This window comes from Shewanella sp. 30m-14 (assembly GCF_052977125.1).
Genome location: NZ_JBRILW010000003.1, coordinates 1 through 115,343, shown reverse-complemented (window position 1 = coordinate 115,343; position 115,343 = coordinate 1). Strand labels below are relative to the sequence as shown.

Below are 115,343 nucleotides of genomic sequence, written 5' to 3'. Positions count from 1 at the left end.
AAGATGCGTGAGCTAGAAGTTGATGCGATTCTGTTAACTACTGAGCCTAATGTGCGTTACTTTTCTGGCTTCCACACTCAGTTCTGGCACAGCCCGACTCGTCCATGGTTTCTAATCCTACCTGCTGAAGGCAAGCCAATTGCCGTTATTCCTGAAATCGGCGCAAGCGGCATGGCAGGTACATGGGTTGATGACATCCGCACTTGGGCTTCACCACGTCCAGATGACGACGGTATCAGCATTGTAGCTAGCGTGCTTAACAGCCTACCTTCACGTTTTGGTCGTGTGGGTGCCACGCTAGGTATTGAGTCTCACCTACGTATGCCTGTTGCTAACTACTTACAGTTAACCACTTTAGTAAGCAAAGAGTTCGTTGACGTTTCACTAGCGATTCACGACATTCGCCAAGTTAAGTCAGTGACTGAAATTGAAAAGGTGCGTGAAATCTGCCGTATCACTAACGTCGGTTTCGACAAAATCCCAGGTTATGCCAAAGCCGGTATGACTGAGCGTGAAATTTGTAAGCAGTTCGGTATCGACATGCTGATGGAAGGCGCTGATGAATGTCCATACATCATCGCAGGTTCAGGCCAAGACGGTTACGACAGCATCATTATGGGTCCAACTGACCGCGTAATCGAAGATGGCGACGTGCTAATCATCGACACCGGTGCAGTACGTGACGGTTACTTCTCTGATTTTGACCGTAACTGGGCATTTGGCCACGCAAGTGAGCAAACTAAAGCCGCTTACCGCGCAACTTACGAAGCAACCACTATGGGCTTTGAAGCTGCACGCCCAGGTAACACCACTTCAGATATCTACAACGCAATGTGGAAAGTACTAGAAGCTAATGGCGCGCTAGGTAACGACGTAGGTCGTCTAGGTCACGGCCTAGGTATCGAGCTAACTGAGCGTCCATCAAACACGGCAACAGACAACACGATATTAGTACCAGGCATGGTGATGACACTAGAGCCAGGCATGGTTTACGCACCAGGCAAGTCTATGGTTCACGAAGAAAACATCGTGATCACCGAGAACGGTGCAGAGTGGTTAAGCAAGCGCGCTGAACCAGAACTATTGATTATTAAATAACTTAATATAGCCAATGATTTCTCCAAAGGGAGCTGGAGAAATCATACTGAAGAGAATCTCATTATGATGAGTTTTGAAGCCTTTACCTCGTTTGAACAGCCGCTTGAACACAAGCAGGCACCAAGAATTAACCGTGTACACATCGGCTTAGTGCAGTTAAGCACTGACCACAGTTTAGAAATGGACTGGGCTAAGTTACTCGGCACACAAGCAGGCGTATTTAGCTCTCGCGTCTACTACTCAAGCGAAATGACCCCTGAAGCACTTGATCAAATCGCTAGCGGAATCGTTGAAGCGTCTGACTTGATCGCAACAGGTCTACCTATGGATGTGATGGCATTTGGCTGCACATCAGCTTCAATCATTATCGGTGAAGAAAAAGTCGCAGATTTATTGACTCAAAACCGTGGTGACATCCCAGCGACTAACCCATGGACAGCAGCAAAAGCTTCATTCAAGCACTTGAATGCGAAAAAGATTGCTGTGTTTTCTCCTTACCCAACTAGCGTTAACTACCCACTGTACCAGCAGTTAACTGATGCAGATTTTGACGTAGTAACACTAGGTTCACTTGGTATTGAACGCGATACCGACATCACTCTAGTCGCTAAAGAATCAATGTTCGCAGCGCTTGAGCAGATGCTAAAAGATTCTGACGCAGAATTAGTATTTATGTCATGCACTAACTTACGTGTACTTGATTATATTGAAGAGATCGAAGCGAAATTCGGCATCCCAGTAGTGTGCAGCAACTCTGCAATGTTCTGGCATGCAATGCACCTAACCGGCAACGTGGCTCAATGCCCAGGTTACGGCAAGCTACTTAATAACCAAACAGCTTAAGCTGTTGACTACCAATTACAAATTGTTGGAAAAATAATAATGACTAATACACAAAAAGGTTGGATGGCTGCTATTTTCGTAGGTCTACTTTGGGGTATTCCGTGGATTGTTGGTACGCCTATTCTTGAGGTGATGGATCCTCAAGTACTTGTTTGGTTACGTTACACTGTTGCATTTATTACACTAGGTTTGATTTTCAACATCGGTCTTGCAACGGGCAAGATGACTAAGAAAGCCGATTTCAAACTTAACTGGGAAAACCGTAAGGACATCTTCTGGGCTGCATGTTGCGGTATCATTGGTCAAGGTTCTTTCAGCTTCCTATCATTCCTATCTTTGGATTATATTACCGCCTCTGAAAACGGCGTGATCCAAGGTTTGATCCCAATCCTAATCTTAAGTGTTGGCTTCTTACGTCACGGTGAGCGTTTCACTGTAATGCAAATCATGTGTGCACTAGGTGCTTTCCTAGGTGTGGCGATTCTAGTAATGGACCCACAGTCTGAAACACAAGGCTTCAACATTGGTCACCTAATCTGTTTCGGCTCTGCAGCAAGCTTTGCAACAATGGCTTACGCTCGTGCCAAGCTAGCAGAGAAATACGGTTCAGTTGCGACTATGTTCCACCAGTTTGTATTCGCAGCACTCGGTTTTGGTTTGTACCTGCTAGTTGTGGGCGCTGACTTTAGCTCTGCATTGAATGTATTTAGCTCGCCACTACGCATTATGTGTATCGTTATCTTAGGTGTGTGTATCTCTGGTATGAGCTACCTAGTTTACATCTACGGTATGGAACGTGTAGGTGTTGACGGTACGGGTATGGCGCTAAACCTAATGCCACTGTCTTCATTCATCCTAGCGGTATTTGCACTAGGTGAGCAGGTAACACCGATGCGCTTGATTGCAATCGCAGTGGTTATCACTTCAATGATTGCCTTCATGAAGTTAGGTAACAAGAACAAGGTGAAAGCAGAAGAGGTTGAAGTTGAATTACCTTTAGCGCCAAAGCCTTGCCGCAGCCAATAACTGAGTTATTCAGTTAGCAAATAAAAACCATTTTTATCACCGGTGACCTAGTCACCGGTGCTTGTTAGAAGAGATAAAGAATATGAATATCGAACAGAAAGTTATCGAGTGGCGTCATCACATTCACCAGCACCCAGAGTTTGGTACCCAAGAGCACGAGACTGCAGCATTTGTAGCAAGCAAACTAGAAGAGTTTGGCATTGAAGTACACACAGGTATCGGCGGCACGGGCGTTGTAGGTATTTTAAAGTGTGGCGATAGTGAGCGTTCAATTGGTCTACGTGCCGACATGGACGCACTGCATATTCATGAAGAAAATACCTTTGATTATGCATCAGTAAACACTGGCGCAATGCACGCTTGTGGTCACGACGGTCACACGGCAATGCTACTTGCTGCAGCGCACGAGCTAGCACAAACTAAAAACTTCGACGGTACGGTTTACTTCATCTTCCAACCTGATGAAGAGCGCGGCACAGGCGCTAAAGCGATGATCGCTGACGGCCTATTCACCCGTTGGAAAATCGATGCTGTTTACGCTATGCACAACCTACCGGGTATTGAAGCAGGTCACTTTGTGACGCGCCCACACTCAGTAATGGCAAGTGAAAGTAGCTTTGAAATCGAAGTACTAGCCACTGGCGGCCACGCGGCTATGCCGCACATGGGCACTGACCCTATCGTAGTTGGCGCGCAAATCGTCACTGCAATCCAAACGATCGTATCGCGTAACCTAAGCGCGATTGATGAAACTGCGGTTATCTCGGTCACTGAGTTTGCCACTAACGGTACGGTTAACGTTATCCCAACTAAAGTGACTATCACGGGTGATACTCGTAGCTTTACTGATATCGCGTTAAACAAGATTGAAAAAGCACTTGAACGCGTCGTTGCTGGTCAGTGTATGTCTGCAGGCGTTGATTACACTTACAAGTTTAACAACAGTTTCTTATCGACTATCAACACCCCAGCTGAAACGGCTTTCGCGATTCGCGCGGCTGAAACAGTGGTTGGCGAAGATAAAGTTAACGGCAGCTGTCAGCCATTCACTATCAGTGAAGATTTTTCGTTCATGCTACGTGAAGCACCTGGTTGTTACATCCTAGTGGGTAACGGCGCAGGTTGTGGTTGTGGTAGCGTAGCGCTACACAAGCCAACTTATGACTTCAACGACAATATCTTGGTATCTGGTCTGAGATACTGGCAGACGCTTGTAGAGCAGTGTTTAAATAAAGCTTGAACAGTGTTTGGCTAAGTAATTTGCACATGAGTTAACTGAGTTTGAGTTTCGTCTCAAACGAGGTCGATATAGAAAGGCTATGAGCTTAGGTTCATAGCCTTTTTTGTTGCTTGGTTTTGCGCCAAGCGGGCGCAGGGGAGAGTTAGACTTCGTCTAACGACTATAGCAATCAAACTTCGTTTGATAATTCTATCAGGCTGCGCCTGACTTCTAAGTTAGACTGCGTCTAACAACTAAAGTCGTGGGATTCCATCCCATATCAAGCTTAAAGATTTAAGCGAATCAAGCTGCGCTTGATAAAGGTCGTGGGATTCCATCCCACACCCGGGCAAGGAGGACTGCTCGTCCTTATCCTCCTTGCATCCACCATGACGCCCCGACGAAGTTACATGCATTAGATACGGGCCTCATACTCCAATAAAAATCGCCTAACGGCTCAGATGGGACATCCATGCCCCCCCGAGCCTGAACCATCATCCATGATGGCTCTACGGCATTCTTGAAAGTAAAAAGTTATCTACGTACTTCGGCAACTTCGATGGGGAATTTGGTATTTTCTGTTGCTTCAGTATGTACGTCAGTCTCGCATTTCTATTGAGAACTCAATGGGTGAAATGATTATGCTTTTCTAACTCGGTGCAGATACGGCTTAGGCCTTCGAAAACATGGATGTTTTCGCAGAGCGGTCAGGGATGACGAAAAGCGAGCCTAAGAAGTGTCTGCACATGCGCCGGCTGCAGGCCATTGGAACCATTGATGTTGGAAGATACATCAAATGCTTCCTAAGCATTGATGAAGAAAAGGTTCTCCGCTTTGGGTGAACTTCTAACCTCTGCACATGCGCCGGCTGCAGGCCATTGGAACCACTGATATTGGAAGATACATCAATAGTTACCTAAGAATTAATGAAGTAAAGGTTCACTGCTTTGGGTGAACTCCTAAGTTCTGCACATAAGGTCGTTAATTCACATCGATGTGATCACGACATTCGGGCACCCTGTCCAGTACCCGCTGCAGGCCATTGGAACAACAGGTGTTGTAAGATACATCAACAGCTGCCTAAGAGTTGATGAAGAAAATACGGCATTTTTATCTGCGTACTTCGGTAACTTCGATGGGGATTGGTGTTTTCTGTGAGTTATGAGTGAAACGGTAATTACACTTCCACTTTATATCCTAAGATTATGGTTGCATTTATTAATTCAATATCAACAAGTAAATGATTTTATTTCATCTGTTGCTGCGGGATATTAGCCTTAGTTGCTAGCTAAGGCAGTGAACGTGAATGCTTTTCATTATTACAGTGTTGCAGTAAATGTTTTTTTGCTTAGAATGTTGCCAAATTGTTGTGGCGTGTTTTGAGACGGATTTCAAACACTATAAATAATGTTTTAATACATGGAAGTTATATGTCAGGGTTATTTCGTCAGCAGGCCGTTGAGGCGCAAAAACAAAAGTTACATGGTGATGTGTCATTGGCGCAGCCTATTAGTATCTATGTGTCTGCTACTATTTTGCTTTGTATTATTATAGCCATTATCTTTTTCCTCTCTTTTTCTCATTACGCTCGTAAAGAAACCGTTCGTGGTTATTTGGTGCCAGATAAAGGTTTAATTAAAACTTATGCTAATCGCAGTGGCAATATCGATGTATTGCATGTGTCTGAAGGCGACATCATTAAAAAAGGCTCGCCATTAGCGACTATTGTGTTAAGTCGCAGCATGCTTTCAGGCGAAGAGCTGAGTGAGTCGTTAATAGATGAGCTTAAGCTACAGCTTACTTTATTAACGACCGAGAAAAAAGTTAACCAGTCTTTATTAGCTAAAGAGACCCAGCGTCTAAAAAATTCCATTACAGATAATAAGCAGGCATTAAATGTGTTTGTAAATTTAGAGGCATTATTAACTGAAAAGTTAGCACTGCAACTTAAACAACAGACTCAGCATCAAAAGCTGTTTGATGATGGTTATTTATCGACGCTAGACTATCAATCTCAACAACAAAAGCTAATCACAGTAAGGCAAGAGATAGAAAACCTTAAGTCTAATCAAGTACAAATACAAAGCCAGCTTAATGATGCGTTGTCTGAATTGGATATTTTACCGAGTCAGTTTGTACTTAAAGACGGTGATATTGAAAGACGCCGCTCAGAGCTTAAGCGCCAAATTGATGAAACAGAAAACAGCTATCGCTTTGTTATTCGTGCAGCTGAAGCAGGAACCGTTGCCTCTATTCAAGTTGTCGAGGGCGAGTTTATTGTCACAAATCGCCCCTTAATGAGCCTCATTCCTCAAGGAGCACTGTTGGTCGCTGAACTACTGCTTCCGACTCGAAGCGCGGGTTTTGTTAAATCAGGCGATGAAGCAAGGCTACGCTTCGATGCCTTTCCTTATCAACGTTTTGGATTTTTAGAAAGTCGAGTTTCTCGTATCGATAAAGCGCTACTGCTTGATGGTGAGGCTAAAGTGCCCGTTGCTTTATCTGAGCCGGTATACCGCATTAGAACCCAGCTATCTAAGCAAGATATGTTGGCTTATGGTGATAGCTTTCCCCTAAAAAGCGGTATGTTACTCGAAGCCGATATTGTGCTTGATAGACGCAGTTTGCTGGATTGGTTACTCGATCCAATCTATAGCTTGCAAGGGAGGGTTGGCTAATGGTTGCTAAGTCTACTGATAACATCAACCCTCCATCGGATCCTATTGAGCTACTGGAGTTTTCGGGTAAAACACGCGTACCGCTTATTTTACAAGCGGAGATGGCTGAGTGCGGCCTTGCTTGTGTGGCAATGATTGCTAGCTTCCATGGTCACAAGCTAGATATGGCGGCATTAAGAAAGCGCTTTACCGCAGATTTGAAGGGAATGAACTTACAGCAGCTCATCGCGCTCAGTGACAGTATGGGGCTAGCTAGTCGAGCGCTAAAATGCCCAATAGAAGAGGTTGGTAAACTGTCTTTGCCTTGCGTGCTGCACTGGGATATGAACCATTTTGTGGTGCTCACTGGTGTGACCAAATCAGGAGTCACAATAAATGACCCTGCTTTAGGCAAAAGAAAGTTAACCCTAAAAGAGTTCTCCGAGCACTTTACCGGTATTGCGCTTGAACTTACGCCAACAAAAGGCTTTCAGCAACAAGATGAGCGCCAGCAGATGCGATTATCGCAGCTGTGGAGCAAAATGACCGGGTTAGCTAAAACCTTACTCACCTTATTTGTGTTATCGATCTTGCTGCAAGTTTTCGCCCTAGTCACGCCTTATTACATGCAGTGGGTGGTCGATGAAGTATTGATTAGCCACGATAAACCACTTTTAGTGGTGCTCGCAATCGGCTTTGGCTTGCTCGCCATAATCAATGTAGTGACGACAGGTGTGCGCAGCTGGTTGGTACTTAGAGTTTCAAGCTTACTCAATATGCAGATGGGCGTGAACTTATTGCAGCACCTGTTGAAACTGCCAATGAGCTATTTCGAGAAGCGCCACATTGGTGATTTAGTATCGCGCTTTGGCTCGTTAGCTCAGGTACGTGAACGACTAACAACAGGCCTAGTGGAAACCGTGGTTGATGGTGTTATGTCAATTGCCGTGTTAATCATGATGTTAGTTTATAGTGTAAAACTAACGTTAGTCGTAGTCGCTGCGATTGCCATATACGCGATATTGCGACTGGCACTGTATCGACCATTGCACCGCGCAACGGAGGAGTCGATTCAAGCAAGTGCTAAAGAGCAGACTAACTTTTTAGAAAATATTCGCGGTATACAAACCATCAAGCTATTCACCTGCGAGCCACAAAGACAAAGTGTGTGGCAAAACCGCTATAGCGAAGTGATAAACGCAGATATTCGCCTAGGCAAGCTTAATATTAGCTTTGATGCTGCCAATAAACTGTTATTTGGTATTGAGAACATTATCGTTATCTACTTAGCAGCAACTATTGTGATGAGTGGTGGCTTAACCATAGGTATGGTTTTGGCGTTTATCGCTTACAAAAACCAATTAACAGCACGTTTTGCCAGCTTGATTGAGCAGCTTATCTTGTTCCGAATGCTGCGCCTGCACCTTGACCGTATTTCAGATATCGCCTTGCATGATCAAGAAGCCAATCGTGATAGCAAGCTGCAACTCAATAACGTGGTCGGTAAGCTAACGCTCGAGGGAGTGAGTTACCGTTATGCAGATAACGAACCAGATGTGGTTAACAATGTGTCGTTAACCATCAATGCTAACGAGTCGGTTGCCATTGTGGGCGAATCGGGCTGCGGTAAAACCACCTTAGTGAAATTGATGTTAGGGCTATTAACCCCCACCAAAGGGCGCATCTTACTCGATGGTCAAGACATCACTCAAATCGGTTTAACTCAGTACCGTCAGCAAATAGCTGCGGTGATGCAAGATGACACACTCTTATCCGGTTCTATCGCCGACAACTTAACCTTCTTTGACCCAGAGCCGAATTATTTGCGTATGCAGCAATGTGCACAATTAGCTGCAATAGAGCACGACATTAGTAAGATGACCATGGGCTATAACACGTTAGTGGGGGACATGGGCAGTCAATTTTCTGGTGGGCAAGTGCAGCGGCTATTACTCGCTAGAGCTTTGTATCAGCAACCGAGTTTGCTGTTTATGGATGAAGCGACTAGCCATCTGGATATCGACAACGAAGCCAAAATTAGCGAGCAAATTAAACAGCTTAATATGACCCGAGTTATCATTGCGCATAGGCCAGAAACCATAAAGCAAGCACAGCGAATCGTCGTGATGCACCAGGGGAAGGTGTATACGCCCGAAGAAATGCAGCAATTAGCAGAAGGCGGGCAATAGCACATCTAAAGGGGAAAAGAATTTTAAACGATGGGGTATTTGGCTCAAAAAGAGCGAAATACATTATCGGTTAAAAGCAAGGACGCGGCAACTTTAGCGGGAAACCGCGCCCTTGGTCAGTCGCTTAAGGTTTGGTAACTCTTATCGAGCAGCTAAGCACTTAGGCAAACATAACGTTAAGTAGTTTAAATTAGGGAAGATATTATGCAAAGTCTAATTAATAAAGAGTTTGAAATGGAAGAATTAACACTGAATGAGATGCAGATGGTTAATGGTGGTTATTCAACTGCTGAATTAGGTGCAGCTGTATTTGGTGGAGCCTTAGCAGGTGGAATGTTTGGCTCTGTGGCTGGTGGTATTGGAGCTGGACCAGGCGCTATCGCAGGCGGTCTTTCTGGTGGTATTGGATACCTTGGTTCACAACTATATTTAAGCATGTTTTAGTAGTTGAAAGGATTGCTTATGAATAAAAAAAACACCTGGCTTATATTAATTGTAATGACCTCTATGATTGGCGGTTCAGCTTCAGTTTTAAGTTTTAGTGAAGTTGTTATTTTGTCTTTATGTTTGGCTTTTCTCTCAATTATTATTTTAAAATTATATAGTAAATATAATTGATGTGATCAAACTTGAGCGTTTGAGATTAATTAACGGGTAAAGTATGGTGCGGCATCTTTGGTGGTGCCGTATTTTTAGTTCTTCGATTTTTTCATTCCAAGGGGGAGTGATGCTTGGTAGTGACTTTTTAAATGTATATTATGGTTTTATTTCAAACTCTGACTATCAGTCTATGCAGGATTTCTGGTCAAGTTCTTCGCCTTTTAAGTTATATATAGGAGAGAGTCATAAGAATGTTTTTGAAAGATTTAAAATAAGATGTGATGTTTTGTCTGCTGAGGTTGTATACCGGGATGAAAGCTGCATGATTATAAAGGATAAGGTTAATTACCAGGCTGTTATTGGTGATGGTTTTGCTGATAATAATACAACAAGTTTATGGGTCGTATCTCTAAAAGAGAAGCTTCTCATAAGCAATGCAACGATTGATGTCGAATTTGTTTGAATAAAATAACTGAGACAAATATGGACGCGAGAATAACTAAGACATATATGGACGCTCCCTGTTAGTCAAGACAGTACTTCGCTAACCTAGGCTTTTTTGCTTAAGCAACGCTTTTAAAAGCGATAGTGCTGACCTTTTTGTTAAAGCAAGCACCTAATAACTAAAGGGATTAATTCTGCCACCCATTGTTAATTGTGCATTTTTCACCTTACCACTAAACTTTAGTGATTGCTGAAATGGGAGGTGATTATGCCCCGTGCCAGAAGTACATTAATTAGTTTGGAAGATACGCCCTATTACCATTGCTGTAGCCGCGTGGTTCGCCGTGCTTTCTTGTGCGGTGATGATAAATACACAGGTAAAAACTATGACCATCGTCGTGGCTGGGTTGAAGCACAAATACTCAAGTTAACAGAGGTGTTTGCTATTGATGTCGCTGCTTACGCAATAACTAAGACATATATGGACGCTCCCGGTTAGTCAAGACAGTACTTCGCTAACCGAGGCTTTTTTGCCTTAGTTTCTGGTTTTCTCTTGGCTCCAGTTTGGTGCTTATTGACTGACTCTTTTTGCTTAAGCAACGCTTTTAAAAGCGATAGTGCTGACATATATACGGGCTTAACAAGCTCTTGCCTGCGCCCCTGATGAATTTCGTACCTACACACCCAAAAATAGTGAACACCCAGTCGGGTTATTTACCCTTGTCTCATGCGGGTTTATGCAGGATGAACAGAGTCTTTTCTCATCAATTTGACACTTACCTAGAGGGTGACTATCAAGCGCTCACAACACCCAGTCGGGCTCCGTAGTTACCCTTGTCTAGAACGAGCTTTACTTGATAGTCGATAACATTAAATACCGTTAGTTTCATGCTACAACCTTTGTTTCTATCCCTTGCTGAGCCTGATACATAGCTTGTTTCCTGAGTAACACCCACATCAACCTTGCGAGCTTATGTGCAGTGGCCACAACCGCTTTGTTAAAGCCTACTCGTTCTTTAAGCTGGTTTATCCATCGGTTAAGCGCATCGTCTTTTTTGTGGGAATGGCAAACAACCGTTCTAGCACCATGTATTAACTGCTTTCGTAAATAGCTGTCACCGCGCTTGGTGATCCCATATAGTTTGCTCTTGTTACCTGAGGCATATTGTTTTGGGGTAAGCCCAAGCCACACGGCAAGCTCTTTGGGAGTGTTAAAGGCTTGTGCCTTATCGATGCTGGCTTCAAAAGCAGAGGCTATCACGTGACCGATACCTGGCATGCTGAGCAAAATTCTCCCAGATGGAGTTTGCTCCACTTTTTGCCTGATTAGTTTATTGAGCGCTTTCAGCTGTCGGCTTACGTATAGGTACTCATCATAAGCTTGGTTAATGAGGAACTTCAGTACAGGCCTTTGTTCACTATCATTAATAATGCGCCACATGTTTTGCTCAAATGCTGTAAACCCTTGTTGAAAAACAATGCCAAAATCAACTAACAGACCTCGAGTTTGGTTGGTGATTGCAACACGTTGTTTGATTAAACGCTCTCTAATCCGATGCATCATCATGACTTCTTGTTGTTCTTCAGTTTTCACAGGGACAAAACGAATATTAGGTCTTGAGCTTGCCTCAAAAATAGCGAGGGAATCGTTACGGTCATTCTTATTGCCACGAACAAATGGGGTGACATGTTGAGCGGGGAGCATCTTAACGCGATGACCAAGTTGCAAAGCGACCCGCCCCCAGTAATGTGATGAGTAACACGCTTCCATGACGACAGTGCAAGGAGGTGTATTGCCAAGCAGCTCTTTAAGCTGTTTGCGGTTCAGTCGCTTGTTGTAAATAGGTTTGGCATCAGCAGCCATCGCTAAAACTTGAAATACGTTCTTTGCAAGATCGATAGCAATAGTGTTAACTTTCATGGTGGACGCTCCTTATGTAACTGAATGGTTCAACATCAGTTTGGCGCATTGACGCCGTATTAGGGAGCGTCCATCTCATCACCCAGAATTGTGCTTACAGGTTGAACGTGGCGAGGCCGTTGCACCTCGCAATACTGAAAATAATCATGGATGTCTTGGTATTCATTTGGTATCCATTTTTTCAGCAGTGTCTGCACATACGCCGGCTGCAGGCCATTGGAACCACAGATAGTCGATTTAAGTTCGGCTTAAAGACTACTCTAAGGTTCCAATACCTGAGTCAACAATGGAGCCTTACTCCATTAGCTTCAGCTGACTCTTGCCGTATTCAGTGGCAAACGGCATGGCCTCTTGGGGGCTGAGGGTGAACTCGTTTTCGCAGCCGCTGCCGTTGGGTGTTTCCCAAATCTCGATGCCTTTTGGGCTGAGGGTTAGGTAGAAATAGCCTGAGCCATCTGAGTTGTCGCAATCCTCATAAACTTCCATATCGGCAAATAATTTTTCGCGTAGGGCTGGTGGCAGTTGGTGGCGCATTTCATCAAGGGCGACGTCTTGTTTAAACCATTGCCATGGGTTGAATGGTTGGCCATCACTAAGATTGAAGCTAGTGAAAGTGCGATTGATGCCACCGGCGCCATAACCTGCTGCCCAGCGGTAAAATCGTACGCTTAGCCAATCTTGGTTAATAAAATCGATTTCAGCTCCAGTTTCATCTGTGATTGGCAGGCCGGTTTGCGCCAACATTCTGCGGCGGGTTTCAAAGGTTTCTGCAAGTTGAGTCTTACTCGTTAGTTTCTGCTTTAGCCACTGGTTAATCGCCGGTATGCCTGCTTGCTCGCCTTTAAGCTCCAAGCTGATTTCTGTGCCATAGCTGAGTTGGCGATAGCTAGTCTGCTGAGATGTTGATAACTGAGGATTAGCTTGGTCAGAAGTAGATGACTCAGAGTCTTCATTCTCAAATGGCTGCCATTTACCACGGCTAAGCTTTGGCGCTGTTTCTAGTGGCTGGTTGAAAGCATCGCTGCTGCAGTCATTGATGCCATCAGGACTGATTTGGCGTTCAAGCGTAATGGCTAATGATTTTGTGGGCTTATTTTGAGAGGGCTCAGTATTGGACAACTCTTTATTGAACCTCTCGGTTTTAAAGCGTTCTTTATTGAACCAGAGCCCCGTAAGTTGCTGATCGCTGACATTATCAAACTGCCAGAAGCCAGTTTGCTTGTCTTCTTGCCAATGGTTATCGACCTGCTCGAGTCTAATTGGCGTTAAGTAACGCTGATAGTAATAACTGCCTGTGCCGTATTCATTAAAGCAGACACGAATTTTGCTCTTGCCTAAGGTGCCTTGCCAGATCCCGCTTAAGTCATCGGCGGCGAATACTGGAAAAGTAATGCTTGAAACTAGTGAAGCGAAAATACAAGGCAACATCCGAGTGTACATAGGGCTTGTCTCTGGAGGTGACTAAAAAAACGTCAATCAAGCTGAATGATAGGCTTGGATTTAAAGCGACACATTAGCGGATTAGTGATTTTAAATCAAAGTGTTCAGCAAGAATAACCAAGACGGCTAGAATCATATACTTCAATATCTCTCGTTAATGGACCCAATTCATAACATCAAGCCTTTTGTACTTTCATGTTCGATTTTGAGCTGAAAAGGTTTCATGATTTTGCTGGGTTAGCGTATGCAATAATGCATCGTCAAAGTCGCAATGCTTATCCTCGATAAACGGCTGCAGCGTCTTGACGCAATCAACATCTCGCTGCTGAACAGCACATCAAGATAACAATATTAGGATCTGTATATGAATAACAATGAGATCGCCGAACTTTACCCGCCAATAGAACCTTATCATCAAGAAATGCTGAGAGTGTCTGATGTTCACGAAATCTATGTTGAGCAATCAGGTAACCCTAATGGCAAGCCGGTGATATATCTGCACGGTGGGCCTGGTGCTGGTACCGATCCTCAGTGTCGACGTTTATTCGACCCTGCCTTGTATCGTATTGTTATTTTTGATCAAAGAGGTTGCGGTAAAAGTACCCCAAAAGGCTGCCTCGAAGATAATACAACCTGGGGTCTTATTAGCGATATGGAGCAGATTAGAGCGCATTTAGGCATTGATACATGGCAAGTCTTTGGTGGGTCGTGGGGCAGCACACTGGCGCTGGCTTATGCGATTAATCATCCACAAGTTGTTGATGAGTTGGTATTGCGTGGAATATTTTTGCTGCGCCGTAAAGAAATTTTATGGTTCTATCAGTGGGGGCACACGCTATTCCCTGATTTATTTGAGCAATATATTGGTTTTATCCCTGAAGATGAGCGTGATGATGTGATTCATGCCTATTACAAGCGCCTTACCAGTGATGATAAAGCGTTAAGAATCGCTGCTGCGAGAGTGTGGGGAAAATGGGAAGGCAGCATGTTATCTGTGTTACCCGATCCGGCTCGTGAAGAGCACTTTAGTTCAGATGAATTTTCCGAAGCATTTGCTCGTGTTGAGTGCCACTACTTTGAAAACCGTGCATTCTTTCCAAGCGATAATTATCTACTCGAGAATATCGATGTCATTCGTCACATTCCTACGGTTATCGTACAAGGGCGTTATGATGTGATCACACCTTTTGAAGCGGCTTGGGATCTACATAAAGCGTTCCCAGAGGCGAAGTTTTTAGTGATCCCAGATGCAGGGCACGCGGTTAGCGAGCCCGGGATCAGAACAGCATTGATAGAAGCGACGGATTTCTTTGCTAACAAGTAGCAATATCCATGGCTGAGTGTTTCGAACATATTAAACGATAGAGCTCTGAAACGAGTATCTTGAGGTCATTTGGGTATAGATGGATGCTCTGGGTAATCATATGCAAGATTAATTTCTAAAAGCTGAACCTAGCTTAAGGAATTTCTTATATTTTGCGCGTAGGATCCTGCGCCTGCTGCGCTCTTATATTGATCAAGATACATTGATTGAGAGAGAACAGTAAAAACACAACAGCCATGCCTTATGCGTGGCTGTTGTGTTTTTACTGTTTGGCAACGTCGCTAGCTAGCATTGAATATGATTTAAGAGGATTGCACGTGAGCATTTTGTTTTCACCCAGCCATATTGGCAACATGACACTGAAAAACCGCTTTGTAAGAAGTGCGACGTGGGAAAATATGGCAACTGAAACTGGCCATATGACCGACAAGCTGTACTCGGTGTATGAAGAGCTGGCTAAAGGTGAGGTGGGATTAATCGTCACGGGCTACGCTAACATTGTGGCTGAAGAAAAGCCTAATGCTGGCATGATGGGTATGTACTATGACTCGTTTATCGCTGAATACCAAAAGCTAACTGAGCTGGTACATGGTTACGACTCGAAGATTGTTATGCAGTTGGCTTATGGTGGCACTAAGACCACTTACAATGTGGGTGAGCGAGTGATCTTTGCCCCGAGTGCTATTGCTGAGCGCGGTACCCAAACCATGGGTAAGGCGATGACTAAGTCTGAGATCGATTACATCGTTAACGCGTTTGCACAGGCGAGTCGCCGCGCGCAAGAGTCTGGTTTTGATGGGGTTGAAATTCATGCTGCGCATACCTATCTAATCAATCAGTTTTTAAGCCCTTATTACAACCAGCGAGAGGATGAATACGGCGGCAGTCTTGAGAACCGCATGCGCTTTTTGCTGGAGATCTACGCTGAGATCCGCAAGTTGGTTGGCGAGGACTACCCAATTCTCGTTAAGTTAACGGCCTCTGAGTTTTTCGATGGTGGCTTAACTTTTGCTGAAACCCGCACTATCTGTAAAAAGCTTGCTGCGATTGGTGTCGATGCAATTATTATATCCGGTAACATTCACGGTAATGCTAATACCGTAGTGGGTGAATCATTCGATGGTTATACCATACAAAGTGAAGGTTACTTCCGTGAATATGGCGCTGTGATTAGCCAGGAGGTAAACGTCCCCATTATTACCGTTGGCGGCCTAGCGGATATCTGCGTCATTGAAGAGATTGCAGCGAGTACCAATATTCAGTTCTTTGCTCTTTCAAGACCTTTACTTGCCGAGCCACACCTGCTTAAGCGTTGGTCTGAGGGGAGTACTGCAGAAGTGGATTGTGAAAGATGTTCAAAGTGCCGTACTAAGCGCGGTAATTTCTGTGTGGTGTATAAGAGGCGATAATTGCTTGCTGACGCTGTTAGCGTTAAGCGATTCTTGTTTTGTATGGCACGATGATATCGTGCCTGCTACTTTGACACTGTTCTAGCCGCTCCTGCCACACTCCTCTACAGGTACTTTTACAACTTCCCTTTATATCAATCACTCTCTCCCACCAGTTTCAATCAGCAGAATCGCACAGAAAAATCCACGTTACAGCTTGTTTGTTAGAGAGAACTGTCGTGTTGATTTAATGTGCTGGAACAACCTAATAAAGTGAATTATGCATGTTTAGGCTCGATTTTGCCCGAAAGCCTCATTTATATACTTTTAACCTAAAGGCGTGAGGCGTTATAACCATTTTATGCGTGTCCATAAAGCCTGTCTATAAAGGGGGTGGTTGTGTTTTGGTTGTTTTCTGAACGCCTAATTTTTGGCGGGTAAAACTATGTGAGAACTTGGTCACAATTCTGATTGATTCGAGAGATAAGTTTGTCGACAGTTAGGCTAATTAACATTATTTTATCCTTAGTCCATATTAATCGTAATCTGGATAACTTTCGAGTGTTATAAGACTCACAAAAAAAACCGTTCACACACAATACTCATACTCTTTAACTTAGTATCAAACCCGTCTGGTTCTCTCAGTGCGGCGAGCAGCCTGTGGCGTGCACTTAATCAAATCTGTTTTTAGGTTGTTGCGGACAATAAAAATGAAAAAGCACTTTGAGCTTATCGACAAGCCGACATTTTTCGGCGCGTTAGTATTACTGTTTTCTGTGGTTCTCCCCTTACTGGTATTTCCTGAACAAGGGGCGCAATGGATTGCGGTAGCTAAAACGTTTATGACAGACAAATTAGGCTTTGCCTATTTAGGTCTGGGATTGGCTGCTTTTTTCTTCATGATCTATATCGTGTTTTCAGATATCGGCCAAATCAAACTGGGCGATCCTGATGAAAAGCCTGAATTTGCGTTGGCGTCATGGGCGGCAATGCTATTTTGTGGCGGTATTGGTGCCAGTATCTTGTACTGGGGCACGATTGAATGGGCTTACTATTACCAAAACCCACCTTTCCAGCTAGAAGCGGGAAGTGAAGAAGCGGTTCGTTGGGCGGCCACTTATGGTTTGTTCCACTGGGGACCAATTGCTTGGTGTATCTATATGATCCCAGCCATCCCTATCGCTTACTTCTTTTATGTGCGTAAACAGCCAGTACTTAAGGTGTCGGCGGCATTAATGCCGGTTATTGGCGAAGCAAATAGTTTTGGTAAATTGGGTAAAGTCATCGATATTCTATTTATCTTCGGTCTTTTAGGCGGCGCGGCAACCACGTTAGGTTTAGCGGCCCCTTTGATCAACGAAGGTATTAGCTACTTGTTTGGCATTCCAGCCTCGACGGGTAGTCAAATTGGCGTGTTGATGGTGTGTACGGCCATCTTTGCTTATTCATCTTATATGGGGATGGATAAAGGCATCAAGATCTTGAGTAATATCAACTTCTGGGGTGCGTTAGCTTTACTGCTGTTTGTATTGGTTTGTGGCCCAACAATCTTCATGTTGGAAACCGGACTAGATTCTATCGGTCGTATGTTGTCTAACTTCTTTGTTATGGCGACTTGGGCTGAACCTTTTGGTGGTATGGGAACCTTTGAGGATACACACTTTCCACAAGATTGGACCATTTTTTACTGGGCGTGGTGGTTAGTATTTGCACCGAGTATGGGTCTATTCGTTGCGCGTATTTCTCGTGGTAGAACAATCAAGCAGATGGTATCGGGTGCGGTGTTCTTCGGTTCACTCGGTTGTTCATTGTACTTCATCATCCTAGGTAACTACGGTTTATCGTTGCAGCTATCTGGACAGCTTGATGTGGTTAGCATTCTTAATGCTGAGGGCGCGACTCGCGCGATCTTCGCGATTTTAGAAACACTGCCGTTTAGCACTGTCGTCATCGCACTATTTACGCTGTTATGTGTGATTTTTACCGCCACCACGTTTGACTCGATTTCTTATATTCTGGCGTCGGTTGTACAAACCAATGTGACCGAAGATCCGATGCGTTGGAACCGTTTGTTCTGGGCATTCACCTTGTCATTAATGCCGTCGGCCCTATTGTTTATGGGCGGCTTAGCAACCTTGCAAACTGCGGCGATTGTGGGTGGTTTACCGCTATTGATTATCGCAGTTATGTTGATGATCTCAGGCGTTAAAGCCGCGACTTTAGACTTAGCGCATCAAGATGATTATGTCGATCCGGTGATCAATATTTCTGATCTGCCAGATGTTGATCCTTGGAGTAAAGAAGGTCAGGCATTGGCACGTTTTGAAGGACTACGTGATAACGCGATTGAAGCGGCTGAACTTGAGCGTGAAGCTAACGATGCTATCTGGGAGCTGAAAAAGCAATTGCGTAGAGAAGCGTTGGCACGCGGAGAGTCGAGTGTTGAGCTGGGTGACGCACCCGACGAGATTATCGAGCAGCTACGCCAGTTAACAGATGATTCGATGAAAGCTAAACAGGCTAAGTTAGAAGCGTCACAACTTGCGCAGGAAGCGCGAGTTGGCTTTGATACGCTTATGCGTGAGAAGGAGCAAGGGGAAGCCTTGCAGGCTCAGGAAGATGTTAAGTTAGCGATTCAAGCAAGATTGAATACACCTAGCTAAGTAAGCATATTGTTAGCGCTGTATAGCGTGTGAGTTCAATACCAGTTAAAGGATTTACTGGTATTGAGCGTCAAACTCAAGAGACAAAAAAGCCGCTGATTAGCGGCTTTTTTATTAATAAAATATTGATAATGAACGAATTATCTCATTGTGACGAACTCTTCAGCACCCGTTGGGTGGATAGCCACAACAGCATCAAAGTCCGCTTTGGTTGCGCCCATCTTCATCGCAACGCCAAAACCTTGTAAAATTTCATCCATGCCGTAACCAATACCGTGAATACCCACAACTTTTTGGTCGTCGCCTGCACAAACTAGTTTCATCTTGCACGCTTGGCGATGAGCCGTTACCGCAGTGTACATTGAAGTAAAACCTGAGGTATAAACCGTCACATTGTCTTCGCCGAATTGGGCATTAGCTTCTGGCTCGGTTAAGCCCATAGTGCCAATGGCTGGGTGACTAAATACTACGGTTGGAATTAGGTTGTAGTCCATCTTGGCATCTGTCATGCCGTTGAATAAGCGCTCAGACAGCAGGCGACCCGCTTTAACGGCAACTGGGGTTAGCTCAACACCGCCAGCCATAATGTCGCCCACACAGTAGATGCCAGCGTCTGTGGTGTTTTGCTGCTCATCGGTGATCACATAACCTTTGGCATCTAACTTAACGTTAGTGTTTTCAAGGCCGATATTGCCTGTCGACGGCAGGCGGCCAATAGCCCAAATGAGGCAATCAACATCGTAGCTTTCGCCATTTTCAATCTTAAGCGTTAAACTGCCATCATCATTTTTGGTGACCGACTCTGGCGTGCTGTGAGTGTGTAGAGTTGGGCCGTCAATCGCCATCGACTCCATTAATGCTTCGCTTAGCATTGGGTCGAAATTACGTAGTGGTGCATGCTTACGTACAAATAGGTGGGTGTCGCTGCCAAGTGCTTGCAGTACGCCTGCCACTTCAACCGCAATGTAGCCTGCGCCGACAACGGCAACACGCTTAGGCTGCTCTGCTAATGCGAAGAAACCGTCAGAGTCGATACCGTGCTCGGCACCAGGAATATTTGGAATGGTTGCTGCGCCGCCAGTTGCGATCAAAATGTTATCGGCCGTGTAATGCTCACCGTTGACTTCGATGGTGCTTTTATCAACGAAACGACCGTAACCGCGTACTAGGGTAACGCCGTTGCTTTCAAGGCCTCTGTCGTAAGAGCCATGAATACGGTCGATATAGGCTTCGCGGCTGGCAACTAATGTGCTCCAGTCAAACTTGTTGACGGTAACGTCAAAGCCATAGTCTTTGGCGTACAGGTGCATGGCTTCAGCGACTTGCGCGCCGTACCACATCACTTTTTTAGGCACACAACCCACATTGACACATGTGCCGCCGAGCTCTTTGGCTTCGATAAGCAGAACCTTGGCGCCACGCATAGCCGCTCTGTTAGCCGATGCAATACCGCCACTACCAGCGCCAAGACAGATATAATCAAAATGTTGAGCCATGTGTATCTCCAATAAAGTTGCGAACTGTTGGACAAAAGCAGATGAGTGGGGCTTTTGTACCTGTAATTATGATTAATCCGTGGGTTGTTTAAATCCGATAAACAAGCAATCACGAATTAATTTATTGGCTTTGTGCCAGTTCAAGAACGAACCATTGTAGAGGGAAAAATTTGATCCAGCTAGCCCTATAAATTATGAGCTAGATGACTTAAGTTTAGCGTTTTGAAAGCCCGCATCATTGGCAATGCTATCGGGGGCGGTGGCTGCGTTTAAGTTGTTTGTGTTAGCGTTTATGCTGACAGTTTCCGTGGTCACTCTGATCCGGTCCCTCGGCGCCGCATTTCATGCATTCCCATTCGCCTTGTCTGACGCTTAACTCTTGTTGGTGGTGGCGATTGCGTGAGTTGACTCCAGAGCTTAAGTTGCGCTCTAGGCTGTTCATGCGGCCATTAAGCCAGCGACAACCAGGATCGTTGGCTACCTTGCTGCGACTGGCAAGTTGTTGTTTACGGCTTTGAGGTTTGGCTTTTTTTGTTTTGTTAGTCTTGCTGTTTTTAGCATTGGCTGGCGAAGAGGCTGCAATGGCGGGGGCTGAGTAATTAAAGTGACTCTGGGTTTGGCTGGGGACAGTTATCGGCTGTCCTTTATCATTAAGCACGCTGCCTAAGTCGAGTGAAGGCCTATCTTGTTCATTGTGAGAATTAGGCTTATTGCTAGAGGTTGGTTTACTGCTAGAGATAAGCTCACTGCAATAGCTTGTCTGGCTATATAAGATGATAAGTGCGGCTATCAATAGACGAGATAGAAGTAACATTCCCTGTTCCTCTGTAGCAAGATTAGCGTCCGTGTAATCTCATATGTGTTTGTATCAGTGTTCGTATCAGGATATTGAATTGCTCCAGCTTGAATAAGTGTTATCAAGCAAGAGCACAAGCGGTTAGCTGCTCAGTAATGAGTATAGCTGACAATATTTTTTCAGTGCGGCTTGCTTGGGTTTATTCATAGCGATCCGCTAGGTGTTATTAACGGTATCGCCTAGAAATTCCAGCTCAGGTGCAGGCCTGCAAAGGTTTCATCTAGGCTGCCCGTAATGCCATCATTACGCGCTTCTAACTTTATGTCTTCTTGAGCTATGGTGTGGCTGATATGACCTGATAAGACAAGGTTATTAGGCAGTTGGTATTCGGCTTCAACACCAAACTGAAAATGGTTCGGGCCATCATGTTCTTCGGTGACGTATTGAAAGTCAAAGCTTTGGGTGACATATGGACTAACCGTTAAGCCTTCGGCCAACTCCCAATTGCTATGCAGGCTGACTTCAACAAAATAGCCTGCAGCTTCGGTAGAATAGGTGTAACTCACAGAAGGAATTAACCACTCAACAGCTGTGTATTCCAATGAGCTAAACAGTTCATTGTCATGGGCGCGCTCGTCGCCATAAAACTCTAAACGCTGATAGCCGACGCTACCGCTTAAGTTTTCGCTGAGCTGAAAACCATATTCAATACCAAAGTTCCATTCGATATAGTTTTGGCTGTCCCCACGACCTACGCTGGCATACAGATTAAGGTTATCTTTTTGTACTGCGGCAGTCGCCCAGTAAATGCCACCTTTGTCTAGGTTATTACGGCCTTCTGAGATGTATTTTGAGTCCCAGCCTAGATCGATAAGCCCCTGAACTTGTCCGCTATCATCAAGTGCTCGCTTTTCGATGATTTTAGTATTGTGCGAATCATCGATATTGGGCGCTTCATCAGCAAAGGCAGCAGTACTGATTAATAACGACAATAAGACTGTGCATCGGCTCGTTTTTATCATGTGTGAACTCAAAATTTTGGCGAAAGAAATTGACCTCTCGCATACTAGATTTAAACGCAAGAATGTAAATGATAATGGCTCGTATTTGCGATCTGGTTTGCAGTATCGTTAGCGCATAAAATTTGTGCTGAAAAGTTTGACTTTCGTCATGGTAAATCGATTTTCCAGCTGTTAGAGCTGACAATCTTTACAAAGAATTATGGGCTAAATATTGAATAAGGCCTCATTAGCCCTTATCTCTTAAGTATCAACATAGAATGTTAAGGAATCATCAATGAGCAATCCTTTGCTAAACAGCAACAAGCTACCGCCTTTTTCAAGTATTAAGCCTGAACATATTCAGCCAGCTGTCGAGCAAGGTATTGACGATTGTCGTCAAAAGATCGAACAAGTATTGGCTAACCAAGATCCGTTTACCTGGGACAATTTCGTTGCACCGCTAGAAGAGGTTGATGATCAACTGGGTAAAATCTGGTCACCTATTTCGCACATGAATTCGGTTGTTAGCAGCGAAGAGTGGCGTAAAGCCCATGATGCTTGTCTACCATTACTGTCTGAGTACGGTACATTTGTGGGTCAGCATCAGGGGCTTTATGAAGCCTACAAGTCACTTGCTGAGTCGGCAGAGTTTGCTCACTACTCCCAGGCGCAGAAGAAGTTGATTGAAAATAGTCTACGCGACTTTGAATTATCAGGTATTGGCTTAAGCGATAGTGACAAGTTGCGTTACGGCGAGCTTGTGAAGCGAATGTCAGAGCTAACCAGTCAGTTTTCTAATCAGTTATTAGATGCCACGCAGGCTTGGACTAAGCTTATCACCGATGAAGCAGAGCTTAACGGTTTGCCTGAGTCAGCTGTTGCGGCAGCAAAGGCAATGGCTGAAGCAAAAGAGTTAGATGGTTGGTTATTTACACTAGATTTTCCATCATACCTACCTGTGATGACTTACAGTGAAAACCGCGAACTGCGCGAAGAGTGTTATCGCGCTTTCGTTACGCGTGCATCGGATCAAGGTCCTAATGCCGGTGAGTTCGATAACGGTCCCTTGATGGATGAAATTCTGGCTTTGCGTCATGAGCTTGCAAATCTACTTGGCTTTGACAGTTACGCGCATAAGTCATTAGCGACTAAGATGGCAGAGTCTCCTGTGCAAGTACTCGACTTTTTAACCGAACTTGGTGCTCGCTCTAAGACTCAAGGTGAGACTGAGCTTGCAGAGCTAACTGAATTTGCAGAGAAAGAGTGCGGTGTAACTGAACTTGAGGCTTGGGATCTAAGTTTCTACGCTGAAAAGCTTAAGCATCATAGATATGAGATCTCGCAAGAGTTACTGCGCCCTTATTTCCCTGAAGACAAAGTCTTATCAGGTTTGTTCTATACCGTATCGCGCCTATTTGGCCTAAAGGTTGAAGAGCAAAAAGAGTTTGATACTTATCATAAAGACGTACGCTTTTTTAATATCACTGACAGTAATAATGAGCATCGTGGTAGTTTTTATCTCGACCTTTATGCTCGTGAAGGTAAACGTGGCGGTGCTTGGATGGATGATTGCCGAGCGCGTCGCATGACAGAAAATGGCTTACAAGATCCTGTGGCTTATTTAACCTGTAACTTCAATGCGCCAGTGGCAGGTAAGCCTGCACTGTTTACCCATGACGAAGTCACGACTCTGTTCCATGAGTTTGGCCATGGTATTCACCATATGCTGACTAAGATTGATGTGGGTGGCGTGTCGGGTATTAGCGGTGTGCCTTGGGATGCGGTTGAGTTGCCTAGTCAGTTTATGGAGAACTGGTGTTATGAGGAGGAAGCCTTAGCTGAGATCTCTGGTCACTATGAAACAGGCGAGCCTTTACCAAAAGCCATGTTAGATAAGATGCTAGCGGCGAAGAACTTCCAGTCAGGCATGATGATGTTGCGCCAGCTTGAGTTCTCACTGTTCGATTTTAAGATGCACCTTGAGTTTGACCCAGCTAAAGGCGCAGAAATTCAACAAAAGTTGGATGAAGTACGTGAGCAAATTGCAGTGATCAAGGCCGCTGAGTTTAACCGTTTCCAGCATAGTTTTGCCCACATCTTTGCCGGTGGTTATGCGGCAGGTTATTACAGCTATAAGTGGGCCGAAGTCCTTTCTGCTGATGCATTCTCACTGTTCGAAGAGCAGGGGATCTTTAACCCTGAAACAGGTAAGCGCTTCCTAGAAAATATCTTAGAGATGGGCGGTAGCGAGGAGCCTATGGAGCTATTTAAGCGTTTCCGTGGTCGTGAACCGCAAACTGACGCTTTGCTTAGACATAGCGGTATTACCGGTTAGTCATTAACTGGCAAGATCATTAAAGGCGCTTTTAGCGCCTTTTTTATTTGAGCTGGTTCACACTTGTGATCTGGTATGACCTCTGTTAGCCTTTCGGCTCTTTCCAAGGATGTTAGGTGGTATTGTCAATGAATCTGTATTTTAGGCTATTTTGGTTATTTTTATGGCGTACGCGTCATTGTCAAAAAATCGGATTTTTAGACACCAGCACATTGTCATATCGCGCCCTGCCAAGTGACTGCGATGTTAACTTTCATCTTACCAATTCTCGTTACCCGGCTTTTATGGATCTTGCTCGCACCTACATGATGGCGGAGATGGGATTTTTGAAACGATTTTTAAAGTTAGGTTGGATGCCGATCGTCAATGCGGCGGAGTTCACCTACATTCGCGATATTAAGCCGTTCGCTAAGTTTGAAATTGAAACCAAGCTGGTGGGCTGGGATGAAAAGTATTTTTATATTGAGCAGCGTTTCGTTAGCGAGCGAGGCTTACATTGCATTGCCCATGTACGCGGAGTGTTTGTCTGTAAAGGTAAGCAAGTTGCCATAACCACCATGCTGGAAGAGGTTGGCTTTACGCAACCGGCGCCGCCAATGCCAGCAGAGGTGGTCAAATGGAAAGCATTTTTACAGCTTAAGAAAGAATGTAATTTACCAGTTAAGCCGAGTGAGACGATAGAATTTAAAGCGGCCAGCTAAGTGCCGTTAGTTGTTAGCTACTAAGTGCTGTTAGTCGCTAACTGCAGTCAGCGCCACTGAGCTAGGTATGACTAAAGCGCTCACTTTGGCCTAATGTGGCGTGAGTGAGCTCTATCTCTTCGATGGTTTGCACTACAGACCCCCTTAGTTTTGCCTGGATCCAGTAGCGACCAATATGCTGATAATCGAGCAGGTGTAGTTTCTTTTCTAAGGTTTTCAAGCAGGGGATCAGCGCGCAGTCTGCCAAGGTAAAACTGTCACCACATACCCAATGGTTGCTCGCGAGTCGCTTATCGAACTCTTCCAATATCGCAAGCACCGCTTTTTCTAAATGTTTGGTGTAAATCTGATCATGGCTGGTCTCGCGGGCCTGTAACCACTCTTCAATGCTTCTGTCTAATCGATTATCGCTGAGTCTGTCGTAGAACCTGACATATAAGGCTTGCATCTTGTCGATAGGAATAAGCTGGGTGCCAGAGCTGATATAGTTATCCAGATACTCGATAATGATGCTGGCATCGCTAAAAGACTCCCCAGACTTGAGTTGCAAAGTAGGGAGCTGCCCTGACGGGTAAAGACGAATAAAACTGCGTCGATGAAAAACATCAGTGAGATCTATGACGTGCGGATAAAAATTTGCCTGTTTTTCATAGAGGGCGATAAGTGTTTTTTGTGACTGGCGCGCCAGTGGGTGGTAATACAGATCCATATCCAATATCGGTTCGTAATTTTAAGGATTACTATTAACCTTAGTCGCTAACCCTTGGACTCTCAATGCTGCAGACTCTGGCTTGAGGCCGATAGCTGTGTGATTGGGATAAAGCATCGGGTCACATCGATCGTTTAGTGAATATAAGCAAAAGGTTAATCCGTTAGCGATAGAGTTTAAATAACGAGAGAGAATATGAGCCAAATCGAAAAGTTTGCCGCTATTTACGCTAGAGCATCACAGCGAAAGGGCGGGGATGAAGGACTAGAAGCGCTGCTACCAGGCAGTTTGTCACCTCAAGAGTTGACTCAATATAGTGATGCACAATTGCTATCTGAACTCAGCAAAAAGGTGTTTCAAAGTGGCTTCGTATGGCGGATTGTAGAAGCTAAGTGGCCTGAATATGAGCAGGCCTTTTTCGGTTTCGAGCCCTTTAAGGTATTGATGTTGTCTCCAGAGCAGCTACAAGAACGCGCCAGTGATCCCAAGTTAATACGTCACCTTAAAAAAACCATGGCGATCTATGACAATGCTCATATGGTCAACGATCTTGCGGCTATGCACGGCAGTTTTGCTCGATTTATTGCAGACTGGCCGAGCGATAATATCACCGGACTCTGGGCTGAACTTAAACGCAAAGGCACTCGTCTTGGGGGCAACACCGGTCCTTATTTTTTGCGCGCTATGGGCAAAGATACCTTTTTGTTAACCAATGACGTACAAGGCTATTTAAAGAGTCAAGGTCTAGTGGATTATGGCTTTAGCTCAAAAGCTGGATTAAAGCAGGTGCAAGATGTGTTTAATCATTGGCAACAAGAGTCAGGGCGCAGTCTAGCCGATATCAGTAGAGTCTTAGCTTGCAGTGTTGGCGATAATCGAATTTAAGCTTCAACCTGATTATTTTTGATTTAATCTTGTTGACATAAAATCCTTATAAATTAAATGTTAATGCTGTTCCGATGTTAATGTGGCCCGCGATGCACAGGCTTGCCTTAACCTGGGGTTAACATGTTTTGCTTGTTATTACTCTTGTTAACATCTGGTAAACACATGCAGCTGATTTCATGCGTAAATTTTCATTAACTTACAATTTAAACTGGGAGTTTTTCTTGTTGACTCGCGGACATTGTGAGATAAAGGTCCGTTATATATTTGACAAAAAATTATGCTTCCAAAGGTGGGTTTGACGGCACTTTCTGCTTTCAAAAATTTGATTACCGAGTAGATGGCTTTTATTAGGAGTTCTCATGCGGCAAATAGTGAAAATTGCCTCTGTTTTAAGTGTGGCGTTATGGATAAGTGGCTGTGAGCAAAAACCTGAACAAGGGCCTCAGCAGCGTGGACCAATGGAAGTCGGTACGATAACTATCGCCACTAAACCTCAATCAATTATGGTTGAATTACCGGGCCGTAGTAAGTCTTATTTGGAAGCGGAAGTACGTCCACAGGTAAGCGGTATTATTATGGAACGCGGCTTTGTTGAAGGTAGAGATGTCGAGAAAGGACAATCTCTATATCAAATAGAGCCATCGACCTATGAAGCTGCACTGGTGAGTGCCAAGGCTGATCTTACTAGTGCAGAAGCTGGCTTAGTATCGGCTAAAGCAAAGGCACAGCGTTTTGAGAAGCTAGTAGAGCTTAATTCAATCAGTGAACAAGATTATGATGAAGCAGATGCGGCTTACAAAGAAGCATTAGCGCGTGTAACGGTTGCTAAAGCGGCAATCAATACTGCACAAATTAATCTAGAGTACACCAAAGTAACAGCACCAATCTCTGGTCGTATTGGTAAGTCTGACGTGACTGCTGGTGCACTTGTTACTGCAAATCAGAGCCAAACATTGGCGACGATTCAGCAACTTGACCCAATGAATATTGATATCGCTCAATCGAGCACGCAGATGTTGCGTCTTAAGTCTCAACTAAAGCGTGGTCAAATTGAAGCAGCAGCTAATGCCAATGTTGAGCTGATCCTTGAAGACGGTACGCCTTATGGTCAAACCGGTGTGTTGCAGTTCTCTGAAGTGACAGTAAACGAAAACACAGGTTCAGTAATTATCCGTGCAGAGTTTCCTAACCCTGACGGTGTGTTGATGCCAGGCATGTATGTGCGTGCGGTATTAAACACAGGTACCGATCCTGAAGCGATTTTAGTGCCGCAAAGAGCGATTACCCGTAATACCAAGGGTGAAGCCGTTGCTATGGTTATCGAAGATGGCAAGGTTGCTGCGCGTATCGTTACTACGGCAGAGGTTATTGATAACCAATGGCGTATTACCAGCGGTCTTAAAGCCGGTGATGAGCTAATCGTTGAAGGCCTGCAAAAAATTCGTCCGGGTGCCCCTGTTAAAGCGGGTCCTTTGGTTGCTGATAAGAAACCTGAAACACAACAGAAATAGGGCAGAGTTATGGCACGTTTCTTTATCGATCGCCCAATTTTTGCATGGGTGATCGCTATTATTGTGATGCTGGCAGGTGTGCTCTCTATTGTGGGCCTACCCGTATCTCAGTACCCGAGTATTGCACCGCCGTCGGTTGTGGTTAGTGCTGTTTATCCTGGTGCGTCGGCTAAGACAATGGAAGACTCGGTAACTCAGGTTATTGAGCAGCGAATGACTGGTCTTGACAACCTTCGCTACATTTCATCGACCAGCGATAGCTTTGGTAATGCGCAAATTACCTTAACCTTTAACGCCGAAGCCGATCCTGATATCGCGCAGGTACAGGTGCAAAACAAGTTACAGCTTGCTCTGCCTCTACTACCGCAAGAAGTTCAGGCGCAAGGTGTTAACGTAACTAAGTCGAGCGCGGGTTTCTTGATGGTAGCCGCCTTCGTATCTGAAGACGGTTCACTGGATAAAAACGATATTGCCGATTACGTGGGCTCTAATATTCAGGATCCGCTAAGCCGTGTTCCGGGTGTGGGTACCATTGAGCTATTTGGTGCCCAGTACGCGATGCGTATTTGGCTTGATCCATTAAAGCTGACGCAATATAACCTAACCAGCCAAGATATTATTAGCTCTATCAGAGAGCAAAATGCGCAGGTATCGGCAGGTCAGTTAGGTGGTGCGCCATCGTTACCAGGCCAAGAGCTAAACGCGACTGTATCGGCTCAGAGCCGACTACAAACCGCTGAGCAGTTCCAAAAGATCATCATTAAAGCCGATACATCGGGCGCGAAAGTGTTCCTAGAAGATGTGGCTCGTGTTGAACTGGGCGCTGAAAGCTATGCAGTTGAGTCATTTTATAATGGCAAACCTGCAGCGGGTATCGGTATTCAGCTAGCAACGGGTGCAAACGCACTGGCGACTGCTGAAGGTGTACGTGCCAAGATTGCAGAGATGATGCCTTTCTTCCCTGAAGGGATGGAAGTGGTTTATCCCTACGACACCACGCCATTTGTTGAGAAATCAATTGAAGGTGTTGTGCATACGCTGCTTGAAGCAGTGGTATTAGTGTTCTTGATCATGTACCTGTTCTTACAGAACTTCCGTGCAACACTGATTCCAACCATTGCGGTACCTGTTGTACTTTTAGGTACCTTTGCGGTGTTGGCTGCAGCCGGCTTCTCTATTAACACCTTAACCATGTTCGCTATGGTACTGGCAATTGGTCTTCTGGTAGATGACGCGATTGTGGTGGTGGAGAACGTTGAGCGTGTGATGCAAGAAGAGGGCCTCAGTCCAATTGAGGCCACTAAGAAGTCGATGGATCAGATCACCGGCGCGCTGGTGGGTATTGGTCTAACACTGTCTGCAGTATTCGTACCTATGGCATTTATGTCTGGCTCAACGGGTGTGATTTACCGTCAGTTCTCAATCACGATTGTGTCGGCGATGGCATTGTCTGTGATGGTTGCGATTATCCTGACTCCTGCACTTTGTGCCACCATGCTTAAGCCGATTGCTAAAGGTGATAGCCATGCAAAAACCGGTTTCTTCGGTTGGTTTAACCGTAAGTTTGATGCGCTAACCTCTCGTTATGAAGCGAGTGTGGCGGCGATGATCAAGCGTGTAGGTCGAACTATGATGGTGTACCTAGCGATCACGGTTGCTGTGGGTTGGATCTTTATGCGTATGCCTACAGCATTCCTACCGGATGAAGACCAAGGGATCTTGTTTACTCAGGCTATTTTGCCAGTTAACTCGACTCAGCAAGAAACGAAAGAAGTACTTGAAAGAGTGTCTGACTTTTATCTAGAAGATGAAAGTGCCAGCGTTAAATCAGTATTTGCGGTTTCGGGCTTTAGTTTCGCCGGTAATGGCCAAAACATGGGTATTGCGTTCGTTGGTCTTAAAGACTGGTCTGAGCGTACTGAGCCTGGTCAAGACGTACAGTCGGTTGCAAATCGTGCCATGGGCATGTTCTCGCAGATGAAGGAAGCTTTCGTGTTTGCCTTCGTACCGCCAGCGGTAATCGAATTGGGTACCGCTAACGGTTTCGACTTCTACCTGCAGGATAAGAATGGCCAAGGTCATGACAAGCTAGTCGCAGCGCGTAATATGTTGCTGGGTATGGCGGCGCAGAATCCAAACCTAGTGGGCGTTCGTCCAAATGGTCAAGAAGATGCACCACTTTACCAGGTACATATAGACCATGGTAAGTTGCGAGCTTTAGGTATCGATATTGAGTCGGTTAACAGCGTGCTCGGCACTGCCTGGGGTGGTAACTACGTAAACGACTTTATTGATCGTGGCCGTATTAAGAAAGTATACGTTCAAGGTGAAGCTGAATATCGTATGCAGCCAGAAGATCTTGATTCTTGGTATGTACGCAACTCTAAAGGCGAGATGGTTCCTTTCTCAGCCTTTGCTTCAGGCACCTGGGGCTATGGTTCTCCACGTCTAGAGCGTTTCAACGGCCTACCAGCGATGAATATTCAAGGTGGTACAGCGGAAGGTTACAGTACTGGTGCGGCGATGGATGATATCGAAGCCATGGTTAAGAAGCTGCCGCCAGGATTTGGTATCGAGTGGAACGGTCTTTCTTATGAAGAACGTCTATCTGGTAACCAAGCGCCAATGCTATATGCTTTGTCGATTGTGGTGGTATTCCTCGTACTAGCAGCGCTTTATGAAAGCTGGTCAGTTCCATTTGCGGTTATCCTGGTTGTGCCTCTGGGTATTATTGGTGCGCTACTTGCGATGAATGGTCGTGGTTTACCAAACGACGTATTCTTCCAGGTGGGTCTACTGACAACCGTAGGTCTAGCGACCAAGAACGCCATCTTGATTGTAGAATTTGCTAAAGAGTTCTACGAGAAAGGCGCTGGTCTTGTTGAAGCAACACTACACGCGGTTCGAGTGCGTCTACGTCCAATTTTGATGACGTCTCTAGCATTCGGTTTAGGTGTTGTGCCGCTAGCGATTAGTAATGGTGTAGGCTCTGGTAGCCAGAATGCTATTGGTACATCGGTACTAGGCGGTATGATGAGCTCGACCTTTATGGGGATCTTCTTTATCCCAATCTTCTTCGTGATTGTTGAGCGTATCTTCAGTAAGCGCGAACGAGATGCAGCTAAAGCGATTAAAGCAGAAGGCAGAGCAGCTAAAGCGGAAGCTAAGGCAGCGAAAGCTAACAAATAACCTTAGGGTTAAATCGTTAACGCGCTAAGACTAAAAAGCCCAGCATCTGCTGGGCTTTTTGTTGTCTTTAAGATAGAGCGCTCGCAGGCTCGCTGCGAGGACGGTGCTGCGCACCTACTAGGACCTAGGTTCTAGGACGCCAACAAGTTGGCTGCTAGGAAAAGCTAACAGCTTAAAAGCTAAAGCCTACTCGTAGTGCTTAGAATCTTTTGGTTGTTGCTTTCCTAGGGCCTAGCACCTCGCACCTAGGACCTATCTTTTAATCTTTCCGTCTTGGCCTTTTCTAGAAGCGACAAGGTCGCGCTCTCGCAGGGCGAAGCCCGATCTCGTTTCTGCTTTTCCTACAATCTGTGTCGTACCGAGCAGCTTAGTAACAGCTCATCGTTATCGAGTGCGCGCACTTGGCACTCGGTGTCTGTGATTAAGCCGTATGAAGCTCGACCATCATTGCGTGGAATTGTGGTTGAACCGGGGTTGAACAGCAATATATTGTCGCGGTATTCAGCAACCGGTATGTGAGTATGGCCATAGACGAGTCCATCACCCGTTTGAAGTGCTGGCAGTTTGTCAGGGCTATAAATATGGCCGTGGGTCAGGAATAGACGCATTTGTGGTAGTAATACCTGAGCAAAGCTTGCGCTCATTGGAAATAGCAGCAGCATCTGGTCGACTTCACTGTCGCAATTGCCGCGAACTGCGATGATTTTATCTGCATAGAGATTCAGCGCTTCAGCTACTGCAACGGGATCATAGCCTTCTGGAATGGCGTTACGAGGGCCGTGATTAAGCAGATCTCCAAGCAAAACAAGATAACGTGCGTTGGATTGTTCAAACCGGGCCAACATGGCTTGCGTGGCTGAAAGGGAACCGTGTAAATCAGAGGCGATAAAGAGTTTCATAAACTATGCCTAGAGAGATAAAACAGCTGCTAAATATAACCCTGTTACTCGATAAATCTAGTAATTAATTAGATTTAATGACAAAAAAGCGATGGATCAATTTGGGTGAACTAAAATAACAACTAACTATTATGGTGAAGCCGTTTTCTTCCTCCTTAGCCGTAATGATTCGCGCTAGCCAAGGTTGTTACCGAATTAAATATTCCCGAATTAATAGAGGCAATATGATGCAGAGTTTCTTTGAACTAATCTTGCATGTTCTTAGTACCTTAAGTGGTATGGTGTGGCAAATTTATTGGCCGCTGGCCTTTGGTTTAATGCTGTCGTCTGTACTGCGTAATATTTTGCCCCTTGATGTCGTTGTAAAGCACTTAGGCAGAACCAATGGAACCAGTCTCCTGCTTACCACGCTTTTGGGGATGGTCTCGTCTTCTTGTTCATATGCTGCGGCCTCACTGTCTAAAACACTACTGATTAAACACGCTACATTGCCTAATGCCATGGCTTTTTTAGTGGCAAGTACCAATCTGATTTTGGAAATGTTTATCGTCTTAGTGTCGTTGCTTGGTTGGCAGTTTTTGTGGGGTGAGATAATCGGCGGCCTGTTACTTATTGTCATAGTGGGCTTTATTTTCCGTTTCTATCCTAAAGAGCAGTCTCGGGCATTACGTGACAAGTTGTTGGCTGAAGAGAAAGGTGTTTCGACTGAAATGAAATGTGGTGAGACCATGCCCGGTATGGCTGCTGCAAGTTCAACATCAACCTCAGCCGCTAACCCAAGTCCAATCGCTAGTCCAGCCCCTAGCTCAAGTTCAAGCTCAAACGTAAACAAGAGCGCTACAGAGATGAAGTGCGGTGCAGATATGCCTGAAATGGCTAAAGCAGACCCAAGCATTGGGCCTATTCCAAGCTCAACCCCTGGTTCAAACGCAAACAAGAGCGCTAAAGAGATGAAGTGCGGCGCAGGGAAATGTGGTGCGGATATGTCAGGCTCTAGTGCGGCACATAATGCGGCGGAGCCGAGTTATATGGACAAGGTTCGTCGCAGTGCGGGTTACTTCTGCATGGATATCGGCATGATAGGTAAAGATATCGTTATTGGGGTGGTCATTTCTTCGGTATTGATTGCCTTAGTGCCTGCAGACTGGTGGCGAGAGTTGTTTATCAGTAGTCAGACTAGCCTGCCCGCATGGATACATTCCTTATTAGATGTACTCATAGGTATCTTTGTGGCTGTGATTGCCTATGTATGCTCTGTTGGTAACTTATTATTTGCGGCAGCCTTGTGGCACGGCGGTATTTCATTTGGTGGTGTAATGGGCTTTATTTTGGCAGATGTGCTAACTATTCCTATGCTGCGAGTGTATGCCAAATATTACGGCACCAAACCTGCACGTTGGATGGGAGCGCTGTTATTTTTGAGCATACTGGCGACAGGGCTTATTATTGATTTAATTTATATGCATGTGGATTGGTCAGCGTCGAAGGAAGCCATTCGTACTTTGCATCAAAGCGGCTTTGGTTGGAATTTCACTACCATGATGAATGTTATTTTTGTCCCGCTATCGATTTGGTATTACCGTTTAGGTAAGAGCTAGGAAGGTACTAGGTTCTAGATACTAGGGCGTTCGCAAGCTCACTTCTAGGAGATAGATCCTAGGACGTTCGCAAGCTTACTTCTAGGAGATAGATCCTAGGACGTTCGCAAGCTCACTGCGAGGACGCCAACAAGTTGGCTGCTAGGAAAAGCGTAAAGATAACAGCGTTACATCTTTGCTTTACTGTCTCAGCTTTTCCTAGGGCCTAGAACCTCGCACCTAGGATCTATGTTTTAAGCTTTACCGTCTCAGCTTTTCCTAGGACCTAGGGTCTCGAACCTAGGTCCTATCTTTTACCTTCTAAGGCGTATAATACGTGGCAGCTCCAGGACCTACTGGCAGGCCAAATACAAACACCCAAAGAAAGAAGAAACAGGTCCATCCGATAAAGAACACAATCGAGTATGGCAGCATGGTGGCGACCAAGGTTCCTATCCCGAGGTTTTTCTTATACTGAGATGCGACGGCCAAGATCAGGCCAAAGTAACTCATCATCGGGGTGATAAGGTTGGTCACCGAATCACCGATTCGATAAGCCGCTTGAATAGTTTCTGGTGCGTAACCTACCAACATCAACATAGGTACAAAGATAGGCGCGGTAACGGCCCACTGTGCAGAGGCGCTGCCGAGCATCAAGTTGATAAAGCCACACATCATAATAAACAGCACAAATACTAATGGTCCGGTTAAGCCGACTGCATTTAAGGCATCTGCGCCAGATACGGCAAGTACTGCGCCTAGATTAGTCCACTTAAAGAAGGCGACAAACTGCGAGGCGAAGAATACCAACACAATATACATCCCCATGCTGCTCATGCTGCTAGACATGGCGTTAATCACATCAATATCGCGCTTCATGGTGCCCACAACACGGCCATAAACGAGGCCTGGAATGGCAAAGCAGATAAAGATAAATGCCACGATCCCCTTTAAGAAAGGAGAGCCGGCCACTAAGCCTGTCTCCTGGTTTCTTAATGGTGCGCCTTCAGGAATGATGGTGAGCGCTAACACTGCTGACATCACCAAAACCGTTAGTCCCGCGACCTTTAATCCTCTCTTTTCTAGAGCGCTAACCGTATCCATTTTCTGCTGGCTAAGATCGATTGCTGCTTCACTCACATCATATTTACCTAACTTAGGCTCAACGATTTTTTCGGTAACGAGTGCGCCAAGGAAAGTGATTAAAAAAGTGGAGACAAACATGAAGTACCAGTTTACTTCGGGGCCTACAAGGTAGTCAGGGTCGATCATCTGCGCCGCAGCTTCAGTGATCCCCGATAGTAATGGGTCTACGGTGCCAAGTAATAAGTTCGCGCTATATCCGCCCGATACGCCAGCAAAAGCGGCTGCGAGTCCGGCAAGTGGGTGGCGACCTAAGGAGTGAAATATCATCGCCGCCATTGGGATTAACACCACGTAACCCAGCTCTGATGCGGTATTAGAGACGATACCGGCAAACACCAATGTGAGGGTGACTAAGCGTTTTGAGGCTCCCATCACGAGTAAGCGCATAGCGGCAGATAGCAGGCCTGAACGGTCAGCTATGCCAACACCAAGTAGGGCAACAAGTACTGTACCTAGTGGGGTGAAGCCTGTGAAATTGGTCACCAAATTAGACACTATCAGCCTTAAGCCTTCGCCGTTCATCAGGCTGACAACATGGATAAGTCCATCGCTATTGCGGCCCGATGCGCCTTCTGGTCTTGGGTCAACAACGGTTAATTCGAAATAGCCTGCTATGCCACTTATTACCACAACAGCAGCACAAAACATGGCAAATAGGGTGATAGGGTGAGGCAGTAAGTTACCGAGTCGCTCAACCACGTTTAGGAAGCGAACAAACCAGCCATTAGGTTTGTTATTGGGAGCTGAGGGGAGATCGTCGGACAAGGGCAAACTATCGCCGTTATTGGTGCTCATAATATCTTCCTTCAAAGTAAGTTCTTTATTTTGTTGTTTTTATTTTAATTTTCTTCGACTCGAGTGACTACAAATGAGCACTGTTTTGTTAAGCCGATGTGGCATGATGGATAAGAAAAATTAATTAAACCTTAAATCGGCTCATTTGTTGTTAGCGTAGTTTGCCGTAATCGTGAGTGCCAGTGCGGCTTTGCAGGATTTTAAACTTGAATTAAGGAGGAGGTATTTAGCGAATTTTAGGCAAAAAAAAGGACTCATTTGAATGAGTCCAAAAGGGATTGATTAACAATATCCGTTGGGATTGAGATTACTATAGCTAGGGTTAGCTGTATCAAAGCTGAATGGGTAAAACGACTTGGGTTAACAGTTGTTAATCTTAGATGTTGCTAAGTGTTTTTAAGTCTAATTCCCTGATATTAGAGGGTTACGTGCAGTTGTTTAGATAAAAAAAATGGACTCATTTAAATGAGTCCAAAAGGGATAGATATTGGGGGTGTCCGTTAGAAGCGTGATTACTATACCTAATACTATAGCTAAAGTTAGCTGTATCTAGACTGAATAAGTACAGGGTAATGTTGTCGCTCACTTTTATCTGCTGCTTGGTGTGGGCAGTTAGTGGCTGCTTGGCTTAAATGCCCAAAAGAATACAAATAAATAAGTAAGCTCGAAGTTAAATAAAAATACTGATTAGTTTGCCTGTTAGGGCATATTAGTTTGCAAAATACTCGAGATAACTTTTGAGGTGTTCAAAAAACAATAGACTGCTATTTGTGTTTAACTACTGATTTTAAACAGTATTAGTTTTTGTGGTGAACAGAGAGTGTACGGCCGCTAAGATTTTACTCTTGCTTGAACCGTTAAATGGATAAAGGTGGCATTAGTAGATGTTTAGTTAGCATTTTTTGACCGAATTTATAAGAGTTTGTTGTGGCTTAGGTTAAAAAGTGACGCTATTGAAGGCTAGCAAATGTCGGTAGAAGCTGGATTTCGTTCCTCAAATAAGTAACAGTAAGAGCCATAAGGAAATAGCGAAGCCATTTTAATAAAAAAAAATAGATAGGAAATACAAATGGAAGGGATATTGTTGGGGTTAGGTCTAGTCGTGATTATTGGCTACTTATGGTATGTGAGCTTAATTAAAAAGCGTAATACGGGACGAGAAGCTTTATCAGGCATAGATGTTCAGCTGAAGAAGCGTTCTAACCTAGTACCTAATATTCTCAAGATCGCACAAAAGTATATGGATCATGAGAAGTCGTTACTAACAGAGATCACCGAGTTACGCACCTTGGCAACTAAGCGCTATAACGATACTGATCCTACAGCCGTTAAATCCCATCTAGAAGTCGCTGAAAAGCTGAATCAAAAAATGTCGCAGTTAATGGTCAGTGTTGAAAATTATCCTGACCTTAAATCAGACAATACCATGCTGCAAGCAATGCAAACCTATAACGAAGTGGAAGCGCAGCTTTCTGCGGCGCGTCGCTTCTATAACTCGGCAGTGTCTGAGCTTAATACTGCAGTTGAAATTTTTCCCGGCTCTATTATTGCCTCAATGGCCAGCGTCAAGGTGATGCCTTTTTATGAAGCCGATGAGGCGTCAACAGCCCCTGTAGATGCCAGTGATTATTTAAAATAACTGATTATTTAAAATAACTGATTACTTAAAATAACTGATTATTTTAAGTGACTGATTATTTGAAGTAATTGGGACTTTTCAGTAATAGCCGCAATTCATATCAGCATTGCGGTGATGGCTGTTACTGAGATCATCGGAGTACATGAGTACAATATGAACCTCATTAGTTTTCTTTTTGGCGCATCGATAAAGCCTATCCGTAACAGTAATAATTTAGTTGCCGCCCCTGCTGAGATTGCCGAGTTTAAGCAATACTATCAGCAACACCTTGAGCCCCTGACAAGCAAATTTGAAAATGCGCGTGTTGCCAGTCTGCAGTCTTGTCGTCAGCGTTTATATCTTTGCAGTGCTATTTATCTTAGCGTTGCCGCGCTGGCATTTCTGTTTATGCCTTACTTGAACACTACAGATCCTTTGATGATTTACCTTATCGGGTTAGTGGTGCTAGCGCTGCCGTTTGCCTGGTGGGTGTTTAATCCGATTAAGCATTATAAAAGCGATGTAAAGCAGAAGATCTACCCGCTAATTTTTAAGTATTTTGGCCATGATTTTATTTTTAGTCCTGATCATAAGATGAGCCTAGCAGCGCTTAAAGCCTCAAAGCTGCTGCCTTATTATGATGCTGCTAACTTTGAAGATTATGTGCAGGGGACTTATAAGAATACGGAGATCGCTCTTAATGAGCTGCACCTTACCAAGCAGATTAAGCGCGATAAAAATACTGATACGGTCACCGTGTTTAAAGGAGTGATGATTGAGCTAAGCAGTCACAAAGGCTTTCGTGGGCATACGGTTGTGGTTAAGACTCGCGGCGGTTTAGTGAACTTTCTATCTGATTCTTTTAAGGGACTAGAGCGGGTAAAATTAGAAGATCCCATCTTTGAAAAGCAGTTTGATGTATTTTCTACTGACCAAATTGAGGCGCGTTATCTCTTAACTGTCACTTTTATGGAGCGATTGCAGGCGTTATCGGCAAGTTTTGATAACAAGATCCAATGTGCTTTTTACCAAAATAAGCTGCTTATCATGCTCGGCAGTAAAGATAATCGCTTTGAAATGGCTTCGATATTTAAAGCGGCAACCTTTGAATATGAATTTAGTCAGATAAATAAAGAGATGAAGCAGCTTTTTGCTATAGTCGACGTACTGCAATTAGATCAATCGACCGGATTATGATTAAGCAAGGATCGCTCGTTAGTTTACTGTTTTTTTTAGCTGTTACTGTGCAGGCCGAGGTTCAGACTTTGGGGCAGAAGCCACATTTTGTGGCTAATCCATTAAATAAAAGTGTGTTGGGGAAAACCATTGAGGTTAACGAAACTACCACAGGGTTAACTCATACATTAACTAGCGCCAATGTCATCAGCAATAGCCGTGCTCAAGGTGAGAAGGTTTATCATTACCGCACGACTACTGGCGTGTTGGTATTTAGCGATCATGCTCCGCAGCAGGGGCATTATCAGGTTCTACTGTTTGATTGTTACGCCTGTAAACCAGAATCAAATATTAATTGGAAATCGATCCCGCTATTTACCTCTCAATACCGGCTACAAATAGCCAGTGCGGCCAAGGCTTATCACTTAGAGCCTGCATTGATCCGCGCCGTTATCCATGCTGAATCCGCCTTTAAATCGGCAGCGGTATCTAAAACTGGCGCTCAAGGCTTGATGCAGCTAATGCCGGCAACCGCAAAAGAGCTAGGGGTGAGCGATGCATTTCATCCAGAGCAAAATATTGATGCTGGCAGCCGTTACTTAGCGCAGTTACTTAAGCGTTTTAATGGTGATATTAGTTTGGCATGCGCCGCTTATAATGCAGGCGCCTCAAGGGTAGACCAATACAATGGTGTACCGCCTTACCCTGAAACTCAAGCCTATGTTGAGCGAGTGCAGATATTGTTAAAGCGCTACCGTAGCAGTTAGCGCTTTTTACTCGAGCTTAAACCGATTGATATTAGGCTGCCGCCAAAATAGGATTGTTTACCGTTAAGCCCACTGTTCGCGAGCGTGCTTTAACATCCAGCCAAACCATAGGCACCACGATAAAACACAGTACGATATTAGAGATTGGCATCGCCATCCACACGCCATCAACGCCCATTATTTTTGGCAAAACATATAAAAATGGCAGCTGGATAAGCATATTCCCGCATGCTATCGCGAGGGCTTTCACCCCTTGATTCGTCGCCATAAAGTACACCGAAGACAGAGCGATAAAACCGTCGAGTGGCATAGCAAACAGGTGCAGTCTGATCCCATCAACCGCCGTTGCAATCAGCTCTGAATCATTGCTATTAAATAGCCCAACCATGGCGTGCGGTATGACATTCAACAAGGTTATCCAGCTAACGCCTGCAATCAGGGTGACCTTGACCGATAGCTTTAGCATCTTGTTAATGTTTTCGTGCTGCTCTGCGCCATAGTAATAACTCACTGGTGGCTGTAGGCCTTCCGCCACCCCCTCAGCGACTAAGTAATACAGCACCATGAGGTAGCCAACAATCGCAAAAGCGCCGACTGTTAGCGGCGTGCCATATTCCATAAACAGTCGATTATGCAGCGCAAAAACGAAACTGGTATAAAGATACATAAATAGGCTAGATGAGCCTAACAGCATGATCTGCTTGGCAAAGGGTATCTTGAAATACGTAAACTTTGCAGGCCAACGTATATTGCTGATACGTGTACAAAAATAAATAAGTCCTAAGATACAGACGATAGATTGAGCACTAATGGTCGCGATTGCTGCGCCAAGCAAGCCAAAGTTAAAGACACCAATAAGCAGGTAATCTAAGCCAATATTGACAAGCGCACCTAGCACCATTAAGCCAGTGGCAATGTTAGGGCTTTCATCATTGCGGATCAGCAGTGGTAGTGCCGAGGCTATTATTGTCGCCGCTGCTCCCCATATGAACACCCCGATATAATCTTGCGCCATCCCCAGAGTGGCCCCCGCGCCACCTTGGGCCTCAATAAAGAAAGTACTGAACTGCGACAAAATGGTGGTCGATATAAGCGCAAGACCTAGCATCAACAGTAAGCTAGTGGTCAAAATAGTCGGCGCTGCACGAGTGTCACCTTTACCACGTTGAATTGAGAGCAAACTCCCGCTCCCCATACCGATCATGATGCCAAAACCCACCATAAAGTAGATCACTGGCCAAGCCATGTTTATTGCGGCTAAGCCTTCATAACCTATGTAATGACCGATAAAGATACCGTCGACAATTTGATATAGGCCGTTAACCAGCATGGCGGCGATTGCAGGTAGGGTGTAACGCCAAAAAGTACGGCTAATAGAGTGATTATGAGTATCTTCGGGGATCGGAGCTAACATTTGCGTGTAAAGGTTGATGAATAGTGGGCGGCACATTACTCTGTATTTAAGATTGAATAAAGTTAGTTACTATCTGTTTTAGATATAGGTTGATTGGCAGGTGAAGCGATGAATTGGACGTTAGACGAGCTTAATGCATTTGTTAATTCGGTTAAGTTAGGCTCATTTTCGGCGGCAGCCAGAAAGATGGGCAAGGCGCAATCTAGAATTAGTAATGCCATCAGTAATTTAGAAGCTAGTTTAGGGTTTGAGTTATTTGACCGCAGCGCCAAACTACCCATGCTGACGCCTTTAGGTGAGGAGATGTTTATCGAGGCGCAGTCGGTGCTAGCCCAGTGCCAGCGACTCAATGCGCGGGCGATGACGGTGACATCTGGTGAAGAAGTGGTGCTAACATTTGCGATGGATGAAGCAGTACCAGTAAACGCATTTGAAGCCCTGTTTCAACGGATTTCGACGCAATTCCCGCTACTAAAGCTCACCATTATCAATGGCTCACAAGAAGATATCGCTCTATGGGTTGATGCGGGGCGTGCAGATATTGGCATTATGTTCCACACCTCGACTATGTTGCCAGACTCACTAGATTTTATGTCGATAGGCCAGTTTAAGCATAGCTTAGTGGTCGCGCCGACTCACCCGCTGGCCTCTATTCCTGCGCCGACCCTTGAGCAGTTAATGTTATACCGGCAGCTGGCGATTTGTGACATTACCGGCCAGTCTCAAACCAAGCCGTTATCAGGCAATTATTGGTATATAGACAGCTATTACTACATCATCGCTTTAGTGCTACAAGGTGTGGGCTGGGCGTTAGTGCCAGACCATGTAGCAAAATCAGATTGGTATATTGAAGATTTAACCGCGCTATCGAGTGAATATATTACAGATCCGTTATTGGTAGAGATGGGCGTGGTCAATCGCCGCGATAAGCAGATAGGCCCGGTGATGCATTGGTTATTTGAAGAGTTGCACTCGGTGCTGCAATAACAGGAAAGCAGGTACTAGGGCGTTCGCAGGCTCACTGCTAGGACGGTGCTACGCACCTACTAGGGCGCCAACAAGTTGGCTGCTAGGAAAGCTAAAAGCTAAGGCTAAAGCCGATTCATGGAGTCTGAATCTGTTGCTTGTTTCTTTTAAATCTTGGATTTTCCTAGGGCCTAGAACCTCGGACCTAGTACCTATCTTTTATAAGCTCTTTCTCGAAGTGACACAGTCACGCCCTCACAGGGCGAAGCCCGACCTCGTCTTAGTTTTTATTCGAACCTAGAATCTAACCGCTGCAAAGTGTTAATGTTTGATAATGCAGTCATTAAAAAGGGAAGCTATGAAACTGAATTCGTTTGTGTTGTTGATTTTACTGGTGTTGAACGGTGCTGGCTGTTCATCAAACTCAGTGGCAAATGCAGGCTGTGATTTTGTTAGCGGCGCTCACAGTAACGAACAGCAAAGAGAGCAGCGAGAATCAATTGGTGGGAGTTCGACAGCATCAACTCAAAATAATAAAGATGTCGAAGTCGGTATCTTAAATGCAATTTTTGGGGTATTTAGCCGTCAGCTGAATGATGACCAAGAGTGTTTATAAGCATCAGGTTAGGAGATTTGACCTAGGTTCTAGGACGTTCGCAGGCTCACTGCTAGGACGGTGCTACGCACCGACTAGGACGCCAACAAGTTGGCTGCTAGGAAAGCTAAAAGCAAAGGCTAAAGCTGACACATCGCGCCGGTAATCTTTTGATTGGTGCTTTACTGTCTTGGATTTTTCTTAGGGCCTAGAACCTCGGACCTAGGACCTATCTTTATAAGCTCTTTCTCGAAGTGACGCAGTCACGTCCTAGCAGGGCAAAGCCCGTTCTCGGCTTAGCTTTTCCTAGGACCTAGAACCTCGGACCTAGGATCTATCTTTTAAGCTCTTTCTTTATTCCGGCACTTCTTGCTTAACAGTTGTTTTGCCGCCGTTATGACCAATGCGACGCTCTAAATAGTCGAGCATCTCTTTGGCGGTAGTATCGAGCTGCCAAGGTGGGTTAATAACCCATAGGCCTGCTGCCGTCATACCAAAATCATTGTTATCGGGTCTAATCGCTTGCTCGATACGAAGTTGATTTTTAATACCGCTCTGGGCTAATAGCTTAAGCATACCTTCAGTTTGGTCTCGGTCTACAACGGGGTACCAAAGCATGAATACACCAGTTGAAAAGCGTTTATGAGCTTTAATAATCGCTTTTGCTACGTCTTGGTAGTCGGTTTTAATCTCATAACTTGGATCGATCAAAATCACGCCGCGACGCTCAAGTGGCGGCACTGCAGCGATAAGACCTTTAAGGCCATCGCCTTTGATCACACGAACGTGGCGATCGCCTGCAAACTGTTCTTCCAAGGTGAGAAAGTCAGTGCCATGCAGTTCGTGTAATACCATGCGATCTTTTTCACGCATATTCATGTCTACAAAGGCAGGAGAGCCTGGGTAAAACTCCAGATCTTGTTTACCTTGGTTGAAGTGTTTTACATCTTCTATGTATTGCACTAATGACTCAGGTAAATCTGTTCTGTCCCACAGTCTGGCTACACCATCTAAGTATTCGCCAGTTTTCTTAGAAAACTCATCGGTTAACGCGTAGCCACCCGCACCCGCATGGGTGTCGATATAAGCCATAGGCTTGTCTTTTTTGTGCATGAGTTTTAGCACTTGCAGCAAAATAGCGTGCTTGAGAACATCGGCATAATTGCCTGCGTGATAGCCGTGACGATAACTTAACATTGCGTTTAAAACCAAAGATGGAGAGAACGCTGATTATACAACAACTCCTGCTCGGTATCATAATTTGAGAGTTTGTCGCTGCATCCACATAATATTTTCGTCGACTAATGGTAGTTGCCAAATGGCTGTGCCGTCGTCTTGGTAGATGCGATAAAAGCTTAAGCTCGCTTGAGTTAGATGTTGTTTTCTTAACGCTAGATAGATGATTTGTGCGGTATCTGATAGCGCGTTGGGTGAAGACAATGTGGTTTTACCGACTTCGATATCAAAGCGTTCCACCTGACGTTGTTGCCATTTTTCTGTGGTGCGCTTGAATTGGCCACGGATCTCGTAGCGAATAGGCGTGGTATAGCAGTCTTCATCGGTGATACAGGCGGCAAAGTAAAAAATGCCGCTATCAGGTGCTAAATCGACCAGAGATATACGGATATCGCTGCGAACGAGACGATTGTTATCAAACGAAAAATATAGATCGCCATGGTAAATCTGCTCTTTTAAGTTGCCCTGATGCTTTCTAAGCTCTGGCAGGTCTAGCTTATTATAGGTTTTTTGCTCCATTCTTATTTTAGTGGTCAAAAAATCAGACAGGGCGAGTTGGCTACCGTGGTCTTTTTCAGCGCTAATGTTGATCAGCTGTTTTCCACTGCATTGACCGTGTTGATAATCCGGACAGATGGCAAAGCTGTCCATCTTGGCGCTGAGTAGGGCGAAACTGGTAAATGCGTTAAATGGTGCCAGCCAATTAGGTTCGTTACCGATCTGGTTAGCAAAACGCTGATTGATGATATCAGGGCTCAATGCTCGATCTATTGCAGGGGTAAACACATGTACCTCACCCGCGACATTACTGAGCTGACTCGCAATCAGGTTTTCGTTATAAGGCGTTTGGCTATGAGTGAGATAAGCGTAGCCGAGTAATAGGCTAAAGATGATAATGGCAATGGAAAAAAGCAGGACGGCTGTTGGCTTTTTTATGGTAGAGAGTGCTTGGTTGTGACCTGATAGGTGTAATACATAGCCATGCCTAGGAATGGTCTTGAGCTCAACTTCTGGATAGTTGGCTAGTTTTTTTCTCAATACACTAACGCACTGTTGTAATGATGATGCTGAAACCACTCTGTCGTGCCAACCTGCTTCTAATAAGGCTTCACGGGTGATTAACGTGCCCTGATGTTTGAGCATTAACTGCAGAACGGCTGTTTCGGCATAGCTGAGTTCGATACGTGATAAATCCTCAGCATCGACTAGGTGCTGTTGAGTCACGTTTAAGCTTAGCGTTGGCGTTAATTGCACAGAAATTCTCTAATAAAACAGTTATCTAATTGAGTATATTCTGACGTTTATAGCTGGGGAAATTGAAGCCCGTAAACTTTGATCCAGTTCCTGCTTTATAGCTAGCTTGCAGGCTAGCGCAACAAGTTTGCTGGTATAAGAAAATCGACTTACGTATATCAATGGCAAATTCAGATCAAACTCGTAAAGGGAATCGCCGCGCGAACTTTGCTAACTCTTGATAAAAGTTGCAGCCCAACGCAAAGCGTTGGGCTGCTGATGTGCTTGCAGGGACATCAATTACTTTTTGGGTTTAACCTTAAAGGTTATGCACCTGTTTAAGGTTGTCTAGCGAATGGCAAACGGCGCAAGCTTCTACTTGTAATTCGTTGGCTGTAACGCCAAATCGGCCGCCGTTTTGCTCCATGTGTGCACGTACCGCTTTGTTGATCACCATCTTACCGTCAGCATCTTCTTGCTTAGCATGGCAGGCATAACACGTTGCAGAAACTGGTGAAGTATACGCATCAACAGTGATATCAATCGCTGGGTGTGCTCTTGAATCTGGGTTGTAATCTAGATCCAGTGCCAATGGGCGACCGACTGCCGTTAGGCGTTCAACACCGAAGGTATCGCCTTCGTGACAGCGGTAACAGTTAGCTTTATCAGCAGGGAACTCAATATTACGCACGCCGTTTGCACGATCTTGGGTCGCACGTTGATTGGTGTGCAGTGAGTGCATCCATACCTTGTGGTCTGGATGGCTTACCGTAAGCTGCTCAACATAGTCCCAATCACTTGCTTTAGTGTGCATTTCTCGAATTGCTTGAGTTGGCGGGGTGTTCGGGTTATGACAAGCTAAGCATGGATCAACAATGTCGGCTGTTGAGCTTAAGAAACCTGGCTTACCGCCTGGCATCATAGCGCGCTCTTCAAATGGACGTACATGCTCGCCCAGTTCGTCGTGATCGTGACCAGAGAAACAGGTGGTATCTGCTAGCTCTTTGTTGATCTCAGTCTTGCGACTATGACAGTTACGACAAGCAAGCTCTGAGTTGTCGTTAAACTCATCGTAGCCATGGCACGTTCCACAAGTCTTGTTGCTAACAATCAAAGGACGCTTAGCTTCAGGTGCGTCAGTTAGGCCGTCTTTGTTGAAGAACCAGCGCTTGTTAGCTTCTGCATTTTTAGTATGTCCTGCTTGATCGCAGCTCACGAGGTTTTGCGCGTCGTCGAAGCAGTAAATAAAGCGGTTAGTAATAAAGCCTGCGTCATCAATCAAGTCGCCAGAAATAGCATCTTGGGTAACAACTGGGCCCATTAGGTAAGTAAATACGTTGTCTTGAGACTTGTTTAGTGGTGTACGCTCACGTTCGCCAGCGGGAGTGTTTCCGCTGCCATCTTGGGTGATGTCTTTCTTGTTACTCTTAACAAAAATGCTGTAACCGCGGCTGGTGGTAAAGTCCACCGAGGTGCCCCAGTTTACATAAAGCTGCAGGTTTTTAATCCAGTCGGCATCAGCAGGGTTATTGTTTGCAACAGCAATACGTTGCCCTTGTCTATCAAGCATGGCAAAGCTGATTTCAGCAAAGTGCTCACCGTTTTTTTCTACGAGCTTAGCGTCTTCAAGGCTGATGTTGACGATATTGCGCTGATCTTCCTCTACTGCTTTCTCTGAGTTACTCATATGAACATCGTAAGTATTCTCTGGTGAGTGACAGGTTAAGCAGTTACCGTTATCAGGCTGAGTGCTATGGTCATATACTGGATTGGTGGTCATTTCGTGACAGCTTGAACAAGCCTCACGCGTTGGCACTTGGTTCCAGTTAGTCGCTTGTAGCTCAGTCTCGCTGATTTCTTTTGCGTGACAAGTGGTACAGTTGCCTAGTGCCTGCGGGGTTATACCAATATGCGCAGTGTGTGCTAATACCGGCCAAACCATGGCAGGATTATCCATGTTGTTATTGGTGTGGCAGCTGGCGCAGTTTTCAATGTTGGCACCGCCATGTTTAATCGAGGCGATATCATCGTGACAGCTTAGGCAAGAACTGCCGTCGATGATGCTGCGATTGTTGGTGATTTCGCTACCATCAAGATTGAAGTCAGAGATAACTTCAGTTGTTGGCAGGTTGTCCGTTTCTAAAACGCTAAATAATACGCGCTGGGTGTATTCGCCATTGTGGCTGATATCGCCAGCAACTAAAGCTGCACTCATGGTGTAGCTGTAGCTGCCGTTCATGTTGTCGACTAATGTGCCTGCACAGCCTTTAGCGGGTGAACAGGTTTCACCAGCAAGTTTTTGCCACTGTGAACGCTCGCCTTCAACTTGCGGCATTAACTGGGCTGCGTTTAACTTAATTGCGGCAATCTTTACCACTGGAATCGCTAATTCGCTCTCAGCGCTAAAATCAATCGTTAGCGTGTTATCGGTAATTGTCGTTTTATCGATTGTTACTGTAAGCACTTTAGCCTGCGTGGTTACGTTACCACCTGGCTTGCCATCTTCACCGTCTTTACCATCATCGCCGGAACAAGCCACGATGCTCATTGAGCAGGCTGCTACAAGCGTGGCATAGCACAGTCTTGTTTTGAATTTGTTTGCGTTCATCATCACTTATCTCTCTTTATATATTTTCTTTAAGTCGCTTGATTTATCAACGACGCAAAAAAGTGTGCCTCAAGCACCGATAGCGCAACGTGAACAGCTACCTATTTATAGTTATATTGAAGTTTTTTAGGCCGATTTCAGCCGTTTTGAGCTGTTTTGAGGCTTTTTGAGTGGGGGCATTGAGCAAAATAAGCCTGATTTCTGCAAAACAGCCATTGGCGGCTGATATGGTTTCATCGCGAGGAGTGGTATTATCTGCAGGTTAACACTCAAACGTAGAGCCTAATTGTGACCAGCATTTTCTTTAATCGACATTACCCAACAATCGAATCGGCCTGCGAGCGCTGGGGACTGGTTTATGATCCTAATGCAGAGTTTGAGTTGGTCTTTGAAGATAATATCCTGACGTTAATCAAGCGCGATGAGCCAAAGCTGAAAGGGATCTCTGTCGATTTCGTTTCAGGCGCGGTTGCCCATCGTCGTAAATTTGGTGGTGGTCGCGGCCAGTCAATCGCCAAAGCGGTAGGACTTAAACAGGGCGTAATGCCTACAGTGGTTGATGGTACCGCAGGGCTTGGGCGTGACGCCTTTGTACTGGCAAGTTTAGGTTGCAAGGTGTTAATGGTTGAGCGTCACCCGATTGTGGCTGCGTTATTAGAAGATGGCCTGCGCCGTGCCTATGAAGATGCCGAAATTGGTAACTGGATGCGAGAGCGTATGAGCTTGTTTCATGGTTCGAGCATTGATTCACTCGCCGATGCGGCAGGGGCGTCGAATATCGAAGTGGATGTGGTGTATTTAGATCCTATGTATCCGCACCGTGAAAAGTCAGCATTAGTGAAAAAAGAGATGCGCGTGTTCCAGTCGTTAGTTGGTGCCGATCTTGATGCCGACGGCTTACTTGCACCTGCAATGTCATTAGCCACTAAGCGCGTAGTGGTTAAGCGCCCTGATTATGCTGATGATTTAGATGGCGTCAAACCGAGCATGGTGATTGCCACTAAGAAAAATCGTTTCGATGTTTACGTAAAAGCGGCGATGACAGCTTAGTGGGATGATATAAAGCGTAACGTTTTGGATTGGATAAGACTCTAATCTGCGAATTTTCCGTAAAAATGGCCTCTTGTTAGATTAGCTAATAAGAGCTTTTTTTTGTCAGGTTGTTAATGCGCTAGATAAACAGTTGAGCATGATTTTAGGTGACACTAAGTGAGCATAAAAATAATGCTTATATTCAAGATGCAAAAAGTATTTGATTAGGCTGCAGAAAAAATACAGCAAGCAGCCTGATTAATCTGAGGAAAGTAAGTGAATATAAAGGCTAGTATTCAAGACGCAGTGCTCACGCCATTTACTCGAAGTATTTATCAAAAGGCATCTCTAGTTATCGGCTTTGGGTTACTGATTTGGTCTTATTTTTATGATGCTTTGGCTTTCTCTGTTTGCTTTACTGTTTTATTAACCCTTTACGCGATTGTGAGTTTTGCTTTTAAAGCGAGGCAGCGACAGCTTATTTATCTTAAAAATAATGTGGTTGTTGTCGTAAAGTCAGTTCTAATGTCTGCTTTTGATAAATGGGTATTTGGCTTTTTTATTGTTATTAGCATCGTTAGTAATACCTATGCTCTGGCCAATATTAACTTTATAGCCATTGGCATCATAGCGTACCAGTTTTGCATATTAATTTTTATTTACCGACTGTTACAGCGTCAATGTGAATTTGCTTTACCTTTGGATAGTCAGTATCTGCTGTTAGAAAATGAGCAGTCTAACTGTTTGCTGATTAAACGTTTTGACATCTATTTCTTAGAACAACAAACCGAAGTGCTACCACAGCAAGCTGAAGGTATAGAGCAAGCAATCGAATATATAGGCTCTATCTCGCTAGAAGAGGATGATGCAGATGGGGTAATTGCCACTCTAAATCAGCATCTATCAATGACAAGAGGGCGCACAGTGACTAAAAAGTCATGGCGAGCCAGTGTTAAACCATTTCTATTTGCTATCGCGGGTATATACACCTATGTTTTTCTGCTACCAGGCTTTTTTAAAGCAATATTGCCAGTAGGTCCCTATCGAAATAAATTTCGTGATGTCATTTATAGGACTGAGTCTATGTCAGATATGGGGGTGGTCGTTATGATGGTCATTACTTTTATCATGCTTGCCTTGCCGAGCTTTGTATTCATATTTACCTTCTATAGCGATATTAAATCTCGCTCTTTTAAGGCTGTTTGCACCACTAGAGATGCCGTTTGGCTGCTAACTCCCGGTACTTCTAGTTCTTCTAGCATTAGTGGTCATGAATCGAGGACGATATTGCGATCTACAATGAGTCATATTGCTTGTGCCGATATTCAAGTAGCCGCAGAAGATAACACTCCGCTGCGTTTATCTATCGATGGTGATATAAAACTAATTGGGCGTGACGACAACTTAATCTCATTAAGCAGTTGGGCTTGGAGTGGACGATTCATTCTCAATCATTTAGTTAAGCTTGGGCTGCCTGTGAGATTAGTACAACAAGCTAACCAGCCAAAGGTTGAATAACCCAGCACATTTGTGGATGTATCCGCTCAAGAGCTAGTTTGGTGGGAAGTCTTGTAATCATTAATATTAAAAAGCCTAGCTATTTTAGCTAGGCTTTGCTGTTTTTGATTATTCGTTATTAATATAAATACAGAACCGAAGCGAGGCCTAAGAAGCAGAAGAAGCCCACCACATCAGTGACGGTGGTTAAAATGACCGAGCCCGACAGCGCGGCATCTTGATTCATTTTCTGCAATATCATCGGCACCATTACCCCTGCAATGGCCGCTACCGCCATATTAATTAAAATAGCCGCGCCAATCACAGTGCCAATAATGGGATCGTGAAACCAGTAGCCGGCAATCAGACCAATCACTGTCGCCCACAGCACACCATTTAAGATACCGATACCGAGCTCGTTTTTTAGCAGTGACATGACGTTACCTGAGGATACCTGCCCCATGGCCATACCGCGGATCATCAAGGTGAGTGACTGACTACCTGCAATACCGCCCATCGATGCAACTATCGGCATCAGTACAGCTAAGGCAACCACTTTTTCCAGCACATTTTCAAATAAGCCGATGGTGGCTGAGGCTAGAAGTGCGGTCAATAAGTTAATGCCTAGCCAGACTGCGCGGCGACGAGCACCAACGGTAATTGGCGCGAACAGATCGTCGTCCTCGTCCATACCTGCGGTTGCCATTAACTGCGCCTCGTAATGCTCACGCACGAGTGCAGTGGCGCTGCGCAGTGTCATGCGACCAATCATAATGCCGTTGGTATCGACGACGGCAATTTCTAATTCGTTACTGTGTTCAATGGCTTCAGCGGCTTCAATTAAGCTGGCATCGGCGAGAATCGAGCGACTGTCTTCCCAGAGCAGGCTAGCGAGTGTGCTCTCTGGTGCGGCACGAAACACATCGTGGCGACGTACGCTGCCAATATATTTGTCATCATCATCGAGCAGGAAGACATGATCATTACAGTCGAGTTTAATACGGCGAAAGAAGCGCTGAGCTTGTGACACGGTTGAGGTCAGGTTTAACGCTAAGAATTGATGCTCTGCGTAACGGCCAATTTCATTTTCAGAGTATTGGTCATAGCGATCGTAGTGCTGTCGTTGGCGCTCGCCCATTTGTGACAGCGCCCGCTCGGTCATGGCGTCAGATAGCGTATCACTCCACTCAATCAAATCTTCAGGTGAGATCTGAGAGAACAGCAAGTCTAACTCAGCTTCAGGCATCTCATCCAAAATGCCATTACGTGGATCAGCACGCATCAAGTCTAATACGCCAATGCGCTCACTCGTTTCAACTTGCAACCAGCGCTCGTAACGTTCATCTAGCGGTAATGACTCTAGCAACAAAGCCACAGTACCGGGCTCGGCTTCTTCTAGCATGTCATGGAATAGTTCAGCCTGCTGCTCGCCCTCTGCATTGGTCAGTTGCTCAACCGATTGGCTCACTTCGACCATGGCTAACTCAGGCGTTTCATAGTCTGTTTCGCTTTGATGTTGGCTGTTATCGATAGGGTGTTCATTTTTTGGCAATGACATGGTTAACCGACCTTAAAGTGAGGCTGTAAAAAACTGCGCAACTATATTGATTAACGTGTTAACTCGCAATGGTTTTGTGAGTCGTTATTGTGTGTAATTCGTGGGAATAATAACATTTTGCAGCTTTGATGTGGTAGAGGTTGATAGTTCCGATTTGGCTGGAAGTGCTAACAATACATACATGCTGTTTGGGGTGTTCGTTATTGAGAGGATAAACCTTACACTTTATCGGTATTTGTGCTGCCAAAATTGGCATAGGATATCCTTTACTATAAACATTGAAGGGCTCTCCCATGATTGAACAAGGACAAACACTGCCAGCGGGTACATTGGCACAACTGACCAAAGATGGCATGGTTAACCATGACGTTGCAGCGCTATTTACCGGTAAAAAAGTGATACTGTTTGCCGTGCCTGGCGCGTTTACGCCAACGTGTTCAGAGGCTCACCTGCCGGGTTTTGTGGTATTTGCCGACCAATTAAAAGCCAAAGGCGTCGATTTGATTGCTTGCGTATCGGTTAATGATGCCTTTGTGATGAAGGCGTGGGGCGAAGCGCAAAATGCCTCAGAATTAATGATGCTGGCCGATGGCGATGCTAGCTTTACTAAGGCACTCGGGCTAGAAATGGACACTGCTGGTTTTGGTGGTGTGCGTTCACAACGTTATGCCATGGTTGTCGATAATGGTGTGGTGACAACGCTTAATGTTGAAGCGCCTAAGTCGTTTGAGGTCAGCACGGCTGAAGCGATTTTGGCTGCACTATAACGGCATTTTATATTTGCTAGATTAAGGGAGCCTTTGGCTCCCTTATGATGTTAAGCCACCCTAATCCCAAGATTGAGCTCGATATTTTCTACGCTCTGTTGCACCTCTTTGGCTATCTCGTCAGATTGCTTTGATGCCGCTTTTGCATGATTCCTTAAGCTAATAATGGCAGCGGTAAAGTCATCTAAATAGCACACCTGCTGGTGGCTATGTTTGGCGCCTTGCTGAGCCGTAATCGCCATTTCACTCGCTTGTGTTTGCACGCTTTGTGCGACTTGCCATAGGCTTTGAGCGCGAGCTCTTTGGCTCTCGCTGGCATCTTCGATACCTTTGACTCTTATACCTAATTCGCTATTGGCTTGAGTGAGTTGGTTAAGTATGTCCATGATCTCTTTTAGTGACACTTGAGTACGCTGAGATAAGTTGCGCACCTCTTCCGCTACAACGGCAAAGCCTCGCCCTTGTTCGCCAGCTCTAGCGGCTTCTATGGCTGCGTTAAGCGCCAATAAGTTAGTTTGCTCTGCAATATTGCCGATAACATCGATGATCTGTGATACATCGGTGACGGAGGTTGATAACCCCGTTAGTGCGTGATGACAGTGTTTGACCGCTGCTTGGGTTTCGTCTGTTGCATCCAAAACAGCTTGGGCTTCCTGTTGGCTTTGCTGCATCTGTAGTTGGGTTTGCAGTGCACTTTGCTCAACTCTCTCTGACGTATCGCTGACATCTTTAGCTAAGATACGAATTTGTTCCGTTTGCTGCTGAGCGGTTAGTACGACTCGCTGGGTCTGCTCCGTGCTGGCAGATATATGGCCAATACGATTAACGAGCTGGGATAATGAATTAGAGACTTGGGTCATCTGCTGGCGTTGCTGTTCATCTTCTTTTTCAAAGCGCTCAAGCAATTGATTAAAGTAGTTGGCTATCTGACCTGTTTCACAGCGTCTTTGGATGGCAATTCGTTCACGGCTATTTGATTTGGTGAGTTTATGGAAGGCTCTACTGAGGTGCTTTAGCGGATTAACCACTCGTTGCTGCAACACGATGAGGTAACTGACCGCAAAGATTATCAGGATAGATACCATGGAATAGATAGCAAACATCAGTTCCTGTTTGAGCTGTTGAGTTTGCTCTTGCTGCTCGATACCTAAAGCTAACAATTGCTGCTCTATGGCATTAATATCTTGGCTTAATAAGTGTTGTGAACGCTGGTTTTCAATCAGTAGCTCGTGGGTATTATTAATTTCTTTGTTATAACGACTGCTGAGACTGAGAAGTTCGGCTCTGGCATCTTCACCGATCTCTATCATTTCAGGCTCATCTTCACCGAGGGCAAATTCATCTAACTGCTGCGCCTGGTAGATCCCGATTAAAGTGAGTGAGTCTAGCTGGGCGTGCCAGTCTGTTAACTCAGTAATATGACTTTCAAGAATCGATTTTAATTGTTTATCTTTACCGACAAGGTAGCTATCACTAATCTGCGAAAGGTTATAAACCAGAGGCGGTAATAGCCGGGTTAAGTTTAGGTATTGATCCGCAAGTGCAGGGTGCTCATCTAAGCCCATAATGGCGTAATCTGCTAAACGACTGTTGTAATCGAGCATTTCTGATTCAGCGTGGGCTAATAGTTGCCGAGGGTTGCCAGCCAGCTTGCCTGCGGCGCGATAGTCGCTATCTAGGGCATGAATAAAAGCGGTGACAATCTGTTGGAGTGGCTCGGTATTGAGGTCGTGCAGTGTAGCAATTTGCGTCTGCATCTGTTCGAGTTCGCCCTTGGCATTTTTAAGTTTACTGCTATCGCCACTGGCAAGGTAAGTATCGATCTCTCGCCTTATGTCGACTAAAAATCCTTGCTGGATCAGTTGAACTTGTAGGGTTTGTTGCTCGATAAACTGACGTCTATCGTTGCTCCAAAGTATGACCGATGCCAATAGTGCCGCAATCAATAGTAAAGTTATAGAGGCTGCAAGGGAGAGGGTTGAGATTTTCATTTTTCACGCCAACTGCAAGAGGTGGCGCTAGAATATGGCATTTGGGTTACAAAAAAATTACACAGGAACGGTTAATTAAAAGCTATTCAATTGGCAACCAAACTTGGGCATGCAATCCGCCCTCGCTACGATTGGTGAGGATCACCTTGCCCTGATGCCTATCTACGATACGTTTGATAATCGCGAGTCCTAAACCTGAGCCGACACTACCTCTGGCTGTATCACCTTGAGTAAAAGGTTGGAACAGTTTGGGGATCTGCTCTTCATCGATACCGGGGCCGTTATCTTCGACACTAAAGCCGATGTATTTACCGTTAAATTGCGAGCTAATTTTGACCCAACCGTTGCCGTAGCGGTAGGCATTTTCGACTAGGTTGCTCAGTACGCGTTTGACGGCAATACCTTGCATCGGCACGTTAGGGCATTCAGTGAGCTCTGAATCAATATTGCCTTCACGGTTAGATTCAGCTTGAATCACATCTTGAATTAGGTCGTTGATCTGCTCAAGCTCTCGGGTACCTTCTTGGTCTTGACGAATATAAGAGATGAACTGATTGATGATGGCATCCATATCTTCTATATCGTTGACTATGCCATCTTTTAAGTATTGATCTTCTTCAACCATCATCTCGGATGCTAATCGAATACGGGTAAGGGGCGTGCGCAGATCATGGGAGATCCCGGCCATTAACAGGGCGCGGTCTTGCTCCAACTGCTTCATGCTATGAGACATCTGATTAAACGTGTTGGTCACCTCAACAATCTCAGTAGACCCGCTTAGTGGTAAAGGTGCGGGGTAATCACCTCGTGACACCGCAATCGCCGCTTTTTGCAATCTTCTCAGTGGACGGTTTTGTTGGCGGGCGAACCACCATCCTCCCGCCACACTTAAGGCGCCAATGACCATTAAATATAAGGTGAGTGGAGAAAGGTTTTTCTCATTGAGTCCGGTTAGTGGCACCCTGATCCAGATAGAGGGAGCTTGAGGCGGGCGGATCCAGATCTCAAACTCTTCCCCTTGAGCGATGCGCACTTCTGCTTCACCTCCAAGGTACTCAGACATCTGAGAAGATAAAAAACTGTAGTAAACAGCACGGTCAATGCCGGCTTCGCGGGCTTGTTTCTGGTTATAAAACTGCATGGTGTCGTCGCGCACTTTAGCATTGAGCGCATCGACTATAGTGAGGTGTTCGCGGCCGATATCAACGCCGTCAACAAACAGTAATTTAACTTGCCTCGCTATTAGTTGGTTTATCTGCTGATAGCTGGGTTTAATAAAGTAAACGGCAACAGAGATGTATGACACTAGCTGATTGGTTAGCAGTAAGCAGCCAATTAACATGACAGTTTGGCTGAAGGAACTGCGTGGCAAAAAGCGTTGCCACCATCGTCTGTTTAAGGGCACTTAGATGTCGTCACTTAGATATCGTCGTCTAGCTATTTTCGTGATTGGCCGTCGGGCACAAACACATAGCCCAAGCCCCATACCGTTTGAATATAGCGTGGGTTAGCCGCGTCGTTTTCAATCAGTCGACGTAGGCGAGAAACCTGCACGTCAATCGAACGCTCTAGAGCGGAGTAATCACGACCACGGGCAAGGTTCATTAATTTGTCGCGCGATAGGGGCTCACGTGGATGGCTGACCAACACTTTAAGCACTGCAAACTCACCGCTTGTTAGGGCGATACTTTCTTCGCCGTGATGCATTTCGCGTGTGGCAAGATTTAGAGAGTATTCGCCAAAAGTGATCTCTTCTTCTTGCTGAGTGGGGGCACCTGGTACTTCTGGTGTTTGGCGGCGCATAACGGCTTTAATACGTGCCAGCAACTCTCTAGGGTTAAACGGCTTGGGTAGGTAGTCATCGGCGCCGAGTTCTAAGCCGATAATTCTATCTACTTCATCGCCTTTAGCTGTCAACATGACGATAGGGATCGGGTTACCCGTTTGGCGTAGTCGACGACATATAGACAGACCATCTTCGCCCGGAAGCATAAGATCCAGTACCAGTAGATGGAAGTTTTCGCGTTCTAATAAGCGGTCCATTTGCTCAGCATTGGCTGCGCTACGTACTTGATAACCTTGTTCCATCAAGTAGCGTTCTAATAAAGCGCGTAGTCTCATATCATCGTCGACGACGAGAATTTTTGAGGTTTCTTGTCCCATGCTTTCGGTCCTTTTTTCTCGGCTGCCAACCCTTCTTGGTAGGCAAATAGCTGATATTGAATGCGATTGTTCCTAATATAGCTGTTTTAATATGTTAATGACTAGCAGGCATTTTAACTTATAGGTTAATACTGCGAGTTAAATCCATTTCAGCTTAAATTAAGCTTTTGAATATTAATGAAAATATAATTTATCTGCGGTGTACCTGAAATTGTAAGCAAATTGATAGCAGCAACTTTTGTGGTTATATTTTCTATATGGCTATTTGATGCGGTATGGCTCAGCTTGACTGGATCTGTGCTATGATTTTTGTCCATCAATTTTGATTAATTCCTTTTAGAAAGTAGAACCTATGAGAACCGCTATCGTCACCCGTGAAGGTTTCGAGAAATTGCAAAAAGAGCTAAATTACCTTTGGCGTGAGCATCGACCTGAGATCACTAAAATTGTGAGCTGGGCTGCGAGCTTGGGCGATCGTAGTGAAAATGCTGATTACACCTTTAATAAAAGAAAACTGCGTGAAATTGACCGTAGGGTTCGATATTTACGTAAAACCTTAGAAAATGTACAGATTGTTGATTACTCTCCAGCACAAGAGGGTAAGGTATTCTTCGGTGCTTGGGTCGAAATTGAAAACGATGACGGCAATAAACTGCAGTTTAAGATCGTGGGCTATGATGAGATTTTTGGTCGTAAAGATTACATCTCAATCGACTCGCCTATGGCGCGTGGCTTATTAAAGAAAGAGGTCGATGACGAAGCTGTGATTAAGACGCCTAACGGTGAGCAGGTTTGGTATATCAATCGTATTTCTTATCAAGGCTTTGAGGCGTAACGTCTCTACCTTTCTGACAGATTAAGCGCAGTCAAACTCATTGGCTGCACTGTTTCATCATGCAAATAACATAATTGTCTTAGTATTAGCATTAACCAAATCCATGTGCTGTGGTATCTTTGGCGCAATACCCTTTATCAACTAGGCTCGACCTCTATTTATGCAAAATATTGCACAGCTCATCGCTGAGGAACTTAATGTTCGTCAGCAACAGGTTATCGATACCATTTCATTACTCGATGATGGCGCAACCGTGCCATTTATTGCCCGTTACCGTAAAGAAGCCACAGGTGGCTTAGATGACGCTCAACTGCGTACCCTATTTAGTCGTTTAGGCTATTTACGGGATCTTAATGATCGTCGTAACGTGATTTTGTCGAGTATTGAAGCGCAGAGTAAGTTAACACCTGAGCTGAAAGCCGCCATTATTGCTGCCGATAGTAAGACGCGCCTAGAAGATCTTTACCTTCCCTACAAGCCAAAGCGTCGCACTAAGGGGCTTATTGCTATTGAAGCGGGCATCGAACCGTTAGCCGACTTCTTATTAGCGAATCGCCAAGCCGATTGTGAAGCGGTTGCTAGCGAATATATCAACCCTGCTGCTGGTTTTAGCGACGCTAAGGCCGTACTTGATGGCGCACGTTTCATTTTGATGGAGCGTTTTGCTGAAGATGCTGAGCTGCTGCAAAAAATTCGTACTCAAGTTGAGCAAAATGCTGTTCTTGAAAGCAGCATGGTTAAAGGTAAAGAGAAAGAAGGCGCTAAGTTTAGAGATTATTTTGAACACTCTGAAAAGCTGACCAAGGTGCCATCACATCGTGCACTTGCGATGTTGCGTGGTCGCAATGAAGGCATGTTGAGCCTGAATGTGAATGCCGATCCGCATCAAGAGCCGAAGCGAGCGAGCTATTGTGAAGTGATCATTATTGAGCATTTCAAACTGGGACTCACAGATACTGCCGTTGATGCTTGGCTTAAAACCGTGGTTGCCGCGACGTGGAAAGTGAAGATTGCGCTACAGATGGAAACCGAGTTTCTTGGCCGTATGCGCGACAGCGCCGAACAAGAAGCCATTAAGGTATTTGCACGTAACTTAGGTGATCTACTGATGGCGGCACCAGCGGGTGCTAAAGCGACCCTAGGTTTAGACCCCGGTCTTCGCTCTGGCGTAAAAGTGGCGATTGTGAACGACACCGGCAAACTGGTGGCGCACACGACTATTTTCCCACACGCTCCTCAAAATCAGTGGGATAAGTCGGTAAGAACCTTAAGTAACCTCGTTAAAATGCACAAGGTTGAGTTAATTGCAGTGGGTAACGGCACTGCGTCGCGTGAAACCGATAAGCTGGCAGCAGACTTAATCAGTCAAGTTAAAGCTGACTTGCCGACATTGACCAAAATTATGGTCAGTGAAGCGGGCGCATCAGTGTATTCAGCCTCTGAACTAGCCTCTGAAGAGTTTCCAGATGTCGATGTGTCTATTCGCGGCGCAGTGTCTATTGCGCGGCGTTTACAAGATCCGTTGGCGGAACTGGTAAAGATTGAACCTAAAGCGATTGGTGTTGGTCAATATCAGCATGATGTGAGTCAGAGCCAGCTATCAAGCTCGCTAGAAGCGGTGGTTGAAGACTGTGTAAACGGTGTAGGTGTTGACGTTAATATGGCATCAGCAGCGCTACTTGCACAGGTTGCGGGGTTAAACAAAACCTTAGCGCGTAATATCGTGACTCATCGTGACGAGCAAGGCCGTTTTAACAACCGTAAAGCATTGCTTAAGGTGGCGCGTCTTGGGCCTAAAGCCTATGAGCAAGCTGCGGGTTTCCTACGTATTAGTGAAGGAGACAACCCACTTGATGGTTCATCTGTGCACCCTGAGGCCTACTCATTAGTTGAGTCAATTGCTGCCGCAAAAGCGGTCTCAGTTGCTGAATTAGTTGGTAACTCAGAGCTGCTCAAAGCACTGGAAGCAAAAGATTTTATCACTAGCGAATTTGGTCTACCTACAGTAACCGATATTCTCGCTGAGCTTGATAAGCCGGGTCGCGATCCTCGTGGTGAGTTTAAGACAGCGACCTTTAAAGAGGGCGTAGAAGAGATTAAAGATCTGAAGCTAGATATGATCTTAGAAGGTGTGGTGACAAACGTGACCAACTTTGGCGCCTTTGTTGATGTGGGCGTTCATCAAGATGGCCTAGTGCATATTTCTTCGATGACAGACACGTTTATTGATGATCCACATAAGGTGGTTAAAGCCGGTGATATCGTTAAAGTGAAGGTGATGGAAGTGGATGCTGAGCGTCGTCGTATTGCCTTGAGCATGCGTCTTGATGATAAGGCCGGCGATGCGCCTAAGAGTGCACCGCGACCAGCCCATAGTGCTGCAAATAAAGGCGCTAATAACAAAGGTGCTAATAAGCCCTGCGGCCAACAGAAGAGCCATAAACCTAAGCAGCAAGCCAATGCTGCCATGGGCAACGCGTTTGCCGATGCTTTCGCGAAGTTAAAAAAGTAAGCATTATAAACTTCTAATTAGTGAGAGACACAAAAAAACCGACAACTGAGTTTGTCGGTTTTTTTATGCCATTTCTAAAAAATTTGGCAGTATATCGGGCTCGGTTCGCTGATAGTAAAAAGCTTCAATACGTACACCAAAGGCCTGGTAAAACTGCAAGCTCTCGTTAGGCATAAGGTGGTTGGCTTCGCTGGTATGGGTTGGCGGCGGTTGTTGTCCCGGCAGTTTAATATCGCTGCGCTTGAGTGGAGCCCGCTGGCTAAGCAGTTGCTTTAAATTTAAGTTGGCTGCTTGTTTCTGTTTTTCTTGACCAGATTGCTCGTGTTGCTGGGATTGACCTTGCTGCTTTTGTTGCACCGACTCGCGAAGCCGGGCTTGGTTTTGTGCCTGATCTGCGGTGCGTTCATGCTGTGGATTAAAGGCGCGTTCTTCATGACCTTTAGTGGCTTGTTGCGGCGCTATAATCGGTGGGCGCTGTTGACCATCGGTGCGCGCAGCATCGGTTGCAGCATTAGATGTTGCAATCGGCACGTTGGGATAGTTGGTCACCACTAACATAATGTTTCCCACTGAAATGTGTGGTTAAATCTTAATCGAATTCAGCGTAAAAATAAAGCGCTATGGCCAGAGTCGTTTATCTGTTAGTTAGTTTGTCTAGCCAAGGTTTGTAGCCATCGAGAAACTCGGCTTGATGGCTAATAAATGGTGCATGGGAAGCTTTGGCTAGTAGCATATCTTCGCTGGCTGAAACCTGTGGCATAGCCGTTATCATTCTGCGAGGTACTAGGCCGTCTAATCGTCCCCACACTCTTAGCCAAGGCTGCTCTATTTGGGATAGCTGCGAACGTAAGTCGACATTTTCAAGCATGTCTAAGCCTTGTGCTAATGCGCTCTGCTGAGCGGAAGGGCGAGCCTGTACTAACTCACGCAACTGCTTAATATCGCCCTTGGCTGTTTGACTGCCCATAGCTTGAATTGCTAAGAAACGCTCAACGGTTTTATCCAGATCTTGAGTCAGCTGGCTGGCAAACTGGCCTAATACCTCAGATGGGATCCCCGGCCAGTTTTCTCGGGCCATAAAACAAGGTGATGAGGCTATGGTGCACAGTGCTGATACACGTTGCGGCTGCTTAATTGCAGCCAGAGTGGCAACGAGCCCACCCAGTGACCAGCCAGTCCAAATGGCCTTCTCTGGTACTTGTTCCATAATGGCGTCAAGCCAATCTTCAATATCGCCCATAACGGCTTGGCTATGGCCAAATCCCGGCAGATCGACATAGTGGAATCTATAATTGTTTAATGCACTGTGAAGTGGAGTAAATACGGCGCTATTAACCCCCCAGCCATGGAGCATGACGACGTCAGGGCCTTGACCGATAGATTCAACATGTAGCTTTATTGGGCTCACTTAGGACCTCATAGTGTAACGATGCAACATTGAAAGGCTTTGCCTAATCCATGTTGTCTTTGGTTAACTGGTGAATATTGAAAAGGATTTCACCTATCAAGATAATATTCTGGAATAGAGTGCTTGCGGCTATTTTACCCAATCGCTGTTTGATGTGCCATCAACATATTGAGGCTGCTCAGCGCGGAATTTGTTCTGTGTGTTTACATGCTTGCCGCTATCAAGCGGATATCTGTTTGGGGTGTGGCAGTGAAATGCCACTGCAAATCCCTTTTTGTGGACGCTGTATGCTTGCTTCAAAATTAAAAGTGATTGCCCCCTGCAGCTACCATCAAGGGATGGGGCATTGGGTTGGGCAGATTAAGTATCAGGCTCAATTTGCAGTGATAGACGTGTTAGTCGACGCCTTAGTGCAGCGGATCTTATACCTAGAGTATTTAGGCTTTATTGAGCTACCACAAGTGTTGATTGCTGTGCCACTGCACCGAAAAAGGCTACAACAGCGTGGCTTTAATCAGGCATGGTTAATTGCGCGTGCACTGTCAAAGCGGCTTGATATTCCCCTTGTCGATAATATGCTGTTAAGGAGCAGAGACACACAGCCACAAGCTGGCCTAAGTGGCAAGTTACGCCGTAAGAACCTTAATAATGCTTTTGAGCTTTCAACTGAGTTTAATTGGCAGCGAGTCGCCTTGATTGATGATGTGGTGACAACCGGAACCACGGTTGATGAAATCGCGAGGTTATTGCAGCGTAAGCATACTCAGGTGCAAGTGTGGTGCCTCGCAAGAGCAGAAGCACCGGGCTTGAGTTAATCTTTATGAACACTTCTCTCTATACGCGCTAATGCAGCGCAGGAATAAAATAGAGCGCGTTAGCATAGACTTTTTGGCTGCCTAACCAGATATTTCTAAAGAGCAAATTATCAGCCATCCCCACAACAGCGCCTTGATTGCGAGACTCGATGATAATCGCGGGCGAGTTGCTAAAGCTGCTCTGATATTCTTGGGCTAAATAGCCGCTTAGCAGAGGATCCGAGGTGTACTTTGCTGCCACGGTAAAGTCGTTAGTTGTTTGCGAAAAGCCTAGCACTTTGTTTTTCAGTACCGGAAGCCGATCGCCATTTAGGCCAAAGTTAATTGGATGGCTAGTATCAAGTTTTAACTCCAAGATAGCGCCGCCAATTTCTTGCTTCGCTTTGAATGTAGGCTTTTTGTCGAAGGTTAAGCCGTCGGCATCGAATAGTTGTTTGTAAAAACGATCGCTACGTAAATTAGTTTTTAGCAGATTCGAATTACTAAGCCAATCTAGCGCACCTTTTTGTGCTATCACTACGCCCCCGTTTGAAGCAAATTGCCCCAGCTTACGAGCAAACCTTTCATTTAAGGTGAGGTAGTTACCATCGGCCATAATAATGTGGCTGTAGTCACTGAGTTTTACTGAGGCAAGGTTATTAATATCGACTAAGGTAGTGGCCACTCCTAAGGTATTATCTAGGTAATACCAAAGCTGACCCACTTCGGCAATTGAGGTGCCTTTGCCGCTGAGGATTAATGGCCGGATGGGCTTAATGACCTTAAAGTCAGGGCTACCAAGATCGATGCCTTTTTTTGCGGCGCTGGTGTTCACTGCCACAATGTTAACCTTAAGTTTTTGGGCGAATTTGCCCACCTTCTGGCTGATCTCGTTGGCTGATAAGTTGTCCTGCTTTAACGGAATTTGCAGTGTCCCTGCAGCAAAATCTATCTCTTGCTCGGCTACGACAAGGCTAAAGGGTTTGGCCGCAAATTTGACCATGACTCCCTGCTCTAGAAGTTGTTGAAGTAGCAAAGCCGCTTGGCTCTCGCGCCAATCAACTAGCAAAGCAACAGTAGTACTGTCGTCCCAACTATCGGGCTTAAACTCTGGTGCGTTTTGACTTAATACACTTAACTCGAGTTTGATATTACGGCGCAATGTTAGGTCGAAAGCATGCTGTAAGTTCCAAGTTGAAATGTCATAGAACGTCGGGTCGATAAACTCTGTTCTATCATCAAACATGGCTTGAAGTAGTGACGACTGCGCCTGATTTTGCGGGATAAAAATACTGCTGTTGACCTCGAACTCGATACCACCCTGGGTAAGCGGATTAGTGAGATAGTAATACTCTATCTGATGTTGAGTTAGCAGCTTAGCCAGTGCGTTAATTCGGCCTGGATCATGATTTGTGCTCAATAACAGTCCAGCCTGGCGAGGTTTTTTCTTCATCGCTTGTTGGTGTTTGTTTTTGAAAAAGTCAGCCTGGTATTGCTCAAGTTCAGACTTTAAGGCTAGCGCGCCTTTGAGGCTTGATATTGAAGTGGCATATTGATTTTCTATCGCCTCTTGCAAACTCACCAGACCATTTTTAGAGTCTTGCTGTTGCCCACGGGCACTGGCTTGTTCAAACAGCACCCCTATGGCGCCGTTAATGTCAGGGTAGGTTGAGCCTTTGCCATAGAAAAAATCATCGAATAATTGACGGCTGAAATAGCTCTGCTTTTTATCATCGAGAGCAGCTTGGTGATAAGCGGCCAATTTTGCGGTTAACTTTTGGTTTGCTGCTGGCGTTAATGGGTGGGTTCTATCTGGCACACCGGGCTGAAAAAAGTATGTGTTGTTATGGCCCATCTCATGAAAGTCGCCGACATAATGCGGCTGCCAACGATGGAACAAGGCAACACGTCCCTGTGATTCAGGATGACGTAGAAACAGCCAGTCACGGTTGAGATCGGCTAAATAGTGATTGCTGCGACCTGTCGGCCAACCTTGTTTGTGTTCTTTGTGGTTAGGGTCGCTCACCGCCACTTTGCCAGCATAACCGTTAGCCCAAGTTGAAAAACGGTCTAGGCCGTCGGGGTTTTGGCTTGGCGTAATTAGCACGACTGCCTTATCGAGTAGATCGGTAACCCACTTATCTTCGCTGGTGGCTAGCATATGACTCAGTTTAATCGCGCTATGAGCACCGCTAATTTCATCACCATGAATTGAATAGGCTAGCCATATAATCAGTGGCCCACTTTGCTTGCCTAGATATTTGATCTGCTGTCTTTGCGCTAAGATCTCATCGAGTTTGGCTTGGTTTTCTGGCGAGGTGATAACCGCGGTGAGCTGTTGTCTTGCTTCATGGCTTTGGCCAGTATGTTCGATGGAGACTCTGGGGTTTTGCTTAGCAATTTCTTTAAGGTAATAGTTAATTTGATCGTGGCGCAGTAAACGCTCTCCCAGTGGGTAACCTAAAAATGCTTCGGGACTGGTTGTGGTTACGCCATAAAGGGGGTTATCGGTTAAACGCGTCTTTTTTGCTTCAGCAAAAAAAGAGGGGAATATCAAAAAAGCGCATAAAAAAATGAAACCGATTCTAAGCATGGAGTTTTTCGTTATATTTATAATATTGTTGTTAAATTAACAGCTCCACGTCGACAAAACCACTCTATGGGAAGATAAAAAACTGTGATCTAATTAGTGTTTATTCTTAATCTGTGAGCCTTAGGGGCTACAAAGGATTGCAGAGTAAGAGTATTATAGGGCTAATTCTTACTAAAACACTCAGGTTTATCCCTGACGGAGCATGTTTTCATGATTACCATTTCCGAAGCAGCTCAGGCGCATTTTGTTAAATTGTTATCAGATCAGCCTGAAGGAACTCACATTCGAGTATTTGTTATCAGCCCAGGTACTGCGCAGGCTGAGTGTGGCGTATCATATTGTCCACCAGATGCTGTTGAAGCGGACGACACTGAACTAGAATTTAATGGCTTTAACGCCATGGTCGACGAGAAGAGCGCACCATTCCTAGAAGAAGCCACTATTGACTTCGTTACCGATCAGTTGGGCTCTCAGTTAACGCTGAAAGCACCAAACGCTAAGATGCGCAAAGTGTCAGATGACGCTTCATTATCAGAGCGTATCGAGTACGTGATCCACTCTGAAATCAACCCACAGCTAGCTAGCCACGGTGGTAACATCTCGCTAGTCGAAATCTCTGAAGAGGGCATTGCGGTGCTTCAGTTCGGTGGTGGTTGTAATGGTTGTTCTATGGTTGATGTAACGCTTAAAGATGGTATCGAGAAGCAATTGCTTGAAATGTTCCCTGGTGAGCTAACAGGCGTTAAAGACGTCACAGAGCATCAACATGGTGAGCACTCTTACCAGTAATACAGATGTCTTCTTAAAAAACGCGACTCTAGCGCTAAGCTAGGTCGCGTTTTTTTATGTCTGCTTACTTATACCAATGCCAATCTGAGCTTGAACCAGTAATGCAGCGACAGTGAGGCACTGCGAGCCAGCATAAAGCTGCTCATCGCAGCCCATAGTGCAAAGTTACCCTGCGGTTCTAGCAAATACCACACAGGGAAGAACACGCCAAAGGTCGATAAAATCATACTATTACGCATCACTTTACCCTTAGCTGCACCAATATACACACCATCAAACAAGTAGGAGCCGAAGGCGAGCAAAGGCAAGAATATCACCCAGATAAGATATTGCTCGGCGACCTCTTTGACCTCACTAATACTGGTCAGCAGCGCAATAATGTGCGAGCCGGCTAAGGCAAAAAACAGCGTAAAGCCTAATGCGGCGATAGCAGACCAAGCCCAGGCTAATGTCACCGACTCTTGCATTAAACGACTGTTTTTTTGACCATAGGCTCGGCCAACTTCAGCTTCAGCATAATAGGCAATGCCATCGAGTGCATAAGAGATAAGCAGTAGCAGGTTGAGCAATACGGCGTTGGCAGCAACAGTATTATCACCTAAGCCTGCACCGTAAAATGTCATAAACGCAAATGATAGCTGTAGGCATAAACTACGCACAAATATGTCGGTGTTGAGGCCCATTAGTTTGCCGTAGCTTTGCAGTGACAATTGCTTGACCACGTGAAATAGCTTAAAGCCACCAAGCTTATTAAGCTGTCCGCGTACCATAGTCAGTGCGACGAGGAAACCTGAGATATCGGCAATGACAGATGCGAATGCTGCGCCTTTAACTCCCCAACCGAAAACGAGAACGAAGAGGATATCCAACACAATATTGGCTAGGTTGGCGATAATAAGCTGCCACATTGCAGCCTTAGGTTGTTGGCGTCCTAGCAGCCAGCCAAGCATGACTAAATTCATGAGGGCAAACGGGGTCGACCAGATCCGCACTTGAAAATATTCACGACAATAGCGTTCAACTTCAACGCTGGCGTCGGACATCGCCATGGCAAGGTTAAGGATGGGCCATTGCAGGGCAATGGCAGCAATACCAAATAGTAATGCTAAACTTGCGGCCTGAACCAGTAGCTTAAATTGTTGCTGGGTATCGTTTGCGCCGTAGGCTTGCGCCACTAATCCAGTGGTTGCCATGCGTAAAAAACCTAATAACCACAAAATTAAGGTTATAATCGTTGACCCAACTGCCACGCCGCCTAAATAATAGGCGTTACTAAGATGTCCAACAACGGCAGTATCGACGAGTCCAAGTAGCGGCACCGTGATATTCGAGAGGATCATGGGGAGCGCAAGGGCAAATAGCTGTCGGTTTTTTTGTGGGTTTAACAGTAAGGCAATCATTTTAGAGGTCTAATATTTATGGTTAAAAACGTGTTGCTAGCGCTACTTGCGCTGACAGGTTTTTCGGCTCACGCGGCGGTGATTCTACAATATCATCATGTATCAGATAGCACGCCTGCGATCACCAGTGTTACTCCTGCACAGTTCAAAGAGCAGATGCAGTACCTGGCGGAAAACAACTTTAATGTGGTACCACTTTCAACGGTGGTGGAGTCTATTAAGGCAAAAAAAACGCTGCCAGCAAAAACGATTGCGATCACCTTCGATGATGGTTATCGCAGCATTGCTAATACAGCGCACCCCATTTTAAAGCAATATAAATTCCCCTACACGCTTTTTGTCTCGGTTGAGCCGATCCTCAAAGAATATGGCGAAATGATGAGCTGGCAGCAGCTTATCACCTTGTCTAATGAGGGAGCTGAAATTGCCAACCACAGCTGGGGGCATGAGCACTTAATTCGTAAAGAAGCGGGTGAGAGTGATGCACAATGGTTGGCACGCATTGAAGCCAATATTCTGCGAACCGAAAAAGAAATCGCTAAAGCGACCGGACAAAATTTGAAAATGTTGGCTTACCCTTATGGTGAGTACAATCAACAGATTGAAGCGATGCTTGAGAAACATGGTTTTGTGGCATTTGGTCAGCAGTCGGGTGCAGCCGGTCCGTATTCACCGCTAACGGCACTACCGCGTTTTCCTGTTGCTGGCGTGTATGCCGACCTCAACAGTTTAAAGGTAAAACTACATAGCTTAAATATGCCGGTGATTTCGCAAACCAACAGCAATCCACAGTTGCAGCAAGGTCAGTGGCGACCTGAGATTAAAGTGACTTTGGACATGAGCGATATCAATGCATCACAGTTAATGTGCTTTATTCAGGGGCAGGGGGCTAAGAAGCCTAACTGGATCTCTGAAAATGAGTTCAGTATTCAGGCTGAGTTGGATCTGCCCGCAGGTCGTTCACGTTATAACTGTACGGCTCCGAGTAAGAGTAAAGGCAGTTATTACTGGTTCTCACAGCCTTGGATCCGACCTAAATCTAACGGTCAGTGGATAGCAGAATAGCTAATTAGATGATAACAAAGCCCCTGCAAAGGAAATGTCGCTAAGTTAAGCCAAAAGTTAAGCTTAAATTTGATGACTAAACACAAAGCAAAGAACCCAGCATAAGCTGGGTTCTTTGCTTTAAAAGCGATATACCACGAAGCGCTTACTTAGCTCACAACACTGACAACACCGAAGCCACGATGAAAAGAAAAGTGTGTGCAGGCTTGTATTGTGCGTTTTTTAACTCAAATCTTGAGCTGAGTTAACTGGAGTACTTATCAATAATTGCATTGACGTCATGAATTAAATCGCGATTTTTTATCTGAGGTAATTGTCCGGGGATCTCTGATTTTGGCTTGATAATCGCAACCTTCTCACCTTTAGGTGACACTAGGGCAAATGAGGCGCTATGGTCAACTTGGTAATTATCTCCTTCCCCTACCATGGCATAAACAAAACCTAGACTACGGGTGACTGGCAGCAGTTGCTTATGTTCGCCGGTGATAGCCACAAATTCTGGATTAAAGAAGCGCATGTAATTTTCCAATGTGCTACTCGAGTCCCTTTGTGGGTCAACAGATAGAAAGATAACCTGTAGATCTTTATCTTGCGCCAGGCTTGGGTACGCCGAGGTCAATTTACCCATGGTCGTCGGGCAAACGTCGGGGCAAGAGGTATATCCGATGAAAAACAGGCTCCATTTTCCATTTAAGTCAGCGTTGGTGAATGTATTACCACGCTGGTCTGTGAGTGAAAATGGGGCTAACGGTTGCGGCGATGGATACTCGAAGCTAGTTTGCAGCGCTAACGGTTTAGCCTGGTTTAGTTGAATTCCTGCGTAGGCACCTGCAGCGACCATTAAAATAGCTGTAATAATCCATGTGAGCTTCATCTTTTTTCTCCTAGCGCATTAATACCTAATAACAGCTGTAAATATTTCTTATCGTCAAATGGTTATGCAAACAGGCTTATACCCACAAGTAGTGATCAACCAGCAAGGCGATAAACAGTAGCATCAGATGATAGATTGAAAACTTAAATAGCTGCATCGCCATGCCGGGTGCTTCGTGAAACTTAAGTTGCCAAGCTTTATAGATAAAAGCAGCGCTCAGCAATGTTGAACTCACCAAATAAACCGGACCACACATGCCTACTAATACGGGTAATAAGCAGGCGATGGCTAACAAAATTGTATAGAGGAAAATACAGGTTTTTGTGAATTCGACACCATGAGTCACAGGTAACATAGGGATATCGACCTTGGCATATTCGGCTTTACGATGAATGGCTAGCGCCCAAAAATGCGGTGGAGTCCAAGCAAAAATGATGATGACAAGCAGCAGTGCATTACCGTGAAATTCGCCGGTAACCGCAGTCCAGCCAAGTAATGGTGGCATGGCTCCCGCTAAGCCGCCAACCACAATGTTTTGTGGCGTCGCACGCTTTAAGTAGGCGGTATAAACCACGGCATAACCTATCAAACTTGCAAAGGTGAGCCATGCTGTTAATGGGTTAACTAGGGCGTACAGTACGACAAAACCAAGGATCCCAAGGCCAAATGAAAACGTCAGTGCTTTTGCTATCGATACTCGGCCTTTAGGCAGCGGGCGGTTATAGGTACGAGCCATTAAGCCATCAATACGACGATCGATAAGATGATTAAAGGCTGCAGCGGAACCTGCCATCATGCCTATCCCTGCCATGCCCGCAATTAAGGGCGCGATGGGCACAGCGCCTGGTACGGCTAAGCACATGCCGACGAGTACGGTGAGCAACATGAGTGCCACGACTTTAGGTTTGGTCATTTCGTAATAAGCGCGCCATTGAATAAGCGGCGTCGAGTGGTCTTGCTGGAGTGCGATTGGTTTTTGCATTAGTGAAACCTCTCGATATTGTGTTGCGAAATGAAAAGGGCATTATTGGTTGTCATAAAAGGCCCCTATGCTTTGCGCCATAAGGCGTAATTAATAAAAACTAACGTCAGTAGTAATAGTGCAGCGCCGCCATTATGAGAAACCGCGATGCCCAGTGGTAGGTGCAGAACGACGTTGCTGATCCCCAGTGCGACTTGCACAATGACCAAAGCGACTAATAGCCATGCGGTATTACGCATGATGTTTGAGTTAGCGGTGCGAATAAGCTTGAAGGCTAAATACAGCAGCATGACCGCGGTAATCACAGCGCCGATACGATGGGCAACATGAATGGTCATTCTGGCTGAATAGTCTAAAACACCATATTCATAACTGACGTGTTCACCTTGAAATGGCGAAAAGGCTTGAGCAAAGCTCAGATTGTCAACCCAGTTTCCCTCACAAAATGGCAAGGTGGTGCAGGCCAGCGCGGCATAATTTGATGAAGTCCAGCCACCTAAAACAATTTGCAGTAACAAAACTCCAATGCAGATGGCGGCAAAGCCTGCCATCTTTCGTGCAGGAGCATCACCACCAGGGATCCTAAGCGGTTTACTGCGTAGATAAAGTAATAACAGCAGCGAGAACAGTGCAAACCCGCCCAATAGATGTGCCATAACGATAATCGGCATCAGTTTCATCGTCACTGTCCACATGCCGAGCGCAGCTTGGAAGATGATAAGCGCTGCAATAAACATAGGCAGTTTCTTAGGCGTATCCTTAGTCTTAAGGCTGAGGATTAAGATGAGTAATACCAATAAACCCAAGGCACCGGCAATGTAACGGTGGATCATCTCAAGCCATGCTTTATCTGCTTCAACTGTATGTTCTGGAAAGGCTTGTTGCACCTGGTTTAGCTCATGAGTTTGGGTAGGGACTTTGAGCATGCCATAGCAGCCGGGCCAGTCTGGGCAGCCAAGACCAGCATCCGATAGTCGAGTATATGCTCCCATCAGAATCACGCATAAAGTAAACACTAATGTGACTTTCAATAGCGACTTAATCTGCATATCAAACGTCTCCTTAGCCAATCCGTGATAGTTTGAGTAACTTACGTAGGTCAGCCACTAAGGCTTTGCCTTGCATTATTTGTGCTTGATGATCTTCAGCTACTGGGTAGCTCATCACTAAGCTACCTAAGGGATCGACTATCACTAATTCTTGCTGATCAAGCAGCTGGCTAAGTGCTTTAGAGGGGGTTGCGGTTACAAAATCAAAGGCGTCGAGTACAGTCGTATCACTGTGCTCATTAACCAAAATAATGGTATGAACACGGTCTTGATGTCGACCCAGTGCGGTATGACTTTGCTGCAGAATATAGAGCCTATCTTCGCAGACGGCATTACAGTGGCTAGGAAGTAGGTAGAGCAACTGCCATTCATGGGGCAGTGGATTCACCATAGCTAGATTCTGATAGCTGGTATCGGTATCGAGCAATTGCCCCTTATTGGTGGCTCCGCCTTGGTACAGGTCAAAGCTGAGCACCAGTTTTGCCGCTATCACAGGCAGGACAAAAGCCAGTAATAACAGTATCAGTGTTTTTTTGCCGCTTTTTTGGGGGGAGTTCATTCCATCTCCTCTTTATCTTACTAAAATCCATCAAATTTGATGATTAAAATTAAGTCTTCCCATTACGGCTAGGAGCTTAATTTCTAACCTACATCGTCTAACCCTCGTTAGCAATAGAGCAATATGATTACTTGTTATATCGTTGTTTTAACATGCGAAAAAATAAATAGCCCATGATCAATATAAATACGCCTGCCATTGCAAACCACTGTACGGCATAACCTTGATGCTTCTGCGACGATAACGGGATTGGTTGCCACGGATGAGGGTATGGGTTGTCAAGATTACTCGGCTGTAATACGACGCCGGAGAGCGATTGATTAAGTTGTTCAGACAGCTGTGGGATATTGAGATTTTGGATGCGTTTGGGCCAACCAGCTTCAGCCATCAGATCAAAGCTCATCGGGTTAAACTGCTTTTGGTAAACCCGCCCCTCTAGCATTATAGGATTGGTAATCGCTGTTACGTTTGGTAGCTTAGAGCGATCCATACTCGCTGAGATAAAGCCGAGTTCAACTAACAACCATGGCTCTGATGCACTGACCTGCAAAGCTTGTAAGGCAATGTAGCCTACTCTACCCTCATAGACTTGATTATCGAGCAAGAAAACATTGGTTGAGATGGGAGTCACCGCCGTTTTTAGCTTAAACCCTGTTAAAGGCTCATCTTTAGGGAGGCTGAGCAGTTGCGAATAGTTTAATACAGAAGCTGCTTGTCTATCTGTTAGTTGTTGCTGCCAGAGAGCCTTATATTGAGCTCTTTCAAGCTGCCAAAAACCTAACTTGACCAAAATAGAAAACACAATCACAGTAGAAAGCACAATAAATAACCAAGCAAGATTCATCTTAACGCGAGGAAGCGCCATGTCTGCTTTGTTTGTCTTTAAATTAGTTTTCGTACTGCTACTGCTATTCATACTGGTTAATTTAGGTCGAGCCCTATTTATTATGGTGAAAGGAGAAAAGAGTATCCCCATGAGTCAATTCTTAGGTCGCCGAGTCCTCTTTTCTGTACTCGTGGTGCTGTTACTGCTGGTGGCATTAGGGACGGGAGTCATAACACCTAACTCCAGACCCTACTGATGACATTATTGTTTATGTGATCGTATTAATATCGGCAATATGAGTGGTTAAAGCACATAAACAAAGAAAAACAAGCACAGCCAAACCACATCGACAAAGTGCCAATACCAAGCCCCTGCTTGAAAAGCAAAGTGCTTATCTGGGGTAAAGTGCCCTTTAAGCACTCGTAAAAACAACACCATAAGGAATACCGTTCCTAGGGTAACGTGCATGCCATGGAAGCCGGTTAGCAAGAAAAAGGTGTTACCGTAAATGCCTGAATTTAATGTCAGCCCCATTTCTTGGTAGGCATGGACATACTCTTCCACTTGCAAGAATAAGAACGCTACCCCAAGTAAAATGGTTATCGCTAGCCAAACGGTTAACGCGGTACGCTTATTTTTTTCTAACCCTACGTGAGCAAAATGCAATGTTATCGAAGAGGTCAAAAGAATTAAGGTGTTGTAGAGCGGTAGTCCTGTCCAGTCCATCGCTTGGGTCAGGCTGCCATCTGGCGTTGTCAGTAAGGGCCAAGCAGCTTCAAACATTGGCCATAATACTTCATGGGTCATCTCATTATTTGAGGCGCCGCCAAGCCAAGGTATTGCGATAATTCGGGCATAAAATAAGGCGCCAAAAAAAGCTGCAAAGAACATGACTTCAGAAAAGATAAACCAGCTCATTCCTTGCCTAAAGGAGCGATCCATCTGTTTGGAGTAGAGCCCTGCCATAGATTCGGCGATAACGGTTCTAAACCAGCCAAAAATCATGAAAATGATAACCGCAATACCAGCTAGCAAAATATAGCCACCACTGCCGCCTTCTGTTTTTAATTCAGAGACATAGCTTCCAGCACCAAAGGCGATAAGAAATAAACCTATCGCGCCAATAATGGGCCACGCACTTTGCTCTGGTACGTAGTAGTTTTCGTGTTTATGTTCAGTTGTCATTTAGCCGCTCCTTGCCCTGTAACGGCTTTAGCCCCAGTTTTAGTGACTGTGTTAATCACAGCGACGTTTTTATTGCTGGAGTAGTTTTCATCTATATGTTCAGTTGTCATTGTGCAGCTCCTTGCTCCACGACATTACTTGTGGCACTTACTACATAGCCCTTGTCGGTGATGTTGTAGAGGGTATAAGAGAGGGTCAGGGTCGAGATTGAATCCGGCAATTGGGGATCCACAAAAAAGATGAGTGGTAGCTCGGCTGCAGCGTTAGCCTGCAATACCTGCTGATTGAAACAGAAGCATTCCGTCTTATTAAAGTATGCCGCCCCCTGTCCGGGAGAAACAGACGGAATAGCCTGCCCCACAATATGCTCTGCCGATAAATTCGTAGCGACAAAATGAGTACGAATAAGCTCACCGGGATGCACTTGCATGGTATTAACCTGAGGTTTAAATGTCCAAGGCATGTCGCTTTGCACTTGAGACACAAACTCAACCGTTATGGTTCTGTTTTTATCCACTGCGACAGGCTGATAAACACTGGCGGTACTTGCGGGTTTACCGTTAATACCCAATGCGTCGCACAGCACGTCATATAAAGGAACAAGCGCAAAACCAAACCCAAACATGCCCACAGCGCCAATAATTAGCATGGCGAGCAATTTGCGATTGGCGTTACGCTTCATCTCAGTCATCTTTATTTCACCTCTGGCGGGGTGGTAAATGAGTGATATGGCGCAGGGCTAGGAATGGTCCATTCTAATCCTTCGGCGCCTTCCCATGGTTTGGCTGGAGCCTTTTCACCACCACGAATACACTTAATCACTACGGCTAAAAAGATCAGCTGCGAAAGGCCAAATGCGAAGCCGCCGATCGATACAATCTGGTTCACATCAGCGAACTGGATAGCATAATCAGGAATACGCCTTGGCATTCCGGCTAAGCCTAAGAAGTGCATTGGAAAAAACAGCACGTTGACTGAAATTACCGAACACCAGAAGTGCCAGCGCCCTAAGGTTTCGCTGTACATATGGCCGGTCCATTTGGGTAGCCAATAATAGGCCGCTGCCATGATGGAGAATATTGCTCCAGTCACCAATACATAATGAAAATGCGCCACCACAAAGTAGGTATCATGGTATTGGAAGTCAGCAGGAGTGATCGCCAGCATCAGTCCCGAAAAGCCCCCTATGGTGAACAAGATAATAAAGGCCACCGCAAATAACATGGGAGTTTCAAAGGTAATAGAACCTCGCCACATGGTCGCAACCCAGTTAAATACTTTTACGCCTGTCGGCACTGCAATCAGCATGGTGCAATACATAAAGAACAATTCAGCAAATACCGGCATACCCGTAGTAAACATGTGATGCGCCCACACCAGGAACGACAAAACGGCGATACTCGCAGTGGCGTAAACCATCGATGAGTAACCAAATAAGCGCTTACGGCTAAAGGCTGGCACAATTGCCGAGATGATACCGAATGACGGCAAGATCATGATGTACACCTCAGGGTGGCCAAAGAACCAGAAAAGATGCTGGAACATGACAGGATCCCCACCGCCGGCGGCATCAAAAAAGCTAGTGCCGAAGTATTTATCGGTGAGTACCATAGTCACTGTGCCAGCGAGCACAGGCATGACCGCAATAAGTAAAAAGGCGGTAATTAACCAGGTCCAAACAAATAACGGCAGCTTCATCCAAGTCATACCGGGGGCACGCATATTGACGATAGTGACGACCACATTAATCGCGCCCATGATTGAGCTAATCCCCATGATATGAACTGCAAATACAAATAGAGCGGTACTGTCAGGGCTATAGGTTGTCGATAGTGGTGCGTAGAATGTCCAGCCGAAATTGGGGCCGCCACCTTCCATAAAAAGTGAGCTTAACAAAATGGCAAATGCGAAAGGTAGGATCCAAAAGCTCCAGTTATTCATTCGCGGTAGCGCCATATCGGGAGCACCAATCATCATCGGAATTAGCCAGTTAGCTAGGCCTGTAAAGGCCGGCATCACAGCGCCAAATACCATCACTAAACCGTGAACAGTGGTCATCTGGTTAAAGAAGTTGGGTTCGACTAATTGCAATCCGGGCTGAAATAGCTCTGCGCGGATCACCATTGCCATCGCGCCACCGGTTAAAAACATAATAAAACTGAACCAAAGATAGAGGGTGCCAATATCTTTATGGTTAGTGGTTAACAGCCAGCGCATAATACCTTTTGGCGCGCCATGGTGGTGGTCATCATGGCTCACGTCGTTAGCGGCTGGTGAGTCTTGTGTAATTGTGCTCATGTTAATCCCTTACTTTCCGTGACCATCAACATCAGAAGCCTGAACGGCATCACCAGAGTTATTACCCCAGGCATTGCGCTCATAAGTCACCACTGCAGCAAGCTGTTGTGGTGTAAGTAGCGCGCTAAATGACTGCATTGCCGTACCAGGTTTACCATTGATAACAATATCAAGGTGAGCGGCTACAGGGCCTTTGATGATTGGGCTACCCACTAATGATGGGAACGCTGGAGGTAGGCCTGTCCCCGCTGCTTGATGACAAGCCGCGCAGCTAGTCATATAGACTTTTTCCCCCATGGTCAGGAGTTCATTCATGGCTAGGTCACCTAATGGTGCCGTTGTTAGTTCTTTAGTTACCTCGTCATCAGCTTTGGTTTCTGAGGTTGTATCTTGATTAACCTCAGCTTGTGTTGCAGGTGAGGTCGCAGGTATTGCACTTGGAGTCGCTGGGGTTGTATCTACCGATGTTGCTGGCGTGGTCGTATCTGAGCTTACGTCGGCTGCTTGAACAGTGTCGCCTGAGTTATTGCCCCAGGCATTGCGCTCATAAGTCACTACGGCAGCAATTTCAGTTGCAGTTAACTGGCTAGAAAACGCCTGCATAGCAGTGCCCGATTTACCATTTAATACAATATCGATATGCAGCTGAGCAGGCCCTTTAATAAGCGGGCTGCCAATAAGAGAAGGGAATACGCCAGGTAGGCCAGCACCATTAGGCTGGTGGCAGGCAGCGCAACGTGCAAGGTAGACTTGCTCGCCTTGCGCCATTAATTCTTCCATTGTTAGCGTTTGCGATAGGGCAGCCTTTGCTGCCACTTCGGCATTGCTGGCGGCTTGTTGTTGTGCAATCAGCCAAGCATCAAAATCTTCTTCTGATAAAGCTTCAACAACAATAGGCATAAAGCCATGGTCTTTACCGCAGAGCTCGGCACATTGGCCACGATAAGTGCCCGGTTTGTCGATGCGGGTCCAGGCTTCATTAATAAATCCTGGATTAGCATCTTTTTTAACGGCAAATGCGGGTACCCACCAGGAGTGAATAACATCATCTGAAGTCATTAAGAAACGTACTTTACGATTAATCGGTAGTACCAGTGGCTTATCTACCTCTAAAAGGTAGTTTTTACCTTTTGCTTCTTCGCCATCTATCTGCGCTCTGGGGGTAGAAAGCAGACTGAAAAATTCAACATCTTTGTTGAAATAGCTGTAATGCCATTTCCATTGTGAGCCGGTAATCTTGATGGTGAGGTCAGCATTACTTGGATCTTCCATAGCAATCAATGTCTTGGTTGCGGGAATAGCCATAAGTATAAGAATAATAAAAGGTACAACAGTCCAAAGGATCTCGACTTTAGTACTTTCATGAAAGTTGGCGGCGACTGCGCCTTTTGATTTGCGGTGGTTGATCATAGCGTAAATCATGATGCTAAAAACCACGATGCCAATAGCACAGCAGATGTAGAGAATAATCATATGGAGGTTGTAAACCCGCCCACTGATATCCGTAACACCCTCTGTCATATTAAGCGGCATTTCTGATGCAACAAGTACGGGCGAAAATAGCAACGCCAGCACACAATACAACAATTGCTTCACTAGACTTCTCCTCTGTCCACAAGACAAAGAAGAGTCACACAGTAAGTCTCTGCTCTATGTAAACTCTTCAGTTCCCAAAAAAGCAACGATGACTTCAAAGTGCGCGAGTGGCTTGCCTATCGAGTCGCAATTAATGGGATCGCGACACAGGCTATTGTATTCAGTGCTATTCACTGCTGGTGTAACCACGTTGGCACATACGGCTGAAATATATCAGGCCAATCTCAGTCTAAGCTTCAAATTCAGGACTAATCCCAGAGCAAAGACCGACAACTAAATCGCTCGGATATAACAAAATATCGTTGTTATGACTTCCTACACTACTTGGTGTTTAAATATTGATCAAGATCACTTTTTCAATTATTGATAATAAAAAAGCCCTCGAATGAGGGCTTTAGAAAATCGTTTGTACTAGAAGGCGCTTACTAAAACGCACCTCCTAGTCATCATGTATTAGAAAGCGAGGAGATGTTCTGCTTAATGAACAGCACCAAACAGGGAGGCTTGACCAAAAGCACTATCCTGCATATTGATTGAGCGACAAGATTGTTGCTTATTTGTGTTATCAATCGAATGTTCAATGACAATGCCAACAGCGCGAGCGCTTTTGGCAACGATTTGTAGGCGTCGATTGTCACGAGCATCTAAAGAGTTGGTCCAAGTAATCACCGCACTTGAGGTACCGCTTGTTAAGGCTTTTTCCATTGCCCAAAGTGTTTCCACTTCATCTTTAGCATGAACCAGTAAAATGCGGTCCATTCTTACACCCGCAGCTGCTAGCATCTGCTTGTAGCCAATATTCGGCGGGCTAATCAGTACAATCCAGCGACCCTGTTGGCTCAATTGTGAAAGCTGAGCACTGATCTGGTTCAGCTCATCACGCCCTTGAGTTTGGGTCACCATAGTCGTGATGTCATTACTCGTGCTGCTCACCATATTGGTCGATGGCATATCTTGCCACAGTCCAGGGTGACGAGGACTCGTTCCCATTAGTTTGTTCATTGCCAGTCTCCATTACGGATCACACCAACGGCTAAACCTTCAATACTTAAGCTTTGGTTTGCTAGATCCACTTCAATTGGTGAATACTCTTCGTTCTCAGCATGTAAGAAAACTTTGTTACCCTTTTTCTCAAAACGCTTAACGGTAACATCATCTTCAACGCGTGCTACAACCACTTGGCCGTTACGTGCTTGCTGTATTTTGTGTACAGCCAGTAGATCACCTTCTAGTATGCCAATATTCTTCATACTGTCACCACGGACTCTGAGTAAGAAGTCTGCTGATGGCTTGAACATGGCAGGATCGACTTTATAGTGTTGCTCGACATGCTCTTGCGCAAGAATCGGTTCACCTGCAGCAACTTGGCCGATAAGGGGTAAACCTAAATCTGCATCTTCAGTGTCTTCTTGGGTTAACTTAATACCGCGAGACGTGCCCGGCATAATTTCAATGCAGCCTTTTTTAGCTAAGGCTTTTAAATGTTCTTCAGCAGCATTGGCTGACTTAAAACCTAAACGTCTAGCGATCTCGGCACGGGTAGGTGGCATGCCAGTATCAGCAATATTACGTTTAATTAGCTCTAAAATTTCAGCTTGGCGCGGTGTAAGTGGTCTCATGGTTAACCCTGTCTTTCTATACAGTAACTGTTAGTATATACAGTATTTTTTTGAGTGCAAGTAATAACCAGTTATATTGTTTTTTGTGGGATCCAGTTTCAAATGAAATAAATCCAGCGATGTGAAACTCGTTATTGAATAGTGGCTGAAGTTAACTGATATTTTGTCAAACATCAGAACTTACTAAGCTTAGATAAGGCCTCCGGATGGGAATTCGATGAGAGGAGGGACTTTTGAGTGAATATACAGATCAGGCTTCGCTTATTTATGCCCCAAAGTTGGTTGCCCTTCGAATGAAGGTTGATTACATTTTTTGAGTAGTTGCTACGGGGAAGCGAGTTCTCAATTGTCGTTTCACCGTTACCAATCGCCTGCAGCGGGTGCATGTGCAGATACTGCCGTGACACGCAACAAATCCATCCTTGGAAGCTCGGCCATGACGTCCATGTCATGGACGGTCACGGCTGTATCTACACCGGATAATTGGTGCCTTCATTTGGGCCGTGCAGGTTTGATTGCTAGCTTGGAAATGCCCCATTTCTTGTTAGTGCTTCTACTCATTCGTTTTCTGTTCATAATAATTTGCCATATGTGATCTAATGTCAGGCTCTCAATTTAAGTATGAATACATCCGTCTGACGTGATTAACTCAAGATAAGAACGTATAGTGCCTTTAACTGATGATATCGAAAATGAATCATAATTTAGTGCGTACCTGAATTAATATAAGCCTATGAACTCACTACACCTGAAAGCACTCTTATTGGCCGTCGAAACAGGTTCAATATCTGCTGCTGCACGTAAGTTAGGAAAAAAACAACCTCAGGTTAGCCAATGGATTTCTGATCTAGAAATTGATCTTGGCGTTAACTTTTTTGACCGAACTGGTAATAAAACGTCATTAAGTAAAGAGGGGGAACGTTTACTTCCTAGCCTCACACACACCATGAGCCAACTTGATAAGTTTGTTCAAAGTGCCGAAATAATTGCGCAGGGTGAATCAACCGTGCTGACTATCGGGATTGAGAACTACATTCCCGACCTAGCCTTTACTCAGCCTCTAGCATTGACGTTGGATTTTCCCCATTTATGTGTGGAAGTGTATCGCGAAGAAAAACACCAACTGATGCAAGACTTGAACGAAGGCAATGTAGATATCATCATTACTCATGAATCCGACACCCTTCATCATCAGCATTTTGAGTATTGCCGTTTAGGCCATTACAAAGAGTTGTTGGCGTGCAGCCCTGACCATCCCCTCGTGACATTGCCTGTGGTGACCACCATCGATTTAAGCCAATACCGTGAGTTAATTTGGGGAGAGGCGAATAGCAAAAGCAGTCAGCAACATAGAGATGAAAACAGCGATGGGTTTAGTCCTAGCTACGGTTTTTTCTCTGACATTCAGCCACTTGTCGCTATGTTAAAACACAATAAAGGCTTTGCGTTTTTACCTGCAGAATGTGTTAACGCCTATATCGAAAATGGCCAGCTGACCGCCCTAAACTGTGATTTTGAACCTGCAGGCATCGACCGAAGAATTGAGCTGTGTTGGCGCAATGGATTAACGCTGTCTCAACATGGTAGTCAAATAGTAGAGGCCTTCAAAGTAAGCCACCAACTCGTAGACAAGCCTGTCTCTTGAGTTAATTGTCGGGCTTAATTTCATGTTGGGATTGTATTTCAGATTTAGGCTGGGGTTCTGACTCGACCTGAAGATTATATTTTGCTTTAAGCTCTGGAGTAGAAACAGAAGCGGCAATTAGTGCATCCCACTAATCGTATACGTACAAAAATGCGTAAATCGGAAGGATTGCCTAAAGTCGCGGGTCATCCCATACTGTTGAAGTAATTCCAATTCCAGCGACAGCCAAGATGATAAGTTCAGAGATACCAGTAAACAGTAGTAGTTTAGTTAGGTGGGTGAACGTACGTTCAAGTCGGTAAGTAAGCTATGTTTTCTGATAGGTCGCCTCAAAAAGCCCAATAATACCCGTAGCCATCAAAAGCCCTATTACTGCTAATATTGCAGACTGGTTGCCTTGAACCATCTGACGCATACTATCAAAAGTGCAACTAAACAAGATGGGACAATGAATATCAGCAGAAATAGCAGTCTTACTGCCACCTCAATATAAAAATGCTTTTGTTACACTGACCTCCAGCTTAAAAGACGGTGCAGAGCAAGCCCTGCATCCATTTTATTTATTCATCATCTATGTCGAAAACAATATCGCCTTTCAGTACGGTCATTAATACCTCAGTGTCAGCAATATCATCGGCGGATAAACGGGTAATATCCTGTTGTAGAATGGCAAAATCAGCCGATTTACCAACAGCTATCGAACCTGTAATGCAACTGAGCCCTAAACTTTCAGCCGCATTAATTGTATAGGCATCTATAGCCGAATGCACATCCGGCAAGCCTGTTTTACCCATTTTCAAGCTATTAGCGATACCAACTAGTGGATTGATATCATGCACATTCCAGTCACTACTTAAGGTAACATTGGCACCTGTATCAAAAATGGCGCTTGGATTCATCAGCTCGTGCGTTCGCTTAGCCCCTATAAAGCCTTCAGCCCACTGATGGTCATGTTGTACGACATAATCAGAACCCACTTGGAAGTCGGCGGTCACATCCAGTTTTACGAAACGAGGGACATCTTTTGAGTCCACCAATTCCACGTGTGTTAGCGTATAAGGTTTTTTCGATCCTTGGTTGCGAGCATGCTCAATCGCATTTAATGACTCGCGAACTGCACCATCACCAATCGCATGGATATGAGCGCTATAACCAATCTTACCTAATGCTTCCAGCCAGGTTTTCATTTGACCTGGTGGGATATAATTGATGCCGTAAGGCTCATCTGGAATATAGGTATCCAAATACGGTGCTAACGTTTTCGCAGTGCCATTAATAATGATGCCATCGCTATACATTTTTACCTGATCGACCAATAACAAACGTGATCTATCACTCGTTTGTATTTTCTTCAAAAAAGCTAGCTGCGGCGCCATTGAATCAGTTGGATAAATCCATGGGCGCAGTGACACTCGAGCAGTTAAATCCCCCTTTTTCTCTGCTTGCTGCCACACGTCATACCAGCCTCGTTTCCAATAAAGCCGACCGTCACCAATGGTGGTGATGCCATGTGCGGCGGATTCTTCAAGACCAATCATTAAGCCTTCGTAGCTTTTCTCGAACTTGTTTTCTAGGCTATTCCATGCCATCTCCATGATGATATCACCAGCGTTATCAAACAAAATACCGTTGAGTTCACCGCTTTCTTCGTCTTTGAGTATCTTTCCGCCCTGAGGCTCGGGAGAATCTTTGGTGATACCCGCCAATTTAAGCGCTGCGGAGTTGACCCACATTGAATGTGAGGTTTGCTCCATGAACACGACAGGTTGTTTCGGGAATATACGGTCAATCACTTCAAGTGGCGTGTAACGATTATCTTCATTTAAAATTGCATCCAAAGAAAAGCCATAGCCCATCAGCCAGCTGCCAGACTTAGCATTTTTGCTGCATGCCTTTAAATAGGGTATTTGTTCTTCAAGTGATGCATCCATATCTAGTTCACAGTTGCTGCCAGCTTCTGAAGCAGCCTCAAATACATGGTTATGATTATCAATAAAACCCGGCATTACATATGCCTGTTCAAGGTCGATAAGTTCGGTTTTTTTATTACGATATGCATCCGCTTCAGTGGCTTTACCAACAAACACAATATTGCCATCGTGAATGGCGATCGCATCGGCATTATTGTGACCGTAAATTTTTGCGTTCGTTAAAATCATATCAGCATGTGCGACAGCCAGTGCATTAGGACTCATTATTAGGCTCGCTATTACTGCCAGAGGGTAAACTCGGTTCATTATTCATTCCTTTCATGCCCCACAATGATTGTGAGTATAGGGAGTGTTAGTGTGTTGCGATGAAGAAAGTCTACTGCAGCATAAAAGCAAAAGAAAAATAGTGAGTATAAGAATACTGGGATAACCAATAAACTTAGGAATTATCATTGTTAGTAGTACGTATCTGCTTGGCGACGAATCAACGATTGGGGGACAATAACTTAACAAGCCAAAGTATACCTTTCCTAATCCGAACCTCACGAGTTAGTGCCTTTGCACTAACGCAGTTTTGCCCCAAAGTGTGTCAGGACGGGATTGACCCTAGTTTCAAACATCTGCTGTTTGACTTACTTTCCCTCATGCCCAGGGCTCTAACTCTATGGCCAAATTAGCTAATCCACTACACCTCCCCCCCCCAAAAAAAAATAATGCATGTGCTCAACCAGACTACTATACCGTCGGCCATAAGAATTCTTTGATTGTTGAAAATTTCCCCGTCTTAACCAAATTCGGGTCTCTGTAATTCATATTCTTATCGTATTCAATCATAGATAATCTGCTTGCACTAACTTATTCAGTACCTAGTTTTTTATCGGAGTACCTATGAAATCGATCCCCAAATTATTAACTTACGCGCTGTGCACTTCTTTCACGCTTCCTGCGTTGGCAGAATCACCACTAGATTTCCAATTCCCGCGAGAATGCCGATTAACAGAGGCAGGGTATCCAGTCCCCTTATGTGGACAACCATTAACTAAACACAATGTTATTTCAAAAACTGACGGCGAGCATCGTCAATATTCAGAGCACTTTATAGCAGGGCAAGAATCAATCGAGCTTGATGAAATGCGAATAACGACAATCGGCTCTGGTAACCCACCTGTACGTATGGGACAAGCATCCACAAGTTGGTTAGTAGAACTTGGAAATGGTGATAATTTCATCTTTGATGTAGGGGGTGGAACAGTACCAAATCTCTGGAGTCTTGGTTTACCTCACGATTCATTGGATAAAGTCTTCGTCACTCACTTACACTTAGACCACGTTGGCGGAATATTTAATTTATGGGATTCAATGGGCTGGGGGCGCAATGCACCTTTAAATGTGTATGGATCTTCTGGTCATACTCCTGAGCTGGGAGTTGCAAGCTTTGTCGAGCATGTTGAAAAGGCGGCGGCTTGGCATGTACTTAGTAAAACCGGGATCGCCGCAAATGAAGGCATGCAAATCCAAGCCCATGAATTTGATTACTCGAAATTTAGCCCCGAAACGCCGAAACAGTTAGTATATTCAGAAAACGATGTGAAAATATATGCGTTCCCGGTTGATCATATTCTGGTTGGTTCAGTGGGTTATCGACTAGAGTGGAATGGGTTATCAATGGCATTTACTGGCGATAGTGAGCCTACAACACATGAAGCTGAAATGGCGAAAGGTGTAGATGTGTTCATCCACGAGCTGTTTATTGATGCTCCAACATTTTCAGACAAAAACAATATGCCTATAGAAGTCGCTGAGAATATTGTGCATAAACATACTTCAGCAAGTGAGCTTGGAGAAATATTTACAATTTCTAAGCCTGGTTTAGGGGTAGGAACGCATTTCTTCACTAATGAAGATACGATTGATAGGGCCTTTAAAGGACTTGTCGAGTCATATGGTGGCCCAGTTGCTATTGCTCAAGATCTTATGGTTATTAATGTAACTAAAGAGCAAATTGTCACTAGAATGGCACGAACAGATTTGTTGAGTTGGTCTGCACCATCTGAGCCTGGTGAAGTGACATTTGATGAAAAACCCACGGAAGGGCTAACGCCTAAATGGGTATCCGACACTCGTTTGTAACAATGAACAATATATTGGCTTGATCATGTAAAACTTAAAACGCCCTGACTGGGCGTTTTTTAGCGATAAAAGAAAATGTTGTTTAGCGTTAGGGCTGTTCAACAGAGTTAAAAAAATCTTGCAGGGTTTGATGTAAGTATTGATTTAAAGGATAGCTCCTACGTGTTTGCAGATACCCACCAATAATATCAAACCGTTTATGTTCATCCGCAACTAGTGGTAGCGGATGAACGTCTAAATCTTCTCCCAATTCGGCTACATAACTGCTGGAAAAACAAATCGCGTCGGTTGTTTTTACGGTATGCAACGCCGCTTTGAGACTGTGTGTTTTCAGTACTACATTAGCTTGATACCCTTTTAATTGGTAGATGTCGTGTAGCGCGCTTTTGTCGTAGTTGACACCTGCTAAATAGAGTTGAACAATAGGTAATTCATGAATTCTTTCCCACTCATTCCCTTCTTTTAAAACTGGATGATTCTTTCTAGCAAGAATTCCTGAAGTCACGGTTTTTACATGGTGGCTGTAAATATCTTGAGGGAATGGAAAGTTTGAAATTTGTAAAGCATAATCAATTTTTCCATTTAACATATCTCTTAAAGACTGATTCTGCCAAAAGTCTAATTCGACTTTCGCATTTGGAAGCTTAGAAAAAAGCAGTTTTATTAACCGTTCTCCGAACACTTCTAATATGTAAGTATTAACGGAGATCGACACGGTGCCACGAAACTGAAATGGTTCGAAGTTACTAAATGAATCAATAACTTTTGCGACAGGGTTGAGCATTTCTACGGTAGCTTCGGAAAGCTGGATTGCTAATTCAGAGGGTTCGATGCCGTGCGCTTTTCTTAGAAATAGGTGGTCTCCAAACGTTTCTTTAAGCTTTGCCACACCACGACTCACACTGGTTTGTGAAATACCCAATATTTCAGCAGTTTTGTAGGTATTCCGAGTTTCAACCAGCACTTTCAACATTCTGAGTAAGTTCAAATCCATTTCGGTCAGTGCTTTGTCCATTAAACTTCCCTGATAAGTGAAATATCGACATTGTATTGTAGCTGTATTGAACGCTATGTAGTAATGATGTGGAACAAATATGCTGAGTTCGGCCCATGAAAAAAGCCAACTGAATAATCAGTTGGCTTTGATAAAGTCTATAACGACCGTTATTTCTGAGTTAGCTCTGGGAATCGCCACTCTCCATTGATAATTTCAGATTGAGGTTCATACATGTGTGGGATCCAGTTTCAAGTGAAATTCCCCCTAATATGAAACTCGTTATTGGGTAGCGCCTGAAGGTACCTCTTTATCTCAAGCGTTCAGTAGCTGACTTTGTTGCCTACTCATTTAGTATCTCGGGTGCGTTTGTTCCATAGACAAATAAGTCCGCGCAATTGAGCCTCTTGCGCCCGCTGTTGGTTCAACTTTATTTCCTTGCACTTTTACCTGACAGCTACCAAAGCTCGAACGAGAAGAAGGGAGTGGTAAGCAACAAGGCATTTGCTCTACTTTATACTTGCTGACGACCTTGGTATGTACAAAAAGGCTAGGTGTAGTTTGCCGAACACATACCTTAAAAAACAGAGCCCAATCAAAGGTTGGGCTCTGTTTCGAGATCTAAGGTGCCAGCTGATTAACCTTATTAACTGCTAAGATTAACCGCCGCAGCCATCAGAACTTCTGGAGTTGATATAGCGAACATCTTTCGCTCTGTCATAATTGGCAGGATCGAGCGTGTCATGCTTTTTGATGAATTGATAAAGCATATCTGCATCAATAAAGCCGGTATCTCTCGCCTTTTCCTTTAACTTGGGATACTTATTACCGCCCGCAGCGTTATAGCTAGGGAGGGTAAATCGATATTTATCTGTTAGCTTGAAGGGCTTATCACCAACAGTTCTGATATCGACATCTTTAGCTTTACAGTCAACGGTCATCTTGATACCGCTAAAATGGGCAAAGCCTCCAGAGCCTCGAGTCTTAAGCGCAACCCTAGACAAATACTTCTTTAGTTCGGCTCCATTCATCTCGGTTACAGTCACGCTGTTGGAAAAAGGCTGCACCTTAAGCACATCACGATATCGAATGGGCCCTTTCTTTATGGTGGCTCGAATACCACCTGAGTTTATGATCCCAAAATCTGCGGGGATAGGAAGCTGAGTTTGAGCGTGCGCAATCATCACCCCCAGAGGCGTAGCTTGGTAACGAACAATCTTACGCTTACCAATGAAGTCCGCCTTTGCAACACCAATCTGTTCTCTCAACTTCAGCTGCCCCTTACGCTGATAGGGCCGAAGCAGTTCGAGGGTTTCCTTATCCTTAGGCGTTAGCATATGAGGCGGATAGTAGGAACCAAACTTGGTTTCTGTATTCACAGGTACTAACTCGTAGTTTGCCAAGTGTAGCTTACCACCATAGTATTCAAAATCGGCGCGACCAACGAACTTTCCCCACTCGTAGGCTTGCATGATCCAAGTGCCATTTTGACGATCAGGCCTACAAGGCTCATCTCGACCATAATCTTCTACGTACTCACCAGTGTCCCCTTCCATACACACAGGCAACTGTGAATGTCCGCCAATGATTGCTTGGATCTGGCCAGGCTTTAGGCTTTTGGCAAGAGCAACATCACCGGGCGCGTTACTTCCATGTTTACCATTTTCATAGTGACCCATATGGGTGAGACCAAAAACAAGATCCGGTTGATGCTTCTGCTCAAGCTCTGCCAAAATATTTTTTGCCTCAGCTTGTGCTGAAGTGAATTTTAGATCTTCAACGAATTCTGGATTACCTATCTCAGCGGTATGCTCGGTAGTCAGGCCGACTACGGCTAGCTTCAAGCCTTGAACCTCGAATAGCTTGTAGGGTTCGAAGTAGCGTTGCCATTCACCATCGACTTGGCGATAGATGTTGGCCGATAACCACGGGAACTTTGACCAGCCTCTCTGCTTATCCATCACCGTCGATGGATTATCAAACTCATGGTTACCCACGGCCATGGCGTCATATCCAAGGTGGTTCATGCCGATAAAATCTGGCTCGGCGTCTTGAAGATCAGACTCAGGTACGCCAGTGTTAATATCGCCACCTGAGAGCAGTAACGTTTCCCCACCTTGCTCGGTGACCTCTTTACGAATTTGGTCGAGAATGGTTTTTCGCGCGGCCATACCATACTCACCTCTAGAGCCTTGCCAAAAACGGCCGTGGTGATCATTGGTATGGAGCAAGGTGAAGCGCTTACAGTCATCACCAGCGGCTTGACAGGCGATAGATGCTGTCGTCTTAGGCGCCTCTTCCACCTTTTCCTTACCACAGCCGCTCAATGTTAACGTTAGAGCGATAGCTGAGCCGGTAAGAAGTAGGCTAGAAGGACGGAGTGAAGTATTCATAATAATCCTTCAATATTATTCAGATAAGCGTTGTCATTTGCCCTAATAGCTGATTTCTCATTCTGAGAGCAACGCGCACAAGGCGAGATGTAGACAACGTCTGTACAGTTAAAAAAAGCAGCACCCAGAGCGATCCCGGTGCTGCTTTTTATAGGCTTAACTGATGATTAGCCTTGGCGGCGACGCCACCACATTAGCGGTAGCAGCAAAGTAATAAAACCACCTAAACTACCCGCCCCATCAGGCTTAGTCCAACCAGGTTCTTCGGTGTTTTTCACCTCAATGCTAACAGACTTAACGAAGCTTTCTTCGTCAACCGTTGCCGTAAGCTCGAACACAAGCACTTGATCAATATCGACGCTAGGTGAAGTCACATCAAGTGTCAGACCTGAAGCGGTAAACACTGCCGTGTTTCCAGATACCTGCTTCCAGCTATAGCTAGTCCCTTCTGGAGCATCTGTAACCGTCGCTGTGATGGAAGTTTTATCACCTTCAGTCAGCTGCGTGTTGCCTGCAAACGTTACATCTAAAGTTAGAGGCACGTTAGTCACGATCAGGCTAACAGCTTTGGTTGTTTCCAACGTGCCGTCGCTGATGGTCACCGTAAAGTTCAAAGTCTCGTCGGCTTTAATCATTGGCGCAGTCAGAGACAATATAGCCATGTCGCCAACAACCGTCTTCTCTTCATCAACAATCTGCTCCCACTTGTAAGTAAGAGTAACACCTTCGCCAGCGTTGATTGCAGAGGCATCTATGGTGTATGCAGACCCTTCAGTGACACTCTCAGGAGTAACAATATCACCTTCGACTACCAAACCTGGGTTTGGATCGTCACCACAGGTTGCACCATACACTTGCTGCACTAACTCAGGGCGGTCAATGAAGGGGTTACGGTTGCCCTGGTATTTGTATACCTGGTTGTTACGGTTCTGCTCGTAGGTATCAACAGCATCTAACTTGTTCCACGCATACAGGGTACAAAGCGTGCCGATGAGCGGTTCGCTATCCTCGGCAGTAGTCGTTAGCCGATCGACTGCGACTAGATCAGGCATATTCGTTGTAGCGGTATCAGTACCCTGATATCGAGTATCCATATACATGATCATACGAGCGACATCGCCTTTCACCTCATCACGAGGTTCCCAGCAGTCGGTAGCTTTGTCGAGGTAGTTACCAGTACCCATACCGTTGAACATCACCTCTTCACCAGTATCCATACACGCACCAAAGTCATTGTTGCTTCGTGCTGTGTTGATGCCAGGATCTGAAGGACGCAGGTGATGAGCATCGGTGTAGCCCCACTGCGAGTCGCTAGGGAAACCATGGCTCTTGGCCCAAACGTGCTCACGATTCCACTTGCCCGCACCGCTACCACTAGTCTGGTTGTCGTACTTAGAAATAGAAGCACCGGTGTAGATTTCAATAACATTTTTATCGTTATCAGGATCTTGGTCAGCGTGGGTTAGTGTGCTCCAAACCTGCTTATAGGTCAGATACTTGTGATCTTTGGCTATAATGATCGACAGAGCATTCTTAAGCTCATCTGCATGGGCAAAATCACCACTTAATACATCTGAGTAATAGATCTCACCATTGAACGTAGTAGGGTCGGCAACCGGAGTTAGCGTCTCGCAGTTGGTGCAAGGGCCTGTTTCTGGCTCTGGTTCTGGAGGCGTTACTGAACCGTCACAGGCACTCTCACCAGCACAACCAAGGCCGTCCGCAGTGTCTTTAGGTAGAATAAGCCACTGTTCTTTAGAGGTCCCAGGGTATACGTCAGCGGTATTGGTATCACCGACCTTTACAGCTGCTTTACGACGCAGAGTTTTATCTTTAGTAGAAAAGTCACCATCAGTCCATACTAGCTGCTCTCCAACCTTACCAATGCTATCAATAACGGCACCATCTTTGGTAAGCACTAAAGCATCATCACCGCTGAACTTAGCTACAGTGTGAGCAGTTCCGACTTTAAAAGCTTCAGCAGCGCTTGAGTGGTGGAACACTAAGCTTTTACCAACGTCGAGTGAACCAGTAAGATTAACAACAGTGGAATCAGTGATCTCAGTCGCACCATTAAAATAAATGGCTAACTTATATTCGCTGTCATCCAAATTGAGTGTGCTACCACCTACATTAGAAACCTCAATCGCTTTATTATCGCTACCACCTTCCACATACTCAGTAATCAGCAGCACACCAGGCTCTTCGACGAAAGTACAAGCATTGTCACCAATACAGCCAAATCCATCGACCGTATCCTTGGGCTGAGAAGTCCAGTCATTTTCGTCGAAAGTATCTTTAGCCACCATGGAGCTAGCAGTATCGCTACGTCGCAGCGTAACATCTTTACCCCAATCTTTGGGGGTAGGTACCGCGCCAACAATATCAACAACCGTGTCGCCATTGAGCAGTGCAACAGCATCTGTTCCATTCTGCTGAAGCCCACCAACCATAGACGTTACGCTAGCGTCGAGATTCAATACAGCATCTGCATGTCTAACAACTAAGATGCCTTTTGCAGGTATTTCCTGATCTGCAAACGCGACCATTTCTGTCGTAGTATTGGCACCATCTTTGTAACGAACTAGCTTATAGCCATTTAAAGATTGTGCAGCATCACCAGAGTTATAAAGCTCAATAGCTTTATTAAATCCGCCACCTTCAATGTACTCAGTAATCAGTAAATCAGCACTTGCCGTAGTAGAAAATGCGCCCAAAACCATAGCAGTGGCCGCAGCAACTGCATTCATTTTAATTCTCATAATCGTATCTCTTTTTGAATCCTTGATGGGAAGCGCACTGCCCGAAAGCAGGCGCTTCATTGTCGAGAGCAACGCTTATTTGCGAAGACGACGGCGCATAGCTGCCAGCCCGAATAGGGATAACAAGCTGATGAAACCAGTGCTACCAGCACTACCGTCACCACCAGTGTTATCGCTTTCTTCTTCTACAATGTCAGCAATCAAGGAGTCGCGGTTAGATACCTTCGCTAGGAAAGATTGCTCAGACCCAGCTACAAGTTTTCCGTCACGCTGTAGGCTTACGGAAACGTTGTAGATAGCAGATGGCGCACCAAAGACCTCGAAATTTACCAAAGCTGTTGTGTCATTAGAAAGCACCACATTAGGCAGAACCATTTGGCTCAAATCTAAACGCTGTTCATCATCATCAGGACTCATACTGACGGTTGCGACATCGCCAACTTGAGTCGAAATACCCGCAGGGATCTGGTAAGGAACCTTGATTAGCTTTCTTAGTTTTGGCAGGTTCAGAGGTACGTTAGGATCCGTATCACCAGGCTTATAGCTAAGGGTAATCAGTGCAGGATCGTGATCCGACGCGCGATAGATGTCCTCTTTGTAGAACTTATGCGTTCCAGTACCGTCGATGGTACCTTTAAAGCGGTTTTGGTAGTCATACAGACCGGTCTCTGCAGCATTAACATGCCAGTCAGTGGCATCAATCACGCGGTCTTTCAGAGACGGTGAGATCAAGATGTGATCAAGCGAGCCTATTTCGTCACTGAAAGAGTAACTCCAAGGCGTCTCTCCTTTCTCCTTGAGCTTTTCACCGACGATATCTATGTAGCCATAAGTTTTAGTGATGGTGACTGGTGAGCCATCTTCGTTAAACTGAGGCTTAGGTCCAAGGAAAGTGTGGCTAGCGGTAACGATCGTCTTGTTGCGTGGGTTCTCGGTAAGAACTAATACAGGATCTTCTTTACCGTAGGCGTTCAAATCACCAAGGATGATCTTATCGCCAAGAACGTCTTCCATCTCTTCACCTAGGTGCACGGCACCGGCTACGCGGAACTCTGCACAAGACCCTTGGTAGTCCAGATCTGGGGCTGTACGGTTGTTCCAGGTTGTAGCATTACCAAACTCAACACCTTGCCATTCTTCCCAACAAGTAGAGCCTTTTGACTTAAGGTGATTTACAGCTAGCGTTAAGCGCTTGCCTGTTTGGTTAACAATAAAGGTTACAACCAAGGCGTCACGGTGGTAGTTCTGACCGTTCTCTAGAATTTCCTTATTCTGATCTTTGATCACCTCACCTAAGTCGTTCACTATGGTAGGCGCTTTCTGTTGAGGCATTGGGATAACGCGAGTGCGCTCAATGCTCATCTTGCTTGGGCGATATATGATACCTGTAGCAATGGCGTCAGAACCAATGGCGTCAAGGTTATCCAGCATTTGATTGCCATTGTTGTCAAAACCAACAAATACATAACGGTTTTCGGTGGAGTTAGGACCATTGTAATCCTGGGGTCTCTCATCCACATATTGGATATTGACCTGGTTCACAATCTCAGCAATGGCACTCGCATCGCCAAAACCGTTGTTTTCAATCTCCATCAGGGCCATTACATCGGCATCCTGAGCACGAATAATTTCTACCAGCTTGGTTCGCTGGTTAATGTATTCATCGTAGCTATCTGCGCCTCGGCTCTGACCAAAGTTGTTGTTGTCGCCACCGAAAGGAGAGTTAAAAAAGTTAAACAGGTTCTGACTAGAAATGCGGATAGCAAAATCATCTTCTGCCACAGTGTCTTGCAGATCAGGTGTCTCTGTACGTGGTAAGTTGTGAATAAAGTTATCACTAGTCAACTGGTTGGTTATAGTCAGGCTGTAGTCCTGATCATACTTATCAGTCCCTGGGATCAACTCAGTTTCGTATTGGCTGATCACACCCTGCGCGTTAACGAGACTATCGTCGATACGGATGTAGTTGGTGTGTGGGTCACTGTTAAAACCAGCGTAATAAGGCAACTCGGTGCCATTGGACTTAGTGGCACTTTCAATAACTAAACGATAGTCATTGTTTTGCTCATAAGCTGCTTTAGATTCAGGGCTTCCTGCAACATACAAGTGGTTGGGCTGCAAGTTAGGACGCTTATAAGCTGCCACTATGTTGTTGCGACCGTTAGGAGACGACAGGTAGTTGTAGCTAAAGCTGCGAGTGATACGCATATCCTCTTTGGCTTCATCGCTAGGAGTACTAGGGTCCAGATCTGTAGGCAGATTGACCAGCATACCTTCGTAACGCTCCAACGTCTTATCGAAAGAGCCGTTATCAGAGCTAATTACCTGAATATCGGTAGGCTCAGTTAGGATGTCAGTATCAGTAACGTTCCAGCTAAATGCCGTATCAGCTGACATTTGAGTCTGGCCTTGGTACTCCGCCACTTTACTGCCGATACAAATGGTTTGACCCACTTTGAGATCACCGGCAGCACTAGAGCTAACGAAGATACCATCGGAAGTCTCAGGGTTGTTGTCAGAGGCAAGATTGCGAAGATAGAAACCCTCATTAGGGATAGACACCTTAGCTGAGATGATGCCCTCTACGGCAACTTTTTCAGCTGATTCGGTTTCACCATCAGCAATCAGAGGCGAGGTAAAACCTGTGCCTTGCACTTCACTAGGAGACTTAATTTCATTCATATCCGTTGGACAAGTGAAGATATCCATGATGTCATCAGCATCCGCTGCTGGCAGTTCGGATTTACCTAAATCGTCAGTCCTCATCGGCAAAATGTTTTGCCATTGAGTCGCGTCGAAGGTACCTGATTGAGTGGGATTGTTACCATCAGCATCTTTTTTACGACGCAGAGTTGTGTTCGGAGCCCACTTGCTCGTGTCGTTTTCAGCTCCGACACGATCGATAACAATATCGCCATTTTTTAGGAAAAAACCGTCATCACTGGTCATGAACAGGTTGTTGTACTTATTACTGGCATCATATGTGGAGATAACAACGCTGCCACCTTGAGTCGCAATGGCATTACGAAACTCTTCGGAAGCTCGACTGTTGACAAGCACTAGAGAGGCACCAGGAGCAAGCGTCTGACCTGTCAATAGCGGCTTAGCATCAGCGTTAAGTAACTCGTTGTCGTACTTGCCGCTAGAACGTTGGTATGCAGTAATGTCAGCGGTAAAGGTAAAGGCATCAGAGCCTGTATTAGTGATTTCAACCGAGCCCACATTGGCATCGGAACTTTGGGTCATTTCGGTGATCAGCAGGTCTTCAACGCCAGCGAAGGCGCCCATGCTGATGGTGCTGGCAATGGCCAGCGATAGGAAACTTTTCTTCATAGTAGACTCTATACAATTGGATTCGATACGGACTAAAAGTACATACGCGCGTAGGCGTAGGCTGCTTCAGGGGCTTCGCCAACTCGGCCTTCTACAGACAGCACGATGTCGCGGGCAGGGCGATAGTTGAAACCTAAGCTGGCCCACTGACGCTCTTTTCCGTACTCAGGTGGCAGCTCAGAGTAGTCGTAGTTAGGACTGATCAGATCCCAGCCTTCGTATTCTTCGTGATTTACGGAGCCGATGAATTCCCAATGTTCATTCAGGTCATACTTGGCACTTACCGTTGCCCCCTTGTTGCGGAAGGTCTGATAATCTAGGTGTACGTCACCACTCTTACGTGTAGATAAGTCTTCATCTTCTAGAAAGCCATTGAAACCAATAGAGAACTCTGGCATTAGTTTAAGGCGAACACCCAAACCTATCTGTTGCTGCTCACCATATTTACTGACGCCATTGGAGCCGCCGCGCGTTTCTAAGCCAACCACGACAGATAGCAGATCTGACATCCAGCCTGCATATCCGTTAATGATGTCACCTTGTAGGGCACCACTTTTGTGTTCACCGTCATATGAGTAGGAAGCACCGACAATAAGATGTTCGAACTTGGCTTGGTACTTAACGGTATTCTCTTGGTCACCGGCTTCACCGGTTTCAATGGACTTGTTAAAGGTGAAATCACCGAAGTGGTCGTAATCGTCGAATGCAGTATCGGTCAAGCCGAGCTCGATCCACTGCTGTTCGGTTAATAGGTAGCCTACGTACAACTTGTCGATGGCCAACTCGAACTCACCGTCGCCGCCAAGCCAGTTACGGCGTTGGTAGTCCAGTTCAAGACGATAAGTGAATTGTTCACGTTGACCCGCTACGCCCAAAGTTGCGAAGCTATCATCTACATAGCCCTTGGTATCGTAGAACTCATCGTGGTTATAATCTGCATGAGTATCAAAATGCCCACCTACGCCCACTTCGCCATATAAGCGAACGTGGTCACCTTGACTGTCACCATCTAACATTACAGCGTTCACTGAACCAGCACTAAACATAGTGACGATAGCGATTGCAATTGTTGATTTATTTAACATTGCTGTTACTTCCGATTAGTAATTTGTCAGCCTTTGATTGAAGGCCAAGCTCAAAATTAAAAATGTTTATTCGTAATATCTAAAACTGTTAACTGCTCAGGTAGGTGGAGAATTCGATGGCGAAACCGCCGACAGCTTTATTACATATTTCATATATCAACCCCATTCTTGTAATAATGTCGCTAACTTTCGTTAACGCGTGTCGCGATTGTTGCAGAGTTTTGTAACAAAAAAAAGAAGGGTTAGTCACATTTGGAGTGTATAAGTATTTGTTAAACAAAGAAAAATAGAGTTTCATTGGGCGCGCTTGAGAACAGGGTTGTTGTATGGTGTGCTTTGGTCTCTGTGAATCAGTAACTTAGGTGAGAACAGGGTGTGGTGTTTTTTTGTGTGAAATGAGGTGAAAATTAATGAGACTTTTTTATGAAAAACTAAATTTTAATTATTAACTTGCTACTACAGAGGGATCAGGTTTCGGAGTAATCCGATCTCCGATTCAGGGATAAAACGGTTATCAAGGGACCATCACCAAACGTCTACAGTGGGAGGAATACTACACTCGCTGGCTTAAGAAGCTTTATGCGCCAGGCGAAAAGCTCTTCATCGATTACTGCGCCCCAACAGCTCCCATTGTTAATTCAGATACGGATGAAGTGAGAACAGTGCCGATCATCCTAGTGACACTAGGGGGCTAATTTCACCTATGTAGATCCCAGCAGAAGCCAGCGGCTTGAATGCTAATTGCAGGCTCACGTTAATGTCTTCGAGTTCTTTTGCCTATAGTTTCACCTTATCCGGGATAGTACGAATATGCTGTCCGGATTTATGCGCTTAACTTATTTATTTTGTATTAGAGGGAGTTCCAAACTTAAAAAATCCAGCAGGGATAACTGTTACATCGCGAAAGAATGGGATTGTGGTGTTGAAAGCCCAAGGGTTTATTACACAGTGAGTGTTTCAGTTTGAAACAACTTACTTTTTGGCACAAAAATCACATGTAACCCCCTGCTTCATTATTACTTAACCTAGCAAAAGCATTCGGTTTTTTGAACTACACTGTTATTACTCTAATTAATTAATCGAGCGCAAAGTTATGAGTGATACTTGTAACAACATCACGGCCTTAATTCGCCTGAAGTGGATGGTATTGGGGCTAGCGGTTGGTGTGATGTTATCTACTGTTCTGACGGCCTCAGCTCTTGCCTCTTCTCTTATTTATGATCAGCTTAACCCTGCCAAAAGCACTGCTCTGCTTTCTAATCAAGACGCTAGTCAACTCTCCGTTCAACTCTTTAATCAAGACGCCGCACAACAGATGATTCAAAAAGCGATGGAGAATTGGCGTGGGCTGACATCTTCGAGTGAATTAACCATGGTGATCCATCGGCCTGACTGGCAGCGCTCTATGACGGTACAAGCCTGGACTGAGGGTGATAAACAATCTTTAGTTCGGGTCATTGAGCCTAAAGTTGATGCGGGCAATGCTTTTCTTATCAATGATAAACAGATGTGGAGTTACTCGCCCAAAATTAATCGAGTTATCAAGGTTCCATCATCCATGATGAATCAAAGCTGGATGGGCAGTGATTTTTCAAACAAAGATGTCAGTCGCACCACTGAGCTACTCGATGATTATTCCCATCAGTTATTGCAGACAGAAGAGGTTGATGGGCATCAAGTGTACACCATTGAATCGATCCCTCATGAATCCGCTCCTGTGGTGTGGGGCAAGCAGGTGACTCGACTCCGTGATGACTGGGTGATGCTGCGTCAAGAGTATTGGGACCAAGACAATCAATTGGTTAAGGCTATGGATTGTGGCGATATAAAGCCTGTTGGCGCGAGACATGTCGCGATGCGTTGTCGTATGGCGCAGGTTGAAAAAAGCGGTGAGTGGACTGAAATACGCAACAAAAATGTTCAGTTTGATATTACGTTACCCGGCTATATGTTCACCCTGTCTAACTTAAGAAATCCACGTTGATGAGTACGCAAATTTTGTTGGCTTGGCGAAGCCTGTGGCAGCATAAACGTCGTACATGGCTCACCATTGGTGCGATGATTTTTTGTAATACCTTGCTGGTATTGATGATCACCATACAGGCTGGTACTTATCCGATGATGATTGAAAATACTTTGCGTATTTTTTCGAGCCAATTGCAGATTAATCAGCAGGGATACCTTGATAGTCCAGAACTGCGTAAACGTATTATTGATAGCAATGAGTTGATTACAAAAATTGAGCAGAAGTTTCCTGCGCTCGACGTTATCCCACGTAGTCACGGTTTTTTGTTGGCGGCCAGTGATCAGCGTAGTGTTGGCATGTTAGTTAATGGCGTGATGCCGGATAAGGAGCGCTTAGCTTCGATTATTCCTCAGCAAATTATTAGTGGCCATTACCTTATGGCCACAGATCAGCGGCAAATCGTATTGGGTGAGCGTCTGGCCAAAAACTTACAGGTCAAAGTCGGTGATGAATTAACGGTTATGGGCTCTACCATGGAGGGCGGATTTGCCGCGGATGTGTTGGCAGTCGTCGGTGTTTTTAAAACCGGGATTAATGAGGTAGACCGCAGTAGCGCACAAATCTCAATGGCCACTTTTCAACGAATATTTGCCATGCCTAATCAAGTGTCGATTGTGAGTATCAACGCTCCCTCTATGTCAAAGGTGAGCTTGTACCAAGAACAATTGCAAAGCTTGTTGGCGACTCTGGTACACACGGAGGCTAAGTTAACCGTTCATAACTGGCAGCAGCTTAACCCCGGTATAAAGCAAGGGATTGAGGCGGACTTATCGAGCGCTATCATCATGTATGCCGTGTTGGTGTTATTGGTGATACTAGGGGTGATGAATACTCAGCTCATGGCGGTATTAGAACGTACAAAAGAGTTTGGCATCATGCTAGCGATAGGCTCAAAACCGAGCAGGCTATTTACCCAAGTGATTATTGAAACATTGATGATGGGGATGATAGGAATGTTACTCGGTGCGCTGCTTGGCGGGCTGATTGCGGCATACTTTAGTCTGGTCGGTATAACCCTTCCGGGCATGGGAGATATTGGGGCGCAATTTGGCATTGGGGATCGTATTTATCCGTTGTTATCGCCGCTTTCGGTGCTGGCAGGGCCCGTCGTTGTGTGTATTGGTTCTGTGCTGGTTGCTATATATCCGGCGTTTAAAACCCTAGGGCTGGAACCCATTAGTGCGATGCAGAGTAAATAACATGGTTAATTCTGTTCTATTTGTCTTGGCGTGGCGCAACCTTTGGCGCAATGGCAGGCGTACCCTTATTTTGCTGTTGGCGATTAGCTTTGGTGTGTGGTCGATGATAGTGGTTTCGGCTTTTTTGCGTGGCATGGTTGATGGCATGAACCAGGCGTCATTAAATAACCTGCCCGGCGAAATTCAAATTCACCAAGTCGATTTTCTTAATGATCAAAATGTCATTAATCATATTGTTGAACCCTCAGGAGCGTTATTAAATCAGCTCAATCAACAATGGATTAGCCAATGGGCTGCTAGAGTACGCTCCCCTGTGATTATTGCCAGTGAACGGGTCACCTTGGGCTCTGAGGTGATTGCGTTTGAACCGCAGCAAGAGCTTTTTACCGTTAATGAACTTGATTTAGTGGCGGGAAGAATGCTTAAAGATGGCGAGGATAACGGCATTGTCATCGGTGAGAAAATGGCTGTGCGGCTTAAAACCGAGCTTAATAAGCGGGTGGTGATTACCTTACAAGATATTGATAATGACATTGCAGAGTCGGGAGTACGCATTGTTGGGATCTACAGTAAACCGACAGAGCAAGAAGAGCTTGCCACTATCTATGCTGGCAAGGGCTTTATGCAGAACTTGCTAAATATGCCTGATAAAGTCACCGAAATCGCAGTTTTTACCGATGGTAAACAGCCTTTACAGCAAGTGGCCGAGCGTCTTAAAGGCGTGGTCGATAACCAGTATGAAGTTGAAACTTGGCGTGAACTTAACGGTTACCTTGCAGCAATATCCGATTTGATGAATAGCTATATCCTTATTTTTATTGTCATCGTATTTACTGTGTTGGGTTTTGGCTTAGCCAACACCTTGTTGATGTCGATATTTGAACGTCAGCAAGAGATAGGCTTAATTATGGCGTTAGGATTACAGTCCAAGGCTGTGATTTTTATGATTGTTATAGAGGCGCTGCTGTTGTTGATTATAGGTTTAGTGATTGGAGATACATTAGCACTGGCCACGACCCGTGCGTTGTCAGCGGGGATCGACCTATCTTCTATCGCCGATGGATTGGCGATGGCTGGTATGGATACGACGTTATATCCGGTGATTTATCGGCAAGATGTTATTGCGGCTAATATTATTGTCATTGTGCTTGGGATCATCACCAGTTTGTGGCCTGCAATTAAAGCGGCCAATGCGAATCCTATTGAATCGATTAATACCGCTGCTTAGTGATAGTGAATGGGGCAATAAGAAGGTAATCCATGAGTAATATCGTTTGTAAGGATCTGGTCAAAACATTCCAGCAGGGTGATCAAACAATCTATGGGTTAAATCATGTTTCGTTAACGATTCAACAAGGTGAGATGACGGTGTTGTCTGGCCCGTCCGGTTCTGGAAAAACCACTTTGCTCAATGCCATTGGTGGTCTTGATGAGCCCAATAGCGGGACGATTTATGTGGGTGATGTCGAGATTACCGGATTGACAAAGGCGGAGCGTGCGGATGTACGTTTGCAGCGGATTGGCTTTGTTTTTCAGGCATATAACCTTATTCCTGTGTTAACCGTACAGGAAAACGTAGAATTTGTTATGCAGTTACAAGGTGTCGCAGCAAGAGATCGCAAACTGCGCAGTCAGGACATTCTTGAAGAGGTGGGCTTAACGGGGCTTGAGAGTCGCCGGCCTGCGCAACTTTCTGGTGGTCAGCAGCAAAGGGTGGCAGTCGCGCGCGCAATTGCCTCCAAGCCTGTATTGATCTTAGCTGACGAGCCAACGGCTAATTTGGATACTAAAACATCGGCGCAGCTATTGGAGTTATTCACCCAACTGAATCAGCAGCACGGGATTACTTTTTTGATAGCCACCCATGATGCGCAGGTATTTGATTATTGCCGACGTCATATCCATATGGTTGATGGCCAAATTGTCACCGACTCAGCCAGTTGAGCAGAGCTTATGGCGAACATAGATGACAGCAGGCGGATATTTAACATCGTTTTTTGGCAAAAGCTCACTGCTGTTATCTTTCTTGTGGGGCTTGGCGATTGCTTGCTTCCTCTGGCCGCTGCAGAAATTGAACATCATGGGCACCTTAAGTATGAGCTAGACGGCTATGCTTTTACTCATAAAAGTGTTTATCAGCAACTCTATGGCCAGACTCAGGTCAATCAAACCGCGCAGTTTCGTTATCACCTTGGCAGCAAATGGCAATCTGGCTGGTTAGTCGAAGCCGATTATCAGTTGCTTGCCGGCTATGGAGAGCGCCGCTACCAAACTTCCACATGGGTGAATAACTATCTCAGTCTTAGTTCGATTATTAATGATGATCAACGACTCTTCAATCTCACCGCTCCCCTCGCTGAGCATCGCGATTTTGCGATGGTTCAACGTTTAGATAGGGCCTTGGTGGGTTATCAAACCAATAACAATGTGGTTAAGTTTGGCCGTCAGGCGATTACCTGGGGTAATGGTCAGTTTTTTAATCCTATGGATTTTGTAAACCCATTCGACCCGACCGCACTTGATAAGGAGTATAAAACTGGCGATGACATCTTGTATGGCCAGCATTTGCTGCAAGATGGCAGCGACTTGCAGGCGGCCTATGTGATTCGTCGAAATAATCGTTCTGAGGTCACTTTTGATGTCGCGACTGCCGCCGTTAAATATCACGGCTTTATTAATTATGTTCATGAGTATGACCTTTTGTTAGCCGAACACTATGAGGATACCGTTGCGGCTTTCGCTAGCGCCATCAGCTTAGGGGGGGCGATTTGGGCAACGGATATTGTTGCCACCTGGGGCGATGAGAGTTATCTCTCTTTAGTCAGTAATGTGAGTTATTCCTGGGTTGGATTTGATAACAATATGACTGGAACCGTAGAGTATTTCTACAATGGTCTTGGCATTAGTGATGGAGATTACAGCCCAGAGTCACTTAGGTTGCATCCTGAGCTGGTGGCCAGAGTTCAGCGGGGTGAACTGTATAATTTGGCGCAAGATTACCTTGCGAGCCGGCTTTATATCGAGATGAGTCCCCTTTGGTCTGTATCGCAAAACCTGTTTTATAATATGTCAGACAACTCAGCTTTATATCAGTTACTGAGTCAACATAGTGTCAGCGATGATGTGCGTTTTACCTCGGCGCTTTCTTTGCCTATCGGCGCTAATGGTACTGAGTATGGTGGGCTTAAATTAGCGACTGGTCAGTATTTTAGCTTCGAGTTATCCCTTTACGCGCAGCTTGCTTGGTATTTTTAAAGCCGACGTTCGGCCTTAAGCTAACGATAAGTTAAATCGTATGTTATTCGGTCTTTGGTGTGTTCTGTGGTTAAACTAGAGTGAATACAATTTAATGCTTAATTATTAGTCTGTTATGCGGGATTATTGCTGTAAGTCATTGTTCTATAAATATACAGCTTTGATTCGTCGCAGGGATAAGAGAATAGCGCAAACTATTTAAATATCTGGTATTCTAGCGGCTTATTAGAAGCGACTAACATTGCATATAAATATGTCCAAACAAGACTCTCTTTGGTTCAAATCTTTACGCTGGTTGCAGCGTAAACTCGTTCACACTGTCGTGGTGCCTCACGATCCATTTGACGATCTCAATCTCGATCCGAGCAAGCCCCTAGCCTATGTAATGAAAACTGAATCTGTCAGTGACATTGCAGCGCTTAGCGAAATGACGGCTAAACTCGGCTTACCAAGCCCTTATGAGGACTTGGAGGTCAATGGTATCCGATCGCCTAGAGTTGTTTGTCTAGAAGGAGGCAAGCCTCTTTTTGGTCAGCGTGAAGGCGGAGAGCAGTACATTGATAGCTTCAAAAGGTTACTTAGCGTTCATAAGCAGAACCGCGAGTTAGACATTCAATTAGTGCCAGTCAGTCTTTATTGGGGGCGTACTCCAGGTAAAGAAGACGACACTATGCGCGCTGCGGTTCTTGAGCGTCAAAACCCGACCTGGTTACGCAAGTGCCTAATGATTTTATTTTTAGGCCGTCATAACTTTGTACAGTTTTCTAATGCCGTTTCATTACGTTATATGGCGGATGAGCACGGCACTGATAAACGTATTGCCCAAAAACTTGCTCGTGTCGCGCGAGCGCACTTCGAGCGTCAGCGTAAAGTGATGACGGGCCCTCAGCTGCCTAAGCGTCAGGCGCTATTCCACGCTTTACTTAAATCCGATTCGATTACTAAAGCGATTAAAGAGGAAGCGGCAAGTAAGAAAATCTCTGAAGCAGAAGCACGCGCTAAGGCGATGGAGTATCTAGATGAAGTGGCTGCAGATTACTCCGATAGCTTAGTGCGTATTGCCGAGCGCTTCTTAACCTGGCTGTGGAACAAGCTTTATAAAGGCATCAATATTAAGGGTGCTGAGCAGGTCAGGCAGTTGCATCACGATGGTCATGAAATTGTTTATGTCCCGTGTCATCGTAGTCATATGGACTACTTACTGCTGTCTTATATCCTCTATTATCAAGGTATGGTACCGCCGCATATTGCTGCCGGTATTAACCTTAACTTCTGGCCTGCAGGCCCTGCATTTCGCCGTGGCGGTGCCTTCTTTATTCGTCGTAGTTTCGGTGGTAATAAGCTCTACACTGCCGTGTTCCGTGAATATCTAGATCAGTTATTTGCTAAGGGTTACTCGGTAGAATATTTCACTGAAGGGGGTCGCTCGCGTACCGGTCGCTTGCTTGCACCTAAGACGGGCATGATCGCGATGACACTTAACAGTGTGCTGCGCGGTGTTGAGCGCCCTGTGACGCTAGTGCCTGTATACCTTGGCTATGACCATGTAATGGAAGTGGCGACTTATCACAAAGAATTGAGTGGTAAAAAGAAAAAGAAAGAATCCGTTTGGCAGATTTTTGGTGCTATTCGTAAGTTAGGTAATTTTGGTCAAGGTTATGTGAATTTCGGTAAGCCAATTACCTTACATAACTTCTTGAATGAACAGGCGCCTAGCTGGCGCGATGATATTGCTAAAGATCCAGATCAAAAGCCAACCTGGTTAACGCCTGTGGTGAATACTTTGGCAAATCAGGTAATGACCAATATTAACGATGCTGCAGCGGTGAGCTCAGTGACGTTAACCAGTATGGTGTTGCTCGCTTCTGAACAAAATGCCTTAGAGCGAACTCAGTTAGAGAAGCAGTTAGACTTGTATTTAACCTTGCTAAAAGAGCGACCATATACTGAATATACTTCAGTGCCTCAAGGGACTGGTAATGACTTGGTGTCTCAAGGTTTAGAGCTTAAAAAGCTGCAGATTGAAAGCGATCCGCTAGGCGATATCATTTCAATCGATCAAAGCATTGCGATTACCATGACTTACTATCGCAACAACATCATTCACCTTATGGTTGTCCCTTCTTTAATCGCTGCCTGTTTGCTGCGTAAAGAGAGCTGTTGTCGTGAAGATGTCATCAGTATCGTTAATGACTTCTATCCGCTGCTTGAAGCTGAGCTGTTTATGGGGATTACAGATCCTACTCAGTACGCTAACCAGATCCTCGATATCTTCGTGGCTCAAGGCTTGGTTGTTGAAACGGAGAGTTTTGCTGTTGTGGATAGCAGTATCAACCAGTTGCTACTCTTGTCAGGCACTGTCAGTGAAACCATGCAACGTTATGCAATTTTGTTTAACTTACTTGAAGTTAAGCCGAATATGGAGCGTTCAGAGCTTGAGAAAGACAGTCACCGCTTGGCACAAAGATTAGGCGCACTTCACGGTATTACTGCACCAGAATTTTATGATAAGAAGTTATACGCTACGCTGAGCGTCAAATTAAAAGAGCTAGGGTACCTAGCTGATAGCGAAGGGTGTAGTGATATCAAACGTATAAAAGAGACGGCTAACTTGTTGTTACGTTCATCTGTACGACAAACTATCGTAGATAGTGTGCATGCGGAGCAGATTGCTTAATGGCAAATCATATGAATGCAGCTAAAAATAAGGCTGCAGGTAAGTCGCTGCTAGGTGGAGCCATGATCATTGCTGGCACCACGGTTGGCGCTGGTATGTTCTCGTTACCAGTTGTTGGCGCGGGCATGTGGTTTGGTTATTCGATGCTGATGCTAGTCGGGATCTGGTTTTGCATGCTGGTGTCGGGCTTGATGTTGCTCGAAACTAACCTGCACTTTGAACCCGGAGCGAGTTTCGATACGTTAACTAAAACCACCTTAGGCCAGTTTTGGCGTATCGTTAACGGCCTGTCGATAGCATTTGTCCTCTATATTTTGACTTATGCTTATATCAGCGGTGGCGGTTCCATTGTGAACCATAGCCTTGCAGGGCTCGGCATTAATTTGCCGCAAAGTGTTGCAGGTTTAGTGTTTGCCGCAGTATTGGCAAGCATCGTGATTATCAGTACCAAAGCGGTCGATAGGATCACCACTGTGATGCTGGGCGGGATGATTATTACCTTCTTCCTTGCGGTAGGTAATCTGCTGATCGATATCGATACCACAAAGCTGTTTATGCCTGATGGCGAGCAAAGTTACGCGCCGTATCTACTCGCTGCGCTGCCTTTTGGACTAGCGAGTTTTGGTTATCACGGTAACGTACCCAGTCTAGTTAAGTATTACGGTAAAGAGCCAAAAACAATTATCAAGGCACTGTTTATTGGTACCTTTATTGCGCTTGTTATTTATAGTTGCTGGTTAATGGCGACCATGGGTAATATCCCGCGTAGCCAATTTATCGACATTATCGCTCAGGGCGGCAATATGGGCGTGCTGGTTGGTGCCTTATCTGAAGTGATGGCCAGTAGTTGGTTAAACACCATGTTGAGCCTATTTGCTAATTTGGCCGTTGCGTCATCTTTCTTAGGGGTAACCTTAGGTTTATTTGATTACTTAGCCGATCTTTTTGGCTTTGATGAGTCACGTAGTGGGCGCTTAAAAACTGCGGCGATAACCTTTATTCCACCAACAATCATGGGTATTTTATTCCCGAACGGTTTCTTGGTTGCGATTGGTTTTGCAGCGCTGGCAGCCACTATTTGGGCGGCGATAGTGCCGGCTATGATGGCCTATAAGTCACGTAAGATGTTTGCGGGCAGTGACAGCTTTACCGTCCCTGGCGGTACACCTTTAATCATACTGGTGATTATATTTGGTTTGGTGACAGGTGCTTGTCACTTACTGGCTATGGCTGGAGTGTTACCCGTTTACGGCTAGATTTATTGCTATTGAATCGACCTATATCAAAGGCCTCTGTTACAGAGGCTTTTTGCTTTTTAGCTTTTCTTCTTGAGATTTAGCTTATGCAGATACTGGGTAGGTGTTTGACGGCGAAAACGAGCGAATGACCGGCTAAAACTATGGGTGTTGGCATAACCGAGTCGGCTCGCTATCTCAGCAATATCCATGCCTTCCAGCATATATTTTATCGCCTGATTACACAGAATATAGCCAGATAGATAGGTAAAAGTGAAGCCGAGTTTTTGCAATCGTCTTTGCATTTGTTGGCGCGAAATATTGAAAAGGTTGGCCACCGTATCCACGCTGGGTAAGCCATAATAACGTGAATAATTGACCATCTCGTAGAGAACCTTAGGCGTGTCTGTAGGCTGAGGCATATTTAAATAGTTTTCTAGCTGATACAGCGGAATCGACGCCGTAGGAGGTTCAGGTATATAGCTGTAGTCGTCGGTAGACATTAACAGCTGATCAATGCCTAGCCAGATCTCAGTTTGTGGCGCGTTCCAAGTGACTGGGCAACCAAATAGCGCCTCAATCTCAGCATGTTGAATTGGAGATCCACTCAGGCGCACTTTACGTGGGCTATAATTATCGCCAACATAGTTTTTGATGGCGTTAAACAGGGTCAAAGCCACTCGTAGAGAGTCGTGAGATCGGGCTTTACCTTTGACAAAAGGATTGCAGTAACACCACTTTAAAATTTTCCCCGACTGCTGAGCGTAATAGCTCGCACCAGACTGAAAGCAACAAACTCCATGGTTGATACGCCGAAATGAGATCGCAAGATCGGGGGCGCTTAAAAACCAATTCCCGGGAACTTCTAACCCTTCTAAAGTCAGGTGTTGCTGAATTTTCATCATAAAACCCGCTTCAGCAGTCAGGCTCTCTATTTGTTCAAACCACTTCGACACTTGCGTAAAAGGGATCAGTGTCATTCTGTCTTGAAGCAGCAGCGCCGGGATCCCTAAATCGGCTGGCGTCACGCCATAATGAGCCTCAACGCCCTTTAACACCGAAGCGATATAGCAAGAGCGGATAAAGGCCGTATTAAGCAACATAGTGAATACCCAAGGAGACTGATGACCTAATTGAATCATAAAGTGACGTAAAATGATATATAAGTGTACTTCATCTTGTGGTGAGGCAAAGAAAAGGCAAACTACGCAGCCAAAACACTTTTTGAGGTTTTTTTATGAGCTTGTTCAGCATGCCATTCGTTGATTCAGGAGTTGATACCGCGCTGCATAGTGTTGCTGCAGTGGTCATGGTGCTTACGGTAGCGGCTGCTGCATTTGGATTTTGGAAAATTCATGACATGCCAATTAATAAAGCGCATAAGGAGCAACATCACCAAATAGGATTGATTACCGCGCTTACCTGGATAGGTTTTATTTGGCATTGGGTATGGGTTATTGCGGTCATCATCGCTTTTGTCGACGGTGAAAAAGCGCTGCGCCGAATTAGAGATGTGTGGCGCGAGAAAGAATCGGCGACAGAGCAGGTTGATATGACTGCCAAAGAGGAGCAAACGAATGCTTGAGGGATTAGCGGTATGGGCACTGTTTATTTATCTACTGCGCCTAGTCGGTATGCCATGGAACACCTACAGTAAGGTTTTTGCCTATTTAGGAGGGACGGGCTGGCTGATGTTTGTATGGGTGGGGTTACTCAATTATACCCCGATGGATCTCTCGGGTGGTTCTTTGGTGCAATCGCCCCATATTCAGTTGCGCCCAGCCAACTCGCAGATAAGAGGCAACGTTGACAATATCTATGTGCAGCCTAATCAGCAGGTAAAAGAGGGGCAGCTGGTCTATGACTTAGATGCTGAGCCGTACCAAATTGGGTTAAATATGGCGTTAGTCGCGAAAGAAAGCGCAAACGTAGGGCTTTCGCTGGCGAAAGAAGATGTCAAATTGGCATTAAAGCAACACGAGGTCGCCATTGCCGATGTCAGCATCACTAAAAATCAGCTTAAGGCAGCCACTAAAGATTTAGCGTGGAAGCAAAAAACTTTAGCGCGCTATATTGAGCAGAACCGAGTCGTACCAGATACCGTCACTAAGAGTTTGCTGGATGAGCAACAAACAGCGGTCGATCTGGCTCAGGCACAGGTAAATACTTACGCAACCCAAATTGAAAAGGCGCAGATGGCAGAGCATACAGTGCTGCTAAATATCGAAAAATCTCGTCTAGCAGTGCTGAGCCGTCAGTCAGATCTAGATAGTGAAAGTGAACATGTCGCTCAGGCGCAGTGGAATCTAGATAACACCAAGATCTATGCTCCAGCCGATGGTTACGTGACTAACTTTATTATGCGTGAGGGCCAGTACATTGGTGTCGCACCACGTATGCAGATGTACACTAATGAAAAGTATGTGTTGATGCGGGTAAATCATCAGGCTATTCGTAATGTTAAAGTTGGTCAGCTCGCTGAGTTTGCTTCAGCGGTTTACCCAGGCAAGATATTTAGCGCTGAAGTCGAGGGCATTGTAGAGGCGACAGGGGAAGCCCAAGGTCGTTTGGTTGCTTTAGATGACAATGTTAGGCAAACCACAGGGCAAAACCTAAATAATAAGCATCACTTTGTCAGACTCAAACTGACCGAAACAGGAGATTACGATATCCCCGTTGGTTCGGTGGGCTTGGCGTGGATCTCTGGTACGAAACCGATAGAGTTCTTAGCCTTTTTAGATGTTATCCGCGGTATCGTGATAAGAATGAAGTCACAAATCTACTACTTCTACTCTATTTAACTTGCATATCAATTCGGTTTAACCCCAAGTCATCGGCTTGGGGTTATGCTGATATCGAAAATATATGGTTAAGCAAAGTTTAAGCAAATACCTGATTACGACCATTATTTTTCGCTTTATAAAGTGCAGTATCAGCTTGCTTTAAGGTGAGCTCAAATGAGGTGTCGCCACACTGCTGGGCAACCCCAATAGAGACGGTTATATTCACTACAGGATGTTGATTGTTATTGGTTTCCCTATCTGATTTTGTCTTGGTCTTACGTTTATGATTCCGCAGTACAATATTGTAGTGACTGATTTTTTGCTTGATAGCTTCTAAATGAGGCAATACGAGTTCGATATCTTTATTGGCAAAAACAATGGTGAACTCCTCTCCGCCATAGCGAAAGACTTTACCGCCTCCTTTTACCTGGCTCAGTTTCATTGCGACCAAGCGCAATACTTGATCACCGACATCATGGCCATAGGTGTCATTAAATTTTTTAAAGTGATCAATATCGACCATGGCGAGGCTGTAATGTTTACTCAGTGATGCCGCCATCGTATTAAGTGCTCGACGGGAGCCCACCCCGGTTAACTCATCCCGATAAACCAAATCATAACTCCTAACCAGGAGGGAGATTAAGTATGTGATGGCCAATATGGATAGCAGGATGGACAGCGGGAGTTCATTGGGTAAGTAGAAGTGAAACAACCAGATAAATAGCGTGACCATAATGGCCGAATCGACGCCAGTCGCACGCCAAACGGTGAAAACAGAAAGCACTAGGCATGCGATCCCGATGGGGAGATAGGCAGACATAAGTATGTTAACCAGTGGCTTAGTACTGAAAGAGCCTAGAGAAGTGATAATCGCACTCCATGCCAGGGTTAAAATAAAACATAGTCCAACCCCAAGAACTACTTTAAAAAAATCTAATGAAAATAGTGGTTTGTCCTTAATGATAGCGAAAAACGTAATAATTAAAGTACCAACAAGGAGGGTTTGTTGTCGATTAAGCAGCGCAAGTTCGGGGCTCCATGAGGCGTTTGACTCAATAGAGTAGTAAATCAATAGCAGTAAAGACAGATAGCTGAGACGGCAACAATTAAACTGCAGTGCTAGCAGCGCAGAAATACACAGCAAATAATAGGGCAGTTCGTTGGCTCTGGGTAACCACTCTTGCCATACGAAGGCTAATTGCTGTGTGACCACTATATAGAGAAAAGTGATGACAATTGGGACGAGGAGATAGCGCAAGCTCCGCTCTAATACTAGCACTGCCAATCCTCCATGATAATGACGGGATCTAGATTATAGTTGATCCATTAAAACTTGAGTTTCATTCCCCTATGTAATGTCGTCGTTACTCGCTAATTAGTGCCGTTAGTTGGACAGCCTGGCAAAATCGGTCTTAACTCAAAGGATTGAGCTAAGAAGGACAAAAGTGATGAACGTTGACCAGTATTTTCAAGGGCAGCCCTGTTGGGTTGAGTTAGCCTCTTTGGATATCAATAGCAGCAAGTCGTTTTATAGCGGTCTATTTGGCTGGGAAATTATCGATATGCCCATTCCACAAGGTACTTATAGCATGTTGGCAATCGATGGCGATGATATTGGCGCCATGTACCAGTTGCCCGAAGAGATGATTGCTAACGGTGATACAACACAATGGACTGTGTACTTTGCGGTTGAAAATCTCGACTCTACCCTCGTTGATGTTGCTGGGGCGGGTGGCACCTTGATTATTGGTCCCCATGATGTGGGCGAAGCCGGGCGTATGGCAATCATTCAAGATCCAGAAGGTGCAAGGTTTGCTATTTGGCAAGCTAAAAATCATATCGGCGCCAAGCGAGCGGCAGAGCCTAATACCTTGTGCTGGGTCGAGCTTGCTTGTCGCGATCCTGAGCTAGCTAAAAAGTTTTATCCGCATATTTTTGGCTGGGGTTCCAGAACGGAAAATATGGAAGGCATGGACTATACCGAGTGGCAAGTCGGCGCCCAAGATGTGGGCGGCATGATGGCGATGACAGCACAGTGGGGGGACATGCCCGCCCATTGGATGTTGTACTTCACCGTTGATAGCTGTGATGACAAAGCCGCCAAAGTCGAGCAACTCGGCGGTAAAGTCTGCGTGGCACCAACCGATATTGCTAATGTGGGTCGTTTTGCTGTGATTAACGATCCAAGCGGTGGTTTTTTTTCGATTATTGAACTGCGAATGGGAAATTAGCATTAATAACTAAAATAACTAACAGCAATCAGCAGTAACTAAAAGTAACAGGGTAGCAATTTGCTACCCTGTTTATGTATGGCTCCCTAACTCTTTAACTTATTCGTTAGTTTGGTCTTTAGCTAAAGAGCGGCCGTACACCAGTAAGTAGATCGCAGGGATAACAAACAGCGACAGCAAGGGGGCGGTAACCATACCGCCAACCATAGGCGCGGCAATTTTTTGCATCACTTCGTTCCCCGTACCACTGCCCCACATGATGGGCAGCAATCCAAAGAAGATTGTGGCTACTGTCATCGCTTTAGGGCGAATACGCATGACCGCACCATGAATAAGCGCCTCGCATAAGTCACTGCGCTTATTGTATTGCCCAGCCTCTTTACGATCCTTGATGCTGTTATTTAAATACACCTGCATCACCACGCCAAACTCGGCAGCAACACCAGCAAGCGCGATCATTCCCACCGATACAGCGACAGAGAAGTTAAAGTTCAAAAAGTACAATAACCACGCACTACCTACGAGTGAGAACGGAAGGCTTAACATGATCACCGAAGCTTGAGTAAATGAGCTAAAGGTCATCATCAATAACATAAATATGACCGCTAACATCAGCGGCACCACGAGTTGCATCTTGGCTTCAACGCGTTGCATATATTCATATTGGCCAGCAAAGCTATAGCTATAACGCGGTGGTAAGCTTATCAGCTCATCCAGTGCGGCCCTTGCTGTTGTTATGTATTCGCCGATAGAGATATCTTTCAAATCGACAAATACCCAGCTAATTAAGCGGCCGTTTTCACTGGCAAGCATAGGCGCACCGTCGCTAATGGTGATACTAGCAAGGTTGCCCAGTGGTAAGTACTTACCTGTTTTGGTTAATACAGGCAGGTCTTCGAGCTTTTCAATGCTATCGCGTAGCTCCCTTGGATAGCGGATATTGATAGGGTAGCGCTCTTGGCCTTGAATCGATTGACCGACTTGCATACCGCCAATGGCCATCTGCACTACGTCTTGAATGTCTTTTAAGGTCATTCCGTAACGCGCTGCATTTTTTAGATCGGGCTCTATATCAATATAACGACCACCACTGGTGCGCTGAGCAAATGCCGATGCAGTGCCAGGCAATTGACTGACTACCGCTTCAATCTCAGTACCAATGCGCTGCAGCTCATCGATATCTGCGCCAGATATCTTTATGCCCACAGGCGTTCGCACACCGGTTGAAAGCATATCGATACGGGTCTTGATTGGCTGTACCCAGGCATTGGTCATTCCCGGCACTTTCACCGTTTTTTGGAGTTCAGCAATGATCCCTTCAAGGGTCATACCATCACGCCAAGTATCACGAGGATTAAGCATGATGGTGGTTTCAAGCATGGTTAAAGGGGCTGGATCCGTTGCTGTCATGGCGCGTCCCACTTTACCAAATACTCGCTTCACTTCGGGTACGGTCTTAATCAGTCTATCGGTTTGCTGCAAGATCTCTGCTGCCTTACCAGCACTGACACTGGGTAGGGTTGTTGGCATGTAGAGCAAATCACCCTCTTCAAGCTCTGGCATAAACTCACTGCCCATTTTACTCATCGGATAGGCAGCGCTTGCTAAGGCGAGCATCGCTAGCAAAATGGTGACTTTAGGAAAGCGTAACACCAAGCGTAACGCGGGCTCATAAATCGCAATGAGGAATCGACTGATCGGGTTTTTACGTTCATCGGGAATTTTTCCGCGAACGAAATAGCCCATCAATACCGGAATTAAGGTAATCGCCAATATCGCACTCGCAGCCATAGCAAACGTCTTAGTAAAGGCTAGCGGGTGGAATAAGCGACCTTCTTGCGCTTCCAGGGCAAATACCGGAACAAAGCTTAAGGTAATGATCAGTAGACTAAAAAACAGTGCCGGGCCAACCTCCACCGAGGCTTTGCGCACTAACTCCCAGTGAGCCTCACCTGTGGGCGTTGCACCGTTATGCTTTTCTCGATAGTGCTCCAGATGTTTATGAGTGTTTTCGACCATGACGATGGCAGCATCTACCACGGCGCCGATAGCGATGGCGATACCGCCTAAACTCATGATGTTGGCGTTAACGCCAATAATATTCATCACGATAAAGCTGATTAGAATCGATATGGGTAGTGAGATTATCGCCACTAAGGTCGAGCGAGCATGCAGTAAGAAGATCAAGCAGATGACACCGACAACGAGCATCTCCTCTAGCACCTTGTGCATGAGGTTATCGACCGAGTTGAGAATGAGTTCAGAACGATCGTAAGTGATCACTAACTCAACGCCATCGGGGAGTCCGTTCTCTACTTCTTTGAGCTTGTTTTTAACATTATTGATGGTCGCGAGGGCATTTTCGCCGTAACGCATTACCACAATGCCCCCCACGACTTCGCCTTCACCGTTAAGCTCGGCAATACCGCGACGTGCAGCAGGACCTGTGCGCAGCTGCGCCACGTCTTTCATCAGTACGGGAGTGCCTGATTCTGACACGATCCCTAGTGGGATCTCCTCAAAATCTGCCAAGGTTTGGCGGTAACCCGATGAGGTGATCATGTATTCGGCTTCAGCCATTTCGATAACAGAGCCACCAGTGGAGCTATTGGAGTTATCGAGGGCATTTTTTACCGTCATTAAATCAATTTGATACAGGGCTAATTTATGTGGGTCGACAATGATCTGATAGGACTGCTCCATGCCACCAATCGTGGCCACTTCTGATACGCCAGCCACGCTTTGCAGCTCTAACTTTAAAAACCAATCCTGCAAGGATCGCAGCTGGGCTAAGTCGTGTTTGCCTTTACGGTCAACCAAGGCGTATTGGAACACCCAGCCGACACCTGAAGCATCGGGCCCTAAGGTTGGTGTAACGCTATCTGGTAGCTGTCCTTGGGTCTGTGATAGGTATTCTAAAACCCGCGAGCGCGCCCAATAGATGTCGGTACCATCTTCAAAAATGATATAGACGTAGGAGTCACCAAACATGGAAAAGCCGCGAACGGTTTTCGCGCCCGGTACCGCCAGCATGGCTGTCGATAACGGGTAAGTGATCTGATCTTCAACGAGCTGTGGTGCTTGTCCCGGATAAGATGTTTTTACGATAACCTGCACATCAGACAAGTCAGGTAGTGCATCTAGCGGTGTTATGCGCATCGCTTGATAACCGATTAAGGCTATCACCGCAGTAAGCACTAACACCATCGCCCGCTGTTTAATCGAGGCGCTAATAATTCTTTCTAACATAGATAGCCTCCGATTAATGGTTTGCGTGTGGATCGCTAGCAGCCTTGCTATCGCTGCCACTGTTGCTGCCACTTAAGCGCTGTAAACTCCCTTGGATACTGGCTTCAGAATCCAATAAGAATTGACCAGAGACAATCACTTTATCACCAGCCTGTAGACCTTCGATAATCTCAGCCTTGCCTTGGGCTATCATGCCCACTTTGACCGGAACTGAGGCGAAGCGGTTATCATCACGTTGCACTACCACGCGGTTTTCACGACCGGTGAGGATGAGTGCTTCAGTTGGGATCGACAGCACTTCTCGCTTTGGGCCACCAAAGAGTTTTACGTCCACTAAGGTACCCGGTTTGAGTAATTTGTTTGGGTTGTCTAACTCTATTCTGACTCGCATCGCCCGCGAGACGGGGTCGAGTTCGGGATAGATGTAGTCAATGTTTGACTCGATATCGAAAAGTCCTTGAGCGGCAGAGGTGACCTCCACAGGTCGGCCTTGTTCTAACCAGCTTTGCTCATTTTCAAATACATCGGCGATGACCCATACACTGCTTAAGTCGACGATTTCAAACAAGGTATCACCGGGCTGAACATACATGCCATGGCGAACGGTTAACTTGCTAATAAAGCCATCTTGCTCTGCATAAAATGGCACGCGATAGATGGTTTTACGGGTGCGTTCTAGCTGTTTAATCGTATTGGAACTTACGCCTAATAACTCCAGGCGTAAACGGGCCTTACGCAGTAGATCTTGGCCTCGACTCTTATCGTGTTTAAGGTAGTCGACCGCTTGCATATAATCGTCTTGAGCATTGATTAATTCCGGAGAATATAGCTCGTACAGTAACTGCCCCTTTTTAACTCGCTGACCGACATTGTGCACCATCAAGGTTTCAATCCAGCCGTTAACGCGGGTGTGGCTATGGCCGATGGCGTTTTCGTTGTACTCAACTGTGCCAATGGTTTTGACCAGTTTCCAAAGTGTGCCCTTAGTGACTTTCTCACTGCGCATACCGAGTGCTTGTTGCATACCACCAGATACGCCAACAACTACCTCTTCAGCGACGCCGCCGACGGTGATTTTTTCAAGATCCATACCGCATATTGGGCAAGTGCCTGGTACATCAGAAACCACATGGGGATGCATGGGGCAAACATATTTGATGTTGCCATCGTTGTTAGTTTGCGCCGCAGGCATAAGTGTTGGCTTGGGCTGGTTAAGTATTTTTTCTGCGTTAGATTGCGGAGTCGACTCGGCTGGCTGCGCAGCATGGTTATGACCCGCATGCTCATCGATTTGAGTTTCTTCTTCCTCTTCCTTCACCAAGAACATTTTGCATTCCGGGCAGCGACCGGGCTCATGGCTGGTCACGTCAGGGTGCATAGGGCAGTAATAGTTTTCGACTGCAGCCTTAGCATGTTGGCTACCGTCAGCTAAGTGGTCACTTTGCTCTTCATCTTTAACGAGGAACATTTTACATTCTGGGCAGCGACCGGGCTCATGGCTGGTCACGTCAGGGTGCATAGGGCAGTAATAGTTTTCGACTGCAGCCTTAGCATG

The 115,343-nt window shown here is 45.3% G+C and carries 84 protein-coding genes and 1 pseudogene (1 of these 85 running past the window's edge); 44 read left to right on the top strand and 41 right to left on the bottom strand.

Going from position 1 to position 115,343, the window contains the following annotated elements:
- From ACVBIU_RS03395 to ACVBIU_RS03355, 9 genes and pseudogenes are all read left to right on the top strand, one after another.
- Window positions 1-1,098, top strand: partial view of a M24 family metallopeptidase gene (locus ACVBIU_RS03395; protein WP_447159039.1) — the 3' portion only. 69 nt of this gene lie to the left of the window's left edge; 1,098 of the gene's 1,167 nt are visible here — the last part of the coding sequence; its start codon lies off the left edge, out of view; the stop codon is at window positions 1,096-1,098.
- Between the two features lie 63 nt (window positions 1,099-1,161).
- Window positions 1,162-1,941, top strand: a complete 780-nt coding sequence (locus ACVBIU_RS03390; protein WP_220782605.1) for a maleate cis-trans isomerase family protein — start codon at window positions 1,162-1,164, stop codon at window positions 1,939-1,941.
- A gap of 39 nt (window positions 1,942-1,980) precedes the next feature.
- On the top strand, window positions 1,981-2,967 hold the full coding sequence (locus tag ACVBIU_RS03385) for a DMT family transporter (RefSeq protein WP_447159038.1): 987 nt from the start codon (window positions 1,981-1,983) through the stop codon (window positions 2,965-2,967).
- Between the two features lie 82 nt (window positions 2,968-3,049).
- A complete protein-coding gene (locus ACVBIU_RS03380; RefSeq protein WP_447163084.1) occupies window positions 3,050-4,207 on the top strand; it encodes a M20 aminoacylase family protein in 1,158 nt (385 codons plus the stop codon).
- 1,409 nt (window positions 4,208-5,616) lie between these two features.
- Window positions 5,617-6,864 carry an HlyD family efflux transporter periplasmic adaptor subunit gene (locus ACVBIU_RS03375; protein ID WP_447163083.1) on the top strand — a complete coding sequence of 416 codons (1,248 nt, stop codon included), beginning with the start codon at window positions 5,617-5,619 and terminating at the stop codon, window positions 6,862-6,864.
- Complete coding sequence (locus ACVBIU_RS03370) at window positions 6,864-9,032, top strand: peptidase domain-containing ABC transporter (RefSeq protein WP_447163082.1); 2,169 nt, start codon at window positions 6,864-6,866, stop codon at window positions 9,030-9,032. Before ACVBIU_RS03375 ends, ACVBIU_RS03370 begins: the two co-directional genes overlap by 1 nt.
- 204 nt (window positions 9,033-9,236) lie before the next feature.
- On the top strand, window positions 9,237-9,476 hold the full coding sequence (locus ACVBIU_RS03365) for a Blp family class II bacteriocin (RefSeq protein ID WP_447163081.1): 240 nt from the start codon (window positions 9,237-9,239) through the stop codon (window positions 9,474-9,476).
- Window positions 9,477-9,759: 283 nt separating this feature from the next.
- Complete coding sequence (locus ACVBIU_RS03360; protein ID WP_447163080.1) at window positions 9,760-10,095, top strand: hypothetical protein; 336 nt, start codon at window positions 9,760-9,762, stop codon at window positions 10,093-10,095.
- 249 nt (window positions 10,096-10,344) lie between these two features.
- Window positions 10,345-10,560 (top strand): annotated as a pseudogene (locus tag ACVBIU_RS03355) (transposase); the annotation flags it as partial.
- Between the two features lie 402 nt (window positions 10,561-10,962).
- Here the strand turns inward: ACVBIU_RS03355 and ACVBIU_RS03350 are convergent.
- Together ACVBIU_RS03350 and ACVBIU_RS03345 are read right to left on the bottom strand one after the other, a co-directional pair.
- Window positions 10,963-11,997 (bottom strand): IS110 family transposase, encoded by a 1,035-nt coding sequence (locus ACVBIU_RS03350; protein ID WP_447163079.1) that lies wholly within the window; start codon window positions 11,995-11,997, stop codon window positions 10,963-10,965.
- A gap of 294 nt (window positions 11,998-12,291) precedes the next feature.
- Window positions 12,292-13,437 carry a hypothetical protein gene (locus ACVBIU_RS03345; protein WP_447163078.1) on the bottom strand — a complete coding sequence of 382 codons (1,146 nt, stop codon included), beginning with the start codon at window positions 13,435-13,437 and terminating at the stop codon, window positions 12,292-12,294.
- A gap of 364 nt (window positions 13,438-13,801) precedes the next feature.
- On the opposite strand from ACVBIU_RS03345, the gene pip reads away from it, so the two are divergent.
- From pip to ACVBIU_RS03330, 3 genes are all read left to right on the top strand, one after another.
- Complete coding sequence (pip, locus tag ACVBIU_RS03340) at window positions 13,802-14,761, top strand: prolyl aminopeptidase (RefSeq protein ID WP_447163077.1); 960 nt, start codon at window positions 13,802-13,804, stop codon at window positions 14,759-14,761.
- A gap of 317 nt (window positions 14,762-15,078) precedes the next feature.
- Complete coding sequence (locus tag ACVBIU_RS03335; protein ID WP_447163076.1) at window positions 15,079-16,170, top strand: NADH:flavin oxidoreductase; 1,092 nt, start codon at window positions 15,079-15,081, stop codon at window positions 16,168-16,170.
- 689 nt (window positions 16,171-16,859) lie between these two features.
- The gene (locus ACVBIU_RS03330; protein WP_447159031.1) at window positions 16,860-18,812 is read left to right on the top strand and encodes a BCCT family transporter; all 1,953 of its coding nucleotides are present in this window, start codon (window positions 16,860-16,862) and stop codon (window positions 18,810-18,812) included.
- A 140-nt stretch (window positions 18,813-18,952) separates the two neighbouring features.
- Here the strand turns inward: ACVBIU_RS03330 and gorA are convergent, their stop codons facing one another.
- The 3 genes from gorA to ACVBIU_RS03315 all read right to left on the bottom strand — a co-directional run bounded on the left by gorA (window position 18,953) and on the right by ACVBIU_RS03315 (window position 22,126).
- Complete coding sequence (gene gorA / locus ACVBIU_RS03325; RefSeq protein ID WP_447163075.1) at window positions 18,953-20,308, bottom strand: glutathione-disulfide reductase; 1,356 nt, start codon at window positions 20,306-20,308, stop codon at window positions 18,953-18,955.
- A gap of 283 nt (window positions 20,309-20,591) precedes the next feature.
- A complete protein-coding gene (locus ACVBIU_RS03320; RefSeq protein WP_447163074.1) occupies window positions 20,592-21,122 on the bottom strand; it encodes a hypothetical protein in 531 nt (176 codons plus the stop codon).
- Between the two features lie 221 nt (window positions 21,123-21,343).
- Complete coding sequence (locus tag ACVBIU_RS03315; RefSeq protein ID WP_447159028.1) at window positions 21,344-22,126, bottom strand: hypothetical protein; 783 nt, start codon at window positions 22,124-22,126, stop codon at window positions 21,344-21,346.
- Window positions 22,127-22,400: 274 nt separating this feature from the next.
- On the opposite strand from ACVBIU_RS03315, the gene prlC reads away from it, so the two are divergent.
- Both prlC and ACVBIU_RS03305 read left to right on the top strand, forming a co-directional pair.
- The gene (prlC, locus tag ACVBIU_RS03310; RefSeq protein WP_447163073.1) at window positions 22,401-24,440 is read left to right on the top strand and encodes an oligopeptidase A; all 2,040 of its coding nucleotides are present in this window, start codon (window positions 22,401-22,403) and stop codon (window positions 24,438-24,440) included.
- 128 nt (window positions 24,441-24,568) lie between these two features.
- Window positions 24,569-25,141, top strand: coding sequence for a thioesterase family protein (locus ACVBIU_RS03305; protein ID WP_447159026.1), 573 nt, complete (start codon window positions 24,569-24,571; stop codon window positions 25,139-25,141).
- Between the two features lie 61 nt (window positions 25,142-25,202).
- Here the strand turns inward: ACVBIU_RS03305 and ACVBIU_RS03300 are convergent, their stop codons facing one another.
- Complete coding sequence (locus ACVBIU_RS03300) at window positions 25,203-25,850, bottom strand: glutathione S-transferase family protein (RefSeq protein WP_447163141.1); 648 nt, start codon at window positions 25,848-25,850, stop codon at window positions 25,203-25,205.
- A gap of 195 nt (window positions 25,851-26,045) precedes the next feature.
- Between ACVBIU_RS03300 and ACVBIU_RS03295 the strand changes: the two genes are divergently transcribed.
- From ACVBIU_RS03295 to ACVBIU_RS03285, 3 genes are all read left to right on the top strand, one after another.
- Window positions 26,046-26,735 carry a DNA-3-methyladenine glycosylase I gene (locus tag ACVBIU_RS03295; RefSeq protein ID WP_447163072.1) on the top strand — a complete coding sequence of 230 codons (690 nt, stop codon included), beginning with the start codon at window positions 26,046-26,048 and terminating at the stop codon, window positions 26,733-26,735.
- A gap of 362 nt (window positions 26,736-27,097) precedes the next feature.
- Window positions 27,098-28,249 carry an efflux RND transporter periplasmic adaptor subunit gene (locus ACVBIU_RS03290; RefSeq protein WP_447163071.1) on the top strand — a complete coding sequence of 384 codons (1,152 nt, stop codon included), beginning with the start codon at window positions 27,098-27,100 and terminating at the stop codon, window positions 28,247-28,249.
- Window positions 28,250-28,258: 9 nt separating this feature from the next.
- Window positions 28,259-31,438 carry an efflux RND transporter permease subunit gene (locus tag ACVBIU_RS03285; RefSeq protein WP_447159023.1) on the top strand — a complete coding sequence of 1,060 codons (3,180 nt, stop codon included), beginning with the start codon at window positions 28,259-28,261 and terminating at the stop codon, window positions 31,436-31,438.
- 341 nt (window positions 31,439-31,779) lie between these two features.
- Here the strand turns inward: ACVBIU_RS03285 and yfcE are convergent, their stop codons facing one another.
- Entirely contained in the window at window positions 31,780-32,337 is a 558-nt protein-coding gene (yfcE, locus tag ACVBIU_RS03280) for a phosphodiesterase (protein ID WP_447163070.1), read from the bottom strand.
- Between the two features lie 224 nt (window positions 32,338-32,561).
- Between yfcE and ACVBIU_RS03275 the strand changes: the two genes are divergently transcribed.
- Window positions 32,562-33,935: a permease gene (locus ACVBIU_RS03275; protein ID WP_447163069.1), complete on the top strand. Its 1,374-nt coding sequence runs from the start codon at window positions 32,562-32,564 to the stop codon at window positions 33,933-33,935.
- 300 nt (window positions 33,936-34,235) lie between these two features.
- Here the strand turns inward: ACVBIU_RS03275 and ACVBIU_RS03270 are convergent, their stop codons facing one another.
- Window positions 34,236-35,855, bottom strand: coding sequence for an AbgT family transporter (locus ACVBIU_RS03270; protein WP_447159020.1), 1,620 nt, complete (start codon window positions 35,853-35,855; stop codon window positions 34,236-34,238).
- 1,069 nt (window positions 35,856-36,924) lie between these two features.
- Between ACVBIU_RS03270 and ACVBIU_RS03265 the strand changes: the two genes are divergently transcribed.
- From ACVBIU_RS03265 to ACVBIU_RS03255, 3 genes are all read left to right on the top strand, one after another.
- Window positions 36,925-37,494 carry a LemA family protein gene (locus tag ACVBIU_RS03265; RefSeq protein WP_447159019.1) on the top strand — a complete coding sequence of 190 codons (570 nt, stop codon included), beginning with the start codon at window positions 36,925-36,927 and terminating at the stop codon, window positions 37,492-37,494.
- 153 nt (window positions 37,495-37,647) lie between these two features.
- Window positions 37,648-38,670 (top strand): DUF3137 domain-containing protein, encoded by a 1,023-nt coding sequence (locus ACVBIU_RS03260; protein WP_447159018.1) that lies wholly within the window; start codon window positions 37,648-37,650, stop codon window positions 38,668-38,670.
- On the top strand, window positions 38,667-39,416 hold the full coding sequence (locus ACVBIU_RS03255; RefSeq protein WP_447163068.1) for a lytic transglycosylase domain-containing protein: 750 nt from the start codon (window positions 38,667-38,669) through the stop codon (window positions 39,414-39,416). Before ACVBIU_RS03260 ends, ACVBIU_RS03255 begins: the two co-directional genes overlap by 4 nt.
- A 31-nt stretch (window positions 39,417-39,447) precedes the next feature.
- On the opposite strand, the gene ACVBIU_RS03250 is transcribed toward ACVBIU_RS03255, so the two are convergent.
- Window positions 39,448-40,830, bottom strand: a complete 1,383-nt coding sequence (locus tag ACVBIU_RS03250) for an MATE family efflux transporter (protein ID WP_447163140.1) — start codon at window positions 40,828-40,830, stop codon at window positions 39,448-39,450.
- A 108-nt stretch (window positions 40,831-40,938) separates the two neighbouring features.
- Between ACVBIU_RS03250 and ACVBIU_RS03245 the strand changes: the two genes are divergently transcribed.
- Both ACVBIU_RS03245 and ACVBIU_RS03240 read left to right on the top strand, forming a co-directional pair.
- The gene (locus ACVBIU_RS03245) at window positions 40,939-41,817 is read left to right on the top strand and encodes a LysR family transcriptional regulator (protein ID WP_447163067.1); all 879 of its coding nucleotides are present in this window, start codon (window positions 40,939-40,941) and stop codon (window positions 41,815-41,817) included.
- Between the two features lie 337 nt (window positions 41,818-42,154).
- Entirely contained in the window at window positions 42,155-42,412 is a 258-nt protein-coding gene (locus ACVBIU_RS03240) for a hypothetical protein (protein WP_447163066.1), read from the top strand.
- 333 nt (window positions 42,413-42,745) lie between these two features.
- Here ACVBIU_RS03240 and ACVBIU_RS03235 read toward each other — a convergent pair whose 3' ends face one another.
- The 3 genes from ACVBIU_RS03235 to ACVBIU_RS03225 all read right to left on the bottom strand — a co-directional run bounded on the left by ACVBIU_RS03235 (window position 42,746) and on the right by ACVBIU_RS03225 (window position 47,471).
- A complete protein-coding gene (locus ACVBIU_RS03235) occupies window positions 42,746-43,588 on the bottom strand; it encodes a 23S rRNA (adenine(2030)-N(6))-methyltransferase RlmJ (protein WP_447159014.1) in 843 nt (280 codons plus the stop codon).
- A gap of 57 nt (window positions 43,589-43,645) precedes the next feature.
- Window positions 43,646-44,881: a winged helix-turn-helix domain-containing protein gene (locus ACVBIU_RS03230; protein WP_447163065.1), complete on the bottom strand. Its 1,236-nt coding sequence runs from the start codon at window positions 44,879-44,881 to the stop codon at window positions 43,646-43,648.
- A 298-nt stretch (window positions 44,882-45,179) separates the two neighbouring features.
- Window positions 45,180-47,471, bottom strand: coding sequence for a multiheme c-type cytochrome (locus ACVBIU_RS03225; protein ID WP_447163064.1), 2,292 nt, complete (start codon window positions 47,469-47,471; stop codon window positions 45,180-45,182).
- Window positions 47,472-47,756: 285 nt separating this feature from the next.
- Here ACVBIU_RS03225 and ACVBIU_RS03220 point away from each other — a divergent pair, with 285 nt between their 5' ends.
- Together ACVBIU_RS03220 and ACVBIU_RS03215 are read left to right on the top strand one after the other, a co-directional pair.
- Window positions 47,757-48,518 (top strand): class I SAM-dependent methyltransferase, encoded by a 762-nt coding sequence (locus tag ACVBIU_RS03220; RefSeq protein ID WP_447163063.1) that lies wholly within the window; start codon window positions 47,757-47,759, stop codon window positions 48,516-48,518.
- 258 nt (window positions 48,519-48,776) lie between these two features.
- Entirely contained in the window at window positions 48,777-50,018 is a 1,242-nt protein-coding gene (locus ACVBIU_RS03215; protein ID WP_447163062.1) for a hypothetical protein, read from the top strand.
- A gap of 118 nt (window positions 50,019-50,136) precedes the next feature.
- On the opposite strand, the gene ACVBIU_RS03210 is transcribed toward ACVBIU_RS03215, so the two are convergent.
- Window positions 50,137-51,555: a magnesium transporter gene (locus ACVBIU_RS03210; RefSeq protein WP_447163061.1), complete on the bottom strand. Its 1,419-nt coding sequence runs from the start codon at window positions 51,553-51,555 to the stop codon at window positions 50,137-50,139.
- 293 nt (window positions 51,556-51,848) lie between these two features.
- Here ACVBIU_RS03210 and ACVBIU_RS03205 point away from each other — a divergent pair, with 293 nt between their 5' ends.
- Window positions 51,849-52,322: a redoxin family protein gene (locus ACVBIU_RS03205; RefSeq protein WP_447159008.1), complete on the top strand. Its 474-nt coding sequence runs from the start codon at window positions 51,849-51,851 to the stop codon at window positions 52,320-52,322.
- Window positions 52,323-52,372: 50 nt separating this feature from the next.
- On the opposite strand, the gene ACVBIU_RS03200 is transcribed toward ACVBIU_RS03205, so the two are convergent.
- From ACVBIU_RS03200 to ompR, 3 genes are all read right to left on the bottom strand, one after another.
- Window positions 52,373-54,313 carry a methyl-accepting chemotaxis protein gene (locus tag ACVBIU_RS03200; protein WP_447163060.1) on the bottom strand — a complete coding sequence of 647 codons (1,941 nt, stop codon included), beginning with the start codon at window positions 54,311-54,313 and terminating at the stop codon, window positions 52,373-52,375.
- Between the two features lie 82 nt (window positions 54,314-54,395).
- Entirely contained in the window at window positions 54,396-55,718 is a 1,323-nt protein-coding gene (gene envZ / locus ACVBIU_RS03195) for a two-component system sensor histidine kinase EnvZ (protein ID WP_447163059.1), read from the bottom strand.
- A 32-nt stretch (window positions 55,719-55,750) separates the two neighbouring features.
- Window positions 55,751-56,476, bottom strand: a complete 726-nt coding sequence (ompR, locus tag ACVBIU_RS03190) for an osmolarity response regulator transcription factor OmpR (RefSeq protein WP_447159005.1) — start codon at window positions 56,474-56,476, stop codon at window positions 55,751-55,753.
- Between the two features lie 352 nt (window positions 56,477-56,828).
- Here ompR and greB point away from each other — a divergent pair, with 352 nt between their 5' ends.
- Together greB and ACVBIU_RS03180 are read left to right on the top strand one after the other, a co-directional pair.
- Complete coding sequence (greB, locus tag ACVBIU_RS03185) at window positions 56,829-57,311, top strand: transcription elongation factor GreB (protein WP_447159004.1); 483 nt, start codon at window positions 56,829-56,831, stop codon at window positions 57,309-57,311.
- 160 nt (window positions 57,312-57,471) lie between these two features.
- The gene (locus tag ACVBIU_RS03180; protein WP_447163058.1) at window positions 57,472-59,823 is read left to right on the top strand and encodes a Tex family protein; all 2,352 of its coding nucleotides are present in this window, start codon (window positions 57,472-57,474) and stop codon (window positions 59,821-59,823) included.
- Between the two features lie 63 nt (window positions 59,824-59,886).
- On the opposite strand, the gene ACVBIU_RS03175 is transcribed toward ACVBIU_RS03180, so the two are convergent.
- Window positions 59,887-60,381 carry a hypothetical protein gene (locus tag ACVBIU_RS03175; protein WP_447159002.1) on the bottom strand — a complete coding sequence of 165 codons (495 nt, stop codon included), beginning with the start codon at window positions 60,379-60,381 and terminating at the stop codon, window positions 59,887-59,889.
- 76 nt (window positions 60,382-60,457) lie between these two features.
- Window positions 60,458-61,231: a pimeloyl-ACP methyl ester esterase BioH gene (gene bioH, locus ACVBIU_RS03170; RefSeq protein WP_447159001.1), complete on the bottom strand. Its 774-nt coding sequence runs from the start codon at window positions 61,229-61,231 to the stop codon at window positions 60,458-60,460.
- Window positions 61,232-61,308: 77 nt separating this feature from the next.
- Between bioH and ACVBIU_RS03165 the strand changes: the two genes are divergently transcribed.
- The gene (locus ACVBIU_RS03165; RefSeq protein WP_447163057.1) at window positions 61,309-62,046 is read left to right on the top strand and encodes a ComF family protein; all 738 of its coding nucleotides are present in this window, start codon (window positions 61,309-61,311) and stop codon (window positions 62,044-62,046) included.
- A gap of 28 nt (window positions 62,047-62,074) precedes the next feature.
- On the opposite strand, the gene ACVBIU_RS03160 is transcribed toward ACVBIU_RS03165, so the two are convergent.
- Window positions 62,075-64,618: a M14 family zinc carboxypeptidase gene (locus tag ACVBIU_RS03160; protein WP_447163056.1), complete on the bottom strand. Its 2,544-nt coding sequence runs from the start codon at window positions 64,616-64,618 to the stop codon at window positions 62,075-62,077.
- A gap of 210 nt (window positions 64,619-64,828) precedes the next feature.
- Here ACVBIU_RS03160 and nfuA point away from each other — a divergent pair, with 210 nt between their 5' ends.
- Entirely contained in the window at window positions 64,829-65,407 is a 579-nt protein-coding gene (nfuA, locus tag ACVBIU_RS03155) for a Fe-S biogenesis protein NfuA (protein WP_447158998.1), read from the top strand.
- A gap of 68 nt (window positions 65,408-65,475) precedes the next feature.
- Here the strand turns inward: nfuA and ACVBIU_RS03150 are convergent, their stop codons facing one another.
- Window positions 65,476-66,807, bottom strand: coding sequence for an MATE family efflux transporter (locus tag ACVBIU_RS03150; RefSeq protein WP_447163055.1), 1,332 nt, complete (start codon window positions 66,805-66,807; stop codon window positions 65,476-65,478).
- An 18-nt stretch (window positions 66,808-66,825) separates the two neighbouring features.
- Between ACVBIU_RS03150 and ACVBIU_RS03145 the strand changes: the two genes are divergently transcribed.
- Entirely contained in the window at window positions 66,826-67,872 is a 1,047-nt protein-coding gene (locus tag ACVBIU_RS03145) for a polysaccharide deacetylase family protein (protein WP_447163054.1), read from the top strand.
- Between the two features lie 244 nt (window positions 67,873-68,116).
- Here the strand turns inward: ACVBIU_RS03145 and ACVBIU_RS03140 are convergent, their stop codons facing one another.
- From ACVBIU_RS03140 to ACVBIU_RS03120, 5 genes are all read right to left on the bottom strand, one after another.
- Window positions 68,117-68,746: an SCO family protein gene (locus tag ACVBIU_RS03140; RefSeq protein WP_447158995.1), complete on the bottom strand. Its 630-nt coding sequence runs from the start codon at window positions 68,744-68,746 to the stop codon at window positions 68,117-68,119.
- A 76-nt stretch (window positions 68,747-68,822) separates the two neighbouring features.
- Entirely contained in the window at window positions 68,823-69,728 is a 906-nt protein-coding gene (gene cyoE / locus ACVBIU_RS03135) for a heme o synthase (protein ID WP_447163053.1), read from the bottom strand.
- A 65-nt stretch (window positions 69,729-69,793) separates the two neighbouring features.
- Window positions 69,794-70,777, bottom strand: a complete 984-nt coding sequence (locus tag ACVBIU_RS03130) for a COX15/CtaA family protein (protein ID WP_447163052.1) — start codon at window positions 70,775-70,777, stop codon at window positions 69,794-69,796.
- Window positions 70,778-70,790: 13 nt separating this feature from the next.
- Window positions 70,791-71,336 (bottom strand): hypothetical protein, encoded by a 546-nt coding sequence (locus ACVBIU_RS03125; protein WP_447158992.1) that lies wholly within the window; start codon window positions 71,334-71,336, stop codon window positions 70,791-70,793.
- 127 nt (window positions 71,337-71,463) lie between these two features.
- The gene (locus ACVBIU_RS03120) at window positions 71,464-72,201 is read right to left on the bottom strand and encodes an SURF1 family protein (RefSeq protein WP_447163051.1); all 738 of its coding nucleotides are present in this window, start codon (window positions 72,199-72,201) and stop codon (window positions 71,464-71,466) included.
- Here ACVBIU_RS03120 and ACVBIU_RS03115 point away from each other — a divergent pair.
- Window positions 72,200-72,418 carry a DUF2909 family protein gene (locus ACVBIU_RS03115; protein ID WP_447158990.1) on the top strand — a complete coding sequence of 73 codons (219 nt, stop codon included), beginning with the start codon at window positions 72,200-72,202 and terminating at the stop codon, window positions 72,416-72,418. The genes ACVBIU_RS03120 and ACVBIU_RS03115 overlap by 2 nt on opposite strands.
- Window positions 72,419-72,465: 47 nt before the next feature.
- On the opposite strand, the gene ACVBIU_RS03110 is transcribed toward ACVBIU_RS03115, so the two are convergent.
- The 6 genes from ACVBIU_RS03110 to lexA form a co-directional block, all read right to left on the bottom strand.
- Window positions 72,466-73,347: a cytochrome c oxidase subunit 3 gene (locus ACVBIU_RS03110; RefSeq protein ID WP_447163050.1), complete on the bottom strand. Its 882-nt coding sequence runs from the start codon at window positions 73,345-73,347 to the stop codon at window positions 72,466-72,468.
- A gap of 106 nt (window positions 73,348-73,453) precedes the next feature.
- On the bottom strand, window positions 73,454-74,038 hold the full coding sequence (locus ACVBIU_RS03105; RefSeq protein ID WP_447163049.1) for a cytochrome c oxidase assembly protein: 585 nt from the start codon (window positions 74,036-74,038) through the stop codon (window positions 73,454-73,456).
- 2 nt (window positions 74,039-74,040) lie between these two features.
- Window positions 74,041-75,645 carry a cytochrome c oxidase subunit I gene (ctaD, locus tag ACVBIU_RS03100; protein ID WP_447163048.1) on the bottom strand — a complete coding sequence of 535 codons (1,605 nt, stop codon included), beginning with the start codon at window positions 75,643-75,645 and terminating at the stop codon, window positions 74,041-74,043.
- A gap of 9 nt (window positions 75,646-75,654) precedes the next feature.
- Window positions 75,655-77,241, bottom strand: a complete 1,587-nt coding sequence (coxB, locus tag ACVBIU_RS03095; protein ID WP_447158986.1) for a cytochrome c oxidase subunit II — start codon at window positions 77,239-77,241, stop codon at window positions 75,655-75,657.
- Window positions 77,242-77,718: 477 nt separating this feature from the next.
- Window positions 77,719-78,243, bottom strand: a complete 525-nt coding sequence (locus ACVBIU_RS03090; RefSeq protein ID WP_447158985.1) for a cell division inhibitor SulA — start codon at window positions 78,241-78,243, stop codon at window positions 77,719-77,721.
- Window positions 78,240-78,860: a transcriptional repressor LexA gene (gene lexA, locus ACVBIU_RS03085; RefSeq protein ID WP_447158984.1), complete on the bottom strand. Its 621-nt coding sequence runs from the start codon at window positions 78,858-78,860 to the stop codon at window positions 78,240-78,242. Before lexA ends, ACVBIU_RS03090 begins: the two co-directional genes overlap by 4 nt.
- A 733-nt stretch (window positions 78,861-79,593) precedes the next feature.
- Between lexA and ACVBIU_RS03080 the strand changes: the two genes are divergently transcribed.
- On the top strand, window positions 79,594-80,505 hold the full coding sequence (locus tag ACVBIU_RS03080) for a LysR family transcriptional regulator (protein WP_447163047.1): 912 nt from the start codon (window positions 79,594-79,596) through the stop codon (window positions 80,503-80,505).
- 560 nt (window positions 80,506-81,065) lie between these two features.
- Here ACVBIU_RS03080 and ACVBIU_RS03075 read toward each other — a convergent pair.
- Window positions 81,066-82,742, bottom strand: coding sequence for an amidohydrolase (locus ACVBIU_RS03075; RefSeq protein WP_447163046.1), 1,677 nt, complete (start codon window positions 82,740-82,742; stop codon window positions 81,066-81,068).
- A gap of 582 nt (window positions 82,743-83,324) precedes the next feature.
- On the opposite strand from ACVBIU_RS03075, the gene gntH reads away from it, so the two are divergent.
- Complete coding sequence (gene gntH / locus ACVBIU_RS03070) at window positions 83,325-84,566, top strand: guanitoxin biosynthesis MBL fold metallo-hydrolase GntH (RefSeq protein WP_447163045.1); 1,242 nt, start codon at window positions 83,325-83,327, stop codon at window positions 84,564-84,566.
- A gap of 88 nt (window positions 84,567-84,654) precedes the next feature.
- On the opposite strand, the gene ACVBIU_RS03065 is transcribed toward gntH, so the two are convergent.
- The 5 genes from ACVBIU_RS03065 to ACVBIU_RS03045 all read right to left on the bottom strand — a co-directional run bounded on the left by ACVBIU_RS03065 (window position 84,655) and on the right by ACVBIU_RS03045 (window position 95,133).
- Window positions 84,655-85,581, bottom strand: a complete 927-nt coding sequence (locus ACVBIU_RS03065; protein WP_028763928.1) for a LysR family transcriptional regulator — start codon at window positions 85,579-85,581, stop codon at window positions 84,655-84,657.
- A gap of 638 nt (window positions 85,582-86,219) precedes the next feature.
- Window positions 86,220-87,953, bottom strand: a complete 1,734-nt coding sequence (ushA, locus tag ACVBIU_RS03060; protein WP_447158981.1) for a bifunctional UDP-sugar hydrolase/5'-nucleotidase UshA — start codon at window positions 87,951-87,953, stop codon at window positions 86,220-86,222.
- Between the two features lie 167 nt (window positions 87,954-88,120).
- Window positions 88,121-90,715 carry an endonuclease gene (locus ACVBIU_RS03055; RefSeq protein WP_447163044.1) on the bottom strand — a complete coding sequence of 865 codons (2,595 nt, stop codon included), beginning with the start codon at window positions 90,713-90,715 and terminating at the stop codon, window positions 88,121-88,123.
- 75 nt (window positions 90,716-90,790) lie between these two features.
- Complete coding sequence (locus ACVBIU_RS03050; RefSeq protein WP_447163043.1) at window positions 90,791-94,048, bottom strand: ExeM/NucH family extracellular endonuclease; 3,258 nt, start codon at window positions 94,046-94,048, stop codon at window positions 90,791-90,793.
- A gap of 32 nt (window positions 94,049-94,080) precedes the next feature.
- Window positions 94,081-95,133 carry a porin gene (locus ACVBIU_RS03045; protein ID WP_447158978.1) on the bottom strand — a complete coding sequence of 351 codons (1,053 nt, stop codon included), beginning with the start codon at window positions 95,131-95,133 and terminating at the stop codon, window positions 94,081-94,083.
- 1,093 nt (window positions 95,134-96,226) lie between these two features.
- On the opposite strand from ACVBIU_RS03045, the gene ACVBIU_RS03040 reads away from it, so the two are divergent.
- The 7 genes from ACVBIU_RS03040 to mtr all read left to right on the top strand — a co-directional run bounded on the left by ACVBIU_RS03040 (window position 96,227) and on the right by mtr (window position 105,546).
- The gene (locus tag ACVBIU_RS03040) at window positions 96,227-97,117 is read left to right on the top strand and encodes an outer membrane lipoprotein-sorting protein (protein WP_447163042.1); all 891 of its coding nucleotides are present in this window, start codon (window positions 96,227-96,229) and stop codon (window positions 97,115-97,117) included.
- Window positions 97,117-98,358 (top strand): ABC transporter permease, encoded by a 1,242-nt coding sequence (locus ACVBIU_RS03035; protein ID WP_447163041.1) that lies wholly within the window; start codon window positions 97,117-97,119, stop codon window positions 98,356-98,358. Before ACVBIU_RS03040 ends, ACVBIU_RS03035 begins: the two co-directional genes overlap by 1 nt.
- 1 nt (window position 98,359) lies before the next feature.
- Complete coding sequence (locus tag ACVBIU_RS03030; RefSeq protein WP_447163040.1) at window positions 98,360-99,586, top strand: ABC transporter permease; 1,227 nt, start codon at window positions 98,360-98,362, stop codon at window positions 99,584-99,586.
- A gap of 32 nt (window positions 99,587-99,618) precedes the next feature.
- Window positions 99,619-100,302, top strand: a complete 684-nt coding sequence (locus tag ACVBIU_RS03025; protein WP_447158974.1) for an ABC transporter ATP-binding protein — start codon at window positions 99,619-99,621, stop codon at window positions 100,300-100,302.
- Between the two features lie 9 nt (window positions 100,303-100,311).
- Window positions 100,312-101,613 (top strand): hypothetical protein, encoded by a 1,302-nt coding sequence (locus tag ACVBIU_RS03020; RefSeq protein WP_447158973.1) that lies wholly within the window; start codon window positions 100,312-100,314, stop codon window positions 101,611-101,613.
- A 253-nt stretch (window positions 101,614-101,866) separates the two neighbouring features.
- Window positions 101,867-104,290, top strand: a complete 2,424-nt coding sequence (plsB, locus tag ACVBIU_RS03015; RefSeq protein ID WP_447163039.1) for a glycerol-3-phosphate 1-O-acyltransferase PlsB — start codon at window positions 101,867-101,869, stop codon at window positions 104,288-104,290.
- A complete protein-coding gene (mtr, locus tag ACVBIU_RS03010; RefSeq protein ID WP_447158971.1) occupies window positions 104,290-105,546 on the top strand; it encodes a tryptophan permease in 1,257 nt (418 codons plus the stop codon). Before plsB ends, mtr begins: the two co-directional genes overlap by 1 nt.
- A gap of 59 nt (window positions 105,547-105,605) precedes the next feature.
- Here the strand turns inward: mtr and ACVBIU_RS03005 are convergent, their stop codons facing one another.
- Complete coding sequence (locus ACVBIU_RS03005) at window positions 105,606-106,667, bottom strand: AraC family transcriptional regulator ligand-binding domain-containing protein (protein WP_447163038.1); 1,062 nt, start codon at window positions 106,665-106,667, stop codon at window positions 105,606-105,608.
- A gap of 95 nt (window positions 106,668-106,762) precedes the next feature.
- On the opposite strand from ACVBIU_RS03005, the gene ACVBIU_RS03000 reads away from it, so the two are divergent.
- Window positions 106,763-107,110: an MFS transporter gene (locus tag ACVBIU_RS03000; protein ID WP_447163037.1), complete on the top strand. Its 348-nt coding sequence runs from the start codon at window positions 106,763-106,765 to the stop codon at window positions 107,108-107,110.
- Entirely contained in the window at window positions 107,103-108,326 is a 1,224-nt protein-coding gene (locus tag ACVBIU_RS02995) for an HlyD family secretion protein (RefSeq protein ID WP_447163036.1), read from the top strand. The genes ACVBIU_RS03000 and ACVBIU_RS02995 overlap by 8 nt, the downstream gene beginning before the upstream one ends.
- A gap of 79 nt (window positions 108,327-108,405) precedes the next feature.
- On the opposite strand, the gene ACVBIU_RS02990 is transcribed toward ACVBIU_RS02995, so the two are convergent.
- The gene (locus ACVBIU_RS02990; RefSeq protein WP_447164938.1) at window positions 108,406-109,587 is read right to left on the bottom strand and encodes a diguanylate cyclase; all 1,182 of its coding nucleotides are present in this window, start codon (window positions 109,585-109,587) and stop codon (window positions 108,406-108,408) included.
- 169 nt (window positions 109,588-109,756) lie between these two features.
- Between ACVBIU_RS02990 and ACVBIU_RS02985 the strand changes: the two genes are divergently transcribed.
- On the top strand, window positions 109,757-110,539 hold the full coding sequence (locus ACVBIU_RS02985) for a VOC family protein (protein ID WP_447158967.1): 783 nt from the start codon (window positions 109,757-109,759) through the stop codon (window positions 110,537-110,539).
- A gap of 99 nt (window positions 110,540-110,638) precedes the next feature.
- On the opposite strand, the gene ACVBIU_RS02980 is transcribed toward ACVBIU_RS02985, so the two are convergent.
- Entirely contained in the window at window positions 110,639-113,788 is a 3,150-nt protein-coding gene (locus tag ACVBIU_RS02980; protein WP_447163034.1) for an efflux RND transporter permease subunit, read from the bottom strand.
- 13 nt (window positions 113,789-113,801) lie between these two features.
- Window positions 113,802-115,343 (bottom strand): efflux RND transporter periplasmic adaptor subunit (locus tag ACVBIU_RS02975; protein WP_447163033.1); only part of this gene is annotated, 1,542 nt, incomplete at its 5' end.

Bases quoted from the DNA above. Each gene is read 5' to 3' on its own strand.
- ACVBIU_RS03390 (WP_220782605.1), top strand. From the start codon at position 1,162: ATGATGAGTTTTGAAGCCTTTACCTCGTTTGAACAGCCGCTTGAACAC.
- ACVBIU_RS03385 (WP_447159038.1), top strand. From the start codon at position 1,981: ATGACTAATACACAAAAAGGTTGGATGGCTGCTATTTTCGTAGGTCTA.
- ACVBIU_RS03380 (WP_447163084.1), top strand. From the start codon at position 3,050: ATGAATATCGAACAGAAAGTTATCGAGTGGCGTCATCACATTCACCAG.
- ACVBIU_RS03375 (WP_447163083.1), top strand. From the start codon at position 5,617: ATGTCAGGGTTATTTCGTCAGCAGGCCGTTGAGGCGCAAAAACAAAAG.
- ACVBIU_RS03370 (WP_447163082.1), top strand. From the start codon at position 6,864: ATGGTTGCTAAGTCTACTGATAACATCAACCCTCCATCGGATCCTATT.
- ACVBIU_RS03365 (WP_447163081.1), top strand. From the start codon at position 9,237: ATGCAAAGTCTAATTAATAAAGAGTTTGAAATGGAAGAATTAACACTG.
- ACVBIU_RS03360 (WP_447163080.1), top strand. From the start codon at position 9,760: ATGCTTGGTAGTGACTTTTTAAATGTATATTATGGTTTTATTTCAAAC.
- ACVBIU_RS03350 (WP_447163079.1), bottom strand. From the start codon at position 11,997: ATGAAAGTTAACACTATTGCTATCGATCTTGCAAAGAACGTATTTCAA.
- ACVBIU_RS03345 (WP_447163078.1), bottom strand. From the start codon at position 13,437: ATGTACACTCGGATGTTGCCTTGTATTTTCGCTTCACTAGTTTCAAGC.
- pip (WP_447163077.1), top strand. From the start codon at position 13,802: ATGAATAACAATGAGATCGCCGAACTTTACCCGCCAATAGAACCTTAT.
- ACVBIU_RS03330 (WP_447159031.1), top strand. From the start codon at position 16,860: ATGAAAAAGCACTTTGAGCTTATCGACAAGCCGACATTTTTCGGCGCG.
- gorA (WP_447163075.1), bottom strand. From the start codon at position 20,308: ATGGCTCAACATTTTGATTATATCTGTCTTGGCGCTGGTAGTGGCGGT.
- ACVBIU_RS03320 (WP_447163074.1), bottom strand. From the start codon at position 21,122: ATGTTACTTCTATCTCGTCTATTGATAGCCGCACTTATCATCTTATAT.
- ACVBIU_RS03315 (WP_447159028.1), bottom strand. From the start codon at position 22,126: ATGATAAAAACGAGCCGATGCACAGTCTTATTGTCGTTATTAATCAGT.
- prlC (WP_447163073.1), top strand. From the start codon at position 22,401: ATGAGCAATCCTTTGCTAAACAGCAACAAGCTACCGCCTTTTTCAAGT.
- ACVBIU_RS03305 (WP_447159026.1), top strand. From the start codon at position 24,569: ATGAATCTGTATTTTAGGCTATTTTGGTTATTTTTATGGCGTACGCGT.
- ACVBIU_RS03300 (WP_447163141.1), bottom strand. From the start codon at position 25,850: ATGGATCTGTATTACCACCCACTGGCGCGCCAGTCACAAAAAACACTT.
- ACVBIU_RS03295 (WP_447163072.1), top strand. From the start codon at position 26,046: ATGAGCCAAATCGAAAAGTTTGCCGCTATTTACGCTAGAGCATCACAG.
- ACVBIU_RS03290 (WP_447163071.1), top strand. From the start codon at position 27,098: ATGCGGCAAATAGTGAAAATTGCCTCTGTTTTAAGTGTGGCGTTATGG.
- ACVBIU_RS03285 (WP_447159023.1), top strand. From the start codon at position 28,259: ATGGCACGTTTCTTTATCGATCGCCCAATTTTTGCATGGGTGATCGCT.
- yfcE (WP_447163070.1), bottom strand. From the start codon at position 32,337: ATGAAACTCTTTATCGCCTCTGATTTACACGGTTCCCTTTCAGCCACG.
- ACVBIU_RS03275 (WP_447163069.1), top strand. From the start codon at position 32,562: ATGATGCAGAGTTTCTTTGAACTAATCTTGCATGTTCTTAGTACCTTA.
- ACVBIU_RS03270 (WP_447159020.1), bottom strand. From the start codon at position 35,855: ATGAGCACCAATAACGGCGATAGTTTGCCCTTGTCCGACGATCTCCCC.
- ACVBIU_RS03265 (WP_447159019.1), top strand. From the start codon at position 36,925: ATGGAAGGGATATTGTTGGGGTTAGGTCTAGTCGTGATTATTGGCTAC.
- ACVBIU_RS03260 (WP_447159018.1), top strand. From the start codon at position 37,648: ATGAACCTCATTAGTTTTCTTTTTGGCGCATCGATAAAGCCTATCCGT.
- ACVBIU_RS03255 (WP_447163068.1), top strand. From the start codon at position 38,667: ATGATTAAGCAAGGATCGCTCGTTAGTTTACTGTTTTTTTTAGCTGTT.
- ACVBIU_RS03250 (WP_447163140.1), bottom strand. From the start codon at position 40,830: ATGTTAGCTCCGATCCCCGAAGATACTCATAATCACTCTATTAGCCGT.
- ACVBIU_RS03245 (WP_447163067.1), top strand. From the start codon at position 40,939: ATGAATTGGACGTTAGACGAGCTTAATGCATTTGTTAATTCGGTTAAG.
- ACVBIU_RS03240 (WP_447163066.1), top strand. From the start codon at position 42,155: ATGAAACTGAATTCGTTTGTGTTGTTGATTTTACTGGTGTTGAACGGT.
- ACVBIU_RS03235 (WP_447159014.1), bottom strand. From the start codon at position 43,588: ATGTTAAGTTATCGTCACGGCTATCACGCAGGCAATTATGCCGATGTT.
- ACVBIU_RS03225 (WP_447163064.1), bottom strand. From the start codon at position 47,471: ATGATGAACGCAAACAAATTCAAAACAAGACTGTGCTATGCCACGCTT.
- ACVBIU_RS03210 (WP_447163061.1), bottom strand. From the start codon at position 51,555: ATGTCATTGCCAAAAAATGAACACCCTATCGATAACAGCCAACATCAA.
- ACVBIU_RS03205 (WP_447159008.1), top strand. From the start codon at position 51,849: ATGATTGAACAAGGACAAACACTGCCAGCGGGTACATTGGCACAACTG.
- ACVBIU_RS03200 (WP_447163060.1), bottom strand. From the start codon at position 54,313: ATGAAAATCTCAACCCTCTCCCTTGCAGCCTCTATAACTTTACTATTG.
- ompR (WP_447159005.1), bottom strand. From the start codon at position 56,476: ATGGGACAAGAAACCTCAAAAATTCTCGTCGTCGACGATGATATGAGA.
- greB (WP_447159004.1), top strand. From the start codon at position 56,829: ATGAGAACCGCTATCGTCACCCGTGAAGGTTTCGAGAAATTGCAAAAA.
- ACVBIU_RS03180 (WP_447163058.1), top strand. From the start codon at position 57,472: ATGCAAAATATTGCACAGCTCATCGCTGAGGAACTTAATGTTCGTCAG.
- ACVBIU_RS03175 (WP_447159002.1), bottom strand. From the start codon at position 60,381: ATGTTAGTGGTGACCAACTATCCCAACGTGCCGATTGCAACATCTAAT.
- ACVBIU_RS03160 (WP_447163056.1), bottom strand. From the start codon at position 64,618: ATGCTTAGAATCGGTTTCATTTTTTTATGCGCTTTTTTGATATTCCCC.
- nfuA (WP_447158998.1), top strand. From the start codon at position 64,829: ATGATTACCATTTCCGAAGCAGCTCAGGCGCATTTTGTTAAATTGTTA.
- ACVBIU_RS03150 (WP_447163055.1), bottom strand. From the start codon at position 66,807: ATGATTGCCTTACTGTTAAACCCACAAAAAAACCGACAGCTATTTGCC.
- ACVBIU_RS03145 (WP_447163054.1), top strand. From the start codon at position 66,826: ATGGTTAAAAACGTGTTGCTAGCGCTACTTGCGCTGACAGGTTTTTCG.
- ACVBIU_RS03140 (WP_447158995.1), bottom strand. From the start codon at position 68,746: ATGAAGCTCACATGGATTATTACAGCTATTTTAATGGTCGCTGCAGGT.
- cyoE (WP_447163053.1), bottom strand. From the start codon at position 69,728: ATGCAAAAACCAATCGCACTCCAGCAAGACCACTCGACGCCGCTTATT.
- ACVBIU_RS03130 (WP_447163052.1), bottom strand. From the start codon at position 70,777: ATGCAGATTAAGTCGCTATTGAAAGTCACATTAGTGTTTACTTTATGC.
- ACVBIU_RS03125 (WP_447158992.1), bottom strand. From the start codon at position 71,336: ATGAACTCCCCCCAAAAAAGCGGCAAAAAAACACTGATACTGTTATTA.
- ACVBIU_RS03115 (WP_447158990.1), top strand. From the start codon at position 72,200: ATGTCTGCTTTGTTTGTCTTTAAATTAGTTTTCGTACTGCTACTGCTA.
- ACVBIU_RS03120 (WP_447163051.1), bottom strand. From the start codon at position 72,201: ATGGCGCTTCCTCGCGTTAAGATGAATCTTGCTTGGTTATTTATTGTG.
- ACVBIU_RS03110 (WP_447163050.1), bottom strand. From the start codon at position 73,347: ATGACAACTGAACATAAACACGAAAACTACTACGTACCAGAGCAAAGT.
- ACVBIU_RS03105 (WP_447163049.1), bottom strand. From the start codon at position 74,038: ATGACTGAGATGAAGCGTAACGCCAATCGCAAATTGCTCGCCATGCTA.
- ctaD (WP_447163048.1), bottom strand. From the start codon at position 75,645: ATGAGCACAATTACACAAGACTCACCAGCCGCTAACGACGTGAGCCAT.
- ACVBIU_RS03090 (WP_447158985.1), bottom strand. From the start codon at position 78,243: ATGAACAAACTAATGGGAACGAGTCCTCGTCACCCTGGACTGTGGCAA.
- lexA (WP_447158984.1), bottom strand. From the start codon at position 78,860: ATGAGACCACTTACACCGCGCCAAGCTGAAATTTTAGAGCTAATTAAA.
- ACVBIU_RS03080 (WP_447163047.1), top strand. From the start codon at position 79,594: ATGAACTCACTACACCTGAAAGCACTCTTATTGGCCGTCGAAACAGGT.
- ACVBIU_RS03075 (WP_447163046.1), bottom strand. From the start codon at position 82,742: ATGAACCGAGTTTACCCTCTGGCAGTAATAGCGAGCCTAATAATGAGT.
- gntH (WP_447163045.1), top strand. From the start codon at position 83,325: ATGAAATCGATCCCCAAATTATTAACTTACGCGCTGTGCACTTCTTTC.
- ACVBIU_RS03065 (WP_028763928.1), bottom strand. From the start codon at position 85,581: ATGGACAAAGCACTGACCGAAATGGATTTGAACTTACTCAGAATGTTG.
- ushA (WP_447158981.1), bottom strand. From the start codon at position 87,953: ATGAATACTTCACTCCGTCCTTCTAGCCTACTTCTTACCGGCTCAGCT.
- ACVBIU_RS03055 (WP_447163044.1), bottom strand. From the start codon at position 90,715: ATGAGAATTAAAATGAATGCAGTTGCTGCGGCCACTGCTATGGTTTTG.
- ACVBIU_RS03050 (WP_447163043.1), bottom strand. From the start codon at position 94,048: ATGAAGAAAAGTTTCCTATCGCTGGCCATTGCCAGCACCATCAGCATG.
- ACVBIU_RS03045 (WP_447158978.1), bottom strand. From the start codon at position 95,133: ATGTTAAATAAATCAACAATTGCAATCGCTATCGTCACTATGTTTAGT.
- ACVBIU_RS03040 (WP_447163042.1), top strand. From the start codon at position 96,227: ATGAGTGATACTTGTAACAACATCACGGCCTTAATTCGCCTGAAGTGG.
- ACVBIU_RS03035 (WP_447163041.1), top strand. From the start codon at position 97,117: ATGAGTACGCAAATTTTGTTGGCTTGGCGAAGCCTGTGGCAGCATAAA.
- ACVBIU_RS03030 (WP_447163040.1), top strand. From the start codon at position 98,360: ATGGTTAATTCTGTTCTATTTGTCTTGGCGTGGCGCAACCTTTGGCGC.
- ACVBIU_RS03025 (WP_447158974.1), top strand. From the start codon at position 99,619: ATGAGTAATATCGTTTGTAAGGATCTGGTCAAAACATTCCAGCAGGGT.
- ACVBIU_RS03020 (WP_447158973.1), top strand. From the start codon at position 100,312: ATGGCGAACATAGATGACAGCAGGCGGATATTTAACATCGTTTTTTGG.
- plsB (WP_447163039.1), top strand. From the start codon at position 101,867: ATGTCCAAACAAGACTCTCTTTGGTTCAAATCTTTACGCTGGTTGCAG.
- mtr (WP_447158971.1), top strand. From the start codon at position 104,290: ATGGCAAATCATATGAATGCAGCTAAAAATAAGGCTGCAGGTAAGTCG.
- ACVBIU_RS03005 (WP_447163038.1), bottom strand. From the start codon at position 106,667: ATGATTCAATTAGGTCATCAGTCTCCTTGGGTATTCACTATGTTGCTT.
- ACVBIU_RS03000 (WP_447163037.1), top strand. From the start codon at position 106,763: ATGAGCTTGTTCAGCATGCCATTCGTTGATTCAGGAGTTGATACCGCG.
- ACVBIU_RS02995 (WP_447163036.1), top strand. From the start codon at position 107,103: ATGCTTGAGGGATTAGCGGTATGGGCACTGTTTATTTATCTACTGCGC.
- ACVBIU_RS02985 (WP_447158967.1), top strand. From the start codon at position 109,757: ATGAACGTTGACCAGTATTTTCAAGGGCAGCCCTGTTGGGTTGAGTTA.
- ACVBIU_RS02980 (WP_447163034.1), bottom strand. From the start codon at position 113,788: ATGTTAGAAAGAATTATTAGCGCCTCGATTAAACAGCGGGCGATGGTG.